Origin of the sequence: Saccharopolyspora flava (assembly GCF_900116135.1) — a bacterium.
Taxonomy (GTDB): Bacteria; Actinomycetota; Actinomycetes; order Mycobacteriales; family Pseudonocardiaceae; genus Saccharopolyspora; species Saccharopolyspora flava.
Genome location: NZ_FOZX01000009.1, coordinates 57,438 through 172,780, shown reverse-complemented (window position 1 = coordinate 172,780; position 115,343 = coordinate 57,438). Strand labels below are relative to the sequence as shown.

Annotated in this window: 94 protein-coding genes, 2 pseudogenes and 2 riboswitches (2 of these 98 cut by a window edge); of the genes and pseudogenes, 61 read left to right on the top strand and 35 right to left on the bottom strand. The window is 70.9% G+C overall.

Annotated features, from left to right (window positions below; translation table 11 throughout):
• Positions 1-271: the beginning of an aldehyde dehydrogenase gene (adh, locus tag BM424_RS22920; RefSeq protein ID WP_093421728.1), read on the bottom strand. The gene continues 1,253 nt to the left of window position 1, outside the view; only the first 271 of its 1,524 coding nucleotides appear in the window; the start codon lies at positions 269-271; its stop codon lies off the left edge, out of view.
• A 208-nt stretch (positions 272-479) separates the two neighbouring features.
• On the opposite strand from adh, the gene BM424_RS22915 reads away from it, so the two are divergent.
• Complete coding sequence (locus BM424_RS22915; protein ID WP_425442055.1) at positions 480-1,979, top strand: helix-turn-helix domain-containing protein; 1,500 nt, start codon at positions 480-482, stop codon at positions 1,977-1,979.
• On the opposite strand, the gene BM424_RS22910 is transcribed toward BM424_RS22915, so the two are convergent.
• Positions 1,980-2,522 (bottom strand): TetR/AcrR family transcriptional regulator, encoded by a 543-nt coding sequence (locus BM424_RS22910; RefSeq protein WP_245776056.1) that lies wholly within the window; start codon positions 2,520-2,522, stop codon positions 1,980-1,982.
• A 132-nt stretch (positions 2,523-2,654) separates the two neighbouring features.
• Between BM424_RS22910 and BM424_RS29910 the strand changes: the two are divergent.
• A pseudogene (locus BM424_RS29910) lies at positions 2,655-4,227 on the top strand (GMC oxidoreductase).
• Between the two features lie 60 nt (positions 4,228-4,287).
• Here BM424_RS29910 and BM424_RS22900 read toward each other — a convergent pair.
• Both BM424_RS22900 and BM424_RS22895 read right to left on the bottom strand, forming a co-directional pair.
• Positions 4,288-5,319, bottom strand: a complete 1,032-nt coding sequence (locus BM424_RS22900; RefSeq protein ID WP_093421725.1) for an NADH:ubiquinone reductase (Na(+)-transporting) subunit F — start codon at positions 5,317-5,319, stop codon at positions 4,288-4,290.
• Positions 5,319-6,539 carry a cytochrome P450 gene (locus tag BM424_RS22895; RefSeq protein WP_093421723.1) on the bottom strand — a complete coding sequence of 407 codons (1,221 nt, stop codon included), beginning with the start codon at positions 6,537-6,539 and terminating at the stop codon, positions 5,319-5,321. Before BM424_RS22895 ends, BM424_RS22900 begins: the two co-directional genes overlap by 1 nt.
• 243 nt (positions 6,540-6,782) lie before the next feature.
• Between BM424_RS22895 and BM424_RS22890 the strand changes: the two genes are divergently transcribed.
• From BM424_RS22890 to BM424_RS22845, 10 genes and pseudogenes are all read left to right on the top strand, one after another.
• Positions 6,783-7,739 carry an AraC family transcriptional regulator gene (locus tag BM424_RS22890; protein WP_093421720.1) on the top strand — a complete coding sequence of 319 codons (957 nt, stop codon included), beginning with the start codon at positions 6,783-6,785 and terminating at the stop codon, positions 7,737-7,739.
• Positions 7,740-8,018: 279 nt separating this feature from the next.
• A complete protein-coding gene (locus tag BM424_RS22885) occupies positions 8,019-8,675 on the top strand; it encodes a GntR family transcriptional regulator (protein WP_245776055.1) in 657 nt (218 codons plus the stop codon).
• A 115-nt stretch (positions 8,676-8,790) separates the two neighbouring features.
• Positions 8,791-10,128 (top strand): MFS transporter, encoded by a 1,338-nt coding sequence (locus BM424_RS22880; protein WP_093421715.1) that lies wholly within the window; start codon positions 8,791-8,793, stop codon positions 10,126-10,128.
• On the top strand, positions 10,121-10,948 hold the full coding sequence (locus BM424_RS22875) for a transketolase (RefSeq protein WP_093421713.1): 828 nt from the start codon (positions 10,121-10,123) through the stop codon (positions 10,946-10,948). Before BM424_RS22880 ends, BM424_RS22875 begins: the two co-directional genes overlap by 8 nt.
• A complete protein-coding gene (locus BM424_RS22870) occupies positions 10,945-11,934 on the top strand; it encodes a transketolase family protein (protein ID WP_093421710.1) in 990 nt (329 codons plus the stop codon). The genes BM424_RS22875 and BM424_RS22870 overlap by 4 nt, the downstream gene beginning before the upstream one ends.
• Before the next feature lie 18 nt (positions 11,935-11,952).
• Positions 11,953-12,705 carry an SDR family NAD(P)-dependent oxidoreductase gene (locus BM424_RS22865; protein ID WP_093421708.1) on the top strand — a complete coding sequence of 251 codons (753 nt, stop codon included), beginning with the start codon at positions 11,953-11,955 and terminating at the stop codon, positions 12,703-12,705.
• 104 nt (positions 12,706-12,809) lie between these two features.
• Positions 12,810-13,244: a VOC family protein gene (locus tag BM424_RS22860; protein ID WP_093421705.1), complete on the top strand. Its 435-nt coding sequence runs from the start codon at positions 12,810-12,812 to the stop codon at positions 13,242-13,244.
• 147 nt (positions 13,245-13,391) lie between these two features.
• On the top strand, positions 13,392-14,801 hold the full coding sequence (rox, locus tag BM424_RS22855; protein ID WP_093421703.1) for a rifampin monooxygenase: 1,410 nt from the start codon (positions 13,392-13,394) through the stop codon (positions 14,799-14,801).
• A 60-nt stretch (positions 14,802-14,861) separates the two neighbouring features.
• A riboswitch (cobalamin riboswitch) is annotated at positions 14,862-15,112 on the top strand.
• 104 nt (positions 15,113-15,216) lie between these two features.
• Positions 15,217-17,616 (top strand): annotated as a pseudogene (locus tag BM424_RS22850) (ribonucleoside-diphosphate reductase subunit alpha); the annotation flags it as partial.
• Positions 17,617-17,633: 17 nt separating this feature from the next.
• Positions 17,634-18,692 carry a ribonucleotide-diphosphate reductase subunit beta gene (locus BM424_RS22845; protein ID WP_217649803.1) on the top strand — a complete coding sequence of 353 codons (1,059 nt, stop codon included), beginning with the start codon at positions 17,634-17,636 and terminating at the stop codon, positions 18,690-18,692.
• Between the two features lie 185 nt (positions 18,693-18,877).
• Here BM424_RS22845 and metE read toward each other — a convergent pair whose 3' ends face one another.
• A complete protein-coding gene (gene metE / locus BM424_RS22840; protein WP_093421695.1) occupies positions 18,878-21,148 on the bottom strand; it encodes a 5-methyltetrahydropteroyltriglutamate--homocysteine S-methyltransferase in 2,271 nt (756 codons plus the stop codon).
• Positions 21,149-21,278: 130 nt separating this feature from the next.
• Positions 21,279-21,531, bottom strand: a riboswitch (cobalamin riboswitch).
• Between the two features lie 467 nt (positions 21,532-21,998).
• Between metE and BM424_RS22835 the strand changes: the two genes are divergently transcribed.
• From BM424_RS22835 to BM424_RS22750, 19 genes are read left to right on the top strand one after another with little or no spacing between them, the layout of a single operon-like run.
• Entirely contained in the window at positions 21,999-23,846 is a 1,848-nt protein-coding gene (locus BM424_RS22835) for a phage tail sheath family protein (RefSeq protein ID WP_093421692.1), read from the top strand.
• Positions 23,847-23,848: 2 nt separating this feature from the next.
• A complete protein-coding gene (locus BM424_RS22830; RefSeq protein WP_093421690.1) occupies positions 23,849-24,373 on the top strand; it encodes a phage tail protein in 525 nt (174 codons plus the stop codon).
• A gap of 21 nt (positions 24,374-24,394) precedes the next feature.
• A complete protein-coding gene (locus BM424_RS22825; protein WP_093421688.1) occupies positions 24,395-25,123 on the top strand; it encodes a T4 family baseplate hub assembly chaperone in 729 nt (242 codons plus the stop codon).
• Complete coding sequence (locus BM424_RS22820) at positions 25,116-25,766, top strand: hypothetical protein (RefSeq protein WP_093421685.1); 651 nt, start codon at positions 25,116-25,118, stop codon at positions 25,764-25,766. The genes BM424_RS22825 and BM424_RS22820 overlap by 8 nt, the downstream gene beginning before the upstream one ends.
• Positions 25,763-26,431: a Pvc16 family protein gene (locus tag BM424_RS22815; RefSeq protein ID WP_093421683.1), complete on the top strand. Its 669-nt coding sequence runs from the start codon at positions 25,763-25,765 to the stop codon at positions 26,429-26,431. The genes BM424_RS22820 and BM424_RS22815 overlap by 4 nt, the downstream gene beginning before the upstream one ends.
• Positions 26,428-28,302 carry an ATP-binding protein gene (locus tag BM424_RS22810; RefSeq protein WP_093421680.1) on the top strand — a complete coding sequence of 625 codons (1,875 nt, stop codon included), beginning with the start codon at positions 26,428-26,430 and terminating at the stop codon, positions 28,300-28,302. Before BM424_RS22815 ends, BM424_RS22810 begins: the two co-directional genes overlap by 4 nt.
• A complete protein-coding gene (locus BM424_RS22805) occupies positions 28,293-28,559 on the top strand; it encodes a hypothetical protein (RefSeq protein ID WP_093421678.1) in 267 nt (88 codons plus the stop codon). The genes BM424_RS22810 and BM424_RS22805 overlap by 10 nt, the downstream gene beginning before the upstream one ends.
• Positions 28,556-35,623, top strand: coding sequence for an eCIS core domain-containing protein (locus tag BM424_RS22800; RefSeq protein WP_093421675.1), 7,068 nt, complete (start codon positions 28,556-28,558; stop codon positions 35,621-35,623). The genes BM424_RS22805 and BM424_RS22800 overlap by 4 nt, the downstream gene beginning before the upstream one ends.
• Positions 35,624-35,658: 35 nt before the next feature.
• Positions 35,659-36,147: a hypothetical protein gene (locus tag BM424_RS28540; RefSeq protein ID WP_139274137.1), complete on the top strand. Its 489-nt coding sequence runs from the start codon at positions 35,659-35,661 to the stop codon at positions 36,145-36,147.
• A 46-nt stretch (positions 36,148-36,193) separates the two neighbouring features.
• Positions 36,194-36,871, top strand: a complete 678-nt coding sequence (locus BM424_RS22795; RefSeq protein ID WP_093421674.1) for a hypothetical protein — start codon at positions 36,194-36,196, stop codon at positions 36,869-36,871.
• 2 nt (positions 36,872-36,873) lie between these two features.
• Positions 36,874-37,212 (top strand): LysM peptidoglycan-binding domain-containing protein, encoded by a 339-nt coding sequence (locus tag BM424_RS22790; RefSeq protein ID WP_093421671.1) that lies wholly within the window; start codon positions 36,874-36,876, stop codon positions 37,210-37,212.
• Positions 37,205-38,344 carry a hypothetical protein gene (locus BM424_RS22785; RefSeq protein ID WP_093421669.1) on the top strand — a complete coding sequence of 380 codons (1,140 nt, stop codon included), beginning with the start codon at positions 37,205-37,207 and terminating at the stop codon, positions 38,342-38,344. Before BM424_RS22790 ends, BM424_RS22785 begins: the two co-directional genes overlap by 8 nt.
• A 12-nt stretch (positions 38,345-38,356) precedes the next feature.
• The gene (locus BM424_RS22780; protein WP_093421666.1) at positions 38,357-38,875 is read left to right on the top strand and encodes a phage baseplate assembly protein V; all 519 of its coding nucleotides are present in this window, start codon (positions 38,357-38,359) and stop codon (positions 38,873-38,875) included.
• A gap of 9 nt (positions 38,876-38,884) precedes the next feature.
• Positions 38,885-39,214, top strand: a complete 330-nt coding sequence (locus BM424_RS22775; protein ID WP_093421663.1) for a hypothetical protein — start codon at positions 38,885-38,887, stop codon at positions 39,212-39,214.
• The gene (locus BM424_RS22770; protein ID WP_093421661.1) at positions 39,211-39,582 is read left to right on the top strand and encodes a GPW/gp25 family protein; all 372 of its coding nucleotides are present in this window, start codon (positions 39,211-39,213) and stop codon (positions 39,580-39,582) included. The genes BM424_RS22775 and BM424_RS22770 overlap by 4 nt, the downstream gene beginning before the upstream one ends.
• Positions 39,579-42,659 (top strand): putative baseplate assembly protein, encoded by a 3,081-nt coding sequence (locus BM424_RS22765; RefSeq protein ID WP_245776054.1) that lies wholly within the window; start codon positions 39,579-39,581, stop codon positions 42,657-42,659. The genes BM424_RS22770 and BM424_RS22765 overlap by 4 nt, the downstream gene beginning before the upstream one ends.
• Complete coding sequence (locus BM424_RS22760; protein ID WP_093421658.1) at positions 42,656-46,243, top strand: putative baseplate assembly protein; 3,588 nt, start codon at positions 42,656-42,658, stop codon at positions 46,241-46,243. The genes BM424_RS22765 and BM424_RS22760 overlap by 4 nt, the downstream gene beginning before the upstream one ends.
• Complete coding sequence (locus BM424_RS22755; protein ID WP_093421656.1) at positions 46,240-48,351, top strand: hypothetical protein; 2,112 nt, start codon at positions 46,240-46,242, stop codon at positions 48,349-48,351. The genes BM424_RS22760 and BM424_RS22755 overlap by 4 nt, the downstream gene beginning before the upstream one ends.
• Before the next feature lie 12 nt (positions 48,352-48,363).
• Positions 48,364-49,761, top strand: a complete 1,398-nt coding sequence (locus BM424_RS22750; protein ID WP_175548217.1) for a DUF6519 domain-containing protein — start codon at positions 48,364-48,366, stop codon at positions 49,759-49,761.
• Positions 49,762-49,765: 4 nt separating this feature from the next.
• Here the strand turns inward: BM424_RS22750 and BM424_RS22745 are convergent, their stop codons facing one another.
• Genes BM424_RS22745 through BM424_RS22735 form a run of 3 tightly spaced genes read right to left on the bottom strand, consistent with a single transcriptional unit; the run spans position 49,766 to position 52,137 of the window.
• Positions 49,766-50,110, bottom strand: a complete 345-nt coding sequence (locus tag BM424_RS22745) for a VOC family protein (RefSeq protein ID WP_342742645.1) — start codon at positions 50,108-50,110, stop codon at positions 49,766-49,768.
• Positions 50,111-50,128: 18 nt separating this feature from the next.
• Positions 50,129-51,121: a helix-turn-helix domain-containing protein gene (locus BM424_RS22740; protein WP_093421651.1), complete on the bottom strand. Its 993-nt coding sequence runs from the start codon at positions 51,119-51,121 to the stop codon at positions 50,129-50,131.
• A gap of 11 nt (positions 51,122-51,132) precedes the next feature.
• Positions 51,133-52,137, bottom strand: a complete 1,005-nt coding sequence (locus BM424_RS22735; protein ID WP_093421648.1) for a helix-turn-helix domain-containing protein — start codon at positions 52,135-52,137, stop codon at positions 51,133-51,135.
• A gap of 368 nt (positions 52,138-52,505) precedes the next feature.
• Between BM424_RS22735 and BM424_RS22730 the strand changes: the two genes are divergently transcribed.
• The 7 genes from BM424_RS22730 to BM424_RS22700 all read left to right on the top strand — a co-directional run bounded on the left by BM424_RS22730 (position 52,506) and on the right by BM424_RS22700 (position 59,219).
• Entirely contained in the window at positions 52,506-52,763 is a 258-nt protein-coding gene (locus tag BM424_RS22730; protein ID WP_093421646.1) for a hypothetical protein, read from the top strand.
• Positions 52,764-52,951: 188 nt separating this feature from the next.
• Positions 52,952-54,775, top strand: a complete 1,824-nt coding sequence (locus tag BM424_RS22725) for an AMP-dependent synthetase/ligase (protein WP_093421643.1) — start codon at positions 52,952-52,954, stop codon at positions 54,773-54,775.
• Positions 54,776-54,862: 87 nt separating this feature from the next.
• Positions 54,863-55,087, top strand: coding sequence for a hypothetical protein (locus BM424_RS22720; protein WP_139274136.1), 225 nt, complete (start codon positions 54,863-54,865; stop codon positions 55,085-55,087).
• Between the two features lie 91 nt (positions 55,088-55,178).
• The gene (locus BM424_RS22715) at positions 55,179-55,895 is read left to right on the top strand and encodes a GntR family transcriptional regulator (RefSeq protein WP_093421638.1); all 717 of its coding nucleotides are present in this window, start codon (positions 55,179-55,181) and stop codon (positions 55,893-55,895) included.
• Positions 55,892-56,890, top strand: coding sequence for an ADP-ribosylglycohydrolase family protein (locus BM424_RS22710; protein WP_093421636.1), 999 nt, complete (start codon positions 55,892-55,894; stop codon positions 56,888-56,890). Before BM424_RS22715 ends, BM424_RS22710 begins: the two co-directional genes overlap by 4 nt.
• An 11-nt stretch (positions 56,891-56,901) precedes the next feature.
• Positions 56,902-58,323 carry a purine-cytosine permease family protein gene (locus BM424_RS22705; protein ID WP_093421633.1) on the top strand — a complete coding sequence of 474 codons (1,422 nt, stop codon included), beginning with the start codon at positions 56,902-56,904 and terminating at the stop codon, positions 58,321-58,323.
• Positions 58,320-59,219, top strand: coding sequence for a PfkB family carbohydrate kinase (locus BM424_RS22700; RefSeq protein WP_093421631.1), 900 nt, complete (start codon positions 58,320-58,322; stop codon positions 59,217-59,219). The genes BM424_RS22705 and BM424_RS22700 overlap by 4 nt, the downstream gene beginning before the upstream one ends.
• On the opposite strand, the gene BM424_RS22695 is transcribed toward BM424_RS22700, so the two are convergent.
• Positions 59,216-60,046 carry an SAM-dependent methyltransferase gene (locus BM424_RS22695; protein WP_093421628.1) on the bottom strand — a complete coding sequence of 277 codons (831 nt, stop codon included), beginning with the start codon at positions 60,044-60,046 and terminating at the stop codon, positions 59,216-59,218. The two genes, BM424_RS22700 and BM424_RS22695, sit on opposite strands and share 4 nt — an antisense overlap.
• Positions 60,047-60,159: 113 nt before the next feature.
• On the opposite strand from BM424_RS22695, the gene BM424_RS22690 reads away from it, so the two are divergent.
• Positions 60,160-60,660 carry a GNAT family N-acetyltransferase gene (locus BM424_RS22690; RefSeq protein WP_217649802.1) on the top strand — a complete coding sequence of 167 codons (501 nt, stop codon included), beginning with the start codon at positions 60,160-60,162 and terminating at the stop codon, positions 60,658-60,660.
• A 55-nt stretch (positions 60,661-60,715) separates the two neighbouring features.
• Positions 60,716-61,684, top strand: coding sequence for a M14 family zinc carboxypeptidase (locus tag BM424_RS22685; RefSeq protein WP_245776053.1), 969 nt, complete (start codon positions 60,716-60,718; stop codon positions 61,682-61,684).
• Between the two features lie 324 nt (positions 61,685-62,008).
• Here BM424_RS22685 and BM424_RS22680 read toward each other — a convergent pair whose 3' ends face one another.
• Positions 62,009-62,974, bottom strand: coding sequence for an alpha/beta hydrolase (locus BM424_RS22680; protein ID WP_093421623.1), 966 nt, complete (start codon positions 62,972-62,974; stop codon positions 62,009-62,011).
• A gap of 78 nt (positions 62,975-63,052) precedes the next feature.
• Positions 63,053-64,510 (bottom strand): MFS transporter, encoded by a 1,458-nt coding sequence (locus BM424_RS22675; RefSeq protein WP_425442053.1) that lies wholly within the window; start codon positions 64,508-64,510, stop codon positions 63,053-63,055.
• Between the two features lie 121 nt (positions 64,511-64,631).
• Here BM424_RS22675 and BM424_RS22670 point away from each other — a divergent pair, with 121 nt between their 5' ends.
• Both BM424_RS22670 and BM424_RS22665 read left to right on the top strand, forming a co-directional pair.
• Entirely contained in the window at positions 64,632-65,855 is a 1,224-nt protein-coding gene (locus BM424_RS22670; RefSeq protein WP_093421620.1) for a cytochrome P450, read from the top strand.
• A 36-nt stretch (positions 65,856-65,891) separates the two neighbouring features.
• Complete coding sequence (locus tag BM424_RS22665) at positions 65,892-66,086, top strand: ferredoxin (protein ID WP_093421618.1); 195 nt, start codon at positions 65,892-65,894, stop codon at positions 66,084-66,086.
• 189 nt (positions 66,087-66,275) lie between these two features.
• On the opposite strand, the gene BM424_RS22660 is transcribed toward BM424_RS22665, so the two are convergent.
• From BM424_RS22660 to BM424_RS22645, 4 genes are all read right to left on the bottom strand, one after another.
• Positions 66,276-67,406: a 5-methyltetrahydropteroyltriglutamate--homocysteine S-methyltransferase gene (locus BM424_RS22660; protein ID WP_093421976.1), complete on the bottom strand. Its 1,131-nt coding sequence runs from the start codon at positions 67,404-67,406 to the stop codon at positions 66,276-66,278.
• Between the two features lie 148 nt (positions 67,407-67,554).
• Positions 67,555-69,129, bottom strand: a complete 1,575-nt coding sequence (locus tag BM424_RS22655) for a flavin-containing monooxygenase (RefSeq protein ID WP_093421615.1) — start codon at positions 69,127-69,129, stop codon at positions 67,555-67,557.
• Between the two features lie 55 nt (positions 69,130-69,184).
• Positions 69,185-69,622: a MaoC family dehydratase gene (locus tag BM424_RS22650; RefSeq protein ID WP_093421613.1), complete on the bottom strand. Its 438-nt coding sequence runs from the start codon at positions 69,620-69,622 to the stop codon at positions 69,185-69,187.
• Between the two features lie 91 nt (positions 69,623-69,713).
• Entirely contained in the window at positions 69,714-70,889 is a 1,176-nt protein-coding gene (locus BM424_RS22645; RefSeq protein WP_093421610.1) for an MFS transporter, read from the bottom strand.
• A gap of 63 nt (positions 70,890-70,952) precedes the next feature.
• Here BM424_RS22645 and BM424_RS22640 point away from each other — a divergent pair, with 63 nt between their 5' ends.
• On the top strand, positions 70,953-71,756 hold the full coding sequence (locus BM424_RS22640; protein WP_093421608.1) for a maleylpyruvate isomerase family mycothiol-dependent enzyme: 804 nt from the start codon (positions 70,953-70,955) through the stop codon (positions 71,754-71,756).
• On the opposite strand, the gene BM424_RS22635 is transcribed toward BM424_RS22640, so the two are convergent.
• Positions 71,753-73,051 (bottom strand): MFS transporter, encoded by a 1,299-nt coding sequence (locus tag BM424_RS22635; protein WP_093421605.1) that lies wholly within the window; start codon positions 73,049-73,051, stop codon positions 71,753-71,755. The genes BM424_RS22640 and BM424_RS22635 overlap by 4 nt on opposite strands.
• 210 nt (positions 73,052-73,261) lie before the next feature.
• Between BM424_RS22635 and rhaI the strand changes: the two genes are divergently transcribed.
• From rhaI to BM424_RS22620, 3 genes are all read left to right on the top strand, one after another.
• Positions 73,262-74,428, top strand: coding sequence for an L-rhamnose isomerase (rhaI, locus tag BM424_RS22630; protein ID WP_093421603.1), 1,167 nt, complete (start codon positions 73,262-73,264; stop codon positions 74,426-74,428).
• 215 nt (positions 74,429-74,643) lie between these two features.
• Positions 74,644-76,686 carry a bifunctional aldolase/short-chain dehydrogenase gene (locus tag BM424_RS22625; protein ID WP_093421600.1) on the top strand — a complete coding sequence of 681 codons (2,043 nt, stop codon included), beginning with the start codon at positions 74,644-74,646 and terminating at the stop codon, positions 76,684-76,686.
• A 12-nt stretch (positions 76,687-76,698) separates the two neighbouring features.
• On the top strand, positions 76,699-78,141 hold the full coding sequence (locus BM424_RS22620; RefSeq protein ID WP_093421598.1) for a rhamnulokinase: 1,443 nt from the start codon (positions 76,699-76,701) through the stop codon (positions 78,139-78,141).
• Between the two features lie 14 nt (positions 78,142-78,155).
• On the opposite strand, the gene BM424_RS22615 is transcribed toward BM424_RS22620, so the two are convergent.
• The gene (locus BM424_RS22615) at positions 78,156-79,712 is read right to left on the bottom strand and encodes an AMP-binding protein (RefSeq protein WP_093421595.1); all 1,557 of its coding nucleotides are present in this window, start codon (positions 79,710-79,712) and stop codon (positions 78,156-78,158) included.
• A gap of 440 nt (positions 79,713-80,152) precedes the next feature.
• Between BM424_RS22615 and cynS the strand changes: the two genes are divergently transcribed.
• The 3 genes from cynS to BM424_RS22600 all read left to right on the top strand — a co-directional run bounded on the left by cynS (position 80,153) and on the right by BM424_RS22600 (position 83,556).
• Positions 80,153-80,605, top strand: a complete 453-nt coding sequence (cynS, locus tag BM424_RS22610; RefSeq protein WP_217649800.1) for a cyanase — start codon at positions 80,153-80,155, stop codon at positions 80,603-80,605.
• A 96-nt stretch (positions 80,606-80,701) separates the two neighbouring features.
• Entirely contained in the window at positions 80,702-81,922 is a 1,221-nt protein-coding gene (locus BM424_RS22605; RefSeq protein WP_093421592.1) for an acyl-CoA dehydrogenase family protein, read from the top strand.
• Positions 81,923-82,002: 80 nt separating this feature from the next.
• Positions 82,003-83,556: an alkaline phosphatase D family protein gene (locus BM424_RS22600; RefSeq protein WP_093421590.1), complete on the top strand. Its 1,554-nt coding sequence runs from the start codon at positions 82,003-82,005 to the stop codon at positions 83,554-83,556.
• Here the strand turns inward: BM424_RS22600 and BM424_RS22595 are convergent.
• The 8 genes from BM424_RS22595 to BM424_RS22560 all read right to left on the bottom strand — a co-directional run bounded on the left by BM424_RS22595 (position 83,553) and on the right by BM424_RS22560 (position 91,626).
• Positions 83,553-84,626, bottom strand: coding sequence for an MSMEG_0565 family glycosyltransferase (locus BM424_RS22595; protein ID WP_093421587.1), 1,074 nt, complete (start codon positions 84,624-84,626; stop codon positions 83,553-83,555). The two genes, BM424_RS22600 and BM424_RS22595, sit on opposite strands and share 4 nt — an antisense overlap.
• Positions 84,623-85,459, bottom strand: coding sequence for a carbon-nitrogen hydrolase family protein (locus BM424_RS22590; protein WP_093421584.1), 837 nt, complete (start codon positions 85,457-85,459; stop codon positions 84,623-84,625). Before BM424_RS22590 ends, BM424_RS22595 begins: the two co-directional genes overlap by 4 nt.
• Complete coding sequence (locus BM424_RS22585) at positions 85,456-86,298, bottom strand: carbon-nitrogen hydrolase family protein (RefSeq protein WP_093421581.1); 843 nt, start codon at positions 86,296-86,298, stop codon at positions 85,456-85,458. The genes BM424_RS22590 and BM424_RS22585 overlap by 4 nt, the downstream gene beginning before the upstream one ends.
• Entirely contained in the window at positions 86,295-87,737 is a 1,443-nt protein-coding gene (locus BM424_RS22580) for an MSMEG_0567/sll0787 family protein (RefSeq protein ID WP_093421579.1), read from the bottom strand. The genes BM424_RS22585 and BM424_RS22580 overlap by 4 nt, the downstream gene beginning before the upstream one ends.
• Before the next feature lie 4 nt (positions 87,738-87,741).
• The gene (locus BM424_RS22575; RefSeq protein ID WP_245776052.1) at positions 87,742-88,839 is read right to left on the bottom strand and encodes an MSMEG_0568 family radical SAM protein; all 1,098 of its coding nucleotides are present in this window, start codon (positions 88,837-88,839) and stop codon (positions 87,742-87,744) included.
• A gap of 83 nt (positions 88,840-88,922) precedes the next feature.
• Positions 88,923-89,444 (bottom strand): MSMEG_0572/Sll0783 family nitrogen starvation response protein, encoded by a 522-nt coding sequence (locus BM424_RS22570; RefSeq protein ID WP_093421574.1) that lies wholly within the window; start codon positions 89,442-89,444, stop codon positions 88,923-88,925.
• Between the two features lie 27 nt (positions 89,445-89,471).
• The gene (locus BM424_RS22565) at positions 89,472-90,296 is read right to left on the bottom strand and encodes an amidohydrolase family protein (protein ID WP_217649799.1); all 825 of its coding nucleotides are present in this window, start codon (positions 90,294-90,296) and stop codon (positions 89,472-89,474) included.
• Between the two features lie 10 nt (positions 90,297-90,306).
• On the bottom strand, positions 90,307-91,626 hold the full coding sequence (locus BM424_RS22560; RefSeq protein WP_093421571.1) for an MSMEG_0569 family flavin-dependent oxidoreductase: 1,320 nt from the start codon (positions 91,624-91,626) through the stop codon (positions 90,307-90,309).
• Between the two features lie 448 nt (positions 91,627-92,074).
• Here BM424_RS22560 and BM424_RS22555 point away from each other — a divergent pair, with 448 nt between their 5' ends.
• Both BM424_RS22555 and BM424_RS22550 read left to right on the top strand, forming a co-directional pair.
• Positions 92,075-92,563 carry a SixA phosphatase family protein gene (locus tag BM424_RS22555; RefSeq protein WP_175548216.1) on the top strand — a complete coding sequence of 163 codons (489 nt, stop codon included), beginning with the start codon at positions 92,075-92,077 and terminating at the stop codon, positions 92,561-92,563.
• A 125-nt stretch (positions 92,564-92,688) separates the two neighbouring features.
• Positions 92,689-93,495 carry an acyl-CoA thioesterase domain-containing protein gene (locus BM424_RS22550; RefSeq protein ID WP_093421568.1) on the top strand — a complete coding sequence of 269 codons (807 nt, stop codon included), beginning with the start codon at positions 92,689-92,691 and terminating at the stop codon, positions 93,493-93,495.
• Between the two features lie 62 nt (positions 93,496-93,557).
• Here BM424_RS22550 and BM424_RS22545 read toward each other — a convergent pair whose 3' ends face one another.
• Together BM424_RS22545 and BM424_RS22540 are read right to left on the bottom strand one after the other, a co-directional pair.
• The gene (locus BM424_RS22545; RefSeq protein WP_093421566.1) at positions 93,558-93,770 is read right to left on the bottom strand and encodes a DUF397 domain-containing protein; all 213 of its coding nucleotides are present in this window, start codon (positions 93,768-93,770) and stop codon (positions 93,558-93,560) included.
• Between the two features lie 23 nt (positions 93,771-93,793).
• Positions 93,794-94,657 (bottom strand): helix-turn-helix domain-containing protein, encoded by an 864-nt coding sequence (locus BM424_RS22540; protein WP_093421563.1) that lies wholly within the window; start codon positions 94,655-94,657, stop codon positions 93,794-93,796.
• 435 nt (positions 94,658-95,092) lie between these two features.
• Here BM424_RS22540 and BM424_RS22530 point away from each other — a divergent pair, with 435 nt between their 5' ends.
• The 3 genes from BM424_RS22530 (at position 95,093) to BM424_RS22520 (ending at position 98,051) form a co-directional block, all read left to right on the top strand.
• Entirely contained in the window at positions 95,093-95,533 is a 441-nt protein-coding gene (locus BM424_RS22530; protein ID WP_093421558.1) for an Imm1 family immunity protein, read from the top strand.
• A 138-nt stretch (positions 95,534-95,671) separates the two neighbouring features.
• On the top strand, positions 95,672-96,394 hold the full coding sequence (locus BM424_RS22525) for an acetoacetate decarboxylase family protein (protein ID WP_245776051.1): 723 nt from the start codon (positions 95,672-95,674) through the stop codon (positions 96,392-96,394).
• Positions 96,395-96,443: 49 nt separating this feature from the next.
• Positions 96,444-98,051: a GMC family oxidoreductase gene (locus BM424_RS22520; RefSeq protein ID WP_093421555.1), complete on the top strand. Its 1,608-nt coding sequence runs from the start codon at positions 96,444-96,446 to the stop codon at positions 98,049-98,051.
• A 300-nt stretch (positions 98,052-98,351) separates the two neighbouring features.
• Here the strand turns inward: BM424_RS22520 and BM424_RS22515 are convergent, their stop codons facing one another.
• Positions 98,352-99,278, bottom strand: a complete 927-nt coding sequence (locus tag BM424_RS22515; protein WP_217649798.1) for an esterase/lipase family protein — start codon at positions 99,276-99,278, stop codon at positions 98,352-98,354.
• Entirely contained in the window at positions 99,275-100,597 is a 1,323-nt protein-coding gene (locus BM424_RS22510) for an MFS transporter (protein ID WP_175548215.1), read from the bottom strand. Before BM424_RS22510 ends, BM424_RS22515 begins: the two co-directional genes overlap by 4 nt.
• A 257-nt stretch (positions 100,598-100,854) precedes the next feature.
• Between BM424_RS22510 and BM424_RS22505 the strand changes: the two genes are divergently transcribed.
• Entirely contained in the window at positions 100,855-102,387 is a 1,533-nt protein-coding gene (locus tag BM424_RS22505; protein ID WP_093421963.1) for a UxaA family hydrolase, read from the top strand.
• 59 nt (positions 102,388-102,446) lie between these two features.
• Here BM424_RS22505 and BM424_RS22500 read toward each other — a convergent pair whose 3' ends face one another.
• On the bottom strand, positions 102,447-103,766 hold the full coding sequence (locus BM424_RS22500) for an MFS transporter (protein ID WP_093421548.1): 1,320 nt from the start codon (positions 103,764-103,766) through the stop codon (positions 102,447-102,449).
• A gap of 254 nt (positions 103,767-104,020) precedes the next feature.
• Here BM424_RS22500 and BM424_RS22495 point away from each other — a divergent pair, with 254 nt between their 5' ends.
• Complete coding sequence (locus BM424_RS22495) at positions 104,021-106,123, top strand: acetate--CoA ligase family protein (RefSeq protein ID WP_093421545.1); 2,103 nt, start codon at positions 104,021-104,023, stop codon at positions 106,121-106,123.
• Here the strand turns inward: BM424_RS22495 and BM424_RS22490 are convergent.
• A complete protein-coding gene (locus tag BM424_RS22490; protein ID WP_093421543.1) occupies positions 106,116-106,676 on the bottom strand; it encodes a TetR/AcrR family transcriptional regulator in 561 nt (186 codons plus the stop codon). The genes BM424_RS22495 and BM424_RS22490 overlap by 8 nt on opposite strands.
• A gap of 92 nt (positions 106,677-106,768) precedes the next feature.
• On the opposite strand from BM424_RS22490, the gene BM424_RS22485 reads away from it, so the two are divergent.
• Positions 106,769-107,509, top strand: a complete 741-nt coding sequence (locus BM424_RS22485) for an SDR family oxidoreductase (protein ID WP_093421540.1) — start codon at positions 106,769-106,771, stop codon at positions 107,507-107,509.
• Here BM424_RS22485 and BM424_RS22480 read toward each other — a convergent pair.
• Positions 107,506-108,648 (bottom strand): CaiB/BaiF CoA transferase family protein, encoded by a 1,143-nt coding sequence (locus tag BM424_RS22480; protein WP_093421538.1) that lies wholly within the window; start codon positions 108,646-108,648, stop codon positions 107,506-107,508. The genes BM424_RS22485 and BM424_RS22480 overlap by 4 nt on opposite strands.
• A gap of 134 nt (positions 108,649-108,782) precedes the next feature.
• On the opposite strand from BM424_RS22480, the gene BM424_RS22475 reads away from it, so the two are divergent.
• The 4 genes from BM424_RS22475 (at position 108,783) to BM424_RS22460 (ending at position 113,334) form a co-directional block, all read left to right on the top strand.
• Positions 108,783-109,502, top strand: a complete 720-nt coding sequence (locus tag BM424_RS22475) for a GntR family transcriptional regulator (protein WP_093421536.1) — start codon at positions 108,783-108,785, stop codon at positions 109,500-109,502.
• 76 nt (positions 109,503-109,578) lie between these two features.
• Positions 109,579-110,706, top strand: a complete 1,128-nt coding sequence (gene solA / locus BM424_RS22470) for an N-methyl-L-tryptophan oxidase (protein WP_093421534.1) — start codon at positions 109,579-109,581, stop codon at positions 110,704-110,706.
• A 31-nt stretch (positions 110,707-110,737) separates the two neighbouring features.
• Positions 110,738-112,168 carry a sodium:solute symporter family protein gene (locus BM424_RS22465; RefSeq protein ID WP_093421531.1) on the top strand — a complete coding sequence of 477 codons (1,431 nt, stop codon included), beginning with the start codon at positions 110,738-110,740 and terminating at the stop codon, positions 112,166-112,168.
• Complete coding sequence (locus BM424_RS22460) at positions 112,165-113,334, top strand: NAD(P)/FAD-dependent oxidoreductase (protein WP_093421529.1); 1,170 nt, start codon at positions 112,165-112,167, stop codon at positions 113,332-113,334. Before BM424_RS22465 ends, BM424_RS22460 begins: the two co-directional genes overlap by 4 nt.
• Positions 113,335-113,724: 390 nt before the next feature.
• Here BM424_RS22460 and BM424_RS22455 read toward each other — a convergent pair whose 3' ends face one another.
• From BM424_RS22455 to BM424_RS22445, 3 genes are all read right to left on the bottom strand, one after another.
• Positions 113,725-114,408 carry a dienelactone hydrolase family protein gene (locus BM424_RS22455; RefSeq protein WP_217649797.1) on the bottom strand — a complete coding sequence of 228 codons (684 nt, stop codon included), beginning with the start codon at positions 114,406-114,408 and terminating at the stop codon, positions 113,725-113,727.
• An 87-nt stretch (positions 114,409-114,495) separates the two neighbouring features.
• Positions 114,496-114,888 (bottom strand): VOC family protein, encoded by a 393-nt coding sequence (locus BM424_RS22450; protein ID WP_093421524.1) that lies wholly within the window; start codon positions 114,886-114,888, stop codon positions 114,496-114,498.
• A 65-nt stretch (positions 114,889-114,953) separates the two neighbouring features.
• Positions 114,954-115,343, bottom strand: partial view of a DoxX family protein gene (locus BM424_RS22445; RefSeq protein WP_093421521.1) — the 3' portion only. The gene runs 15 nt beyond the window's last position; 390 of the gene's 405 nt are visible here — the last part of the coding sequence; its start codon lies off the right edge, out of view; its stop codon occupies positions 114,954-114,956.

Below are 115,343 nucleotides of genomic sequence, written 5' to 3'. Positions count from 1 at the left end.
GGTCGGCGATCTTGTTGAGGATGTTGGCCCGCTCGGCCACCGAGGTCCGTCCCCACGCGGGAGCGGCGCCGTGCGCGGCGTCGAGGGCGCGCTCGACGTCGTCGGCGGTGCCGCGGGCGATCTCGGTGAAGTCCGCGCCGGTCACCGGCGTCGGGTTCGCGAAGTAGCCGCCCTTGGCCGGTGCCACGTACTCACCGCCGATGTAGTGGTCGTAGCGGGATTCGTAGGCCACGACGCTGCCCTGCGTACCCGGCGCTGCGTACTTGGTCATGCGTTGCCTCCTGCACGAGAACTGCTCTTGTCCCGAGCGATCGTGGCGCGCCTCACGTTGCAACGGGGTTGCACCGGCCGTTGCGCCGATCGGCTGACTGACCGAACGGACGGGATTGCCCTCGTCGGCGGGTGACGCCCTTGTTCCCGGGATCACGCGTGGTCATGATGTCCCCACCCGTCAACGAGGACGCAGGACTGGAGGCAGGGTGCAGGCCGAGGAGGAGAACCCCACCACGACGATGCTCGCCGACCCGCTGGAGTACGCCTCGCTGCTGGGCCGGGTGTGGGACGCCGTGCTGCGCGGGGACCGCGCTCCCCGATCGCCGCGCGCGCTGGTCTCGGAGTCCTGGCAGCGCTCGCTGGCCGCCGAGGTCGACCCCGACGCCTGCGAGGCGCCGGTGGTCTGCGAGCGCGACGAGGTCCACGACCTGCGCGACGAGCACCCCCTCAAGGCCGCGATCCCGGTGCTGCGCCAGACCGTCCTCGACGTCGCCGACGAGGCCATGCACGTGATGATCGTGACCGACCGGGACGGGCTGATCCTGTGGCGCGAGGGGCATTCCGAGGTGCAGCGCCGCGCCGACAAGGTGCGGTTGAGCGAGGGCACCCGGTGGGCCGAGGAGGCCATCGGCACCAACGCGATGGGGACGACGCTCGCGGTGGGCAAACCGGTGCAGATCTACTCCGCCGAGCACCTGGTGCGCACCTACCACGACTGGACCTGCGCGGCGAGCCCCATCCACGACCCCGACACCGGTGACGTGCTGGGTTCGGTGGACATTTCCGGTCCGCTGCGCACCGTGCACCCGGCGATGGTGTCGCTGGTCAGCGCGGCGGCGCAGCTCGCCGAGAGCCACCTGCGGGCGCGGATGGCCGCCCGCGACGAGCAGCTGCGGGCCCGCAACATGCCGCACCTGCGGGCGCTGCGCGGCGAGGCGGGCGCGCTGCTGACCCGCACCGGGCGGGTGCTGGCGGTGGAGCCGGGCGCGGCGCTGCTGCCCGAGCGGGTCGACGTCTCCGACGGCCGGGTCACCCTGGGCGACGGCCGCGAGGCCGTGCTGGAGCGGCTCGCCGAGGGCTACCTGCTGCGGGTGCCGGGCTCGTCGACGACGCGCGCCCGCCCGCGACCGGTGCTGTCGCTGTCGTTCCTGGACTCGGCCGGACCGCGCGCGGTGCTCGACGGCCGCGAGGTCCCGCTGTCGTTGCGGCACGCGGAGATCCTGACGCTGCTGGCGATGCGACCGGCCGGGCTCACCGCCGACAAGCTGGCGTTCCAGCTCTACGGCGAGCGCGGCAACCCGGTCACCGCCCGCGCCGAGATCCACCGGCTGCGCGCCCACCTCGGCGAGCACGTCATCGCGACCAAGCCCTACCGGCTGCGGGCCGCGGTCGACGCGGACTTCCTGACGGTGCGCCGCGCGCTGCACGACGGTGATCTGCGCACCGCCTCGGAGACCTACCGGGGTCCGCTGTTGGAGGCCAGCGAGGCCCCGGCGATCCGCGACGAGCGGGAGGAGCTGTTCGCCTCGCTGCGCAACGCCGTGCTGGACCGCGGGGACGTGGCTGCGCTGTGGGCGCTGTTCCGCGATCACCCCACCGACGACCTGGAGGTCCTGGGCCAGCTCGCGCACCGCCTCCCCCGCCACGACTCGCGACGCCCGCTGGTCACGGCCCGGATGCAGCAGGTCCTCGCGGGCGAGGCCTGATCAGGGGCGCAGCCCGGCGAGCAGCACTTCGACGACCCGCTCGACGGAGTCGACGCCGCCGGGCAGCGGCAGTTGCGAGCACACCGCGCCCTCGACCATCTCGCAGATCAGCACCAGGTCGGCGGGCTCGACGTCGGCGCGGATCGCGCCGGCCGTTTGGGCCCGGCGCAGACCGGGGGTCAGGACGGCGACCAGGCGCCTGGCGTAGCGGGTCTGGTCGGCGGGCGGGAGTTCGCGGAACATCCGGGCCAGCGGGCGGCGGGAGATCTGCTCCTCGAACAGCTCCTCCAGCACGTCGAGGAAGTCGGCGTCGGCGGTGTCGGCGACGAGTTCGCGCAGCATGTGCAGCTTGCTCTCGGCCACCGCGAGCCCGAGGGCGTAGCGGTCGGAGAAGTGCCGGTAGACGGTGGCGCGGCCCAGCCCGGAGCGGCGGGCGATCTCGCTGAGCTGCACCAGCTCGACGTCCTCGGTGAACGCCTCATCGGCCGCCTGCAGGATGACCTCGCGGTTGCGGCGCGCATCGGTCCGCCGAGAACTCAGCACCGCTCCCCTCCCGAAGGCCACACGAACTCCTAACCTACCCGTCGGTAGTGAGATCGTCGAGAAGTTCAATGTCTCGTTTTGGCTGCCTAAGCTCCGCGCCAGTCGACGCTGACCTGCCGTGGAGGTACCCGCATGCCCGAACTCAGCCGCCGCACCCTGCTCGCCGGAACCGCGGCCGCCGCCGGTCTCTCGCTGGCCGGCCCGTACGCCCACGCCGCGACCCGCGTACCGCTGACCCGCGAGGAGCACCGCGTCGTGGTCATCGGCTCGGGCTTCGGCGGCGGCGTGACGGCGCTGCGATTCGCCCAGGCGGGCATCCCGGTGCTCGTGCTCGAACGCGGCAAGCGCTGGCCGACCGGCCCGAACTCCGACACCTTCCCCACCCTGGCGACGCTGGACAAGCGGCTCTTCTGGATGGGGTCGGGCCCGTCGCTGTTCGGCATCGAGCCGCCGCCGTTCGAGCGCTACACCGGTCTGCTGGAGCGGGTGGCCGGCAACGGCATGGACATCATGTGCGCGGCCGGTGTCGGCGGCGGTTCGCTGCTGTACCAGGGCATGACGTTGCAGCCGACCGAGGAGGTCTTCAACGCCAACATGCCCGAGAAGCTCGACTACGCGCGGATGGACTCGGTCTACTACCGCCGCGTGGCCGAGATGCTGCAGATCGCCACCGCCCCGGACGAGCTGATCAACAGCGACTCCTACCGGGCGTCGCGGATTTTCGCCCGCAACGCCCGCGACGCGGGCTTCTCGGTGGAGAAGATCCCGATGCCGATCGACTGGGACTACGCGCTGCGCGAGCTGCGCGGCGAGATGAAACCGTCCTACACCAACGGCAACTGCGCGTTCGGGGTGAACAACGGCGGCAAGCACTCGGTCGACGTCACCTACCTCGCCCAGGCCGAGGCCACCGGCAAGGTCACCGTCGCGCCGCAGCACAACGTCACCGAGGTCGCCCAGACCCGCGACGGGCGCTGGCAGGTGCACGTCGACCGCATCGCCCAGGACGGCACCGTGCTGGAGCAGAAGATCATCACCACGCCCGCCCTGGTGATGGCGGCAGGCACGGCGGGCACCACCAGGCTGCTGATGCGCGCCGCCGCCAAGGACCAGATCCGCGACATGCCCGACGGCCTGGGCTCCAACTGGGGTTCCAACGGCGACCGGATCTACACCTGGACCAGCCTGGAGGACGACTTCGGCATGCCGCAGGGCGGCCCGGTGGTCTTCGGCAGCAAGGAGTGGGACGACCCGACGCTGGCCAACACCGTCATCCAAGCCTCGATCCCACCCACGCCGAACCTGCGCACCACGATGCTCGTCGGCTACGGCGTGAGCTCCGGGCGCGGCCGGTTCAGCTACGACTCCACCAAGGACGACGCGGTGCTGAACTGGCCCTCGCAGGCGGATTCGACGCTGGCCAAGCGCGTCGACGAGCGCGTCGCCGCGGTCGCGGGCACCGGATCGGTCCGGCTCGACACGACCTCGCTGGTGCCCAACACCTGGCACCCGCTGGGCGGCGCGTCGATGAACGTGGTCTGCGACCTGGAAGGCCGGGGTGAAGGGCCACCGCGGTCTCTACGTGCTCGACGGGGCGCTCATGCCCGGCAACACCGCCGCCTGCAACCCGTCGATGACCATCGCGGCGGTGGCCGAGCGCGCCACCGACGCGCTCCTCGCCCAGGACGCCGGCGTGGTGTTCTGATCACTCCCGTCCCGCGCCACCGCCGGTCCCGCGCCACCGGTCGGCGGCGCGGGACGGGTTTCACCGGTGCGAGGCGTCGAGGAACTCCTCCCGGAAGATCTTGCGCGGCGCCATCCTACGGCGCTTGAGCGCCTTGACCCCGGCCTCGACCATCCCCGGCGGACCGCACAGGTAGGCGCTGAGACCCCGGCAGGACTGGAAGTCCGCCAGCACCACGTCGGTCACCAGTCCCGTCGCGCCGTCCCAGTCCTCTTCGGACAGGCAGGGCCGGTACCCGAAGTGCGGGTGCCGCCGGGCGAGATCGGTGAAGAACTCCACGTCGTAGAGGTCCTGCCTGCTGCGACCTCCGTGGTAGAGGTGCAGTTCCGGCGCCAGGTCGTGGTCCAGGGCGTGCCGCACGATGGACTTCAGCGGCGCCAGGCCGGTGCCCCCGGCGATGAGGATCGCCGGTTCCTCCTGCGCCACCGGCATCCCGAAATCGCCGAGCGGGCCCTTGAGCTCGATGCGCTCGCCCACCGCGAGCCCGGCGAACATCCAGCCGTCGGTGGCGATCCCGCCCGGCGTGCGCCGCACGTGGAACTCCAGCCGCGAGGTCTCCGACGGCGGGTTCGCCATCGAGTACTGCCGCGCCGCACCGGTTCCCGGCACGAGGATCTCGGCGTACTGGCCGGGGTTGAACGACATCGGCTCGTCGAGCTCGACGACCAGCCGCCGGATGTCGCGGGCGATGTCGTCGAGGCCGACCACGGTCCCGGTGTGGTCGCGCAGCGGGTGCCGCGGGACGCCGTCGTCGGGGTCGACCTGCTCGACCGGTTCCAGCACCAGCGCGGAGCGCGGCGTGGCCTGGCAGCCCAGGGCGATGCCGGCCTCGCGCTCCTCGGGGGTGAGGGTGTACTCGGAGGAGTCGCGGTGGTCGACCTCGCCGGAGAGGACCTTCATCTTGCAGCTGCCGCAGGTCCCCTGCGTGCAGGAGTGCGGCAACCAGATGTCGTCGCGCAGGCAGGATTCGAGGATCGATTGTCCCGCAGCGCATCTCGTCGAGCGGTCCAGCGGGTCGATGCGGACCTCGTGGGTCGTCTCGGTCGCGGTCATCACACCTCCCACACGGCGTGCAGCTCGACCGGGCCGCGGAAGCCCCAGCCCCAGAAGTCGACCTCGTGATCGGTGTCGGGCTCCAGGTTCGGGATGGCCTCGAACAGCTCCTCCAGCGCGATGCGCACGACCTCGGTCGCGAAGTACGTTCCCGCGCACGCGTGCTTGCCCGCCCCGAAGGCCAGGTTCGGCACCGGCGTGCGGTCCAGGTCGAACACCGCCGGCGACGAGTAGTCGTTCTCGTCGTGGTTGGCCGAGCCGTAGGACATCATCACCACCGACCCGGCGGGCAGCTCGATGCCGTCGATGACCATGTCGCGGTGGTTGCGCCGCGCCACCGCCGACCAGATCGGCGAGGCCCAGCGCACGCCCTCGGTGATGGCCCGCCGCACCAGCGACGGGTCGTCGATGACGCGCTCCAGCTGGCCGGGCCGGGTGAACAGCCCCGCGATGGTGGAGGCCATCGCGTGCCCCGGTTCCTGCATCGCACCGAGCAGGAACACGAAGACGTTCGGGTAGATGACCTCGCGGTCGCGGACCTGGCCGGGCGGCATCCCGTCGTGCAGCCAGTGCGACAGGGCGCTGTCGTCGGGCTCGACGGTCCACTTGTCCAGCAGCGGGTCGAGGACCGCGCGGATCTCGGCCTTGGCCTCGTCCCCGGGCGTGAAGCCCTCGGGGTTGGCCCAGTCGCCGTTCTCGTCGACCCCGGCGTTGGTGAACGAGACGCTGAGCTTGCGGAACCACTCGCGGAGCTTGTCCGAGTTCACCGACCGCAACCCCATCAGGTCGCCGAGGCTGCGCACGCTCACCGGCTCGCAGAACTGCGACACCAGGTCGGCCTCGCCGTCGTTCTCGAAGGCCTCCAGGTAGCGGCGGGCGATCGGCCGGGCCAGGGCGTCGACGTAGCGGTCGACCTCGCTGGGCTGCAGGCCCGGGTCGACCATCGCGCGCAGGTCGTCGTGCTCGGCGCCGTTGGCGTCCAGCACCGCCGGGTCGCCGAAGGTGCGGCGACCGGCCGGGGCGATGACGCCTTCGAAGTCGCTGTCGTCGGTGCCGGCGATCCGCTTGCACATCTCCTTCGTCGAGGCCACCCAGCAGCCCAGCGCCGGGACGTAGGCCAGCGGGGCCTCGGCGCGCAGCCGCTCGTAGAACGGGTACGGGTCGCGCTCCAGCTCCTCCATCGTCACGTCCGCGATCCAGTTCGGGGTCGTCATCGTCATCGCAGGTCCTCCATCGCTCGTCGCTGAGCCGTCGTCTTCCGGGAACTCACGCAGCCGATCCGGGATCGCCGTCCGGGCGGTGTGCGGGAAAAACATCACGGATCACGGGGAGCGGTCGAGCCGCTGGGCGCGATGCCGGGACGGATTGCGCGACGAAATCGGCGTTCACCCCCGGAACGCTTAACCCGCGGGCCTCCGGCCGGTTTAATCCCTCAGAAGCCGGCTCAACGACGAGGAGGCGAGATGGCGACCAGCACGTCCGAGGAGTCCGTCCGCCGGGCGGCCACGCGCGACTGGGGCGAGGCGATCCGCGCCGTCACCGGCGCGTACTTCCCGCACGAGCTGCGGCCGCTGGCGCCCACCGACCGGCTCGACCTGGCCATGCACACCGTGGACCTGGGGCCGGTGACGGTCGGGCGGATCGGCTGGGGCGTGGACGTCGCGATCGACTGCGCCTACCCGGACGCCTACGAGGTCAACATGCCGCTGGCCGGAAGCCTGGAGTCCCGGCACGGCCGCGACCAGGTCATCTCCGGCGAGGGCAACGGCACGATCTTCCCGCCCAACCGCCTCACGCCGATCACCCGCTGGTCGGCGGAGTGCACCGTGGTCGGGGTGAAGTTCGACCGCGCCGGGCTGGAGCGCGAGGCCGACCGCGTGCTGGCCGCTCCGCTGCCCGGAGGGCTGGAGCTGCCCGCGCAGATCGACCGGCGCAGCGCCGCCACCCGGGGCTGGCTGCACTTCGTCCGCACGCTCACCGCCGAGATGGCCGAGACGCAGGCGATGCTGTGCGACGACGTCCTCAAGCGGCAGCTGTCGAGCACGATCATGACGGGATTCCTGCTGGCCATGCACCCGGATCGGCGCAGCGGCGCGCCCGCGCGCCCGCGCATCGTCAACCGCGTCCTGGACCGGCTGCGCGAGGACCCGGCGCACGGCTGGACCGCCGCCGAGATGGCCGAGATCGCCGGGGTCAGCGTCCGCCGCCTGCAGGAGGGTTTCCAGGAGTACGTCGGCACCACGCCCTCGGCGTGCCTGCGCGACATCCGCCTCGTCCGCGCCCACGAGGACCTCCTCGCATCGAACGCGTCCACGGTCGCCGAGGTCGCCGCCCGCTGGAACTTCACCAACACAGGCCGCTTCGCCGCCGCCTACCGAGCCAAGTACGGCCACTCCCCCTCGGAAACGCTGCAGCGTTAGAAGACGGTGAGGGGTCACCTTGCTTGGCGGTGCGGGTAGCAGAACCTGATCGGCTCCGTGGACTCCGCCCGCCACTCCTGATGTATGCCAATACACGGCGTCGCGGCGTGCTCGCCACGAAGCCGATCAGAACCTGCGGCGGTGCCAGCGCCTTAGGTGGTGGAAGAGAATGCGGCTCCGCCGCATACCTGCGGTTCCAAGCTCCGTCCGAAGGGCCATTCAGCTGCAGAAGTAGGCGGCACACGCGTTGACTGTCGACAGACGACTATCATCGCGTCCGTGACCGAGGAAGCTTTGCGCAGTTTGGATCGGATGACCTTGCGGGAGCGGGCGCTGGTGGCGCTGCGCGAGGCGATCCTGACCGGGCGGTACGGGCCGGGCGATCACCTGGGCGAGGTGGAGATCGCCTCGCAGCTGTCGATCAGCCGCGGCACGGTGCGCGAGGCGCTGCGCCACCTCCAGCAGGAAGGCCTGGTCACGCCCGGTGTGCGCGGGATGCTGCGGGTGCGCAGCCTGTCCCCCGACGAGATCGACGAGCTGTTCCGGGTGCGCTGCGCGCTGGAGGGCCAGGCGGTTTCCGAGATCGTCGAGTCCGACGGGCTGCCGCAGATCATCGACGAGCTCAACGCCTCGCTGGACAAGCTCGAAGCCGCGACCGGTGATCTCACCGAGCAGCTGGAGGCCGATCTAGCCTTCCACGCGCAGCTGTGCGCGCTGTCGGGGAACTCGATCCTGCTCGACACCTGGCGCCACCTGGAAGGCCCGATCCGGGTCGTGGTGATGAGCGCGTCCACCGAGAACCGCCGCTTCCCCATGTGGGCGGGCCATCACCGGCCGATAGTCGAGGCCCTCGAGCGCGGCGACGCCGACACCGCCGTGCGGGTGCTCCGCGAGCACATGCAGGCGGCCGTCAGGCTGCTCAACAGCAAGGACTGAGCGCGCCGGAGGGCGCGGGAATCCGTCCTTGACACCTCCCCGACCGGACTTATGATGACTGTCAACATTGACTGTTGACACTCAACATTCAGCCACCCGGTCAAGGAGGATCGCGATGGCAAGCTCCACCGCCCGGGCGTCGGTCGACGGCAGCCCGGACAAGTTCAGAGTCGCCGTCGGCTGCGGAGTCGGCGCGACCATCGAGACCTACGACTTCATCGGCTTCGGCACCGCCGCGGCCCTCTACTTCGGCGACGCGTTCTTCCCCGACTCCGACCCGCTGTCGGCGTCGCTGATGTCCTTCGCGACCCTCGGCGTCGGCTTCGCCGCGCGCCCGCTGGGCGGCATCATCGCCGGTCACCTGGGCGACCGGATCGGCCGCAAACCGGTGCTGGTGTCCTCGCTGCTGCTGATGGGCATCGCCACGGTGCTCATCGGCTGCCTGCCCACCTACCAGCAGGTCGGCGTGTGGGCGCCGGTGCTGCTGGTGGCCGTGCGCATCGTGCAGGGACTGGCCTTCGGCGCCGAGTGGGGCGGGGCCATCCTGATGACCTTCGAGCACGCGCCCTGGCGCCGACGCGGTCTCTACACCGGCATCACCCAGGCCGGGTTCCCCGTCGGGCTGCTGCTGGCCAACCTCGCGTTCCTGGCCAGCGCCGGGCTGGGCGGGTCGCTTCCGTGGCGGATCCCGTTCCTGCTGTCGGCGGTGCTGATCGTGGTGGGCATCCTGATCCGCCTCAAGATCGATGAATCACCGGAGTTCGAGGACCTCAAGGACGCAGGCGAGGTCGCCCGCAACCCGATCCTGCAGGTGCTGCGCGACGACTGGCGCACCGTGCTGCGCACCTTCTGCCTGCGCGTGGTCGAAACCGCCGGCTACGCAGTGTCGGTGACCTTCATGCTCACCTACCTCAAGCTCGGCAGCGCGCCCACCGAGGGATCGCTGAGCCTGCTCGCGCTGACCACCGCCGCGGGCGTCGGCATCGCGGCCACCGCGCTGTGGGGCCACTTCTCCGACGTCGTCGGCCGCCGACCGATCTACCTGCTGGGCTGCGTGCTCGCGGTGGCCTGGGGCGTGCCGATGTTCCTGCTGACCAACACCGGTTCCGCGGTGCTGATCGTGGTCGCGTTCGTGATCAGCTACGCGATCTGCCAGAACTCGCTGGCCGGGGTGCAGGGCGCCTGGTTCTCGGAGCTGTTCCAGACCAGGACCCGCACGGCCGGTGCGTCGCTGGCCTACCAGATCTCCGCCGTCGTCTCGGGTTTCACGCCGATGATCGCCACCGCCCTCTACGGCCAGTTCGGCTGGGCGGGACCGGCGCTGCTGTTCAGCGGTTACGGCGTGCTGGGCCTGGTCGCCGCGGTGCCCACCCGCGAGACCTGGGGCCCGGCGCAGAAGGCCGAGGTCGACGCCCTCGAGCGGGCCGCCACGAAGGAGGAAGCAGTTGTCTGATCGAACGCGGCGGATCGCGGAGTCCGCGCGCCGCATCCGCAAGAACGCCCTGGACATGGGCGAGCTGCAGGGCCAGGGCTACATCGCCCAGGCGCTCGGGGTCGCCGACGTGCTGGCCGTGATGTACACCGACCAGCTGCGGATCCGCCCCCAGGACCCGGAGTGGGAGGAGCGCGACCGGTTCCTGCTGTCCATCGGCCACTACGCGATCGCGCTGTACGCGGCGCTGGCCGAGGCCGGTGTGCTCGACGTCGACGAGCTGCAGACCTACGCCACCGACGACTCGCGGCTGCCGATGTCGGGCATGGCCAGCTACACGCCCGGCATGGAGATCTCCGGCGGTTCACTCGGGCACGGGCTCGGCGTGGCCGTGGGCATGTCGATCGGGTTGCGGCACAAGGGAAATCCGGCGCGCGTCTACAACCTGCTCTCCGACGGCGAGCTGGACGAGGGCTCCACCTGGGAGGCCGCGCTGGCCGCCTCGCACTACGGGCTGGACAACCTCATCGCGCTGGTGGACGTCAACGCGCTGCAGGCCGACGGGCCGACGGTCGACGTGCTGCGCACCGAGCCGATCCAGGCCAAGTGGGAGGCCTTCGGCTGGAACGCGGTGCGCGTCAACGGAAACGACATCGAGGCGCTGGTGACCGCGCTCGACGGGCTGCGCGAGCACCGGGGTTCGCCCTCGGTGCTGATCTGCGACACGCAGGTCGGACGCGGCGTCCCGTTCCTGGAAGCCCGGGAGAAGGCGCACTTCATGCGGGTCGAACCGCACGAGTGGCAACTGGCACGCGACCACCTGCAGGAGGCCGGGGCATGACGACCGCGACGAAGAAGGCCACCACGTCGGCGATGATCGCCTCGTTCGCCGACGAGGGCCAGAAGACCACCAAGGCCCCGTTCGGCCACGCGCTGGCCGAGCTCGGCCGGCAGCGCCAGGACGTCGTCGGGCTCTCGGCCGACCTGGCCAAGTACACCGACATGCACGTCTTCCGGGACGCCTTCCCGGACCGGTTCTTCCAGATGGGCATGGCCGAGCAGGCGCTGCTGGCCGCGGCGGCCGGGATGGCCGAGGTGGGCCTGACGCCGTTCGCCTCGACCTACTCGGTGTTCGCGACGCGGCGGGCCTACGACTTCCTGTGCCTGGACATCGCCGAGCCGGGCCTCAACGTCAACGTCATCGGCGGGCTTCCGGGCCTGACCACCGGGTACGGGCCGAGCCACCAGGCGACCGAGGACATCGCGATCCTGCGCGGGATCCCGGGTCTGACGATCGTGGACCCGTGCGACTCGGTGGACATCGAGCAGGCGGTGCCGCAGCTGGCCGAGGCCCCCGGCCCGACCTACCTGCGGCTGCTGCGCGGCGCGGTGCCGACGGTGCTCGACGAGTACGACTACCGGTTCCAGCTGGGCAGGGCCGCGGAGCTGCGCACCGGGCGGGACGTGCTGATGATCTCCAGCGGGCTGATGACGATGCGCGCCCTGACCGCCGCCGCCGAGCTCGCCGAGGACGGCGTGGACGTGGCGGTGCTGCACGCGCCGACCATCAAACCTCTTGACACGCAGGCGGTTCTGTCCGCCGTCGGCAAGGGGCGGCTGGTGGTGACGCTGGAGAACCACACGGTCGTCGGCGGGCTGGCCGAGTCGGTGGCCTCGTGCCTGGCGTTCAACGGGGTCGGCGAGCGGATCGTGCCGATCGGCCTGCCGGACGAGTTCCTGGCCGCCGGGGCGCTGCCGACCCTGCACGACCGCTACGGGCTGTCGGTGCCGCGGATCAAGAAGCGCGTGCTCGCCGAGCTCGGCTGATTTCACCTGGGAGAGAACATGAATCGCACAGCCATCATCACCGGAGCGGGATCGCGCCGCGGCATCGGGCAGGGCATCGCGCACGCGCTGGCCGCGCAGGGCTGGGACATCGCGGTCCTCGACATCGACGAGGCCAGCGCCAAGGACGTCGCCGACGCCGTCGCCGAGGAGCACGGCGTGAAGGCGATCGGCGCGGTCTGCGACGTCACCGACAAGGCCGCCGTGGACTCGGCGGTGGCGGTCGTGGAGTCGTCGCTGCCGGAGATCGGCGCGCTGGTCAACAACGCCGGCATCACCTCGCCGGTGCCGTTCCAGGAGGTCTCCGACGAGGAGTGGGACCGGGTCTTCGAGGTCAACGTCCGGGGCAGCTACCTGATGACCAAGCGGGTCGTCGACGGCATGGTCTCGCGCCGGTTCGGCCGCATCGTGAACCTCTCGTCGGTCTCGGCGGAGCGCGGCGGTGGCGTGTTCGGCGGTGTCGCCTACTCGGCGGCCAAGGCCGGTCTGCTCGGGTTCTCCCGCGCCCTGGCCCGCGAGCTGGGCCCGTCCGGCGTCACCGTGAACTCGGTGGCCCCGGGCCTGATCGACACCGACATCACCGCGGGCAAGCTCGACCCGGAGCGCAAAGCAGCCATGATCGCCGACATCCCCACCCGCCGAGCGGGGCAGGTCTCCGACGTCGCCGACGTCGTCGCCTTCCTCTGCCGCACGGAGTCCGGCTACCTCACCGGAGTCACCTACGACATCAACGGAGGCTCCCACATCCACTGACCCGCTCGGGTGGAACTTCACGATTTCAATGGAAGTCAGGTCCCCTGACTTCCATTGAAATCGTGACCAGCCCTGATGTCGGTCTCCTCCGCTACGGTTCCGCCATGGACGTCGGAATGGACCTCACGCTCGACTGCCGCAACGCCGTGGTGTTGGGCGAGTTCTGGAAGACCGCTCTCGGGTACGTCGACGAGCCACCGCCCGCCCCCTTCGCGACGCGGGACGAGTGGCTGATGAGCCTCGGTGAGCCCGTGGGGTCCGACGAGGACGGCGTCTGGCTCCGCTCCCCCGACGGCACCGGCCCTCGGTTGTCGATCCTCAAGGTCCCGGAACCGAAGACGGTCAAGAACCGGCTCCACATCGACATCCGGGTTCCCGGCCACGGCACGCACACCGAGCGGTGGTCGAGAGTCCAAGCCGAGGCGCAGCGCCTCCAGACAGCGGGCGCGACGATCCTCGAAACCTTCGACGAACACCACGTCGTCATGGCCGACCCGGAGGGCAACGAGTTCTGCGTCGCCCCGGGCCCGCGCTCGTGAAGCGGTCGCGGAGTTTCCCCGCCACCTTCAACGTATAGCGCGGACCGGGGCTTGCGGCAAGGCCCCCGACGTGGTGCAGAATCCCCGAGCATTGCCCTTGACCTGCGAAGACGAGGTTCGCAGCGGGGTCGTCTCGGGGGGTTGGTCATGACGGATGTGATCGTGGTGGGGGCCGGTCCCACCGGGTTGATGCTGGCCGCTGAGCTGCGGCTGCACGGGGTGGGCGTGGTCGTGGTCGAGGAGGCCGCGGAGCCCACCGATTTCGTGCGGGCGCTGGGGTTGCACGTGCGCAGCATCGAGATCCTGGACCAGCGCGGCTTGCTGGAGCGGTTCCTGGCCGAGGGCACCGAGTACCCGCTGGGCGGGTTCTTCGCGGCGATCTCCGCTCCCGCACCCACCGAGCTCGACACCGCGCACGGGTACGTGCTGGGCATCCCGCAGACCACCACCGAGCGGCTGCTGACCGAGCGGGCCCGGGAGCTCGACGTGGACCTGCGGCGGGGATGCGGGCTGGTCGGGCTCACCCAGGATCCCGGGGGCGTCACCGCCGAGCTCGCCGACGGCACCGAGCTGCGGGGACGGTTCCTCGTCGGATGCGACGGCGGGCGCAGCACCGTGCGCAAGCTCTGCGGGATCGCGTTCCCCGGCGAGCCGTCTCGGGCGGACACGCTGCTGGCCGAGGTGCAGGTGACGGCCTCCCCGGAGGAGCTGGCGGCGGCGACCGCCGAGGTGCGCGAGACGCAGAAGCGCTTCGGCATCGGGCCGATCGACGACCAGTGGTGCCGGGTGGTCGTGCCCGCCGCCGAGGTGGCCGGCGCGCCGCCGAGTCTCGACGAGCTGCGGAGTCAGCTGGTCGCCGTCGCGGGCAGCGACTTCGGCGTCCACTCCCCTCGTCGGCTGGCGCGGTTCGGCGACGCCACCCGGCAGGCCGAGCGGTACCGATCGGACCGGGTCTTCTTGGCCGGCGACGCCGCGCACGTGCACCCGCCGGTCGGCGGGCAAGGGCTCAACCTGGGGTTGCAGGACGCGTTCAACCTCGGCTGGAAGCTCGCCGCCGAGATCGCCGGGTGGGCGCCCGAGGACCTGCTCGACACCTACCAGGCCGAACGGCACCCGGTCGCCGCCGACGTCCTCGACAACACGCGGGCGCAGATGCAGCTGATGGCCACCGACCCCGGATCGCGGGCGGTGCGGCGGCTGGTGGCCGAGCTGATGGAGTTCGACGTGGTCGCGCGGCACCTCACCGAGAAGATCATCGCGACCGAGGTGCGCTACGACCTCGGCGACCCGAACCCCTTGGTGGGCAAGCGGATGCGGGATCTGACGCTGCGCGAAGGACGGCTCTACGAGCGGATGCGCGCCGGGCGCGGGCTGCTGCTCGACCAGACCGGCGCGCTGTCGGTGGCGGGGTGGCGCGACCGGGTCGATCACGTCGTCGACGCCGCCGAGGAGTGCGACGAGCCCGCCGTCCTGCTGCGGCCGGACGGGCACGTGGTGTGGGTCGGGGATGATCGCGAGGAGCTCGCCGGGCGGTTGGAGCGGTGGTTCGGGAGGTGACTCACTTCTCGCTCCGACACGCCCATGTTGGTGTTGGACGTCGACTCAGACCCCACATGTAGAGTGTCGCTCGCTGGTGGTTCACCGGGCCCGCGCGGGTCCGGTGTGGCAACAGGGAACCCGGTGCGAATCCGGGACTGCCCCGCAGCGGTGAACGGGAACGACCGCCGTCATCACGCACTGGACCCCGCCGGGTCTGGGAAGCGACGGCCAGTAGGTTCGTTCGGGTGGGGAAGTTTTCATGAAAACTTCCCCACCCCACGAGACGGATGCCCGTGAGTCCGAAGACCTGCCATCGGCGCGCGCACGACCGTGCGCGCCGTCCGGGACCTCGCGGGAGGGTCCACGCGGACAGGCGACGAGCGCTGCCGTCGCGTCCTCGCGTGCTGTCACCGCCGGTTCCGGGCACGACTTCCGAGCTCGCGAGGAGAGAGTCCCGGTGACCGACACCGCACTGTCCGAACCCATTCCGCTCACCCGGGTTTCCACCGTGGTCGAGCAGGCCTGCGCGGGGCTCGCCGACGTGGATCCGTCGGCGGTGCTCGCCGAGGTCGAGCGCAACATCTACCCCGGCATCGACGACGCCGAGCTCGGCGAGGCGCTGATCATGTCAGCGCGCACGCTCGTGGAATCCGAGCCGAACTACTCCCGGGTCACCGCGCGGCTGCTGCTGGACAAGCTGCGCGGCGAAGCGCTCAGCCACCTGGCCGGCGGGCCGCGGCAGGCCGACCAGGACCAGATGCGCGACGACTACGCCGCCTACTTCGCCGACTACGTGCGGCACGGCATCGACCTGGGCAGGCTGGACCCGGAGCTGGCGCGCTTCGACCTGCCGCGGCTGGGCGCGGCGCTGGAGGCCGAGCGCGACCTGGCCTTCGACTTCCTCGGCTTGCAGACCCTCTACGACCGGTACTTCCTGCACGACGACGGGATTCGCTTCGAGCTGCCGCAGGCGTTCTTCATGCGGGTGGCGATGGGTCTGGCGCTGCGCGAGGACGACCGCGACGCGCGGGCCGTGGAGTTCTACCGGCTGCTGTCGTCGTTCGACTTCATGGCCTCCACGCCGACGCTGTTCAACTCCGGGACCACCCGGCCGCAGCTGTCCTCGTGCTTCCTGACCACGGTCGACGACGACCTGCAATCGATCTTCAGCTCGTACCGCAACAACGCGCTGCTGGCCAAGTACTCCGGCGGGCTGGGCAACGACTGGACGCCGGTGCGCGGCATCGGCGCGCACATCCGCGGCACCAACGGCGAGTCGCAGGGCGTCGTGCCGTTCCTCAAGATCGCCAACGACACGGCGGTGGCGGTCAACCAGGGCGGCAAGCGCAAGGGCGCGGTGTGCGCGTACCTGGAGACCTGGCACATCGACGTCGAGGAGTTCCTCGACCTGCGCAAGAACACCGGCGACGACCGGCGGCGCACGCACGACATGAACACCGCGAACTGGGTTCCCGACGAGTTCCTGCACCGGGTGGAAGCCGACGAGTCGTGGACCCTGTTCTCCCCCGACGAGACCCCCGACCTGCACGATCTGCACGGCGCCGAGTTCGCCGAGCGCTACCGCGCCTACGAGGCCGCGGCCGATCGCGGCGAGATCCGGGTGTTCCGGCGGGTGCGTGCCGTGGAGCTGTGGCGGCGGATGCTGACCATGCTGTTCGAGACCGGGCACCCGTGGATCACCTTCAAGGACCCGTGCAACCTGCGCTCGCCGCAGCAGCACACCGGCGTGGTGCACTCGTCGAACCTGTGCACCGAGATCACGCTGAACACCTCCGCCGACGAGGTCGCGGTGTGCAACCTGGGGTCGGTGAACCTCGCCCGGCACGTCACCCCCGACGGGCTCGACCGCGACCGGCTGGCCGCGACCGTGCGCACGGCGGTGCGGATGCTGGACAACGTCATCGACATCAACTTCTACACGATCCCGGAGGCCGAGCGCTCGAACTCCCGGCACCGGCCGGTGGGGCTCGGGCTGATGGGCTTCTCCGACGCGCTGCTCGTCCAGCGGATCCCGATGTCCTCGCCGGAGGCGGTGGAGTTCGCCGACCGCAGCATGGAGGAGATCAGCTACCACGCGATCGCGGCCTCCAGCCGGCTCGCCGAGGAGCGCGGGCGCTACGCGACGTTCGAGGGCTCGTTGTGGAGCCGGGGCGTGCTGCCGATCGATTCGCAGGAGTTCCTGCGGGAGTCGCGGGACCTGGACTTCTCGTCCACTCTGGACTGGGACGGGTTGCGGGAACGGGTGCGCGCCAACGGGATGCGCAACTCCAACGTGATGGCGATCGCGCCGACCGCGACCATCGCCAACATCTGCGGCGTCGGGCAGTCGATCGAGCCGCTGTACCGCAACCTCTACGTCAAGTCGAACATGTCCGGTGACTTCACCGTCGTCAACCCGCACCTGGTCGCCGACCTCAAGCGCGCCGGGCTGTGGGACGAGGCGATGGTGGCGGACCTGAAGTTCTTCGACGGCTCGCTGGGGCCGATCGACCGCATCCCCGACGAGCTGAAGTCCCTCTACGCCACGGCTTTCGAGATCGAGCCGCGGTGGCTGGTCGAGGCCGCGGCGCGGCGGCAGAAGTGGATCGACCAGGCGCAGTCGCTGAACCTGTACCTGGCCACGCCCAGCGGCCGCAAGCTCGACGAGCTCTACCGGCTGGCCTGGCGCAAGGGCCTCAAGACCACCTACTACCTGCGCTCCTCCAGCGCCACGCACGTGGAGAAGTCCACCTTGCGCGGCACCGACGGCAAGCTCAACGCCGTCCCGGCCGCCTGCTCGGTGGAGGACCCGGAATGCGAGGCCTGCCAGTGACTTCCCAGGAGACGACGATGAGCACCACCACCGGATTGGGCACCATCGACCGCGACGGCGGGCGCGTCGACGTCAGCGAGAAGGCGATGATCAACTCGCGGGCGGACGTCAACCAACTGCTGCCGCTGAAGTACGGCTGGGCGTGGGACAAGTACCTGGCCGGGTGCACCAACCACTGGATGCCCACCGAGGTGTCGATGCAGGCCGACATCGCGCTGTGGAAGTCCCGCGACGGCCTCACCGACGACGAGCGCACCATGCTCAAGCGCAACCTCGGGTTCTTCGCCACCGCGGAATCGTTGGTGGCCAACAACATCGTGCTCGCGGTGTACCGGCACCTCACCAACCCCGAATGCCGGCAGTACCTGCTGCGGCAGGCGTTCGAGGAGGCCGTGCACACCCACACGTTCCAGTACATCTGCGAGAGCCTGGGTCTGGACGAGGGCGAGTTGTTCAACGCCTACCGGGAGATCCCGTCGATCGCCGACAAGGACGCGTGGGCGCTGCGCTACACCCAGAACCTGGAGAACCCGGACTTCGCGACGGGCACGCCGGAGGCCGATCAGGCGTTCCTGCGGGACCTCATCGCGTTCTACGTGGTGTTCGAGGGCATGTGGTTCTACACCGGGTTCGCGCAGATCCTGTCGCTGGGCAGGCGGAACAAGATGGTCGGGATCGCCGAGCAGTACCAGTACATCCTGCGCGACGAGTCGATCCACCTGAACTTCGGGATCGACTGCATCAACCAGATCAAGCTGGAGAACCCGCACCTGTGGTCGCCGGAGTTCCAGCAGGAGGCCCGCACGATGCTGCGCGAGGCCTGCGAGCTGGAGACCGCCTACGGCCGCGACACCATGCCGCGCGGCGTGCTCGGCCTCAACGCCGAGCTGTGCGAGCAGTACATGCACTTCATCACCAACCGCCGCTGCGCCCAGCTCGGCCTGGAACCGGTCTTCCCCGAGACGGACAACCCCTTCCCCTGGATGTCGGAAACGATGGATCTCAAGAAGGAGAAGAACTTCTTCGAAACCCGCGTCACCGAGTACCAGTCGGGCGCAGCGCTGAGCTGGGACTGACCGCCGCGGCGGGACCGTTGGTCACCAGGTGACGGTTTTAGCCATAATTGACCGGGCATAACGGACATTGATCATGGGTGATTATGGCTAAAACCGTCCACTTGCAACGACCGTTGTCACCGTGAGCCGCCGCCGGGGCCCGGGGGCGAGCCTTTGATCAGGCTCGCCCCCGGTTTCCGGGGTGGTCAGGCTCGGAGGCGGTGGGCCGCCTCCGCCATGTTGCGGAGGGCGCGTTCGACCTCGGCGTAGTCGCGCGTCTTGAGACCGCAGTCGGGGTTGACCCACAGGCGTTCGGCCGGAACGGCCTGCACAGCGGTCTTGAGCAGCTCGGCCATCTCCTCGACACCGGGAACGCGGGGCGAGTGGATGTCGTAGACGCCCGGGCCCACGCCCCGGTCGAAGCCGACCTCGTCGAGGTCGGCGAGGACCTCCATGCGCGAGCGGGCCGCTTCGATGCTGGTGACGTCGGCGTCGAGGGCCACGATCGCGTCGATGACGTCGCCGAACTCCGAGTAGCACAGGTGCGTGTGGATCTGCGTCGCCTCGGAGACCCCGGAGGTGGCGAGCCGGAACGACTCCACCGCCCAGTCCAGGTACGCCGGACGCCGATCGGCGCGCAGCGGGAGCAGTTCGCGCAGCGCGGGCTCGTCGACCTGCACCACGCGGATGCCGGCGGCCTCCAGGTCGCGGACCTCGTCACGGATGGCCAGCGCGACCTGGCGGGCGGTGTCGGCCTGCGGCTGGTCGTCGCGGACGAACGACCACGCCAGCATCGTCACCGGGCCGGTGAGCATGCCCTTGACGGGCTTGTCGGTGAGCCGCTGCGCGTGCTCGGCCCACTCGGCGGTCATCGGTTCGGGCCGGTGCACGTCGCCGAACAGGATCGGCGGCCGGACGCAGCGGGAGCCGTAGGACTGCACCCAGCCGTGGTCGGTGGTGGCGAAACCGTCGAGCCGCTCGGCGAAGTACTGCACCATGTCGTTGCGCTCGGGTTCGCCGTGCACCAGCACGTCGAGGCCGATGTCCTCCTGCAGCGCGATGACGCGCTCGACCTCGTCGCGCATCCGCTGCCGGTAGGTCGCCTGGTCGATGCGGCCCGCGCGCAGCGCCGCCCGCGCCTTGCGGACGTCGGTGGTCTGCGGGAACGAGCCGATCGTGGTGGTCGGCAGCGGCGGCAGCCGCAGCGACTTCTCCTGCGCGGCTTGCCGTTTCGCGTAGTCCGCCCGCTGGGAGTCGGCGGGCCGCAGCGAGTCGAGGCGGGCGCGGACCCGGTGGTTGCGAACCCTCTCGGCCGAGGCCCGGTCGGCGACGGCGGCCCGCGCCTCGGCGAGCTCGGCGTCGACGACGTCGCGCCCCTCCCGCAGCGCGCGGCCGAGGGTCACGACCTCGCCGACCTTCTGCGCCGCGAACGACAACCACGGCTTGACCTGCGGGTCCAGGCCCGGTTCGGCGTCGACGTCGTAGGGCACGTGCAGCAGCGGGCACGAGGTGCCGAGCGCGATCTCCCCGGCGGAACCGAGCAACGTGGCCGCGGTGGTCAGGCACCGGTCGAGGTCGGCGCGCCACACGTTGCGACCGTCGACCACCCCGGCGACCAGGACCTTGTCGCGCAATCCGGTGGTGGCCGCGGCGTTGTCCTGAGTGGACGGCTCGGTGACCAGGTCCAGCGCGATGCCCTCGACCGGGGTCGAGGCGAGCGCGCCGAGCGCGTCCCCGGGGTCGCCGAAGTAGCAGGCGGTGAGGATCGCGGGCCGTTCGGCGAGGTCGCCGAGGCGCCGGTAGGTGTTGCGCAGCGCGTCGAGCTCGTCGGGCGTGCGGTCGGCGGCCAGCGCGGGTTCGTCGAGCTGCACCCACTCGGCCCCGGCCCGGTGCAGCTCGCCGAGCAACCGCCCGTAGGCGTCGGTGAGCTCGGGCAGCTTGTCGAGCGGGTCGAACCCGTCGGTGGCGGGCTTGCTCAGCAGCAGGAACGTCAGCGGACCCACCAGCACCGGCCGGGTCTCGACGCCGAGCTTGCGCGCCTCCCGGAACTGCTCGACGACGGTGGTGTCAGTGAGCGCGAACCTGGTGTCCGGGCCGATCTCGGGCACCAGGTAGTGGTAGTTGGTGTCGAACCACTTCGTCATCTCCAGCGGGGGCACCGCGTCGGTGCCGCGCGCCATCGCGAAGTAGGTGTCCAGCGCGCCGAGCCCCAGCTCGGCGTAGCGCGTTGGGACGGCGCCGAAGGTGACGGCGGCGTCGAGGACCTGGTCGTAGTAGGAGAACGTGGTGCCCGGCACCGTGTCGAGGCCGGCCTCGGCCAGCCCGCGCCAGGTGTTCTCCCGCAGCGTGCGCGCGACCTCGCGCAGCTCCGCCTCGCCGCTGCGCCCGGCCCAGTAGGACTCCAGGGCGCGCTTGAGCTCCCGGTTCGGGCCGATCCGGGGGTATCCGAGGACGGTGGATCCGATCTTGCTGGTCAACGCTCTCTCCTCGCGAGCTCGACTTCGACGGTCGAGGCCCTCGCGACAGGCGCGCGCCGACCCGCGGGCGCACCGCGCCCACCGGTCGTCCGCCAGGTCCTCCCGCGAGACCTCGGACCAGCGCGCACCGGCGGCGCGCGCACCGGTGGCAGGTATTCGGACTCGCGGGCTCTCGTGGGTCGGGGGAAGTTTTCATGAAAACTTCCCCACCCGAACGAACCTACTGGCCGTCGCTTCCCAGACCCGGAGGTCCAGTGCTCCTGACGGCGGTCGTTCCCGCTCACCGCTGCGGGGCAGTCCCGGATTCGCACCGGGTTCCCTCTTGCCTCGCCCGGACCGCGCTCGACGCGCCGCCCGGACGAACCACCAGCACCCCCAGCCTAGCGAGACGCGGCACGCTGACAACCCCGGTTCACCGTGCCCGACATCGCGACACGCGCGCTGAGCACCGGTTCACCGGGCGGGGAGATCCCGATCACGCCGTGAAATCACGCCTACGCAATTCTTGATCTTCGCGATTGAATTCCGAACCAAATCCGCCCTTTTCATTTGATCTTCGTCCGATTTTCCCGGGATTCCCGGATTGCTAGTCCATTCGGGGATTTCGCTTGACCTCGAACCGGACGCTCACAACACTGAGCCTCGCGCACCGGGCCCAGCGACTCGGCTGCCGGGGAAGGGGACCCCGGATCGGCGCCGCGCGCAGCAAAAGCGCAGGGCGCCAACGTCTCTGCGAAGCTGGGGGAACGGAACCGGCCGCACGGCCCCGCATCCGGGGCTGAATTGCGGTGCCCACCTTCCCCCGCCGATGCCGCACGCTCCGAAAGCGGCGATCAGCGATGGGAGGGGCATGCCGACGATCACGAGCTATCCGGGCGTCTACGTCGAGGAGATCCCCAGCAACGCGCGCACCATCACCACCGTCACCACCTCGGTGACCGCGTTCGTGGGGCACACCAAGTGGGGTCCGCTCAACACCCCGGTCCGCATCACCAGCTTCGCCGACTTCGAGCAGCGGTTCGGCGGTCTGACCGCTCGCAGCGCCGTCGGTTACGCGGTCCACCAGTTCTTCGCCAACGGCGGCCGGATCGCGGTCGTCGTGCGCGTCTCCCGCAGCGGATCGGGCGAGGCCGCCTGCGTGCGGCTGCACTCCGACGACGACCGCGAGGACTGCCCGGTGCTCGCCGTGCACGCCAAGGCACCCGGGGTCTGGGGGAACGGGCTGCACGTCGCGGTCGATCACGACACCGCCGATCCGGAGGAGACCTTCACCCTGCGGGTGGCCGATTCCCGCGGCGGCGCGCACGAGGTGTTCACCGGCCTGTCGCTGGACCCGGAGCACGGCCGCTACGCCGAGACCGTGGTCAACGCGGGCTCGGCGCTGATCCGCGCGGAGGTCCTCGACGAGGGCCGCCCGGCCGCCTCGGGAACGGTGTCGAAGGAGTTCGGCGACGAGCTGCCGGACCTGGACGTCGAGCTCACCGCCCGGATCGGCGAGGTGGAGCGCGATTTCACCCTGCACGACCCCGATCACGACGGGCCCGCGCCGACCACGCTGGTCGAGCTGGCGCTGCTGCTGGAGCGCAAGCTGCGCGCGCTGCCCGACGCGCCCGGCAAGCGCGGCTTCGCCGACGCCGAGGTGGTGGCGTTCGGCAAGCGGCTGCAGATCGTGGCCGGATCCACCGACCCGTGCGACGAGGTCCGCTTCTCCGGCGAGTGCGCCGGTGACCTGGGGCTGGACGAGACGGTCAACCCGCCGGTGTTCCCGCTGGAAGGCGGCGAGGACGGCGATCCGCCCGGCCCTCGCGACCTCATCGGCGACCCCGCCGCCAAGACCGGCATCCAAGCGCTGCGCGACGTCGACGACGTGAACCTGCTGGCGCTGCCCGAGCTCGCCGACCACGAGTCCACTGAGGACGTTCTCGCGGTGATCTCGGCGGCCGACCGGTTGTGCCGGGAGCGCCGCATCTTCCAGCTCGTCGACGCCCCGTCGTCGTGGGGCGGGGTGGAGGCGGCCCGCGCCGGGATCTCGGCGTTCGACCCGGTGCGCAGCGACCACGCAGGCCTGTACTTCCCGCACCTGCAACTGCCCGACCCGCTGACCGGCCGGATCCGCGCGTTCCCGCCGTGCGGGGCGGTCGCCGGGGTCATCGCCCGCACCGACACCGAGCGCGGCGTGTGGAAGGCGCCGGCCGGCACCGAGGCGAAGGTCGTCGGCGTCCGGTCGCTGTCGGTGCCGCTCAGCGACCGGGAGAACGGGCTGCTCAACCCGCTGGGCGTGAACTGCCTGCGCGCGTTCCCGGTGGTGGGTCCGCTGGTGTGGGGTGCGCGCACGCTGGCCGGGTCGGACTCGGCCGACAGCGAGTGGAAGTACCTGCCGGTGCGCCGGTTGGCGCTGCACGTCGAGGAGAGCCTGCGGCGCGGCCTGCAGTGGGCGGTGTTCGAGCCGAACGACGACCAGCTGTGGCAGCAGATCCGGCTCAACGCCGCGGGTTTCCTGCACGACCTGTTCCGGCGCGGCGCGTTCCAGGGCGGGACGCCGCGCGAGGCCTACTTCGTCAAGTGCGACTCCGACACCACCAGCGAGGCCGACATCGCGCGCGGCGTGGTCAACGTCGTGGTCGGCATCGCGCCGGTCAAGCCCGCCGAGTTCGTGGTCGTGACGATCCAGCAGATGACCGGACAGCCGGAGGTGTGAGCATGGCCGAGTTCCAGATCAACGCGCACCGCTTCGACCCGTACAAGAACTTCAAGTTCCTGGTGCTGTGGGACGGCAAGACGGTCGCCGGGGTCAGCAAGATCAGCCCGCTCAAGCGCACCACCGAGGTCGTCAAGCACCGGCACGGCGGTGACCCCAGCTCGCCGCGCAAGGCGCCGGGCCGATCGGAGTTCGAGGGCATCACGCTGGAGCGCGGCGTCACCCACGACCCGGAGTTCGACCGCTGGGCCAACAAGGTGTGGCAGGTCGGGGCCGGTCTGGGCTCGGAGGTGTCGCTGGCGGACTTCCGCAAGGACATCGTGATCCAGGTGCTCAACGAGGCCGGTCAGGTCGCCGTCTCGCACAAGCTCTACCGCACCTGGCCCAGCGAGTACCAGGTGCTCGGCGAGATGGACGCCAACGCCAACGCGGTGGCGATCCAGAGCCTCAAGCTGGAGTGCGAGGGCTGGGAACGCGACTACGAGGTCGCCGAACCGACCGAGCCGGCGTTCACCAACCCCGCGTAGCCGCAGGGGGTGCCTGGGCCAATGGTGACCTCGGAACCCGCTGAGCTGCTGGCGGTGTGGGAGTCGGGACTGCCTCGGGACCCGGCGGGCCGCGCGCTGCTGCTGCACCGCGCGGCCCGTCCCGGGGCCTCCGACGAGGAGCTGCGGGCGGTGCCGGTGGGTGAGCGCGCGGCGGATCTGCTCCTGCTGCGGCGGGAGCTGTTCGGCGAGCGGATGCAGGTCGTGGCCGGCTGCGACGAGTGCGAGCAGGACATGGAGTTCGAGCTCGACGTGTCCCGGCTGGCCGAGCGCCCCGCCGAGCGCGAGCTGCAGGTCAGCGCCGACGGGTTCCTGGTGGAGTTCCGGCTGCCCACGGTCGCCGACGTCGAGGCGGCCGCGGCGGGCCGCACCGCCGAGGAGCGCCGGTTGCGGCTGCTGTCGCGGTGCACGGTCACCGCCGCTCGGGACGGCGAACCGGTCGGCTGCGAAGTGCTGCCGGTGACCGTGCAGCGGCGGATGGCCGAGGAGGCCGAGCGGGCGGATCCGGCGGCGGACCTGACGTTGCGGGTGTCGTGCCCGGAATGCGGTGGCACGACGTCCAGCGCGCTGGACGTCACCGGGCACCTGTGGGCGGAGCTGGACTCGTGGGCGCGGGACGTGCTGCTGGACGTGCATTTGCTGGCCTCGGCCTACGGCTGGAGCGAACCGTCGATCCTGGCGCTGAGCCCGCTGCGGCGGCGCTACTACCTGGAGTTGTGCGCTGATGGCTGATCACTTCGACCGGCTGCTGAGCGCGGCCCCGCGCACGCGGTTGCGGCCCCGGTTGCCGGGGCCGTTCGAACGCGTCGAGTCGCTGCCGGTCCCGGTGGGGACCGAACCCGACCCGCTGGCACCGCCCTCCCCCGCGCCCGCGACGGCGCCGCCGGCCGAGGTGCGGCGGGTGGAGCGGGAGGTCCGCAGCCACGAGCGGATCACCTTCGTGCGCACCGAGCACCCTCCCCCGGATCCCGTGCGCCCGGCCCAGCCGGTGCTGCAGGGAGAGGTGCCGGAACCCGCGGCGTCACCCCCTCCTCCGCCGCGGGTTCCGGCACCCGAGCGCACCACGATCGTCGTCCCGCAACGGGATCGGCCGGTCGCGCCGGAGCGGCCCCGGCCGGTGGGCGTGCTCCGGGTGGCCGCCGCGCCCGTGCCGTCGGACCAGCCGCGCACGCGGGTGGTCACCGCCGCGCGTGCGGCCGCGGCCGCTCCGCGCGCCCGGGCGCCGCAGCCCGCCCCGCCGGAGGTGCGGGTGGAGATCGGGCGCCTGGAGGTCACCTCGGCCCGCCCGCCGGAACCCGCCCGGCCAGCGGCGCCGCAGCGCCGGGAACCCGCCGTGAACCTGGCCGACTACCTCAGTGAGCGAGCGAACCCATGAGCAACGCACTCGCCATCGCCACCGTCACGCAGGCCCTGGCGCTGCTGATCGAGAACAACCTGCGGCCCGAGATCGACATGGCGGTCTCGGTGGAGACCCGCAAGCCCCCGGCCGAGCCGCCGACCGAGCCGACGATCACGGTGTTCCTCTACCAGGTGGCGCCGAACCCCTCGATGCGCAACACCGGCCTGCCCACCCGCTCCCCCGACGGCCGCCTGTGGACCAAGCCGACGGCCGCGCTGGACCTGAACTACCTGATCAGCGCCTACGGCGAGGAGACCGAGCTGGTCGGGCAGCGGTTGATCGGCTGCGTGGTGCGCACGCTGCAGGAGATCCCGATGCTGCCCACCGAGCTCATCGAGCAGGCCCAGGAGCGGCCGCACCTCGCGGGCAGCGATCTCGCGGCGGCCGAGCAGCGGGTGCGGTTCACGCCGATCCAGATGGACATCGACGAGACCTCGAAGTTGTGGGGAATGCTGCACCAGACGCCGTACGCGGTGTCGGTGACCTACCAGGGTTCGCTGGTGTTCGTCGACGGCCGCGAGGAGCCGCGCCCGGCCGGACCGGTCGAGGAGGTCCGGCCCTCGGCGACTCCGATCAATCCCGGCCCGCAGCCGAAATCCGCCCCGCGCAAGCGGTCTCCCGCGAAGAGGGGGACGGCATGAGCGAGGCGTTGTCGCGGGCCGTGCGGGCGGTGCTGGACCGGCTCGACGAGCACGCCGAGGGGCGGGCCGCCGAGTCGTCGCTGCCGTGCCCGGAGTCGCTGGAGGTGCTGGCGAACTGCTTCGGGCTCAGCGGTTTCGAGCGGGACGTGCTGCTGCTGTGCGCGGCGGTGGAGCTCGACGCGACGACGGCCGGGCGCTGCGCCGCGGCCAGCGGCACGGCCTCGCCGCACCCGACGTTCTCGCTGGCCCTGGCCGCGCTGCACGATCCGCACTGGAGCGCGCTGGCGCCGGTGTCGCCGCTGCGCCGCTGGCGGCTGGTGGAGCTCGACGAGCAGGCGGGTTTGACGAGCGGGCGGTTGCGGATCGACGAGCGGATCCTGCACTTCCTGCTCGGCGCCCCCTACCTCGACGTCCGGCTGCACGGCCTGGTGCGCCGCACCCCGGTCCCGGAGCACCTGCCGCCGTCGTTCGAGGAGGCGGCCGAGCGCATCGCCACGACCTGGGCCGACGGGGACGCCGAGAGCCCGCTGCGGGTGGAGCTGGTGGGCGGGGACGCGCGCACCCGCAGCGACATCGCCGCGGCGGCGGCCGCGTCCTGCGATCTCGCGCTCTACGCGGTCGACGCCACCGACGTGCCCACCGATCCGGCCGAGCGCGACCGGCTGACCCGGTTGTGGCAGCGGGAGGCGGTGCTGCTGCCCGCCGCGCTGCTGCTGGAGCTCGACGAGCCGGACCGCGAGCAGGCCGCGGCGGCCGAGGCATTCGCCCGCTCCACGGCGGTGCCGCTGGTGCTCTCCAGCGCAGAACCGCGTCCGTCGTCGAGCGTTCGGGGACAACGCTTCTCAGTGCCCACTTTGGACGACGACGAGCAGCTGGAGCTGTGGCGGGAGGCGTTCGCCGACGTCCCGGACGTGTCCGAGGCCGATCTCGGCAACCTCGTCGCCCAGTTCTCGCTGCCCCCGCACGTGGTGTCCTCGGCCGCCGCGTCGGTGCGCCGCGGCGAGGGCGACGACGCGGCCGGGCTGGCCTGGCAGGCCGGTCTCCACGAGGCCCGGATGGGGCTGGACGAGCTCGGCAGGCGCATCGAACCCGACGCGGGCTGGAACGACCTGGTGCTGCCGGAGCGGCAGATGCGGGTGCTGCGGGAGATCGTCGCGCACGTCCGCCAGCGCGCCACCGTGCACCACGAGTGGGGGTTCTCGGCGACGCTGCGCAAGGGCCTGGGCGTCACGGCGCTGTTCGCAGGCGGGTCCGGCACCGGCAAGACCCTGGCCGCCGAGGTGATGGCCCGCGAGCTGGGGCTGGACCTGTTCATCATCGACCTCTCGCAGGTGGTGTCGAAGTACATCGGCGAGACGGAGAAGAACCTCCGCAAGGTCTTCGACGCCGCCGAGCGCGGCGGGGCGCTGCTGCTGTTCGACGAGGCCGACGCGCTGTTCGGCAAGCGCAGCGAGGTCAAGGACAGCCACGACCGCTACGCCAACCTGGAGGTCAGCTACCTGCTGATGCGCATGGAGGCCTACCGGGGCCTGGCGATCCTCACCACCAACATGAAGAAGGCCCTGGACACCGCGTTCATGCGGCGCATCCGGTTCGTGGTGGACTTCCCGTTCCCGGGCGAGCGGGAGCGCGCCGAGATCTGGCGGCACGTGGTGCCCGAGCAGGCCCCGGTCAAGGACCTCGACCCGGAGCTGCTGGCGCAGCTGACCGTGGCCGGCGGCTCGATCCGCAACATCGCCCTGTCCGGCGCGTTCCTGGCCGCCGAGGAAGGCGAGCGGCTGCAGATGCGGCACATGCTCGCCGCCGCGCACACCGAGTACCTGAAGCTGGAGCGCTCCCTGACGCCGTCGGAGGTGCGGGGATGGGTGTGAACCGGGACGTGCGGGTGCACGTGGGCGAACTGGTCCTCGACGGCTTCGAGCACGTCGACCGCGACCGGCTGGCCGCCGCGTTCCAGGCCGAGCTGGTGCGCCTGGTCGGCGAGCGCGGGATTCCCGCCGAAGCCCGCGACGTGGACGCCGTCACCGACCTGCCGGAGCTGCCGCGCACGAACTCCCCGGCCCGGCTCGGCGAAGCCCTCGCCCGCGCGGTGCACGCAGGACTGACCGGCCGGGGGCGGTCGGCATGAGCGGCCCGGTTCCCGAGCACGGTTCGCGCTCGTCGCAGGACAAGCGGCGCAAGCGCAAGAACCGCACGCCCCGGAACCGGACCCCGGAACCGAAGAACGTCGTCAGCGGCACCGGCCAGCCGCTCGACCACAGCACCCGCCGCGAACTGGAAGAACGCCTCGGCCACGACTTCAGCCGAGTCCGCCTGCACACCGACCGCGACGCCGGCGAGCTCACCGAACTCCTCGGCGCCGACGCCGTGGCCGTCGGCCAGGACATCCTGTTCGCCCCCGGCAAGTACCGCCCCGGCACCGCCGACGGCAACCGCCTGCTCGCCCACGAACTCCTGCACACGGTGCAGAACCCGGACGGCCTCGGCGCGCTGCGCGCAGGCCGGGACCTCGGCGGCGTCAGCCTCCCCCACCACCCCGCCGAACGCGAAGCGGAAGCCGGAACCCACGAGCAGAACCCGCAGGCCACCCCGGGCTGGCTCCGGTTCACCACCGTCAACGCCGACCAGAACCGGATGGAGGCCCTGGACCCGGCGACGTTCGTGGACCGGCTCGCCAACGGCGTCCTGCGCTCGCTGCGCGGCGACCCCGCCGACCGGTCGAAGCGGACCCGCAGGCAGCTGTTCCGGATGTCGCCGGAGATGCGCGACGCCGTGCTGGACCGGCTCGAATCACGCCTGCTCACCTCGGAGCACGAGCAGGTCCTCGACCTGGCCGAGGAGGTCGAGAACGCCGACTCCGCGCCGGAGGCGATGCTCGCCCCGACGGTCGAACCCGACGCCGCGGAAGACCTCCACCAGCACCGGCAGGCCCAGCACGAGCGGGAAACCGAACGCCGGAAGCGGCGTGACGAACCGGCCGCGGCCGGCGGCCCCGAGAAGGCGCGAGAACCGGAACCCGGTGCCGCCGGGAGCACCCCGGAGAACCTCTCGCCGTCGGAGAAGACCGGCTCGAACGAGGCCGCCGAGACAAGCGAGCCCGAGCAGGCCTCCTCCGATGGCGCGTCGTCCCAGCGCCCACCCGACGCGCAGCAGTCCTCCGAGCAGGAATCCCAGGAGGGGACACGGGAACCGGAGTCCGAGCAGTCCGGGGAAGCAGCCTCGGAGGACAAGGCCGCGGACCGCGACGCGTCCGAGGACGAGCCGGAAGGCGAGCAGCAGGATTCCGGCGAGAAGGGCTCGAAGGACGAGGAGGAGACCGAGGACGGGGGCGCCGAGCAGAAGTCCGAGGACGACGAGCAGTCCGAGCAGGAGGGGAAGAAGGAGAGCGACGAGAAGAAGTCCGGCGAGGACGACCGCGAGGAGACCTCCGAGACCGAGGACGAGCGGGAGGACGAGGATCGCGCCCCCGCGGAGGAGCGGGAGGACGAGAAGCCCGACGAGACCTCCGATTCCCTGCAGAAGAACGGGCAGGAGGCGCCGCCGTCGGCCACCCCCAGCGACCTCGACGCGGTCCGCAACCAGGACGCCGAGGGGCCGCAGGAGCAGCCGGAGACTCCCCCGGCGGGCGGGGACTCCGAGGTCGAGGTCGGCGGGGGCGAGGAGAGCGCCTGGGACATCAAGCTGCGCCCGGACGACTTCCTGCCCCGAGAAGACCTCGACGTCTCCGGCGTGCCGACCGCCGACAAGCTCCAGCCCGGAGCGCAGGCGCAACCCGCCGCCTCGGTGCCGTCGAACCCGACTCCCCCACCCACCAAGGCCGACGAGGTGCACGCCGCCCGCGACCAGGAGGACGCCGAGGACGAGGCGGCGGAGCAGGAGCCCGAGGAGGAGACCGACCCGCCGCTGGAGTCCACGCCCTCACCGGAAACCGACACCACCCCCGAGGGCGGTGGCCTGGACAGCACCCGCGCGCAGCAGGCCGCCGACCCGTCCTCGAAATCGGGCGCACCGGGCGATCCCAAATCCGACGACGATCCGGCGAAGGGGCCGGTGGAGGCGCAGCAGACCTCGCAGGAGAACGCGAAGAAGACCGAGGGCGCGAAGGACGAACCCGGTGGTGCACTGAAGGAATCGGCCGACAAGGAGGACAAGCGCGCGGCCGGCGAGAAGGAGGGGAAGTCCTCCGGGGAGAAGTCCGATTCCGGGTCGAAGGAGGACTCCGACGAGTCCGGGGAGAGCCAGGAGAGCGCCTCGGAGAAGAAGGAGACCAAGGAGTCCTCGGAGTCGGAGAAGCAGGGCGGCGACCAGTCCGGATCCGAGGAATCCCGTTCCGAGCAGTCCGGTTCCGAGGAGTCCGGCGGCAGCCCGAAGTCCGACGCCTCGAAGCCCGAGGAATCCGGCGAGCAGGACTCCGAACAGGGCTCGGACCAGCAGAGCTCAGGCCAGCAGGGGTCGGGCGACAAGGAGTCCAAGCCGCAGTCGGAGTCGGCGAAGCCGGAATCCACCGATTCCCGGCCCAAGTCCGACTCGGCTCACGAGACCAAGACCACGGCCGAACCCGCCCGAGCCGCCGGGGCCTCACCCGAGGCCCCGGCCCCGAAGCCCGCGGAGTCGAAGGACCAGGCCCCCAAGCCCGGCGTCACCAAGAAGGCCGAGGAACCACCGAAGCCCGCTGAACAGCCCAAACCCGAGCCGAAGAACCCCGGACCGCAGGGCGGGGCCGCCCGTCCCGCACCCGCCAAGCCCGCACCCGCCGGTCCTCGCGGCAGCACCGGCGGCGCGGGCCCCAAACCGGCGGGAAAGGGCGGCAAGCCCCGGGGAGCCGAACCGGTCCCGAACCTCGCGGGCTCAACGCCCGAGGCGGGCCTGAAAACGGCCTCGACCCTGCAACCGCACCAGGCCGCCAAGGCACTGCCGGGCGTGAACACCGCCGCCGAACGCGACGCGGGCAAGGAGCACAAGAAGCTCGCCTCCAGCCCGCCGTCCATGCAGCGCCCCACCGGCGCTCCGCAGACCCTCGAGGGCAAGCCCAAGTCCGACGCGCCCGCGAAGTACGACGAGTCGCCCACGAAGAAGGCCGACGCGCCGGAGAAGGAGAAGCGCGAGGTCAAGGACCAGAGCAAGACCAAGGACAAGGGCAAGATCGCGGCCGAGGAGCAGGAAGCGCCCGACAGCTTGTGGGAGTGGGCCAAGGCGATCTGGGACATCCTCGACGGCGTTCCAACCGAGGACGAGGCGCTCAAGAAGGCCAAGACCGGCGACGCCCCCGGCGTGGGAATGCGCGACAAGTCCGCTGCGAAGACCCGCGAGCAGGACGACAACGCCACCACCAAGAGCGACCAGACCACCGAGACGGCGCGCGACGACGCCGGGCGCGACCGCGGCGAGAACCAGGTCTACCCCGACGCCCCGAAGAAGGAGCTGCGCGGCAAGGTCCCGGAAGCCGGACGTGACAAGCAGAAGGGCGGCGAGGGAGCTCCCGGTGACGGCGGGGTACCCGGCGACGCGGCGTCGAAGGTCGTCATGCACGACCGCGCCAAGCAGTTCAAGCAGCCGTTCGGCCAGGGCGAGAAGCAGATCACCGACGCGCGCCGCAAGAAGGACTCCGACGAGGCCGAAGCCAAGGCCAAGCACAAGCGCGACGTCGACAAGGAAGTCCAGAAGAACACCAAGCAGCAGAGCGATCAGCGCAGCCGCACCGTCGACGAGGTCACCCAGGAGCGGCGGAACTGGCGCGAGGACCAGAACACCGAGCGCCGGAAGCTGGGCAAGAAGAAGACCGAGAAGCACCGCAAGGCCGACGAGGACGTCGAGAAGCACGAGAAGGACACCGACAAGAAGACCGAGGACCGCCAGCGGGACGACAACGACAAGATCCGGACCAAGGCCAGCAACGCCGAGCGGGACGCCGGGGCGAAGAAGGAGGAGAACAAGAGCGGTTCGGGCAACTGGCTGCTCGAAGGCCTGGAGTGGATCAAGAACAAGTTCCTGGAGTTCATCGACTCGGTCGTGCGCATCATCAAGGCCGCGCGCGACGCCGTCGACGACATCATCGAGGCGTTCGACAAGGGCATCATCGGTCTGATCACCGAGATCATCGACAAGATCGTCGACCTGGTCCTGGACCTCATCAAGGCGATCGTCGACCTGGTGATGACCATGATCCGGGCGATCGTCGAACTCGCGATGAAGGTCATCAAGTTCATCGGCGAGCTCATCATGAAGGCGATCGAGTTCGTCACCAAGCTCGCCCAGCAGCTCATGATGGCGATGCTGGAGTTCCTGTTCCTGCTGGCCAAGGCCCTGGTCGCGCTCATCGACCTGTTCAAGAAGGCGATGGACGAGGCGATCGACTTCGTCAAGGGCGCCGTCGACACCGTGATGGACTTCGCCAAGAAGGTCATCAACGGGTTCGGCCAGTTCAAGGACATCGCGGTCGACTTCCTGCGCGACCCCGGCGGCTGGATCCACAGCGCGAAGAGCTCCGCCTCGGACGGCGCCCAGAACCACCTGTTCCGCGAGGCCGCGAAGGCGATCGAGACGTGGTTCCAGCAGAAGGTGGAGGAGATCCTCGGGCTGCCGAAGCAGATCTTCACCAAGCTCATCAACGGCGGCATCACCCTGGCCTGGATCGCCAAGCAGGTCTGGAACGCGATCGTCCCGCAACTGCCGCTCATCATCGGGGAGCTGGTGCTCACCAAGGTCGTCGCCAAGCTCATCCCCGGCGCCGGCTGGGTCGCGGCGGTCATCGACGCGATCTCCACCGCGATCGGTGCGCTCGGCGAGATCCTCAAGGCCTTCGGCGCGGTGCTGAACTGGCTGAAGAACGTCCGCAAGGGCGGCGCGGGCGTGCTGTTCGCCAAGGCGATCAGCGCGGGCATCGTCGCGCTGCTGGAGCTGGGCTACGAGTTCCTGCTGTCGGGCATCGGCAAGTACGTCGGCAAGGTCGGCGACCGCCTCAAGGGCATGGCCAAGAACCTCCCGACCAAGGGCCGCAAGAAGACCCGCGACCAACCGGCCGACGGCGACGAGCCCCGAGGCGGCCGCCGCCCGCGCGGTCGCACCGACCGGCCCGGCCCGGACAACAGGCGCCCCGGCGAGGGCAGGCGCGACGACCGTCCCGGGCAGCGCCGCCCGACGCAGCCCCGCGATAGCGACCGCCGGGACGAGGGCCGCAACGAGGAGGACCGCCGGCGCCAGGACGAGCGCGTCTCCCCCAGCTCATCGGCCCGCGACCAGGCCCGGAAGCAGGGCGACAAGCCCGGCCCGCGCCAAGACGGCCCCCGCCGCGAACGCACCCCGGAGGAACGCCGGGACGAGAAGCGGAACGACCGCGGCAGGTCGGAACCCGACAACGACCGCAGGGACCGCGAGAACAACGACCGCCAACGTCCCCACGACGAAACCCCGGGCCGCCGGCGCCCAGACCGCGACCGGGACCAGGAGCGCGACCGCGACCGGGATCGGGAAGACAACCCGTCGGGCAAGGACAAGGACGGGAAGCCCAAGGGCAAGAACGAGGACGACTCCGACAAGAAGCCCACACCGTCCGCCAAGCCCAAACCCAAGCCCGACGCACCCCGCAAACGCCGGGAAGACGAAGCCGACACCAAGAAGACCAAGGACGACGCGGACACCAAGAAGCGCAAAGACGACACCGACCAGTCCACACGTCAGGACCGGTCTCCCGACCGCAAACCCGACGACGAGGACTCCACCAAGCCCAAGACCGACCTGGACGACAAGGATTCGCCCAACCGCAAGGACAAGGACGAGGACCACAACAAGCCCAAGGAGGACACCAACCGTCCGAAGGACCGAGACCGCGACAAAAACCCCACCAAACCAAAGAAAAAAGACAGCTCCACCGATCCGCGTCACCGCCAACACGACAACAACCGACGAAAGGACACCGACGCCAATAACCACCGGCCGGTCAAGAAACCCTATAACGAGAGCCGAAAGTCGACACAGGAAGATAAGGAATCGCGCAGGCGCGAGACCGAAAGGAAATCGGCAGAGGAGAAGGAAGAAAAGAAGTCCACACGGAAGAATGAGGAAAATTCCAAGAAGTCCAAAGAAGACAGACTGAGAAAAATTGTAGCCCGGATTAGACCACCACTTCGCAGCCTTTTAACAGCAGGAACACTCCACGCTGCAATGGAGGCGACACTCGCATCACTACGATCCTGGAACCGACTCACAGCACTTTCAATGACGGGCGACACCAAGGGGCAAATCGTCGCGCGACTCAACCCAGAACAAAACGTCACAGAAAAGGAGACAACGGACGATCACCCGTCGATAGATAGGCTCCCCAGAGAGCGAAAAGAAAGCGAAAACAAAGAAGATGACCCCGCCGACTTTTCGGGCCAGGTGCGTCGCCAAAATCAGAACAAGGACGACAAAGAAGATCTAGAGCTCGATGACAGCTTAACCCCGAAACGGAACTACATGTCAGAAGCGGAGCTCGAGGAGAAACGAGACAGACTTCGAGCCCACTACCGAAAAAAGGAAATCGGACCTAACGGAAAGTTCCGAAACAAGTACGACGAAGACGACTACCAAAAATACCTAATCGCAAAAGAAAAGGAAGCGAAGCGGCGCGGGGTCGACCCTAGATCAATCCAACGTGAACGCGACGATTGGATGGTGCAGAGCAATTGGCACCAGAAGTGGGGCCCCACCGCCCGGGGGAACACTTTTAACGCCGACGCAAAGGAGCACGAAAGATACGAAGATGCATACCACGAGGTCAACCTGACCCCAGATAGAAGAGGAGCTAGCGAGTACAAAAGAATCACAGGAAGGAGCCCCCAGACATCAAACGACCAGCACTACCGCGTCGACACATACCGTCCACCGCAGCGAGACAGAGACGGAAATATCTCGCGAAGGGGCGAAATCATATCCAGGAAAGCTGTTGACTTTAGCAATATGACCAATCGAGACATCCGGGAACACATTGCAGAACTCAAGTTCAAATACAGGGCAGGAACCACAATTAATAGCGCAAAGAGTCCAAAATTGAATCGAAACCCAGGTACCCTTCAAGGGGATTACTACCTCGAAGTACCCTCCAGCAATCTGACCTCAGCAAAGAGGGAGCAATTTGAGGAGATAGCGCGCCAACACGGGGTCACGATACGCTACCTGGAGGAGAGCCTGAGGGAACTCCCTCCCGACGTATAGCACTGAACGTTCCGTCGCGACCCAATGGAGGAAAAGTGACGATCGACGAGCTCGAACAGAATATTGTCAACGCGCTCCAGCATATTGACTTCGACACCAAGTACTACGAATTCTGCCACTCAAGGAAGGGGCATAAGATTACCCCGGAAGATAATTTGTCAGTTAACCAGACGCGGGCCCTCATGGACGAAGCGCCCATCCCCTTCGACTACATTAGGTCTGAAAACTTCTTCCGCCACCAAGAATCACATGACGCCTATACCCTATCTCTCCATGTAGAGATTTTCAGGGGAATCGTTTCGATGGGACTCTACGTGCACTTTCGCGGTGAACCCCTTGGTGGTCGGTACCAGGATTTGGCTGCCGAAGCACTCAAGAACCGAAACGACGGTGCGACTCCTCCAGAAACAGGTATCGTCATGCGGTCGTCAAACTACCAAGAGATTGTCGACGCTCTCAACTTCGGAATATCTCTGTTTCAGGAAGCGCAGCCTGCCATTGAGAAATGCATCCCGTGGAAGTAAGCACACTCCCGACATATTCACCTAAAGTGAAAACGGAGTTGATCCTGTGACCCGATACGCCAACATCCCCAAGCCCATCCGGTCCGGGCTCGTTGTTGTTGATCCTGAGCGCGGGACGCCGCAGCGGGTGATCGTGTTGCAGTTCAACCCCGACACGCTGGAGCGGTCTGTGTCTCCGCAGGCTGCTGGTGGTGAGGGTGATGGGGGTGGCGGCGGGAGTGGGACCGGGGACAAGAACGAGGCCTTGCGGTTGAAGGGGCCTGCTCAGGAGTCGTGGAAGTTCACCGCTGAGCTCGACGCCACCGATCAGCTGGACGTGGCTGCTCCCAGCGGGATTCATCCTCAGCTGGCCACGCTGGAGATGCTGGTGCAGCCATCGACCGCGCAGCTTCGGGAGCACAGCCGGTTGGCGAAGAACGGGGCTGTCGAGATCAGTCCGATCGAGATGCCGTTGACGTTGTTCACCTGGGGCAGCAAGCGGGTGGTGCCCGTGAAGCTGTCGGAGTTCTCCATTAACGAGTCGGCTTTCGACGTCAACCTGAACCCGATCCGGGCGAGTCTGAGCTTGAGCGTGAAGCTGCTGACGATCAGCGATCTGCCCGCCGGGCACAGGGGTGCCGAGCTGTACATGGCGCATCTGGCGCAGAAGGAGCGGATGGCCGGTGTCGCGGCGCCCGGGTCGTTGGGGGCGTTGGGGTTGAGCACCGCGGACATGGGGAGGTAAGCGTGATCGAGCCGTTCGAGAGTGCCCTCGACGACATCCCCGGGGCGCACCCGTACCCGCGGACCAGCCGGTATCACGACGCCGAGGTCGCCGTGCACCGCCGGCCCGACGGCAGCGAGGTGCGGTACGTGAAGCGCCGGCTCATCCCGAAGAACGACGACAGCACCTCGCCGCACGTGGTCGCCGAGGGGGAACGGCCGGATCACCTGGGGCAGCGGTACTTCGGCGATCCCGGCCAGTGGTGGCGGATCGCCGACGCCAACCCCGTGCTCGACCCGCGCGAGCTCACCGACGAACCCGGCAAGGTCATCGGCGTACCGGACGGGTTGGGTCATGTCTGAGATCCCCGTCGGGCGCGGGCCCGTGCACCTGAACCTGCTGATGGGACCGAAGCTCGCGCGCCCGGTGCCCGCCGAGGTGATGCAGGCGCTGCTGTCTGCGCAGATCACCAGCACCGCCGGGGAGCGCAGCGGGTTCCAGCTGGCCTTCGACCTCACCAAGAAGGGCCGCATCATCGAGCGGCTGCTGCCGGAGGGGTTCTTCGACCCGAAGACTCGCATCATCGTGGTCGTCACGATCAAGGGCACGCCGTTCGTGCTGCTGGACGGGCTGATCGTGCGCAACGAGGTCGGGTCCAGCAACCAGCCCGGGCAGTCGACGCTGACCATCACCGGCGAGGACCTCACGCTGCTGCTCGACCTCGAGGAGCGCGCGGAGCGCTACCCGAACCTGGCGCCGTCGCAGCGGGCCGAGCGGATCCTCGGCAAGTACGCCGACTACGGCATCGAGCCGCGCATCGTGCGCGAGCAGGTGCACCAGCCGCCGCGCGAGCAGCTGCGGGTCGACTACCAGTCCAGCACCGACCTGTCGTACCTCAACGATCTCGCGCACGCCAACGGCTTCACCTTCTACCTCGAACCCGGTCCCCGGCCGGGCCGTTCCACCGCCTACTGGGGTCCGGAGAAGCGGCTCGGGCAGCGCCAGCACGCGCTCAGCGTCAACATGGGCGCCGAGTCCACGGTGGACCAGCTGACGTTCGCCTACGACGGGACGGCGCGCGAACAACCCGAGGCGCGCGTGCAGGACCCGCGCACCCGGGACGTGACGCTGCTGCCCGATCCCGACATCGGCCCGCTGCGCCCTCCCCTGGCCCGTCGCGCCTCGCCCGCGTTGAAGCGAAAGGCGTTGCCCGGCACCGCGAAGATGGACCCCGAGCGGGCCCGCGCGCGGGCTCTGGCGCAGGCGGCGACCTCGGCGGACGCGATCAACGGCTCCGGGCAGCTCGACGTCAACCGGCACGGCTACCTGCTGCGCCCCCGCGAGCTGGTCGGGGTGCGCGGGGCGGGCGTGACCTACGACGGCGACTACTACGTCAAGTCCGTCACCCACAACATCCGCGTCGGTTCCTACCAGCAGAACTTCACGCTCTCCCGCGAAGGCCTGGTCGCAGCCGGCGATCGGGTCCGTCCCTAGGAGGACCGCAGCATGGCCGACGGGCCGAACAGCCGCTTCCTCGGCAAGTTCCGGGGTCGCGTGATGGACAACGCCGATCCGCTGGGCATCGGCCGGATCACCGCGCAGGTGCCCGACGTGCTCGGCGACCTGCCCTCCACGTGGGCGCTGCCGTGCCTGCCGTTCACCGGATCCGAGGCGGGCCAGTTCGTGGTGCCGGAGGTCGGCGCCGGGGTGTGGGTGGAGTTCGAGCAGGGCGATCCGAGCTTCCCCGTCTGGACCGGCTGCTGGTACGGCGACCGCGCGGAACTGCCGCCGGACGCGCGCGGCCAGGACAAGCCGGTGGTCATCCAGACGCCCGGCGACCACAAGCTGCTCATGTCGGACGTGCCCGGCGGCGAGGGGATCCTGCTGCGCGCGCCGGGCGGCGCGTTCGTGCAGATCGACGAGAAGGGCGTGACGATCGGCACCGGTCGTGGCGCGCTCATCGAACTCGTCGGGGACGAGGTCACCATCAACGAGGGCCGGCTGACCGTGCCCAGAAGGCAGTAGGGGGACGCCTTGACCGGGAAGCTCATCGACGCCACGACGGCGCTGCACTGCCCGCACGGCGGACGGATCTCCGCCGCGAGCGGCTCTTCGGCGGTGCGGGTCGACGGCCGGCAGGCGCGCACGGCCGCGGACGTGTTCACCGTCATCGGCTGCCCGCTGATGATCAACGGCCACCGCGATCCGTGCCTGACCGTGCGGTGGAACCCGCCGTCGCAGGCGGTGCTCGTCGACGGAGTTCCGCTGCTGCTGGACTCCACCGACGGCCAGTGCTTCGGAGCCGACCTCGTTCCGCGCGGACGACCGGTGGTGCGCGGCGGTTCGGAGGTGAGCAGCCGGTGAACCGCATCGACATCGCCTTCCCGTACCGGATCGACCGGCGCGGCCGCACCGCGCGGGCCGGTCACGACGAGCACGTGCGCGACCTCCTCGAGCAGGTGCTGTTCACCAGTCCCGGCGAGCGGGTGATGCGGCCCGATTTCGGCTGCGGGTTGCTGGACGTGGTGTTCGCGCCGAACAGCCCGGAGCTGACCGCGACGCTGGAGCTGTCGGTGCACGCGGCCGTGGAGCGCTGGCTCGGGGAGCTCGTGGCGATCGAGTCGCTGGACATCGAGGCCGACGCCGAGACGGTGCGGGTCGGTCTGCGCTACCGGGTGCGGGCCACCGGTTCCCGGCGCGAGGACGTCTTCGAAGGGCGGGGTGTGGCGTGAGCGGCGACGAACCGATCTGCCGCACCGACGGCAGGCGCGAGAAGGTCCGCGAGCGTCACCTTGGCGGTGTCGACGCGGTGGAGGCCGCCGAGGACGGGCGCATGCTGGTGGTGACGTTCATCGGCAAGGCGCCGCGCGGGGTCGGGCCGGAGAACGTGCGCATCGACGGCGGCAGGCGCGTGACCGGGATCAGCGCCGTGCGGGTGTCGGTGGAGCGCGAGGACGACCCGGAGCTCGACGACCTGATGCGGGTCACCGTGGACCGCACCGGCGACACCACCCGCTACCGTCTGTCCATCGTGGACACCGATCCGCACGGTCGCCCCGGGACCGAGCCGTTCCCGGGCTTCGACCAGCGCTACTTCAGCGCGGAGTTCACCTTCCGGCCCGGCGGTCCGACGCCGTTCGACTGCGCCGAGCAGGCCCCGTGCGAACCCCAGGTGCCGCCGGCGCCGCTGATCGACTACACCGCGCGGGACTTCGACGCGCTGCGCCGGGTGCTGCTGGACCGGCTGGCGCTGACCACCCCGGCCTGGACCGAGCGCTCGGCCCCGGACCTGGGCACGACGCTGGTGGAGCTGCTGGCCTACGCCGGTGACCAGCTCAGCTACCAGCAGGACGCGGTCGCCACCGAGGCCTACCTGGACACCGCGCGGCGGCGGGTGTCGGTGCGCAGGCACGTGCGGCTGATCGACTACCCGATGCACGACGGTTGCAACGCCCGCGCGTTCGTGACCGCGGCGACCGCCGAGGACGTGGTGCTGGAGCCGGGCACGTTCCGCTTCGCCGCCATCGACCCGCGCCCGCGGGGCCCGCACGACCCGCCGGAGCCGGGCCCGGTGCTCGACGAGGACGCGCTGGCCGGGCTGGACGACCGGGACGCGGTGGAGATCTTCGAGCCGGTCGGCGACGAGGCCCTGCCGCTGCGCCGGGCGCACAACGAGATCCGGTTCTGGACCTGGGGCGACGAGCTGTGCCGGCTGCCGGAGGGCACGACGTCGGCGACGCTGCGCGACGAGTGGGCCGACGAGTCCCGCACCGAGCGGGAACTGCGGTTGCGGCCCGGGGACCTGCTGGTGCTGGAGGAGGTCCGGGGCGCGCGCACGGGCACGCCCGGCGACGCCGACCCCGCGCACCGGCAGGCGGTGCGCCTGACGACGGTGACGCCGCTGGTCGACGAGCTGCTGGACCAGCCGGTGCTGGAGGTGACGTGGGCGCGGGAGGACGCGCTGACCTTCGACCTGTGCCTGTCGACCCTCGGCGGCTTCGACTGCGCACCGGTGCCGGACGTGAGCGTGGCGCGCGGCAACGTCGTGCTCGTCGACCACGGGCGCCTGACCGGCCCGGACACCGCCGTCGTGCCACCGGAACCGGCGGTTCTCCCCTCCTGCGAGCCGGGTTTCGGCTGCGCGGGCACGGGCGGCAACCGGCCCGCCGAGCTGGTGGGGGCGCTGGTCGACAAGACCCGGCGGCGGACGCTCACCGCCTCCGACGTGCGCGAGCTGCACGAGGTGTTCGGCGAACCGGCGACCACCCGGGCCGGGATCGGGCTGGAGAACGCCGGGCGGCGCCGCCAGCGGGTCGTGCCCGCCACCGCCCACGCGCAGGCCGAGGCGCTGCGCGCGCTGCTGGCCCGGTCGGTGTACCCGGGCATCGCACCGCGCTTCCGCCCCGCGCTGTCCCGCTCCCCCGTCGTGCAGGCGGTGCCGTTCCCGGCGCCCGAGCACATCGCGGAAGGGCAGGCGGCGCGGCTGGCGGCGATCCCGGGCCGGGTGCGGGCGCGGCTGGTCGAGCTGTGGCGCAGCGCCCGCGACGACGGGCTGTCCGACGACGAGATCGACGAGCTCACCACGCTTTTCGGTTCCCGCTTCGCCGACGCGCTGCACGAGCGCCCGGTGCCGGTGCTGCACGAGCTGCTGCACCGCAGCGACGAGCTGCTGGCCACCCGGCGACGCCGGCTGGACGTGCTGACCGCGCGGGCGCGGGCAGGCACGGTGCTCGGCGCCGACGTCGCCTGGGAGATCGCGCACGGCTGGGGCCTGCCCTACGCCGAGGGTCTGGAACCCGCCGAGCCCGTGCTGCACGGCCCGGCCACCGCCGTCGCCCAGGACCCCCGGGCCGCGCTGCCCGCCGTGCGGGTGCACGACGGCGAGGCGGTGTGGACGCCGCGGCGGGACCTGCTCGACTCCGGGCCGCGCGACCGGCACTTCGTCGGCGAGCTCGACGACGACGGCGAGCTGGTCCTGCGCTTCGGCGACGGGACCTGCGGCGCGGTGCCGAAACCCGGTGCGCGGCTGGAGATCCGCTACCGGATCGGCGGCGGCAGCGCGGGCAACGTGGGTGCCGAGGCCATCAACCACCTCGTGCTGCGGCCCGCCGAGTCGGGTCGATTACCGGCGGCGACGGTGCGCAACCCGCTGCCGGCCGTCGGCGGCACCGATCCCGAGCCGATCGAGCAGGTCCGCCAGCTGGCACCGCTGGACCTGCGGCGCACCCGGCTGCGCGCGGTCACCGCCGAGGACTACGCTGCGCTGGCCGGGCAGGTCCCGGGGGTGCAGCGGGCCGCCGCCGAGCTGCGCTGGACCGGCAGCACCCAGCAGGTGCAGGTGGCCGTCGACGCGTTCGGCACCAGTGAGCCGGGTCCCGTCCTGCTCGACGAGGTTCGCGACCACCTGCGGGAATTCCGCCGCATCGGGCACGAACTGGTCGTGCGGCCCGCGATCCGGGTGCCGCTGGACGTCGCGCTGCGGGTGTGCGCGGCGCCCGGACACCAGCGCGGGCAGGTCATCGCCGACCTCAAGCGAGTCTTCGGGCGCGGGCCTTCCGGGTTCTTCCACCCCGACCGGCTCGGTTTCGGCGAACCGGTGCGGTTGAGCGCGCTGGTGGCGGCCGCGACCGCGGTGCCCGGGGTGATCGACGCGCGGGTGACCCGGCTGCGGCGGCTGTTCGAACCCGACGGCGGCGAGCTGGACGCGGGCCTGCTGCGGGTGCGCGGCCTGGAGGTCGCCTGCTGCGACAACGACCCCGAACACCCCGAGAACGGCGTGTTCGAGCTGGAAATCGGAGGTGAGCGATGAGCTGCGCCTGCGGCTGCGGAGGCCACGACGAGCGCCGCGCACCGGTCCGGCCGCACACCCCGCCGGGCCGCACCGAGCTGGACCTGCGGGTCGGCGAGCACGGCACGTTCCTGGCCGCGATGCTCGACCGGCTCGCCTCCCCCGCGCACCCGGCGCTGCGGGCGCTGACCGTGCGCACCCCCGACGACCCGTCGATCGGCCTGCTCGACGCCGCCGCGGTGCTCGGGGACCTGCTGACCTTCCACTCCGAGCGCATCGGCGACGAGGGCTACCTGGGCACCGCCGACGACGAGCGCTCGCTGACGATGCTCGGCCGCCTGGTCGGGCACCGGCCGCGCCCCGGCGTCGCGGCCGACACCCACCTGGCCTACACGATCGACCGGGATCCGCGCGGCGAGGACCCGCCGGTGCTGATCCCGCGCGGGGCGCGCAGCAACAGCGTGCCCAGCGCGACCGAGGGCGAGCCGCAGACCTTCGAGACCTCCCGGGATCTCACCGCCCGCTGGTCGTGCAACCGGCTGCGGGTGCGCAGGCGCAGGCCCGCGCTGCTGACCGCCGAGGACCTGCGGCAGCGCTCCGAGCTGTTCGTGGCCGGAACGGCTCTGGCCCTGCGGCCGGGTCAGAAGCTGCTGTTCGACTTCGGGCGGGAGAAGCCGCTGCTGCCGGTCGGCGAGGTCCGGGTGGACCGCGAGGACGACGTCACCGCGATCACCCTGCCCCGGTCGCCGAAACCGACGCTGGGTGAACTGCTCGCCGAGCTCGGCCAGTGGCTCGCCCCGGCCACCGGCGAACCGACCCCGGAGCACCCGAACCCCCGGCCCACCAGCGCGCTGATCGACGGCGTCGAGGAGCAGGTGCTGGCGCCGCTGCGCGGTGAGCTGCCGGGCATCATCTCGCCCGCGCAGCTGGCGCAACGGCTGACCGCGCCGCTGGAGCGGCTCGCCGAGGCCGAGGTGCTGGCCGAACCGCACCCGCGGGTCGCCGACTGGTTCGCGCGACTGCGCGCGGTCGTCGCCGAGCTCCGCGAGCGGGCCCTGGAGCTGGCGCCGGTGGCGCCGCCGACCCCGCCTCCGGCCACGCCCGACTCCCCCGCCCAGCGGCTGCTGCGGGCCCTGCCGTCCCGCGAAACCGCCGAGGTCCCGGGCAGATCCGCTCCGGAACCCCGGCGGGGTGCGGTGCGGCACGCGCCGCCCGGGGTGCTCGGCGAGCTGCTGGCGATGCGGGTGACGGCCACGCCGTTCGGCGCGACCGCGCCGCTGCAACCGGTGCAGGACGAGCAGGGCCGGGTGGTGCGGCAGACCGACTGGCCGCTGCCGGGCGCGACCCGCACCGCCGTGCGCATCGCGATGGACGCGGCCGGGAAGGAGCTGGTGCGCGCCGAGTTCCAGCGCACCGAACCCGCGGGTTCCTGGCAGCACGTCGAACCGCTGCCCGCCGACGAGGTGTCGTTCGAGCTCGGTTCCGGGCGCGTGGAGATCTCCAGCCGCCAGGAGGCGATCCTGAGCAGGCTGGGGTTGCGCAACGGCGAGCAGCCGCCGGGCGTGCTGGTGCGGCTGCTGCCGCAGCTGCCCGCCTGCGCGGTGTTCGTGTCCCGCCCCGACGAGCAGGGCCGGGTGCGGGTGACCGTCCGCAATGGCGCGCCGCTGGAGCTGGACCTGGCGCCGCAGGAGCAGAAGACCTCGCCGTTCGGCCCGTACCAGGTGACGGTGCGCTACGGGGCGGGCAGCGAACCGGCCAACGTCGAGATCGCGCTGTCGACCGCCTCCGAGGCCGCCGGCCGGACCTCGCTACCGCTGGACGGGGTGCACGACGAGATCACCGCCGGGAGCCGGGTCGTGGTGGAGCGCCCGCGCAAGGGCGCGCCCGGCGGGGTGCCCGGCGACGCGCGGCTGGCGTACGTGGTCACCCAGGTCGTCCAGGTCGCCACGATGTCCCACGCGCAGTACGGGATCACCGGCCGCGGCACGGTGCTGACGCTGGCCGACCCGTGGCTCGACGAGCACGACACGCAGCTCTCGCACATCCGCGACACCACCGTGCACGCCGGGGGCGAACCGCTGCGGCCCGCCGACGAACCCGTCGAGGAGGACCTGCGCGGCAACACCGTCGAGCTCGCCGACCTGCACGAAACCCTGGAGCCGGGACGGCACCTCATCGTGTCCGGCGAGCGCGCCGACGGCCCCGGTCACGCGGCCGAGGTCGCCGTGATCGACTCGGTCGAGCACGGCGCCGACCCGGCGCTGCCCGGCGACCACGAGCACACCACCGTCACGCTCACCGAGGACCTCGCCCACCGGTACCGGCGGGATTCGGTGGTGGTGCACGGCAACGTCGTGCCCGCCACGCACGGCGAGAGCCGCGACGAGACGATCGGCAGCGGCGACGCGGCCCGCACGCACCAGAGCTTCACGCTGTGGCAGGCGCCGCTGACCTGGCTGCCCGCCGACAACCCGCTCGGCGCCACGCCCACGCTGGAGATCCGGGTCGACGGGCTGCGCTGGCACCCGGTGGACAGCCTCGCCGGGCGCGGCCCGGACGAGCGGGTCTACGTCACCGGCAGCACCGCCGACGGGCGCACGACGGTGACCTTCGGCGACGGGGTGCACGGGGCGCGGCTGCCCACCGGGCACGACAACGTCCGCGCCCGCTACCGGTTCGGCACCGGCCGGGCCGCCAACGTCGGCGCAGGCCGCATCACCCAGGCCGTGACCCGGCCGCTGGGGGTGACCGCGGTGACCAACCCGCTGCCGGCCACCGGCGGTGCCGACGCCGACGGTCCCGCGCTGACCCGGCGCACGGTGCCGCTGGCGGTGTCCGCGCTGGACCGGCTGGTGTCGGTCCGCGACTACGAGGACTTCGCCCGCTCCCGCGCGGGCGTCGGGCGGGCCTCCGCGCGCCGCGTCGTCGACGGCGGGCGCGAGGTGCTGCACGTGACGGTCGCGGGCGTCGACGACATCCCGATCGGCCCGGATTCCGGGCTGCTGCGGTCGTTGCGCGCCTCGCTGCTGGACTACGGCGACCCGGGACTGCCGGTGCGGGTGGCGCCGCGCGAGCTGGTGCTGCTGGTGATCTCGGCGAAGGTCGCGCTGCTGCCCGACCACTCCTGGGAGCGGGTCGAACCGCGCGTGCGGCAGGCCCTGCTGGACGAACTCGGTTACGCCGGACGGGAACTCGGCCAACCGGCGCTGCTGTCGGAGGTGCTGGCGACCGTCCAGTCCACCCCCGGCGTGCGCTACGTGGACGTCGACGTGTTCGGCGGGGTGCCCGCGGCGGTGACTCCCGGGCAGCGGGCGTCGCTGGGCGAGGCGCTGACCGAGGTCGCCGCGGCGGTGCCCGCGCGGCCGGCCGAGCGCACCGAGGAGCGCTACCGGGTCTCCGGTCCGGGCGGCGAGACGCTCACCGCGATCGCCGCGCGCCACGGCATCACCGTCGCCGAGCTGCTGCGGCTCAACCCCGACATCACCGACACCCGGCCGCTGCCGCCGGGGCGCGTCGTGTTCACCCACCGAGGCGTCCGGCCAGCCCAGCTGGTGCTGCTGGCCCCGGACATCGCCGACACGCTGATCCTCACGGAGGTCCGATGAGCAGGGATCCGGACGCGCTCGCCCGGCTGCTGCCCGAATGGCACCGGATGCGCGACGCCGACCGCGGCGAGCCGCTGCGCGCGCTGCTCGACGTCATCGGCGAACAGCTCGACCGGGTGCGCGACGGCGTCGAGCAGCAGTACGACGACTGGTTCGTCGAGACCGCCGCCGAGTGGGCGCTGCCCTACCTCGGTGAACTCGTCGGATATCGCGGATTGCCGGGCTACGAGCGGGTTTCCAGCGCGGGCCTGCGCGACGGCGACGACCCGGAGCGGGCTCGGCGGCGGCTGGCGGAGGCGCTGGCGCCGCGCCGCGACGTCGCCGCCACGGTCGGGAACCGGCGCCGCAAGGGAACTCTCGCGCTGCTGGAGGAACTGGCCGCCGACGTCGCGGGCTGGCCCGCGCGGGCCGTGGAGCTGTCCCGGCTGGTCGCCCACCACCAGCCGGTGCGGCTGCTCGGCGAGCACGTGCCGGCGCACGGCGCCACCGCCGATCTGCGCGACGGGGCGGCGCTGGACCTGGCGACCGGGCCGTTCGGCTCGGTGGCCCGCAGCGCCGACGTGCGCCGGGCCGACTCGCGGTACCGGCCGGGCGGTCTCACCCCGGCCGGGGTAGCGCTGTTCGCGTGGCGGCTCACGGCGCAGCCGGTGACGCGGGCGCCCGCGCACTGCCTCGACCGCACCCACGGCCACTACACGTTCTCGGTGCTGGGCAACGACACGCCGCTGGTCACCAAACCGGTGCCCGAGCCCTCCACCAGCCACATCGCCACCATCGACAACGTGCCCGCGCGGCTGCGGCGCAGGCAGGTCGCCGACCGGCTCGCCGACCACTACGGGCCGGGCAAGAGCTTCGCGCTGCACGTCGACGGCCGGGACGAGCCGGTGCCGCCGTCGGCGATCGTGATCGCCGACCTCACCGGCTGGCGCTACCGGCCGCGCTACGGGCAGGTCGCCGTCGACCCCGAGCTGGGGCGCATCGCCTTCAACGCCCGCGAAGCCCCGCACGAGGGCGTGTCGGTGACCTACCACCACGCGTTCTCCGACGACCTCGGCGGCGGCGAGTACCCGCGCGACCCCGAAACCCCGCCCGGCGCAACGCTGTTCCGCGTCGGACCCGGTCTGGAGCACGAGCGCATCGCCGACGCCTACCGGGCCTGGCGCGAGCTGCCGCGCGGCGTTCCCGGCGTCATCGAGATCGCCCACAACGGCGCCCACCACGAGCAGCTCGACCTGCGGCTGGGCACCGGCGACCGGCTGATCATCCGCGCGGCCGAGGGCCACCGCCCGGTGCTGCGGCTGCCCGACACCTACAGCGACCGGCCCGACGCGCTCACCGTCCACGTCGACGGCCGCACCGGCGCGGACCGGCCGCGCGTCGAGCTCGACGGGCTGCTCATCACCGGGCGCGGCATCCGCGTCACCGGCCCGCTGGGCGAACTCGCGCTGCGGCACTGCACCCTCGTGCCCGGCTGGTCGCTGGAGGCCGAGTGCGAGCCCCAGTGGCCGGCCGAACCGAGCCTGCTGCTGGAGCGCACCACCGCGTGCGTGCGCATCGAGCGCAGCGTCGTGGGCAGCATCAGCGTCATCGGCGACGAGGTCAGCACCGATCCGCTGCCGATCCACGTGCGCGACAGCGTCGTCGACGCCACCGCCCGCGAGCTGCCCGCCGTCTCGGCGCCCGACTGCCGGCACGCGCACGCCACCCTGCACCTGCACCGCTGCACCGTGTTCGGCGAGATCCACGCCCACGCGGTGCGCCTCGCCGAGAACAGCGTCATCACCGGGCTGCTGCGGGTCGCCCGCCGCGGCGTCGGGTGCCTGCGCCACACCTACGTCCCGCCCGGATCGCGCACCCCCGAGCGGCACCGGTGCCCGGCCGATCTCGCCGACGTGCGACCGGTTTTCGCCTCGCACCGCTACGGGACGCCGGAGTACGCGCGGCTGGCCGACGGGTGCCCGCCGGAGATCCGCCGCGGCGCCGAGGACGGCTCGGAGCTCGGCGTGTTCCACGACCTGCACGAGCCGCAGCGGGAGGACAACCTGCGGGCCCGGATCGCCGAGCACACCCCCGCCCGCTGCGACGCGGGCCTGATCTTCGCCTTCTAGAGAGGACTCGTCATGCACGCAGATCTGTCCCGCATCAGCTTCCACCCCGAGCGCGGCTACTCGGCGGTGGTCGCCCAGCAGGGCCGCGTCACGCTCGACGCCGACGTCAACGAGCAGATGCTCACCCAGCTCCTCCAGCACCGGACGGCGCTGACCGACCTGATCGGCCAGCACGGCGGGCCGGAGGGCTCGGCGGGCTTCAAGATCGCGCGCCTGCCGGGTCGCAACGGGCTCGACGACCTGTCGATCGGGGGCGGCCGCTACTACGTCGCCGGAATCCTCTGCGACGCCACCAGACCTGAACCGGGCGTGGCCGTGCCCGACGAGGGCGCGCCCCCGCCCGCCCCGGCGCAGCCGGAGACCTGGACCTACTGGGACCAGCCGAACGCCTTCCGCGACCCCGAGATCCCCGAGGACCGGCTGCCGGCCGAGCTGCCGTACATGGTGTACCTGAAGGTGTGGGAGCGGGTGGTCACCGCCGCCGAGGACCCCGATCTGCGCGAGGTCGCGCTCGGCGCCGAGACCTCCGCGCGGCTCAAGGTCGTCTGGCAGGTGCTGGCGCTGCCCGCCTCGCAGCTGCGGGTGCGCAACGCCGACGCCTCGGTGGAGGCGCTGCAGGACGCCTTCGACGAGTGGGCCCGCGACCGCACCGCCAAGGGCGCCCGGATGGCCGCCCGCGCGCAGCGCCCCGACGACGCCGACGACCCGTGCGTGCTGCGGCCCGACGCCCGCTACCGGGGCCCGGAGAACCAGCTGTACCGGGTGGAGATCCACGAGGGCGGCCCGGCGTCCGAGGCGACGTTCACGTGGTCGCGGGAGAACGGGTCGGTGGTGTTCGCGGTCGACGAGCTCGACGGCGCCTGGGCGAGCCTGGCGACGCTGGGCGGTGATGCGAAGCTCGACCTCGACGTCGGCGACGTCGTGGAGTTCACCGACACCGCCCGCACCAGCCGCGGCGAACCCGCCGAGCTGCTGCGCGTGGAGGAGCTGGACCTGCCCGAGCGCCGCGTGCGGCTGTCGGCGGAACCGGAGCTGGGCCACCGCCCGGAGCTGCACCCGATCCTGCGCCGCTGGGACCACCGGGAACCGCGCGGCGGCAGGCCGATGCGCGGCGGCGCTCTGCCGGTCGAGGAGGGCCGGTGGATCGGGATCGAGGACGGCGTGGAGGTCTTCTTCAACCCCACCGATCCGGAAGGCCCGGGCTACCGCTCCGGCGACCACTGGCTGGTGCCCGCCCGCACCGCCACCGGGGACGTCGACTGGCCCACCGACCCGGCCGACCGGCCGCTGCTGCAGCCGCCGCTGGGCGTGGTCGAGCACTACGCCCCGCTGGCGTGGGTGGCGAGCCCCGAGCAGACCGTGGACATGCGGCTGACCTTCGGCATGACCCAGCCCGAGGCCCGCCGGTGAGGTCTCAGCCGAACTTGGGCGTTCCCACCGAGAACGGCGTGCCGAACGGGTCGTGGAGCTCGGCGATGCGGCCGTAGGGCATGTCGTAGGGGGCGCCGGCCGAGCCTCCGGCCTCCGCGGCGCGCCGGGCGGTCGCGTCGGCGTCGGCGACCATGAACAGCGTTCCCCAGGCCGAGGACGTGGCCGCCGGGTCGCCGAGGACGCCGCCGATCTCGTGGCCGTCCGGGCGGCGCAGGAACGTGAAGTCGTCGTCGCCCAGGTAGCCCTCGCTGTCGAGCGCGAAGCCGAACACGGTCGCGTAGAACGACCGGGCGGCACCGGGGTCGGGGGTGACGAGGTCGTTGCGCAGCAGCGCGTTCGGCTCGTTTCAGCTCTTGATCGGCGACCAGGACCGGATCCAGGTGCCGGGGTTGCTCAGGTCCGGGGTCGCGGTGGCGTTGCGGACCACCGGCACCCGCATGAGCATCCCGAAGTTGCCGGAGTCGCCGAACCGCGACCGCAGGATCTCGTGGTTGCGGGCGCGCAGCAGCGGATCGGTCAGGCACCGGACCGCGCCGAACCCGCCCCGGGTGAACACCCCGCTGCACAAGGTCAGGCTGCGGCGGGCGTCGTAGGGGTTGGGGAAGCGCGCGAGCAGGCCGACGTCCTCGATCAGCCGGTCGCCGTGCAGCGTCGGCCGGTACTGCCGTCCCTCGTCGGCGACCTCGAAGATCTCGCCCTGGCCGACGTCGTCGACCTCGATCTGGCGCACCGGCAGCCCGAACCGCACCTGGTGCCGCATCGGGTTCATCGTGGGACTGCCCAGCAGCACCAGGTGCGCCTGCATGTCCTGCGGGTCGATCCGGCGGGCGATGTCGAAGCGCACGTCGACGTCGGGGTTGAGCGCGCGCACGTGGCCGTAGAGCTCGATGAGCGAATCCCCGTCGGCGTAGCTGGACATCCCGATGTAGTTGCGCCGCTCCGGATCGGCCAGCGGCGAGAGGTTCCGGGCGGGCACCCGGCCGGTGAGGATGCGCACCGGGCCGCCGTCGGGGAACCGCCAGAAGTCCGGCACTTCGACGGGTGCGGCCGGGTCCGCGCGCAGCCGGTCGAGCTCCTGCTTGAGCACCGCGCGGGCCCGCCGCGCCTCCTCGCCGAGGGACGCGGGCGACGGGATCTTCCCGCTGCGGGTGGGGTTCTCGACGGCGAAGAAGGTCGCGTAGTCGCCGAGCCGGGACGGTGGCGGGACCTTCACCCCGTTCTCCCACTGCGAGACGCTGGAGACCGCGACGCCGAGCACGCGGGCGAGCTCGCCCTGCTTGAGGCCTCGCTCGCGGCGCAGTTGCCGCAGTCGCGCGCCGAGCTCGGACCGGCCCGCCATGTGCGCCTCCTTCAGGTGCGGGGTTGCCACTCGTAGAGCCGGTTCGCCGGGTTCTGCAGGTCCGGGGTGCCGGTGACGTGGCGCATCACCGGCACCCGCATCAGCAGCCCGAACCGGTTGAGGTCGGCGACGTTGTCGTTGAGGTGAGCCAGGTTTCGCTCCCGCAGCTCGAGGTCGGTCAGGCTGCGCACCGCGCCGAAGCCGCCCCGGGTGAACACCCCGCTGCAGAAGGTCAGGGTGCGGCGGAGGTTGTTCGGGTTCGGGATCCGGGCGAGCAGCCCGACGTCCTCGACGAGCTGGTCGCCGCGGAAGACCGGGGTGAGCCTGCGCTCGCCGTCGATCTCGAACACCGAGCCGTCGGCGATCCCGTCGTCGGGGACCTGCCGGACCGGCCACTCCGCGGTCAGCCACTCCACCCACGGGTTCGTCGCCCCGCTGCCCAGGAACACCAGGTGCGCGCGCAGGTCGTCGTCCCCGAGGTCTTCGAGCCGGATCTCGACCTGGGAGCGCGGGTTCGCCGCGCGCACGTGCCCGAACAGCTCGACGGCGGCGTCGAGGTCGGCGCAGCGGGCCAGCGACAGGAAGTTCGGTTCGCCGGGATTTCCCAGCGGGGACCAGTGCTTCTGGGAGAGCCCGCCGGTGACGATGCGGACGGGTCCGCCGTCGGGGAAGTGCCAGAAGTCCTGGCGCGCTTCGGTTTCGCCGGGTTCGTCGGAGGCGGTGCGCATCCGGTCGAGCTCCTGCTTGAGCCGCAGCCGCTCCTCGCGCTGCTCGCCGGTCAGCGCGTTCTCCGGCGGCAGGCCCTCGGAAACGGCTCCGGCGGCGAAGAACGTGGCGTAGTCGGCCAACCGGGTCGGCGGCGGCAGCTTCGCCCCGCTCTCCCAGGAGGAGATGCTGGAGACGGCGACGCCGAGCGCTCTCCCGAGCCGGAGTTGCGTCAAGCCGCGGGATTCGCGCAGGTCGCGGAGCCGCGCGCCGAGCTCTCCGGTTCCGATCTGGCTCCCGGGACGAGCCATCAGGACGTCTCCTTCACCCTGGTCGGGGAATTTCACCTGATTTCACTGAAGCTGCGAAGACCTGCAGATACTGGCACTCCGCACGTCGAGCGGCAAGTCCTGCGAAAGCAGGGAGATTGACGCTCTGTTGAGGTAATCGCATACTGATCGTGGCGTGTTTCACCCGGTGAGGAGAACTTCAACGGAGAAGTGAAATTTCACCGCCGGGAGGCGTCAGAAGCGCCTGGGGCCACGGCTCGGAACGCGCGGCCGGCGGATCGCCGGCCGGACATGCGAACGCCCCCGGAATTCGTTTGGCCACGACCGGGGGCGCTGCGCGGATCCACGATCACCCTCACTACGGGCACAACCCGTGAAGGGAGCTCGCCATGTTCACGATACTCCCGGCGGTGCTGTCGGCAAACGACCCACCGGTCGTCACTCCCGACTCGATTTCCACCGTCCTGCAAGGAATGTTCCTCGGTGTGCTGGTCGCGCTGGCCGCGGCCGCGGTGGTGCTGGGCCGGGCGCTGTCCGGCGTGGCCGCCCTGGCGCGCTCGGTGCTCGGCCCACCCGCGGCCGTGTTCACCGTCCTGTCGGTCCTCGCTCTCGTGCTCATCGCGGGGAACGCCGGGGCCAGTCCCTGATCACCGTCCGGCCGACACCAGGCGGACCCCGCAACGCTCGGGTCCGCCCCCGGTGCGGTCGGCGCCGTCAATCCCCCGACCTGCGCATTCACCCGACCGGCAGCATCGGCGTAACGGATCGGAACCGCCCCTCCCGATTTGTCCGGACCTCATTGCGCAGGCCAGAACGCTCGATTACGTTCCCGCCCATGCCTGCCGCGACCTCCTCCGCATTCCGCTCCGTCCCCGACATGCTGCGCGACCGCGTGCGGCGCTCCGGGGACGGCGAGGCCTTCCGCTACCCCGACGGCGACCAGTGGCGCACGCTGACCTGGTCGCAGGTGTGGGAGCGGGCGAGGGCGATCGCGCTGGGCCTGCACTCCCTCGGGGTCCGATCGCAGCAGCGGTGCGGGATCCTGGCCGGGACGCGGATGGACTGGATCCTGGCCGACATGGGCGTGATGTGCGCCGGTGGCGCCACGACCACGATCTACCCGACCACCACCGCCGAGGGCTGCGCCTACATCGTCGCCGACTCCGGTTCGGTGGTCGTCTTCGCCGAGGACGACGCGCAGATCGCCAAGCTGCGCGAGCAGCGCGCGAACATGCCCGAGCTGACCCGCGTCATCACCTTCGACGGCACGCCCGACGGCGACTGGGTGCTGAGCCTGGCCGACCTGGAGGCGCGGGGCCGCGAGCTGGCCGAGTCCGAGCCGGAGCTGTTCGACGAGCTCGTCGACGGAGTCGGCATCGACGACCTGGCCACCCTGATCTACACCTCCGGCACCACCGGCAACCCCAAGGGCGTGCGCCTGGCGCAGTCGAACTGGGTCTACGTCGCCGAGGCCATGCACGAGACCGGCGAGATGTCGGCCGAGGACGTGCAGTACCTGTGGCTGCCGCTGTCGCACGTGTTCGGCAAGGTGCTGCAGGTCGGCCAGATCCGCACCGGCTACCTGACCGCCGTCGACGGCCGGATCGACCGGATCGTGGACAACCTCGCGGTGGTGCGGCCGACGTTCGTCGCCGGGGCGCCGCGGATCTTCGAGAAGATCTACAACAAGGTCGTCATGCAGGCCAAGGAGGGCGGCGAGCTCAAGTACAAGATCTTCCGCTGGGCCTGCGCGGTCGGCCTGGAGATCTCTCGCCTGCAGCAGGAGGGCAAGCAGCCCGGGCTGGGGCTGAAGGTCCAGCACGCGATCGCCGACAAGCTGGTGTTCTCCACGCTGCGGGAGAAGTTCGGGGGCAGACTGCGGTTCTTCATCTCCGGCAGCGCCGCGCTGGCGCCGGACATCGCCCGGTTCTTCCACGGCGCGGGCGTGCTGGTCGCCGAGGGCTACGGGCTGACCGAGACGACGGCGGCCAGTTTCGTCAACCGCACCAACGACTTCCGGATCGGCACCGTGGGCCAGCCGCTGCCCGGCACCGAGGTGCGCATCGCCGAGGACGGCGAGGTGCTGCTGCGCGGTGGCGGCGTGATGCGCGGGTACCACAACATGCCGGAGGCGACCGCCGAGGTGATCAGCGGCGACGGCTGGTTCCACACCGGCGACATCGGTGAGCTCGACGAGGCGGGCCGGCTGCGGATCACCGACCGCAAGAAGGACCTGATCAAGACCTCGGGCGGCAAGTACGTGGCGCCGCAGTCGGTGGAGGGCAAGCTCAAGGCGCTGTGCCCGTACCTGAGCAACGTGGTGGTCTTCGGCGACAAGCGGCCGTACTGCACGGCGCTGGTGACCCTCGACGAGGAGTCGATCGTCGAGTGGGCGCAGGCCAACGACCTCGCGGGCCTGTCCTACGCGGAGCTGGCCGCGCACGAGAAGGCGCGCGAGATGGTGGCGGCGGCGGTCGAGGACCTCAACGCGACGCTCAACCGGCACGAGACGATCAAGAAGTTCGCGATCCTGCCGCGCGAGCTGACCATCGAGCACAACGAGGTCACGCCGAGCCTGAAGATCAAGCGGAAGGTCGTGGCCGACAACCACGTCGACGCGATCGACGAGCTCTACCCCAACACCGTCGAGACGATCTAGCCGCGGGCTCGAGGGCCGCATCGAGGGGCCAGAACCCCCCGATGTGGCCCTTTCCTCCGCGGGAAGAGGCTCGCACCATCTACAGGTGTGTCGAGGCTCGGACGCCTGTGGAAGGGAGCCGTGCGCACCTGGGAGGTGTGCCGGGAGGCCGAGGAACGCAGGCAGCTGCTGTGCCGCCCGTGGGAGGAGGAGATCCTCCACTGGTCGCGGCAGGAGGACGGCTGGGTCCTGCACGGGAAGTACCCGCCGCCCGACACGCGCTGGCGCTACGGCTCCACGAAGTGGGGCTGGTGCCCGCGCCGGGACGGATGATTCGGACGAACCGGGGCGTTCCGCGGGGTTTCACTACTCCGTGTGAGTGTCGTCGGTTGTGCCTACCCGCAGGTAGCCCTACTGTACAGGAATGAACAGGACTGGACAGGTTCCCTTCGGGAAACGTGACCGGTTGATCGCCGAGCTCACCGAGCAGATCCGCTCGGGCAGGCTCGCGCGCGGCGAGCAGTTGCCGGGCGAGAACCAGATCGCGGAGACCTACCAGGTCAGCCGCGGCACGGTGCGCAGCGCGCTCTCCGAGCTGCAGCGCCAGGAGCTCATCGCCACCCGCAGCGGCGTCGGCTCGTTCGTCACCTTCGACGGCGTCACCCTGGACCAGACCGTCGGCTGGGCCACCGCGCTCGCCGACTCCGGATTCGACATCAGCACCGAGCTGCTGTCCATCGAACGCACCACCGATCCCGGTCTCACCGAGCGCTTCGGGCTCACCGAGTTCGTCGCGATCCGCCGGCTGCGCCGCGACCGCACCGCCGGGCCGGTGTCGGTGGAGACCTCGCTGATCCCCGCCACCGGCGAGCTCCGCGAGCTGCCCGAGAAGGGGCTGCTCGACGGGTCGATCACCGCCACCCTGCTCTCGGCCGGGCTGCGCTCCGGGGCGGGCGATCAGGTCATCGGCACCCAGGCGCTGTCGGCCGACATGGCGGCGCTGCTCGAACGCCCCGAAGGAGAGCTGTTCCTGCAGGCGGTGCGCACCAGCGTCACCGCGGGCGGCGAGCTCGTCGAGCAGGTCACCAGCCTGCTCGACCCGAACCGGTTCCAGTTCCACCTGACGTTTGGCCGCCCATGAGCACACGCGACCGCGCGCTCGGCGCGTTCTACGGACTGGCGATCGGCGATGCCCTGGGCATGCCGACCCAATCGATGTCCCGCGAGGACATCGTGACCCACTACGGCTTCATCCGGTCGCTGCGCGACGCCGTCGCCGAGCAGCCGATCTCGCCGAACCTGCCTGCGGGCACCATCACCGACGACACCGAGCAGGCGGTGCTGGTCGCCGACCTGCTCGTCGGCGGCGCCGGGACGATCGACCCGATGGTCTTCGCCAAGGCGCTGCTGGACTGGGAGGCCGGGATGGTCGCGCGCGGCCTGGCCGACCTGCTCGGCCCCTCGACCAAGCGGGCGCTGAAAATGCTGGAATCGGGCGCCGATCCGGACGAAGCGGGACGCAACGGCACCACCAACGGCGCGGCCATGCGCATCACCCCGGTGGCCATCGCCACCGCGCCCGAGCTCGACGGGCTCGTCGACGCGGTCGTGGCCGCCAGCAAGCTCACGCACAACACCAACATCGGCATCGCGGGCGCCTCGGCGGTGGCCGCGGCGGTCTCGGCCGGGATCGACGGCGCATCCCTGCCCGACGCCCTGGACCAGGCCGAGCACGCCGCCGCGCTGGGCGCGCGCAAGGGCTGGTGGTGCGCGGGCGGCGACATCGCCTGCCGGATCCGCTGGGCCCGTCGCTGGGTTCGGGGCATGGACCGGACCACGCTGTCCTACGCTGTCTCCAAGGTCATCGGAACGTCCGTCGCCGTCCAGGAATCGATGGTCGCGGCGTTCGCCCTCGCCGAGGCGCTGGGCGACTCGCCGGTGGAGGCCCTGACCACGGCCGCGGGACTGGGCGGTGACACCGACACGATCGCCGCCGTGCTCGGCGCGATCCTCGGTGCGCAGCACGGGCTTTCCGGTTTCCCGGCGGATCTGCTCACCCCGGTGCGCGAGGTCAACGAACTCGACCTGGAACCCGTCGTGGACGGTCTGCTCGAACTGAGGAAGTCCGGCAGCTAGAAGGAGAGCGCATGGTCCGCGAGGCCACTGAGCCTGCAGAGAGCGCACTGGAAACCCGCGGCATCGAACCGGTTCCGGAGCACGAGCGGACCGGGCACCCGATGCAGCTGTTCTGGGTGTGGTTCGCCGCCAACATCTCGATCCTGGGCTTACCCCTGGGCGCCACCCTGGTCGCCGAAGGCCTGGCGTTCTGGCAGGCCGCGATCGTCGCGGTGATCGGCTCGGTCGGCTCGTTCGCGATCGTCGGCGTGGTCTCCATCGCCGGACGTCGCGGCGGCGCACCGGGTTTGACGCTCTCCCGCGCGGTCTTCGGGGTGCACGGCAACGCCGGGCCGACCTTGGTGTCGCTGATCTCGCGGCTCGGCTGGGAGACGGTCAACACCACCACGGCCGCGTTCGCGCTGCTGTCGCTGTGCACGATCCTGTTCGGCACCGCTGGGGACGCCAAAACCGTTCCGGTGCTGACGATCCTGTGCATCGCGGTGTTCGAGGTGCTGACGATGGTGGTCTCCGGCCTGGGCCACAAGGTGCTGGTGGCCGTGCAGCGCTGGGCGACCTGGATCTTCGGCGCGCTCAACGTCGTGGTGGCGATCAGCCTGGTGGCCACGATCGACTGGCACGCGGTCGGTTCCGCCTCCCCCGCCCCGGTGGGCGTGATGATCGCGGGCGTGGGCACGATCGCCGCCGGGACCGGCATCGGCTGGGCCAACGCCTCGGCGGACATGTCGCGCTACCAGTCCCCCGCCGTCAAGGCCGGATCGCTGGTCGCCTCGGCGGCCGTGGGCGCGGGGATCCCGCTGATCCTGCTGATCTCGCTGGGAAGCCTGCTGTCGGCGGGCGATCCGGCGCTGGCCGACGCCGGGGACCCGGTGGCGGCGATCCGCGCGATGCTGCCGGCCTGGATGGCGGTGCCGTACCTGATCGCGGCGGTCGGCGGGCTGCTGCTGTCCAACCACCTGTCGGTGTACTCGGCGGGTCTGACGACGCTGACGATGGGCGTCAACATCAAGCGGGTCTACGCGGTCGCCGTGGACGTGGTGGTGACGTTCCTCGGCTCGATCTACTTCATGCTGGTCGCCGACAGCTTCTACGACCCGTTCGTCACCTTCATCAGCCTGCTGGCGATCCCGATCACCGCGTGGCTGGGCGTGTTCCTCACCGACATGCTGCACCGCCGCAGCTACGACCCGGCGGGGCTGATGGACATGCGCAGCACCAGTTCCTACTGGTACCGGGGCGGTGTCGAGCCGCGCGCGTTCGGCGCGTGGGCGCTGGCGATCGTCGTCGGATACCTGTTCAGCAGCAACGACTTCTTCACCGGTGTGTTCGCCGAGACGTGGCTGGGCGAGAACGGGCTCGGCTGGGTGATCACCTTCGCCGTCTCGGCCGGGGTGTACGCGCTGCTGGGCGGCGGCCGGAAGGCGGCCGCGTGACGGGCCGCCTGGTGCACACCGGGCAGGTCGTGCTCGACCTGGTGATGCGGGTGCCGTCGCTGCCGCCGACCGGCGGCGACGTGCTCGCCGAGAGCGCGGACCTGCTGCCGGGCGGCGGGTTCAACGTGATGTCGGCGGCCGCCCGCTCGGGCGCCCGCGTGGTCTACGCGGGCGCGCACGGCACCGGCCGCTTCGCCGACCAGGCGCGAGAAGCGCTGCGCGCGGAGGGGATCGAGCTCGCCCAGCCGCAGCAGCAGGACGCCGACAACGGCATCTGCGTGGCGCTGGTCGAGCCCGGCGGCGAGCGCACTTTCGTCACCGGTGTCGGCGCGGAGGGACGGCTGCTGCCGGAGCAGCTCGCGCGGGTGCGCACCGAGCCCGACGACGTGGTCTACGTCAGCGGCTACAGCCTGCTGCACGCCTCCAACCGGGAGGCGCTGCTGGACTGGCTCCCGGGCGTGCCCTCGCGGGTGATGCTGGACCCGTGCCCGCTGGTGGCCGACATCCCCGCCGAGGTGCTGGACGCGGTCATGCCGCTCGTCGACGTCCTCAGCTGCAACGCCGCCGAGGCCCGGGTGCTGACCGGTTCCGCGGATCCGGAGACCGCGGCGCGCGAGCTGGGGCCGGCCGCGGTCGTGGTCCGCGACGGCGCGAACGGCTGCGTGCTCTCGACCGAGGGCGAAACCCGCCGCGTGCCGGGCTTTCCCGCGACTCCGGTCGACACCAACGGCGCCGGGGACACCCACTGCGGTGTCCTGGCCGCCTCCCTGCTGGAGGGAACCGGCCCGGCGGAGGCGGCGCGGCGCGCGAACGCCGCAGCGGCCCTGTCGGTCCAGGAGCGCGGACCAGCGACGGCCCCGCCGCGAGCGCGGCTGGAGGAGTTCCTGGCGCGCTAGGGTTCCCGGACGAGTCCGACGCCCGCCCAGCAGCCCGCCCGGTGCGGCTCCCAACCGGCGGGGTCGGCGGGGTCGGGCCGCCACTGCGGGGTCCACACGACTCCCGGGGACACCAGCTCGGTGCCGTCGAACAGCGCCAGCACCTCGTCGCGGGTGCGGAAGGTGACCTGCGTGTCGGCGTTCTCGGCGAAGAACCGCTCGACGCGCTCGGCCTCCTCGGCGCGCTCGTCGGCGGTGAGCGTGGAGATCACCACCGCGCTGCCCGGCGCCAGCACCTCCCGGTACCGGTGCATCCGGGTCTGCTCCTGCGGGGTGATGTAGTGCAGGACGGCCACGGTCAGCAGCGCGACCGGGCGCGAGAAGTCGAGCAGGCTCGCGGCTTCCGGCGAGTCCAGCACGGCGTCGGGGTCGCGGACGTCGGCGTGCACGACCCCGGCGTGGTCGTTGCCCTCCAGCAGGTGCCGGGTGGTGGCGACCGCGACCGGTTCGACGTCGACGTAGAGCACGCGCGCACCCGGCTGCCGGTCCTGCGCGATCTCGTGCACGTTGCCCACGGTCGGGATCCCCGATCCCAGGTCCAGGAACTGGTCGATCCCCTGGTCGAGGCAGAACCGCACCGCGCGCTGCAGGAAAGCCCGGTTCGCCCGCGCGATGAACGGGCCGGTCGGCGCCACGGTCCGCTGGATCTCCTCCGAAGCGGCGCGATCGGCCGCGAAGTTGTGCTCACCACCCAGGTCGTAGTCGTAGATCCGCGCCGCGTTCGGCGTCGTGCAGTCCACCTCGGTCACGTCCACCAGCCACGCCTCACAACCTCGTCGCCAGGCCATCACCCCGAACCTACAACGAACCCACCGCTGGCCTCACGGAGTTGATCCGATTTCAATGGAAGTCGGGCACCCGATTTCCCTAGAAATCGGGGCGAACCGCGGGAGGTGGGGTTGTGATCCGGTTGGCGCGGGAGTCCGATCTGCCGGCGATGCGGGAGATCGAGCGGGCGGCGGGTGCGCCCTTCGCCGAGATCGGGATGGATCTCGTGGCCGAGGACGAGCCGCCGTCGCCGGGAGCGCTGCGGGAGTTCCTGGCGGCCGGGCGGGCGTGGGTGCACGTCGTCGAGGACGCCCCGGTGGCGTACCTGATCGCCGACGTGGTCGACGGCTGCGCGCACGTCGAGCAGGTCTCGGTGCACCCCGATCACGCCGGGCAGCGCATCGGGTTCGGCCTGATCGAGCACCTGGCCGGGTGGGCACGCGACCGGGGACTGCCCGCGCTGACGCTGACGACGTTCACCGAGGTCCCCTGGAACGGGCCCTACTACCGCCGATGCGGTTTCCGGTACCTCGCCGACGACGAGCTCACCCCGGGGCTGCGCGACATCCGCGCCGCCGAAGCCGTGGCGGGTCTGGACGCGTGGCCCAGGGCGTGCATGCGGCGGGAGCTCTGACCCGGCTTGTGGCGGGTCGTCCGATCTTGGAGACTCCGGCGCCATGTCGAAATCCATGCGTTTTGCCCTGTTCTCGGTGCTGGTCGCCGTGGTGACGGCACTGGGCCTGGTCGCACCCGCGGGTGCGGCGCGCGAGATCGAACCACGTCCGAGCACCGAGGAGCTCGCGCGGCAGTTGTTCGACCTGCAGCTGCGCAGCGGCGGTGAGGTGCGGGTGGCGCCGATCGGCGCCAGCAACCAGGGACGGCCGGTGTGGAGCGCACGGGTCGGGCACGGTCCGCAGCGCCTGCTGTTCGTCACCCAGCAGCACGGCGACGAGCCGCTGGGAACGCCTGCGGCCGTGGAGTTCCTGCGCGAGGTCGGTATCGGTAACGACCCGCACCAGCGCTGGTGGCGCGATCAGGTGACCGTCGACGTGGTGGTGCGCGCCAACCCCGACGGCCACGAGCACAACTGGCGCTACAACTACGCTCCCGACGCCGATCCGGAGTACGGCGAGGCGGGCAAGGGATACGACATCAACCGCTACCACGACCCGGCGGTGGCCCCGGAGGACAACCCGGCGACCGAGGCCGGCCTGATCCGGCGCCACCACGCCGAGTTCCGGCCGCACATCGCGGTGGACTACCACATGCAGGGCCGCTACGTCGGCGGCGACGGCCGCGAGATCACCGCGTCCCTGATGTGGCCGACGACCCCGGGTGTGGCGGCCGAACCCCTGACCCTGGCCAAGCAGGTCTCGGTCGTCGCCCGGACCGCGATGGACGCGGGCGGCGCGAACGTCTCCCAGTACCCGGGCGGCGACTACCAGGGCATCGCCCGCAACGCCTACGGCCTGCTCGGCAGCGGCAGCGTCCTCATCGAGCTCAGCGACATGGGCCCGGACCACGAGCAGTCCCAGATCACCTCAGCCCTGACCTCGATGCACGCCATCACCAACGCCACCGCAGACGGTTCCCTCCACAACACCGACCCGGCCGAGGCCGACACGATCCCACCCCGAGGCGAACCCCTCACCCCCTGAGTGACAGCGAAGTTTTCATGAAAACCACCCCCACCCCAAAACCCGTAAAGTTCTCACACAAACCACCGCACTTCGAAGTCGGAGAGTCGCCCACGGCCCCTCCCGTCCCCAGAGGGTGGGAAGTTTTCATGAAAACTGTCACCTCTCAGAGAACGGGAAGTTTTCATGAAAACTTCCCCGGAACACCCAATCCCCGGGATACCGGTGGCGTGGGGTGGTGAGGTCACCGAGGGACGGTTTTTCCTTGAATTGACCGGATGAAACGGACTTTGGTCATGGGTGATTCGGGGAAAAACTGTCCCCTGGTGACGGACGCAACCGACGTCACCGGGAGAGGAGGCGGCGGAGCCAGTTGGTTCGGGCTTGGGCGGACTCCTGGCTGAGGCGGGCTCCCGGGAACATCCGGAAACCGTGGAAGCCGCCGGGCCAGACGTGCAGCTCCGCGACACCGCCCGCCTGCCAGATGCGGCTGGCGTAGGTGACGCTCTCGTCGCGGAAGGTCTCCGCCGATCCGACGTCGATGAACGTCGGCGGCAGCCCGGAGAGGTCCTCGGCGCGCGCGGGCGCGGCGTAGGGCGAGACGTCCTCGCCGCCGCGGGCGTCGCCGAGCAGCGCGGTCCAGCCGACCTCGTTGTTCTGCTGGTCCCAGATGCCCCGCCCGCGCATCTGACGGGCCGAGGGCGTGTCGTTGCGGTCGTCCAGCATCGGGCACTGCAGCAGCTGACCGAGCAGCGCCGGACCGCCCAGATCCCGGCACATCAGCGCGACCGCGGCCGCCAGACCGCCGCCCGCGCTGCCGCCGGTGAGCACGATGCGCTCGGTGTCGAAACCGTGCTCCGCGCCCTGCTCGGCGATCCAGCGCAGGCCCGCGTAGCAGTCCTGCACCGGCGCGGGATGCGGGTTCTCCGGGGCCAGCCGGTAGTCCACCGAGACGATCGCGCAGCCCAGCTCGCGGCCCCACTCGGTGGCCATCACGTCGAGCGCCTGCCGGTGACTGCCGCTGATCATGCCGCCGCCGTGGATGGAGTAGATGACCGGCAGCGGGCCGCTGAGCTCGGCGGGCCGCACGATCACCAGCGGCACCTCCGGCGCGTCCTGCGGGCCGGGCACCGAGCGGTGCTCGACGGTGAACCCGTCGGCCTCCAGCGCTTCGTCCGCGGTGATGTGGCTGGTCAGCTCGCGCATCGCCGGGACGTCCTCGAGCGTGAAGCCCTGCCCGGTGTTGGGCATGGCGTTCAGGAAGACCTCCAGCTCCGGGTCGAAGGGAACCGGCGGCAGAACCTCGCTCATCGCACTTTCCTCGCAGCTCTCGGCGCGGTGTCCGGTACCGCGCTCCGCAGACGATCCAACCACCGCCCGCAACCGATTTCAGCGCGCCGCACGGGCGGTGATCAGGACCGCCTCGACGGGCTCGTCCCTGCGCGGCAGGAACGCGGCGATGCTCAGCGCCGCCACCGCCGCCAGGCAGCCGATGCCCATGATCACCTGGAAGCCGGTCTGCGACGGCACCGTCGCCGGGCCGAAGGAGATCGTCAGCTGCGCCAGCACGGCCCCGGCCACGGCGCTGGACACCGAGGTCCCGATGGAGCGCATCAGGGTGTTGAGGCTGTTGGCGGCCGCGGTCTCCGACACCGGCACCGCGGCCATGATCAGCGCGGGCATCGCGCCGTAGGCCAGTCCGATGCCGGCGCCGATCACGCTGGAGACCGCGATCAGCTGCCACACGTGCGCCAGGAACACCACGCCCAGCCCGTACCCGGCGGCCACGACCACGGCACCGACCATCAGCGTCACCTTCGGTCCGCGCAACCGCGAGATGCGCGCCGACACCGGCGACATCGCCATCATCACCAGCCCGGAGGGCGCCATCACGACGCCGACGACGAGCATGGTCTGCCCCAGCCCGTACCCGGTCGCCGTGGGCAGCTGCAGGACCTGCGGGAACACCAGCGACTGGGCGAACATGGCGAAGCCGAACACCGCCGAGGCGATGTTGGTCAGCAGCACCTGGCGGCGGGTGAGGGTGCGCAGGTCCACCAGCGGTTCGGCGAGGCGCCGCTCCCACCAGCCCCACGCGCCGAACACCGCGATCCCCGCCGCGGCCAGCCCGAGGGTGGTCGCGCTCCCCCAGCCCCAGCTCGCACCCTTGGAGACCACGAGCAGCAGGCAGATCAGCCCGGCGGACAGGCCCAGCGCGCCGATCGGGTCGAAGCGCCCGCCGGAGCGCACCGGCGACTCGGGGACGACGCGCAGCACGAGGACGGCGGCCAGCGCGCCGAGCACCGCGGAGGTCCAGAACAGCACGTGCCAGTCGGTGCGCTCGGCGAGGAACGCCGCGGCGGGCAGCCCGAGCGCACCGCCGACGCCGAGGGAGGCGCTCATCAGCGAGGTCGCCGAGCCGAGGCGGTCGGCGGGCAGCTCGTCGCGCATGATGCTGATGCCGAGCGCGATCACGCCGGAGGACAGCCCCTGCATGATGCGGCCGACGACGATCAGCGCCAGCGACGAGCTCAGCCCGCACACCACCGAGCCGAGGACGAGCATCGCGAGGCTGAGCAGCAGCATCCGCCGCTTGCCGTACATGTCGCCGAGCCGGCCGACGACCGGCGTGGCCACGGCGCCGGCCAGCAGCGTGGCGGTGACCGCCCAGGCGGTGTCGGCGGCGGAGGCGTGCAGCAGGCCGGGCAGCATCGGCACCAGCGGGATCACGGTGGTCTGGGTCATCGCGACCGAGATCCCGGCGAAGGCCAGGACGAGGACGACCAGCTGGGGCCGCCGGTCCCCGTGAACGGCGGCTTCTGCCGCACTGCCGGGAATCGCGCGCACTCGGGGAACCTCGCATCCGTGTCCGGAGATGTCCCGGATACCCTAATTCAGTCAGTTGACTTAATCCAGTGGGCGGAGCTACTTTCGCAGTGGTACGACCAAAGTCACAAGGAAGGCCGGCATGACCGAAACGCTGTCCTCGGCCGACGCGGCGGAGATCCCCGACTACCCGATGACGCGCGCCTCGGGTTGTCCGTTCGACCCGCCGCCGCGCCTGAAAACCCTCCAGGAGGAGGCGCCGATCCACCGGGTCCGTCTGGCCGACGGCACCACGCCCTGGCTGGTGACCCGCTACGCCGACCAGCGCGCCGTGCTCGCCGACCCGCGCATCAGCTCCGACCCGGACAACCTCGGCTACCCGCGCGGCGTGCCCGCGCAGCCCGGCGGCTCGAAGATCAGCTTCATCCTGATGGACGACCCCGAGCACGCGCGCCTGCGCCGGATGGTGACCGCGCCGTTCACCGTCAAACGCATCGAGGCGATGCGACCGGCCGTGCAGAAGATCGTCGACGACCGGATCGACGAGATGCTGGCGGGCCCGAATCCGGTCGACCTCGTGCAGGCCTTCGCGCTGCCGGTGCCGTCGCTGGTGATCTGCGAACTGCTCGGAGTCCCCTACTCCGACCACGACTTCTTCCAGGACAACAGCAAGATCATCATCAACCGCGCGTCCACGCCCGAGCAGCGCGCCGAGGCGCTGGGCAGCCTCACCCGCTACCTCGACGACCTCGTCGGCAGCAAGCTCGACGCCCCCGCCGACGACCTGCTGTCCGGGCTCTGCGAGCGGGTCAAGGCCGGTGAGCTGGAACGCTCCGACGTGGCGCAGATGGGCGTGCTGCTGCTCATCGCCGGGCACGAGACCACGGCGAACATGATCGCCCTGGGCACGCTCGCGCTGCTGGAGAACCCCGAGCAGCTGGCGCTGCTGCGCGAGACCGACGACCCCAAGGTCGTGGCCGGCGCGGTCGAGGAGATGCTGCGCTACCTGCACATCACCCACAACGGCCGGCGCCGCGTCGCCCTGGAGGACATCGAGGTCGGCGGGCAGGTGATCCGGGCCGGTGAGGGCGTGATCATGCCCAACGACATCGGCAACCGCGACCCGGAGGTCTTCGACGACCCCGACTCGCTGGACCTCACCCGCGACGCCCGCAAGCACGTCGCCTTCGGGTTCGGCGTGCACCAGTGCCTCGGGCAGCCGCTGGCCCGGATGGAGTTGCAGGTCGTCTACAGCACCCTGTACAAGCGGATCCCGACGCTGCGCGCGGCCGCCGGACTCGACGAGATCCCGTTCAAGCACGACGGTGCCGTCTACGGCGTCTACGAACTGCCCGTCACCTGGTAATCCCGAACCACACCACCACGAAACGGACACGAGCTCATGAAGGTCACCATCGACCAGGACAAGTGCGTCGGCTCCGGCCAGTGCGTCATGGCCGCCGAGGACGTCTTCGACCAGCGCGACGAGGACGGCATCGCGGTCCTGCTCACCGACTCCCCCGACCCGTCGGTCGCCGACGACGTCCGCCACGCCGCCGCGGTCTGCCCCGCCCTCGCCATCACCGTCGAGGACTGACCCCTCCCCCGATCGAAAACCCCGGTTTCCGTCGCGTCGAATGCCGCAGCATTCGTCGCGTGAAAACCGGGGTTTTCGACACCGGTGTCAAAAACTGCAACTTTCGCGGGGTCGAATACCGCAGGTTTTGACCCGACGAATACCGCAGGATTTGACCGGTCGAATACCGCAGGATTTGACCTGCGGGGGTCAGGACCAGACTTCGGCGGCGGTGTCGACGATGAGGCGGAGCTTGGCGATCTGGTCCTCGTAGGTGAGGGCGTTGCCCTCGACCGTCGAGGAGAAACCGCACTGCGGGGACAGGCAGAGCTGGTCGAGGTCGATGTAGCGGGTCGCTTCCTCGATGCGGCGCTTGAGGTCGTCCTTGGACTCCAGCTCGCCGCGCTTGGTGGTGACCAGACCGAGAACGACCCGCTTGCCCTTGGGGACGTAGCGCAGCGGGGCGAAACCGCCTGACCGGTGGTCGTCGAACTCGAGGAAGAAGCCGTCGACGTCGAGCTCGCCGAACAGCGCCTCGGCGACGAAGTCGTAGCCGCCCTCGGCCACCCACGACGACCGGTAGTTGCCGCGGCACAGGTGGGTGGTCACCGACATTTCGTCGGGCCGGTCGGCCAGGGCGGCGTTGATCTGCTTGATGTAGCGCAGGTGCTGGTGCTCGGCGTCCTCACCGCGCTCGGCGATGGCGGCGCGCTGCTTCTCGTCGTTGAGGTAGGCCAGGCTGGTGTCGTCGAGCTGCAGGTAGGTGCACCCGGCGTCGGCCAGGGCTCGGACCTCGGCGGCGTAGGCCGCGGACAGATCGCTCCAGAACTCCTCGACGTCGGGGTAGATCGCCGGATCCAGCGCGGTCTTGCCACCCCGGTAGTGCACCATGCTCGGCGACGGGATGGTCAGCTTCGGCGTGACGCCCTCGGCCACCGACGCCAGGTATTCGAAGGCGTCGAGGAAGATCGGTTCGGACAGCCCGACCTTGCCCGCGATCTGCAGCGCCGCCGGCTGCCACTCGACGACCCCGTCGGCGTTCTGGAACCGCACGGTCGTGGTCTCGTCGCCCTGCCGGATGCCGTCGAGCCGGAGGATGAAGTCCTGGTGCCAGTAGGCGCGGCGGAACTCGCCGTCGGTGGCCGAGCGCAGCCCGACGTCCCGCTGCGCCGCGACGACCTCGCGGATCGCCTCGTCCTCGACGCCGCGCAGCTCGGCGGCGTCGATGCGCCCGGCGGCGTGGTCCTGCCTGGCCTGGTGCAGCCGCTGCGGTCGCAGCAGGCTGCCGACGTGGTCGGCGCGGAACGGGGGTTTGGCGTTGGGCGTCTGCGGTCCCGTCACGATGATTCCCACTCTCCCTCGACTCGCCCGGCCGTGCCGGTGCGCTGGTCCGCTCGAAGAATCCAAACATCCACGACGGCCCGCGATCCTCGGCGCGATGACCCACCACCCCCGCGACACATGTCGCACCCCGACGGCTCGAGCGAGCTCAGCTCAGGCGGAAGCCCTCGTAGTCGCGGGTGGCGATGTCGTCGCAGAGGCGGGCGTAGTGGGCCAGGCCTCCGGCGTACGGCATGAAGACGCGGGGTTTGCCGGGCACGTTCGCGCCGAGGTACCACGAGCTGCGGGCCTTCGGGAGCAACGTCCGGTCGGCAGCCTCCCGCACCTCGCGGCCCCACGCGCGCTCGGCCCGCTCGGTGGCCTCGATGCGGGAGAGCCCGTGGTCGCGCAGGTGCCGCAGGCACCGGGCAATCCAGTCCACGTGCTGCTCGATGGACGTCGGCATGTTCGTCAGCACCGACGGGCTGCCCGGCCCGGTGATGGTGAACAGGTTCGGGAACCCCGCCACCTGCAACCCCAGGTAGCCGACCGGCCCGTCGCGCCACTTGTCGGCCAGCGACCCGCCCGTGCCGCGGATGTCGATGCCGAGCAGCGGCCCGGTCATCGCGTCGAACCCGGTGGCGAACACCAGCGCGTCCAGCGGGTATTCGCCGGCCGTGGTGCGCAGGCCGTCCCGGGTGATCTCGACGATCGGCGCCGCGCGCACGTCGACGAGGCTGACGTGGGGCCGGTTGTAGGTCTCGAAGTAGCCGGTGTCGATCGGCGGGCGCTTCGCGGCGAACGGGTGGTCGTGCGGCAGCAGCCGTTCGGCGACCTCGGGGTCGCGGACGGTCTCGCGGATCTTGTCGCGGATGAACTCCGCGGCGGTGTCGTTGGCCTCCTCGCTGCTGAGCAGGTCGTTGAAGGCGGCCCGGAACCGCAGGCCACCGCGCTGCCACGCCGCCTCGTAGACCTCCCTGCGCTTCTCCGGCGGGGTGTCGACGGCGTTGTGCGGTGAGAGGTGGAAGGGATGCCCGTTTCCGGTTTCCCGTTGCAGCGCCCGGATTTCGGCGTAGCGGGCGCGCACGGAGGTCTGGAACTCCTCGTCCAGCGGGGCGTTGCGCGCGGGAACGCTGAAGTTCGGGGTGCGCTGGAAGACGGTCAGGTGCGCGGCCTGCTCGGCGATGACCGGGATCGCCTGGATGCCGGTCGATCCGGTTCCGATGACGCCGACGCGCTTGCCGGTGAAGTCCACGTCCTCGTGCGGCCAGCGCCCGGTGTGGTACCAATCCCCGGCGAACCGATCGAGTCCCGGCAGGTCGGGCACGTTCGCCGACGACAGGCATCCCACGGCGGTGATGAGGAACCGGGCCCGCAGCCGCTCGCCGGACTCGGTGGTGACCGTCCAGCCGTCGTCGAAGACCGCCGAGGTCACCCGGGTGCTCAACCGGATGTCGCGGCGCAGGTCGAACCGGTCGGCGACGTGGTTGAGGTAGGCCAGGATCTCCGGCTGGCGCGGGTACCGCTCGCTCCAGCGCCACTCCTGCTGCAGGTCGTCGTCGAAGGAGAAGCTGTAGTAGTAGCTCTCGGAGTCGCAGCGCGCTCCCGGGTAGCGGTTCCAGTACCAGGTCCCGCCGACGCCGTCCCCGGCCTCCAGCACCTGGGCCGACATCCCCAGCCCGCGCAACCGGTGGAGCGCGTAGAGCCCGGAGAACCCGGCGCCGATGACGATCGCGTCCAGCATCCCGACCTCCTCAACTGCCTGCCGCGCAGGCGTTTTCGGTGAGTCGTTCGCGACGCTAACTCGTCGAACCGGGCATGGCCATCGTGTAGCAGACCGCCGTTCCCTCCAGCACCGTCGTGCCGTCGTCGCGGGTGACGGTGGTGGTGAGCTTGGTGATGGGCTTGTCGTCGCGGACCTCGTCGACCCGAACCCGGCCGGTCAGGGTGTCGCCGGGCCTGGCGGGGGCGGTGAAGTTCCAGTTCACGTTGAGGAACACGGTGCCCGGGCCGGGCAGCTTCTCGGCGACCACGGCGTTGAGGACGGCGCTGGTGATCCCGCCCTGCACCACGATCTCGCCGAACTGCGAGGCCTCGGCCGCCTCGGCGTCGTAGTGCAGCGGGTTGCGGTCGCCGCTGATCTGGGTGAACAACCGGATGTCGGTCGGGCCGATGGTGCGGGACATCTCGGCGGTGTCGCCGACCTGGGGGCGGCCGTTCGGCCACGCGTCGCTCATCACGCCTCCGTTGGGCTGCCGGACTTCCGTCGGTGGTACCAGCCCACCCGATTTCAACGGAAGTCGGCACCCCGATTTCCGCTGAAATCGTTCACCCGGTGCTGCGCCCGAGCCGGCGCATCGCGATCGCGCCGATGAACGGGCCGGGTGCCAGCAGCAGGAACGCGAACCGCCATCCCACCGCGGCGGCCAGCAGCGGGACGAGCTGGATGCTCACCACCGTCAGCCCGAACCCGATCGCGGTCTGCGCGGTCAGCGCGGTGCCCACGAACCTCGGGTCGGCGGCTTCGCTCAGCGACGTGGAGAACACGCCCGAGTCGGCGATCACCGCCGCGCCCCACACCACGCAGAACGCCACCAGCACGCCCGGACCGGCGTCGAAGGCCAGCGGCGAGAGGGCGCAGCAGGCACCGCTGATCACCAGCGCGGTCACCGCCGCCGGGGACCGCCCGTAGCGGTCGGCACCCCACCCGCCGAGCAGGCAGCCGATCGCGCCCGCGATGCCGATGGTGACGAACACGGTGATCCCGGTGGAGGCCGGCAGGTCCCGCCCCGCCCGGCTGGCCAGCAGGAACGTCGGGATCCAGGTCCACAGCGCGTAGAGCTCCCACATGTGCCCGAAGTAGCCGAGGTTGGCCAGCCGCGGCCCGCGCTCGGCGAACATCCGCACCGCGTAGCGCGGGTTGTGCACCGCCGCCGAGGCCGCCAGGTGCGGGCCCGGCCGCACCAGCGTCGCCGCGACCAGCGCCCCGAGCAGCCCGGTGCCCGCGGCGGCGACCAGCACCGCGCGCCACGGCAGCTGCCCGAGCCCGCCGATGAGGTGCGGCAGCGCGGAACCGACGGTCAGCGCCGCGATGAGCAGGCCCATCGCCAGCCCTCTCCCCCGGCTCGGCGCCCACGAGGCCATCAGCTTCATGCCGACCGGGTACACCCCGGCCAGGCACGTGCCGGTGAGGAACCGCAGCGGGATCGCCGCCGCCATCCCGTCGACGACGCCGGCGAGCAGCAGCGTCCACCCGGCGGCCAGGGCCGCGCTCGCCGCCAGCAGCAGGTGCGGGCGGATCCGGTCGGCGAGGTTGAGCAGCGACGATCCGAGGGCTCCGGCGACGAAGCCGAGCTGCACCGCACCGGTCAGCCACACCGCCGCGGCGGCGCTGATCCCCCACTCCTGGCGGAGCGTGGGCACCACGGCCGACACCGAGAACCACACCGCCAACCCGAAGACCTGGACCGCGGCGATCGCACCGCGCTGCACACCCGAACGCATGGCCCGCAGTCTGCCTCACCGTCACCGGTTGACCCGCCGGGTCCGGGGTGCTTGTGTCGGGGTGTGCTGGACAAGGAACGGATCGTCAACGCTCTCGGCGCCGAGTGGAACGCGCTGAACGAGCTGCTCACCGGGCTCGACGACGCACAGTGGGAGAAGGACACCGCCCTGCCGGGCTGGCGGGTGCGCGACGTCGCCGCGCACCTCATCGGCACCGAGCTGCTGCTCAGCGGGGAGCCGACCCCGGAGTCCGGCAACGACGTGGCGTCCTACCCGCACGTGCACAACGACATCGGCGCGCGCAACGAGCGGTACGTGGAGCACTTCCGGCAGCAGTCGCACGAGGCGGTGCTGGCGAAGTTCCGCGAGATCACGGCCTCGCGGCTGGCGTCGCTGCGGGCGATGCCGGACGAGGAGTTCCACGCCCCGGCGATGACCCCGGCCGGCGAGGCCACCTACTCGCGGTTCATGCGGATCCGGGTGTTCGACTGCTGGATGCACGAGCAGGACATCCGCGACGCCGTCGGCCTTCCCGGCGGGGAGACCGGAACGCCCGCGGAGCTGTCGATCGAGGAGATCACCGCGGCGCTGGGTTTCGTGGTCGGCAAGCGGGGTGCGGCGCCGGACGGGTCGGGCATCACCTTCGACCTCGGTTCCCGCGTCCTGCACGTCGCGGTGGACGGCCGGGCGAAGGTCGTCGAGTCGCTGCCCGGGACGCCGACGGTGCGGATCGCGATGCCCCTGGGCGTGTTCACCCGGCTCTGCGGCGGCCGGGTCGATCCCGAGACCGTCCTGTCCTCGGTGTCCTTCGACGGTGACGAGGTCCTGGGCGAGCGGATCACCCGGAACCTCGCCTTCACCATCTAGCCTGCCGTCCGGGACGCCCATCCCTGGTCCCGCTCGATCTCCTCCAGCGTCAGGCCCTCGGTCTTCGGTCCCCACACGACGCCGATGACACCGCTGATCACGATGAACGCGGTGAGGATCCAGGCCAGGGCCTGGAATCCGGTGGCGGTGATGATCGGGACGAAGAAGCTCCAGAACCCGAGCCCGATGCGCACCACCGCGAACATCAGGCCCTGGGCGGTGCTGCGCAGCTTGGTCGGGAACAGCTCGCCGGACCAGATCTGGAAGAAGTGCTGGGCGCCGAAACCACCGCCGATGCCGATGGCCACGATGTAGCCGAGCGCGGTGCCGAAGTTCAGCGGCAGCACCGCGAGCAGCAGCATCCCGCCCGCCTGGATCACGGTGGACAGCGCCAGCATCAGCCGCCGGTTGACCCGGTCGTTGAGCGGCATGAACACCAGCCCGGTGAACACCGCGACCAGCAGGAAGTACAGGCACTGCAGGCCGACGCTCGCGGCGTCGCTCTGGTTGCCGAGGGCGGTGAGCAGGTACGGCGTGTAGAAGCCGTTGGTGCCGGCGAAGAGGTTCCAGACGCCGTACATGCCGATGAGCATCAGCGTCAGCTTCAGCCCTCTGCCGGTCAGCAGCGGGCGCAGCGCGGCGCGCCACCGCACCGGTTGCCCGCCGGTGCTCTCCTGCTCCCAGCGGGCGGATTCGCCGATGCCGTGCCGCATCCACCAGGTGACCAGCGCGGCGAGGAACAGGCTCGCGAACAGCAGCCGCATGCCGAGCATGCCCAGCGGTTGCAGCAGCAGTCCCAGCGCCAGCGTGACGATCGGCCCCATCGACCACAGGACCTGCGAGAGGCCGCCGAGCTTGCCGCGCTTGCGGGCCGGGGAGAACTCGGTGATCAGGCTCCAGGAGGCGGGGATGTCGGCGCCGACGGCGAGACCGACCAGGACGTAGCCGACGAACAGCATCCAGGTGTCGGCGGCGAAGATCAGCCACAGCGTGCCGAACATGTACAGCAGCAGGTCGTAGGCGTAGATCTTCTTGCGCCCGTAGCGGTCGCAGACGTAGCCGCCGATCAGCGCGCCGACCCCGGCGGAGATGGCGTTGGAGCTCAGGGCTCCGAGCAGGCCGACGGTGCTGTCACCGAGCCCGAAGGCGGTGACCCACACGCTCAGCGCCACGGATCCGGCGACGATCGATCCGGCGTCGATGTAGCCGGCCATCGCGGCTACGAACGACCATTTCCAGTGCTGCGCGGGCGAGGCGTTCTCGCTCTGCTGAACTCCTGCAGCGGATGAAGTCATCGTTGTCCTTCATGCGGCTCGTCGAGTCGTGGCGGTCGTTGAAACGTTTTTGTGTGGCGAGCACATTAGAGAGGGCCTTCACTCCGGTCAAGGTTTCCGTCAGGCAGAAGCGTCTGCTGCGGCGGCGTTGACTCGCGCTCGAATCGCGGCCTAGGCTGACGCCGCGCCTTTAAAACGTTTCAAGCCCCCCTGCGCGCACTGGAGCCGAAGATGCCCGACCGGAAGTCCGTCGCCGCGGCGCTGAAGAACCAGCGGATCGAAACCCCCTCCTGGGCCTACGGGAACTCCGGGACGCGGTTCAAAACCTTCCTGCAGGAGGGCATTCCGCGCGACCCGTTCGAGAAGCTCGACGACGCCGCCCAGGTGCACGCCTTCACCGGCGTGGCTCCCAGCGTCGCGCTGCACATCCCCTGGGACCGGGTCGACGACTACGCCGCGCTGGCCGAGCACGCCACCTCGCTCGGGCTGCGGCTCGGCGCCATCAACCCGAACACCTTCCAGGAGGACGAGTACCGGCTCGGCAGCATCTGCAACCCCGACCCGGCGGTCCGCGAGAAGGCGCTGGGGCACCTGCTGGAGTGCGTCGACATCATGGACGTCACCGGGTCCGACGCGCTGAGCCTGTGGTTCGCCGACGGCCTCAACTACCCCGGTCAGGACTCCCTCGCCGAGCGCCAGCAGCGGTTGTCGGAGGCGCTGCGCGTCGCCTACGACCGGCTCGGCCCGGATCAGCGGATGCTGCTGGAGTACAAGTTCTTCGAGCCCGCCTTCTACGCCACCGACGTCCCGGACTGGGGCACCTCCTACGCGCACTGCCTCGACCTGGGCGAGCGGGCGCAGGTGCTGGTCGACACCGGGCATCACGCGCCGGGCACCAACATCGAGTTCATCGTGGCGTTCCTGCTCGGGCGCGGGCGGCTCGGCGGGTTCCACTTCAACAGCCGGTTCTACGCCGACGACGACCTGATGGTCGGTGCCGCGGACCCGTTCCAGCTGTTCCGGATCATGCACGAGATCGTGCGCGCCGGAGCGCTCTCGGACTCGGCGAACGTGGCGTTCATGCTCGACCAGTGCCACAACCTGGAGCCGAAGATCCCGGCCCTGATCCGCTCGGTGCTCAACGTCCAGGAGGCCACCGCCAAGGCCCTGCTCGTCGACGGCGACGCCCTCGCCGCAGCGCAGCGCGACGGCGACGTCCTGGGCGCCAACGCGGTCCTGATGGACGCCTACAACACCGACGTCCGCCCGCTGCTGGCCGAGGTCCGCGAGGACATGGGCATCGACCCCGACCCGATCGCCGCCTACCACCGCTCCGGCTACGCGGAGAAGATCACCGCCACCCGCAAGGACGGCACCCCCGCGGGCTGGGGCGCCTGACCGACACCCTCGTTCAGAGGGGAACGACAGTTTTCATGAAAACCTCCCGTCCCCCGAGAAATGACAGTTTTCATGAAAACTTCCCTCTCTCTGAGAACGAGGGTGTTCGTGTGCACCTCCCTCACCTCGAAAGACGGTGTTCTTCGTGAGAATTTCCCGATTTCTGGGGTGAGGACAGTTTTCATGAAAACTTCCGACCCACCGAGAGGTTGACGATGAGCTCGACGCATCCCGAAGTGGCTGCGCTGCTTGCCCGTTCGCACGAGCTGGGGTCCGATCCCCGCAACACCAACTACGCCGGGGGCAACGCCTCGGCGAAGGGCACCGACACCGATCCCGTCACCGGCGGGGACGTTCCGCTGATGTGGGTCAAGGGTTCCGGCGGTGACCTGGGGACGCTGACCGAGTCCGGGCTGGCGGTGCTGCGGCTGGACCGGCTACGCGCGCTGGTCGAGGTCTACCCCGGCGTCGACCGCGAGGACGAGATGGTCGGCGCCTTCGACCACTGCGCGCACGGCAAGGGCGGTGCGGCACCCTCGATCGACACCGCCATGCACGGGCTGGTCGACGCCGCCCACATCGACCACCTGCACCCCGACGCCGGGATCGCGCTGGCCACCGCCGCCGACGGCGAGGCGCTGACCGAGGAGTGCTTCGGCGACCGGGTCGCGTGGGTCCCGTGGCGCAGGCCCGGGTTCCAGCTGGGCCTGGACATCGCCGCCATCAAGGAGGCCAACCCGCAGGCGATCGGGGTGATCCTGGGCGGGCACGGCATCACCGCGTGGGGTGAGACCAGCGAGGAGTGCCGGCGCAACTCGCTGCACATCATCCGCACGGCCGAGCGGTTCCTGGCCGAGCGCGGCAAGCCCGAGCCGTTCGGACCGGTCGTCGCCGGGTTCGAGCCGCTGCCGGAGGAGCAGCGCAGGCGCCGGGCCGCCGAGCTCGCCCCGGTCCTGCGCGGCCTGGCCTCCACCGACCGGCCGCAGATCGGGCACTTCGACGACGCCCCGGAGGTCCTGGAGTTCCTGGCCCGCGAGGAGCACCCGCGGCTGGCCGCGCTGGGCACCTCCTGCCCGGACCACTTCCTGCGCACCAAGGTCCGCCCGCTGGTGCTCGATCTGCGGCCGGACGCCGAGCTGGACGAGGTCGTCGCCCGGCTGAAGGAGCTGCACGCGCGCTACCGCAAGGACTACCGCGCCTACTACGAGCGCTACGCCGACGCCGACTCACCCGCGATGCGCGGCGCGGACCCGGCGATCGTGCTGGTCCCGGGCATCGGCATGTTCTCCTTCGGCAAGGACGCGCAGACCGCGCGGGTGGCGGCGGAGTTCTACCGCAACGCGATCAACGTGATGCGCGGCGCCGAGGCGGTCTCCACCTACGCGCCGATCGACGAGGCGGAGAAGTTCCGCATCGAGTACTGGGCGCTGGAGGAGGCCAAGCTCGCCAGGATGCCCGCGCCGAAGCCGCTGGCGACCCGCGTCGCGCTGGTCACCGGCGCCGGTTCGGGCATCGGGAAAGCCACCGCACAACGGCTTTCGACCGAGGGCGCGTGCGTGGTGCTCGCCGATCTCGACCTCGACGGCGCCCGGGCGGTGGCCGACGAGCTCGGCGGCCCGGACAACGCCGTGGCGGTGCGCGTCGACGTCACCGACGAGGAGCAGGTCGCCGAGGCGTTCCGGGCCGCGGCGCTGGCGTTCGGCGGCGTGGACCTGGTCGTCAACAACGCCGGGCTGTCCATCTCGAAACCGCTGCTGGAGACCACGGTCGCCGATTGGGACCTGCAGCACGACGTGATGGCGCGCGGTTCGTTCCTGGCGTCGCGGGAGGCCGCGCGGATGATGATCGCCCAGGGCACGGGCGGGGACATCGTCTACATCACCAGCAAGAACTCGGTGTTCGCGGGCCCGAACAACGTCGCCTACGGCGCGACCAAGGCCGACCAGGCCCACCAGGTGCGGCTGCTGGCGGCCGAGCTCGGCGAGCACGGCATCCGCGTCAACGGCGTCAACCCCGACGGCGTGGTGCGCGGGTCGGGCATCTTCGCCGGCGGCTGGGGCGCGCAGCGCGCGAAGGTCTACGGCGTGCCGGAGGAGGAGCTCGGGGCGTTCTACGCCCAGCGCACCCTCCTCAAGCGCGAGGTGCTGCCGGAGCACGTGGCCGCGGCGGTGTTCGCGCTGGTGGGCGGGGATCTCACGCACACCACGGGACTGCACGTGCCGGTCGACGCGGGTGTCGCCGCGGCGTTCCTGCGCTGAAGGGGCGGGCGGATGACAGCGGAGCCGACGTTCGCGGCGGTGGACCTGGGCGCCTCCAGCGGACGGGTCGTCCTGGGACGGCTCGCCGGGGGACGGCTGGAGACCCGCGAGGTGCACCGGTTCGCCAACGGTCCCGTCCCACTGCCCGACGGTCTGCACTGGGACGCGCTCGGGCTGTTCCGCGAAGTGCTGGCCGGGTTGCGCCGGGCCGGTCGGCCGGTGTCGGTGGGGGTGGATTCCTGGGCGGTGGACTACGGTCTGCTCGACGCCTCGGGCTCGCTGCTGGGCGAGCCGTTCCACTACCGGGACGCGCGCACCGACACCGTCGCGGAGTCCTTCGTGGACACCTTCGGCGCCGCGGAGTTGTTCTCCCGCAACGGTGTTCAGTTCCTGCCGTTCAACACGATCTTCCAGCTGGCCGCGTCGAAGGGCGCGGCGCTGGAGGTGGCGGAGACGTTGCTGCTCATCCCGGACCTGATCGGCTACTGGCTGACCGGGCAGGTGGGCGCGGAGCTGACCAACGCCTCCACCACCGGCCTGCTCGACGCCCGCGACCACGAGTGGTCGCCGGAGCTGGCGCGGGCGGCGGGCGTCGACCCGGCGCTGCTGCCCGCGCTGCGCGGGCCGGGTGAGGTCGTGGGCGAGCTGCTGCCGCCGGTGGTCGCCGAAACCGGGCTGACCGGCACATCGGTGGTGGCGGTGGGTTCGCACGACACGGCCTCGGCGGTGGTCGGGGTGCCCGCGCGAACCCCGAACTTCGCCTACGTGTGCACCGGGACGTGGTCGCTGGCGGGCCTGGAGCTGCCCGCTCCGGTGCTCACCGAAGAGGCCCGGCGCGCGAACTTCACCAACGAGCTCGGCGTCGACGGCACGGTGCGGTTCCTGCGCAACATCACGGGCCTGTGGCTGCTCCAGGAGTGCCTGCGAACCTGGGGCCTGACCTCGGACGATCTGCCGTCGCTGCTGGCAGGAGCGGCACGCGCGGAACCGCTGCGGGCAGTCGTCGACGCCGAGGACACCCGGTTCCTGGCCCCCGGCGACATGCCCGCCCGCATCGCGCAGGCCTGCCGCGACACCGGCCAACCGGTGCCTGCCACACGCGCGGCGATGGTGCGCTGCATCCTCGAAAGCCTCGCCCTGGCCCACCGCCGCGCCCTCCGCGAGGCGGCCGAGCTCTCGGGCCGCGACGTCGACGTGGTCCACCTCGTCGGCGGCGGAGCCCGCAACGAACTCCTCTGCCAGTTCACCGCCGACGCCCTGGGCATCCCGGTCGTGGCGGGTCCGGTCGAAGCGACGGCGACGGGAAACCTCCTGGTCCAGGCCAGATCAGCGGGTCTGGCCGGTGATCTCGCCGAGCTCCGCGAGATCGCCGCCCGCTCCCATCCCCCGACCCGCTACGCACCCCGGACCTCCACGGCGCCCTGGGACCGCGCGCTCCGGAATCTCCCCGGCTGACGCGGCGACTCCCGTCAGGGGTTGTCGAGGAGTTCCCTGGCCAGGGCGATTTCGAGCTTGCCCGCGGGGGTTCTGGGGAGGCTCGGGCGCAGGGCGATCCGGCGGGGGATCTTGTGCCCTGCCAGGGTGCGGCGGGTCCAGGTCTGGAGGTCCGCGGCCGTCAGGTCCGGTGAGCGGGTGGCGACGACGGCCGCGACGAGCTCTCCCCAGTGTTCGTCGGGCAGGCCGACGACGAGGCAGTCGGTGACGTCGGGGTGGGCCAGCAGGGCCTCCTCGACCTCGGGCGGGTGGACCTTCTCGCCACCGGTGTTGATGACACCCGACCCGCGACCGAGGAACCGGATCGCACCGTCGGGTTCGAGTTGCGCGAGGTCGCCGGGGATCGAGTGGCGGCGTCCGTCGATGTCGCGGAACGTCGCGGCGGTCTTGGTCTCGTCGGCGTGGTAGCCCAGCGGGATCGGCCCGGAGTAGGCGAGCACGCCCGTCTCCCCCGGCGCGACCTCGGCGCCGTCGGCGGTGAGCACCCGGGCGCCCGGGACCGGGAAGAACCGCGAGGGCAGGTCGTCGGTCGAGGAGGTCACGGCGAACGCGAACGGGCCGCCCTCGCTGGAGGCGAGCGCGTCGAACACCGTCACCTCGGCGCGCTCGTGCAGCGGGCGCTTGAGCTCGTCGCTGAACGCCATCCCGGAGCTGATCACCGACCGCAACGAGGTCAGGTCGTGCGGCGCGCCGACGTTCTCCGCGCGCAGCAGTTCCTCGATCAGCGGTCGCCCGACCGCGTTGCCCGCCACGATCAGGGTGCTCACCCGCTGCTCGGCGACGCGTCGCCACACGTGCTCGGGGTCGAGCCCGCCGGGGCGGGCGGTGACCACGCGGCCGCCGACGAGCAGCGCGCCCATCGAGTTGAACAGCCCCGTCCCGTGCATCAGCGGTACGACCGGCATGGTGCGCGGCGCCCGGTCCCGGGTGCTCTCGGCCAGGCGCATCGCCTCGTCCAGCGTCGCCGGGAGCTCGGACGCGCCGAGCGGGCGGAAGACGGGCACCAGCAGCGAGTTCAGCAGGGCGGAGTGCCGCCAGATCACGCCCTTGGGCTTGCCGGTGGTGCCGCCGGTGTACATGAACAGCGTGTCGGTGCCGGGTCGCGGCTCTCGCGGGCGCGGTGCGGAGGCGGCCAGCAGCTCGTCGAGCTCGTCGGTGCTCACGACCAGGCGCATCGGCGGCAGGTTGACGATGTTGCCCGCCAGTTCGGCGCTGTGCACCAGGGCTTTCGCCCCGGCGTCGGCGAGCAGTTCGGTGAGCTCGTGGCGGGTGTAGCGGTAGTTGACGTTGACCGGGACGGCCCCGATCTTGAACGCGGCGAACACCGCCTCCAGGTACGCGGCCCCGTTGTGGAGGTAGCAGGCCACGGCGTCCCCGGCCCCGATCCCGGCGGCGGCCAGCGCCCCGGCGAGCCGGGCGGCCCGGTCCTCGAACTCCCCGTAGCCGCGCTCGAACCCCGGCTCGGAGAGCGCGACGGCCTCCGGCATCCGCTCGGCGATCGCTTCCCACCACGTCCCGAAGGAGACGTCCACCCCACCGACCTCCGTCCCGCACCACCCCGACGACCCACGACACACCACCGCCACCACCCGACCGGAGGTCACCCCAGCACCCCCGCCGACGGTGGACCCCGCAGCCGATCACAGGCTCACGCCACGCACCCCACCGAACAACCCACGTCTTCCGCACAGCGGAAGCCCTCCAGCACGACTCTAACGCCCCCATCCCACTCCCCCACCACCCCCGACCAAGTGACCCCCGGTCGAAAACCCCGGTTTTCGTCGCGTCGAATACCGCGGTTTTTGACCGGTCGAAAACTGCGGTTTTTGACCGGTCGAATACCGGGGTTTTTGACCTCGGGTTGGCGCGGGTCGTGGGGTGAGGTGTGTAGCGGGCGGGAAAAGGCCAGGTAACGCAGGGGGTTTGGAGGGTCGGGGTGTGGCAGGGTCGGGTTCGTCGTCGATCGGGAAGGTTGTCGGAGATGATCAGCAAGCAGGAGGCGGCCGCGGCGGTGCGGTCGGCGAAGGCCGAGCTCGGGATCACCTGGGCGCAGCTGGCGGAGGCCGTGGGGCGGCCGGTCGCGTGGACCACGAGCGCGCTGCTCGGCCAGCAGCCCATGAGCGAGGCCGAGGCCGACGCGGCGGCGACCCTGCTGGACCTGGACTCCGAGGTGAGCGCGGCGCTGCGCAGCCAGCCCGCCCGAGGCGCGCTCGACGCGGCGGTGCCCACCGACCCGACGATCTACCGCTTCTACGAGGTCGTGCAGGTCTACGGTCCGACGCTCAAGGAGCTCATCCACGAGGAGTTCGGCGACGGCATCATGAGCGCCATCAACTTCCGCTTCGACGTGCAGCGGGTGCCCGACCCGGCGGGCGACCGGGTGGTGGTGACCCTCGACGGGAAGTTCCTGCCGTACCAGTGGTGAGCTCGTCTTCGACGTCGCGGAAGTGCGCTGTCGGCCGCGGGTGACGCGGTGGTAGTCCGGACGCACCCGGGACAGCGACGTCGAAGGTGAGCCGCCGTGGATCTGACCGAGCAGCCCGTCAGCACCGAACCGACCCCGCGCGAACTCGTGCGCCGAGCCGAGCGGCTGCGCCCGATGCTGCGCGCCCAGCAGGACGAGGCCGAGGCGCGCGGCCACTACGGCGAGGACGTGCACCGGGCGCTGCGCGACGCCGACCTGTACCGGATCCTCACGCCGAAGCGCTACGGCGGCCTGGAGTTCGAGCTGTCCGCGTACGCCCGGGTGGTCATGGAGATCTCGCGAGGTGATCCGGCGACCGGCTGGTGCTACAGCCTCGGCCACAACCACAACCTCACGACCGCCGCGCACTGGTCGCAGCGGGCGCAGGACGAGGTGTTCGCCAACCCGGCCGGCTACTTCCGCGCCTCGCACAGCGTCGCGGGCAACGTCGAAGCGGTGCGGGTGGACGGCGGCTACCGGCTGACCGGCAGGTCGCTGTACCAGTCGGGCGTGCCGTACTCGGTGTTCGTGACGGTCAACGCGGCGGTGCGCGGAAGCGACGAGGTCATCGCGGCGATCGTGCCACGCGAGCGGGTGCAGGTCCTCGACGACTGGAAGGGGCCGGGCGTGCTCGGGCTGCGCGCGAGCGGGTCGAACTCGGTGGCGCTAGACGACGTGTTCGTGCCCGAGCACCTGACCTGCGCGTTCGACTGGATGGAGCACGACTACGACGCGCCGTCGCCCGGCAACGTCCTGCACGGCAACCCGATGTACCTGGGCCCGGTGGCCGCGTTCTTCCACCTGGCGCTGGTGACGCCGATGGTGGGCGCGGCGAAGGCGGCGCTGGACTGCTACGAGGAGATCATCTCGACGCGCCCGATGACGTTCCCGCCGTTCGAGCTGCGCTGGGAGGATCCGCACCACCAGGCGGATTTCGGGATGGCGATGTCGATGGCGGACGCGGCCGAGGGCATCGTGATCCGGGTCTGCGACCAGTACCTGGAGCACTGCCGGGACCTGGTGGAACGCGGCGAGCCGTTCACCATGGCCAAGGACGCGCGGCTCTACGGCATGGTGCAGCGGGCCGGTGAGCTGGCCGCCGACGCGGTGGCGCTGCTGTACCGGTCGGCGGGCTCGTCGGCGGGGCGCGGTGGGCATCCGATGGAGCGCTACTTCCGGGACGTGTCGATGTACCGGGGTCACATCTCGGCCCAATACCGGTGGAGCGCGGCGAAGTTCGCGCAGATCCACTTCGGTTGGCGCAAGAGTCCGCTCTGATGCCGCTCGCGGTTCGCCCGCGCGTCACCTGAGCTCCATAGCGTTGGTCCTTCCCGAAACCGACGCGAAAGAGGTGGACCATGCACTCCCACCGCCCCAACCGACGCCAGGTCCTGCTGGCCGGGTCGGCCGCTCTCGGCGCGGCCGCCCTGGGCACCTCCGGTCTCGCGAACGCCGCCGGTGCCGGTGCGAGCCGGATCCGCGAGCCGTTTCAGCTGGGCGTCGCCTCCGGTGATCCGCTGCCGGACGGCGTGGTGCTGTGGACCCGATTAGCCCCCGAGCCGCTGTCCGAGGACGGGTTCGGCGGGATGCCCGACCAGATCGTCCCGGTTCAGTGGCAGGTGGCCGCCGACGAACGGTTCAGCGAGATCGTCGCCGAGGGCACCGAGCAGGCGGAGCGGGCGTCCGCGCACTCGGTGCACGCCGAGGTGTCCGGTCTGCGGCCCGGCGCGGAGTACTTCTACCGCTTCCGCGCCGGTGACGAGATCAGCCCGGTCGGCCGCACCAAGACCGCCCCGGCTCCGGGCGCGAGGCTGGACTCGTTCCGGTTCGTCTTCGCCAGCTGCCAGAACTACCCGGCCGGCCTCTACACCGCCTACCAGCACATGGCCGAGGAGGACCTGGACCTGGTGGCGTTCCTCGGCGACTACATCTACGAGAGCGGCGATCCCGGCGCGATCGGGCGCCCGCACGTGCCCGCGCACGAGATCGTGGACCTGGCCGACTACCGCACCCGGCTGGGCCAGTACAAGTCCGATGAGCACCTGCAGGCCGCGCACGCCGCGTTCCCGTGGGCGGTGGTCTTCGACGACCACGAGGTCGAGAACAACTGGGCGGGCGACATCTCCCAGCCCGACACCGAGCCCGACCAGGACCCGGCGGTGTTCCGGCAGCGCCGCGCCCAGGCGTTCCAGGCCTACTACGAGCACATGCCGCTGCGCGCGGCCCAGCGCCCGAACGGACCGGACATCCGCATCCACCGCCGGCTGACCTTCGGCGACCTGGTGGACGTGCACCTGCTCGACACCCGCCAGTACCGCGACGACCAGGAGGTCCCGCCGGAGCAGGTCAATGACCCGGACCGCACGATCCTGGGCGCCGAGCAGCGGAAGTGGTTGCTGGACAACCTCTCCGGCCCGACGGCTCGCTGGAACGTGCTGGCGCAGCAGGTGTTCTTCAGCCGCCGCGACCTCGCCGAAGGCGACGAGGAGTCCTTCAGCGACGACGCCTGGGACAACTACCCGGCCGAGCGCGACCGGGTCCGCGACCAGCTGGCCAACGTCTCGAACCCGGTGGTCATCACCGGCGACGTGCACGCCAACTACGCCGCCGACATCAAGGCCGACTTCGAGAACCCGGATTCGGCGACGGTCGGCGTGGAGCTGGTGGGCACCTCGATCGCCTCCGGCGGCAACGGTTCCGACCAGAACCCCGACGACGCGGTGCAGCTGAAGGAGAACCCGCACATCAAGTTCGTCAACCGGCGGCGCGGCTACGTCCGCAACACCATCACCCGCGACTCCTGGACCGCGGACTTCCGCGTCGTCGACCAGGTCACCACCCCCGGCGCCGACATCACCAACCGCGCCACCTTCACCATCCAGAACGGCACCCCCGGCCTGACCAAGAGCTAGAGCGAGCGGTAGAAGGCGATGTGGCGTTCGGCCGCCGCCTGCCACGTGTGGGCGGCGGCCAGCTCCCGTCCCGCTTCGCGGCGGTCCGGGTCTTCCCAGGCCAGCGCGCTGCCGAGCTCGGCGGCGAAGGCCTCGGGCCCGTCGGCGAAGCGGGCCGCGCCGCCGAACACCTCGCGCAGGACCGCCAGATCCCGCACCACCACCGGGGTTCCGGCGGCCAGCGCTTCCATCGCGGCGAGCCCGAAGCCCTCCTTGGTGGAGGGGAACGCGAACACGTCCGCCGCGGCGACCAGAGGGGGCAAGTCGTCCTCGGCGACCGGCCCCAGCACGATCGGCTCGACACCGAGCTCGACCGCGCGTTCCTCCCAGCGGCGCCGGTACTCCCGGTAGTCGAACAGCGTCTCGCCACCGGCGATGACCAGCGACACGTCGGGTTCCTGCGCCCGCAGCAGGGCGTGGGCCTCCAGCAGGTCCAGCGAGCCCTTGCGCGGTTCGATGCCGCCGACGGCCAGCACGTAGCGGCCCAGACGCTCCTTCCACGCTCGCTTCCCGGACTCGGCGGCGCAGGCGAACCTGTCGTGCGCGACGCCGTTGGGGATGACCTCGGCCTTGATCGCCCACCCGGCCAGCAGTTCGTCGGCCACCGAGCGCGACACGCAGACGTGCGCGCTCGGGTTGACGAGAGCGCGCTCGTGGCACTCGGCCAGCTCCGGCGTGGTGAACTCGTCGAGGTGGTGCACGGTGCGCACGCAGTCGCCGACGGCGTTGGCGCTGATGCAGTCCTGCGCGTGCACGACGTCGTAGTCCTCCGGGGTGAACGCCGCTCCGAGGACCTCGATGGACCGCAGGATCCGCGATCCGACGTCCTCGCCGTCGGGACCGTCGGGAAACGGCACCACGCGGACCCGGACGGCGGGATCGACCGGCCGGAAGAACCCGGTGTCACCGCCTCGGCCCAGGGTCCACACCGTCACGTCCTCACCGGCGGCCGCCAGCGCCTCCGCCAGCGCCAGCGTGTGCACGACGCCGCCGCGGGGCTTGGTGGAGTAGCTCAGCAGCGCGATCTTCACTCGGCGCCTCCTCGGTAGGCGGACGGTCGTCGTTCGTCGAGGTGCCGCAGCACCCGTCGAGCGCGGTCGATCTCAGCGGTCACGTCGATCTCGGCGACGGCGAGACCGGCCTTCGACCAGGTGCGGGCCAGGATGTCGCCGCCCGGGCCGACGACCTTGGCCTGGCCGAGGAAGCGCATGCCGCCCAGGGATCCGGTCTGGTTGGACGAGGCGAGCACGACCTGGTTCTCGGCGGCCCGCGTCTGGTCGTAGAGGTCGAAGAGCCGGGCCTGGCGGTCCTGGGCCATCCGCGGTGCCCGGTTGGTGATGCTGGTCGGCCAGGCCGACAGGCAGGCCAGGACCTCCGCCCCGCCGAGGGCCAGCGACCGCGCCGACTCGGGGAAGGTCTTGTCGTAGTCGATGAGCATGCCCAGCTTGCCGACCGGGGTGTCGAAGGCGTCGAACGACTCACCGGGCGAGTAAACGGCGACCTCGCCTGCGGGCAGGTGGACCTTGCGGTGCCTGCCGAGCACGCCGTCACCGCTGACGCACACCGCGGCGTTGTAGCGCTTCTGGCCGCCGTCCTCGCTGTAGCCGAGGCACACGACCATCTCGGCGGCCAGCGCCGCGACCCGACCGATCACCGGATCGTCGGGCGCGAGCGCCGGGGGCAGGGCGTCGGGGTCGGGGTGGCGGAGATCGGCCAGGTAGCCGCCGAGCGCGGCATCGGGCAGCACCAGCAGCCCTGCTCCGGCTCGGCGGGCATCGTCGATGAGCTTGGCGATGCGGGCCAGGTCGAACTCCAGGTCGCGCCCGAAGTGGGCTGCGGCCGCGCCGATGCGGACCGTGCTCATGTGCGGGGTGCTCCTGCGGGGTAGGTGTCGGGGCGCCGGTCGCGGAGGTGGCCCATGTGCCTGCGCGCTGCTTCGAGGGCGCGACCGACGTCGATGTCGGCGATCGCCATCCCCGCTTCAACCCCGGTGTCGGCGAGCACGTCGCCGCCCGGGTCGACGACCTTGGCGCTGCCGACGAAGCGTAGCGAACCGAAGGTGCCCGCCTGGTTCGCCGAGAGCCACACCACCTGGTTCTCCAGAGCTCGGGCCCGGTCGAACAGGTCGAAGCGCCGCTTCCAGCGGTCCTCGGCGAGGTCGGCGGCGGCGTTGGTGCGCGAACCCGGCCACGCCGACACGCACACGCCGATCTCGGCGCCGTCGAGGGCCAGGGCGCGCGCTGCTTCGGGAAAGGCCTTGTCGTAGCAGATCAGCATGCCCAGCCTCCCTGCCGGCGTGTCGAAGGCCCGGAAGGTGTCGCCGGAGTCGTAGCTGGCGTTCTCGCCCAGCGGCTGGTGCACCTTGCGGTGGTTGCCGAGCACGCCGTCCCCGCTGACGCACACCGCGCTGTTGTAGCGGCGGTCCCCGTCCTGTTCGCAGTACCCGGCGACGACCGTCATGTCCCCGGCCAGCGCCGCCAGCCGCCGGATCTCGGGTCCGTCGAGCTCCAGCGCGGGCGGTCCGGGGTCGTCGGAGGCGCCGTCGAGGCTGAGCAGGTAGCCGCCGAGGCACGCCTCGGGCAGCGCCAGCAGTGCGGCGCCCGCCGATCTGGCGTGGTCGACGAGCTTCTCGACGATGACGAAGTCCTGTTCCAGGTCGCGGCCGAACTCGGCGGCGACGGCGGCCATGCGCATCGTGCTCACGCGTTCCCCAATCCGGTCACCGTCGTGGTGACCGCGTCGGTGATGTCCCCGTCGGGCCAGCGCAGCCCGACTCCGGTTCCCGGCACGAGTTCTCCGCAGACCGCGCTGGTGGCCGGGCCGGCGGGTGGCGGTGTGCGGCCCGGTTCGTCGGCGGTGAGCATCGCGAAGCCGGGGAAGCAGGTCAGCCAGTCACCCGCGTTCGCCTCGGCGGGGCGCGGGACGTCGGCGACGTCGAGCAGCGCACCGCAGCCACTGGCTTCGGCGAGCATGCCCAGGGTTCCGGCGATCCCGGCCATCGAGACGTCCTTGGCGGCTGCCGGTCGTGCCGACGCCGCTGATCCGATCATGGCGCGCAGCTCCGGTGTTCGCCGGTGGCTGGTCGAATCCCATTGGTGCCCTGGGTAGTTGGGGCGCCATCCGCCTCCCAGATCAGCCGTGAGCCGCACGTCGTGCCCGGGGCGGCCGCCACCGCCGGGGATCGGTCGCGAGGTGCGGCCGAGGGCGGTGACCGACAGCGCGGCCGGGACGTCGAGCTGGGTGTGCCCGCCGAGCAGCGGGATCCCGCCGTAGGCCTGCGCGGCGCGGCGCAGACCCGCGAGCACGCGGGTGGCGTGGGAGCTGCTGCGGGCGCCGATCGCGTCGAGCAGGCCGACCGGTTCCGCGCCCATCGCCGCGAGGTCGTTGACGTTGACCAGCACCGAGCACCAGCCCGCCCAGTCCGGGTCGCGCTCGACCATCGACGGCACGATCGCGTCGCACGCCGCCACCAGGTCACTGCCCGGAACCGGGGCACCGTCATCGCCCACGAATCCGGCACCGCCCAGGTCTCCGGGGAGCCCGGTGGTCAGGAGCGGCCCCAAGGCGGTTTTGGTGGCCTGGACGAGGTCCTGCACCCGGTTCACCGGCCAGCGCATCAGCGCGTGCGGGACACCGGCGGTGCGGACCTCGCGCACTCGATGCCAGCCGAGGTGAGCGAACAGCGGTTCGTTGCGCGGCTGCACGGTGGCTTCGAACCGCAGCACCCCCGCGTTCTCGGCGTGCGCACACGCGGCCCGCACCAGAGCCGGTCCGACGCCGCCGGTCCCGCGCGCGGCGCGGCCGACCGCCAGCCGGCCGCCCTGCCACCAGCCGATGTCGGGCCCGTCGGTGGCGGGCCCGAGCCGCACCCCGCCGAGCACCGCACCGTCGGCGGAGCGCGCGACCAGGACGACGGTGCGCGGGTCGTCGTCGCGATCGTCCCGGTCGGTGCCGGCGAACAGGCCCTGCTCGCGCACGAACACCTCGTGCCGCAGGCGCCGGTAGGCGCGCAGCGCGGGGGCGTCGGCCGGTTCGATCCGGAACGCCGGGCGCCGCGCCAGGCTCGCGCGGTCGCCGAGCAGCGACAGGACGTCGGGAACCTGTCCGGTGACCGGGGCGAGGAGTTCCTCGTAAGCGATCATCTCCTCACCCGCCCGCCGTCTTCAGGACCGAGCAGGCCCCGCAGGCCGCGCATCCGGCGCCCTGGTCGGCACCCGACATCCCGGCGTCGCGGAGCAGCCGCGCCACCGTCTCGGTGACGTAGGTCAGCAGCTCAGCGCCGGGTGCGGTGATCCCGTCGCGGGCGGCGAGGGTTCCGGCCATCGGCCGGAACGGGACGACGAACGGGTAGACCCCGCGCTCGATGAGCCGAGCGGCACCGGCGATCAGCTCGTCGGGGTCTTCGCCCAGCCCGACCAGCAGGTAGGTGGAGACCCGGTTGTGGCCGAACACCCGCACCGCTTCGTCCCAGGCCGCTTCGTAGTCGGCCAGGGGCACCTGCGACTTGCCGGGCATCCAGCGCTTCCGCACCTGCTCGTCCAGGGCCTCGACGTGGATGCCGATCGCGGTGGCACCGGCGTCGCGGAGCTCGGTGATCCAGCGCAGGTCGCCGGGTGGTTCGCACTGCACCTGGATCGGCAGCCCCGGCACGGCCTGCAGCACCGCGCGCACCGATCTCACCAGGTTGCGCGCTCCCCGGTCGGGCCCGTTGGTGGTGCCGGTGGTCATCACCATCTGCCGCACGCCATCGAGCCGGACGGCGGCCTCGGCGACCTCGGCCAGCTGCGCCGGGGTCTTGGCCGCGACCGTCGCGCCGTCGCGCAAGGACTCCTCGATGGTGCAGAACCGGCAGCGATCGGATTCGGCGTAGCGGATGCAGGTCTGCACCACCGTCGTGGCGAGCACGTCGGCACCGTGCAGCCGGGCGATCTGCTCGTAGCGGACACCGTCCGCCGTGGTCAGGTCGTAGAACTTCGGCCGGTGCACCGGCGAGAGCTCGACCCCGGTGTCCTCCTCGCCCAGCCACACCCGGCCGTCGCGCACCGAGTACGGGCTGGCGGGGTTGGTGGGCAGCGCGGCGTTGGCGCCGTCGACGAGGACGTGCCCGTCGTCGCTGGGGCCCGCGCCCGCCGGCCGCGCCACCTCGGCGTCCAGCCGGATCCCGCGCAGAGCGAGCTCCGCGCGGGTCGTGATCCGCACGTCCACGGCCGTGCTGTTGGGTGTTCGTCCGGTACCAACGCTCACGACACACCTCCACGAGAAAATGTCGGCGCTCGCTGCGAGGCGGCCTCTCTCCGGGTTCCGCCTCGCAGCGCGCGCGGGGAACCTCAGAGCTGATAGGTGGAGTTGATGATCGCGCCCTTGCGGGCGTAGTGGATGATCGCGTCCTGCACGTCCAGCGGGTGGGTCGGGATGACGCCCTCGATGAGGTCTTCCTCCCGGGCTCCGTGCAGGGACAGGCCGAACCGGCAGCAGTACACCTTGCCGCCTTCGGCGATGAAGGTCTTCAGCTGGTTGTTGATGTTGTGCTCACCGGGGAACGCGGAGTTGCCCGTGGTGGGGAATCCGCGGGTGGCCAGGCAGTTCAGCGATCCGGGCCCGTAGAAGTAGACGGCCGACTCGAATCCCTTGCGCAGCGCGCGGGTCGCCTGCAGCACGGCCACGAAGCTCACCGACGACTCGTGCGCGATGCCGTGCACGAGGGTGAAGTAGGTTTCGCCGTTCTCCGCCTCGTAGTCGGGGAAGACCTTGGTCGACCCGTAGATGCTGGAGCCCTCCGGCAGCGACGGGTGCGGGATCTCCTCGCGGGACTTCTGCTCGACGTCGGTGAGATCAACGGCCTCGGACATGGTTCGTCTCCTCCGGTTTCGGGGTTGTCAGTCGTAGAGCGCGGCGAAGGTCTCGCGGAACACGAGTTCGCCGAGTTCGCCGTCGCCTGCCGCGGCGCGCATCCGCGCGTACTCGCCGGGGAAGTCGCCCCACGGCTGGTCGCTGGCGAAGAGCACCCGGTCGTGACCGATGCCGCGGTGCTCGATCTCCCGGGCCAGCCAGTGCGGGGCGAACCCGATGGCCCAGGAGAGGTCGGTGTAGACGTGCTTGCCCGCGGTGATCCAGTCGAAGAACCGGGACCCGACGAGCTTGATGTGGCCGCTCATCCCGCCGCCGAAGTGCACCAGGTGCACCCGCACCCGGTCGGCGTAGCGGTCGACGAGCGTGCCGACCTGGTCGATGTCCGAGGCCGCGCCCGGCGAGGTGTGCACGTGCACCACCAGGCCGTGGCGTTCGGCGACGGCGAAGATCTCGTCCAGCTGCGGCAGGCACTCCGGCGCGGTGGGCGAGCCGCCGAGCAGGAAGCTCAGCTTCAGCGCACGAACGCCGCTCTCCCCCGCCAGGGCCAGCGCTTTCGCGGTCCGCTCGCGGTCCTCGGGCCGGGCCGAGACCCACAGCCCGGCGCGCACCCGGTCGTCGCGCTGCGCGGCTTCGAGGACGAGTTCGTTGTGGGCGAAGGCGACGTCGGGGTCCGGCACGCCGTAGTTCGGCAGCACCAGGGCCCGTTCGGTGCCCTCCGCGTCGAGGTCGGCCAGCAGCCCGTCGACCGTGGCTCGAGCCGTGGTGTCGGGGTTGACCGCGGGCCCGCCGTAGAAGGGGTGGGCGGGCAGCGCGCCGAGATGCCGGTGGGCGTCGAATACCAGTCTGGTCACCGTGGGGTCCTCAGCTCATCAGGGGTTCGGCCGACAGCGACGGCGGCGGGCCGGTCAAGGTGCCGCACACGTCGGTGATCCGGCGCGCGGCGTCGATGCGCTCGGCGAGGTAGCGCGCGTCCCGGCCGACGCCCTCCATCCGCCCGGAGCCCCAGGTGTACTGCCAGGGCAGCCCGAGGAAGTACAAGCCGGGAGCGCTGGTCACCCCGCGCCAGTGCGTCGGGTAGCCCCGGCCGTCGAAGACCGGCACCTCGATCCAGGTGTAGTCCGGCCGGAACCCGGTGGCGAAGATGACCGAGGTGATCCCGGCCGCCGCGAGGTCCAGCTCACGCGGGTGCTCCGGTCCGGGCTCCCACGCCGGCACGTACCGCGGCTCTTCGGGAGCGTCGATGCCGCGAGCGGCGATGTGGGCGTCGATGGCGTCCTTGATGGACTCCATCACCTGGTCCGCGTGGTCCAAGTTGGACGCCAGGTCGTCGGCGAAGCTCGCCGTGCCGCCGCGGATGTCGTCCAACCGGCCGTGGAGCCGCATCCCGTCGGCGGCGAAGGCGCGCAGGTCGATGTCGCGTCCGCCGTCGCGGCCGGTGACGTAGTGGTTGACCCGGCCGCGCACCTGAGCCGGATCGGCGAACTCGTCGATGCTCTTGGCGTAGTGGCCCATGTCCTCCAGCCACGCCACGCAGTCGCGGCCCCGGTAGAACCGGGCCACCCGGGGAGCGTTGCCGACGGCCAGGTGCACGCCGCGACCGGCGAGGTGCAGGTCTTCGGCGATCTGCGCCCCGGACTGGCCGCTGCCCACCACCAGGACCTCTCCCGGCGGGAGGGCCTCGGGGCTGCGGTAGTCCGCCGAGTGCAGCCGGGTGATCCCGGCGGGGAGTCGTTCGGCGATGCGCGGCGTCCCGGGCACGTGGTAGGCGCCGGTGGCGACCACGACCTGCTCGGCGGTGAGGCCGCCGACGGTCGTGTCCAGCAGGAACGTGCCGGTGTCGGTGCGCCGCAGCCGGGTCACCCGGACCCCTTCGACCAGCGGCGGGTCGAAGGACTCGGCGTAGCGCTCCAGGTAGGCGACGATCTCGTCGCGCACCATGAAGCCGTCCGGGTCCGGCCCCTTGTAGGCGAACCCCGGGAGGTCGCACTGCCAATTGGGCGTGACCAGGCAGAACGACTCCCAGCGGCGGCTCCGCCAGTCGTGCCCGAGCCGGTGGGACTCGATCACGACGTGCCGGATCCCGCGCTGCCGAAGGCAGTAGCTTGCGGAGAGCCCGGCTTGGCCGCCGCCTATGATGACGACCGGGTAGTGCGAGTCTGCGAATCGCTGGTTCTGAGACATCGGTCCTCCAGGAGCGGGGAAGCGAGGGAGCCGCGTCGCTGCCGATGGGGACCATTCCAGCCATCATCGATTTCCGAACCAGGTCATCCGGAATAACGGACGGTTTCCTTGCGCCGCAGTCCGTTTCGCCGACGTATCCGTTCGATCATCCACAGTGGACATCGATGCCGCCGTTCGGGTTACCCCTCGGCGTGCACCACCTGCACACCCCCTTCGTGTCGTCCCGGTTAAGCGCGACCACCCGGCGAACAGACTTTCGATCCGCACCGCTCCCGCGGGCCGCGAGTCGATCATCCACAATGGACTCTCCGGGGCCTCGTGCGAACGGTCGGCCAACGGGTGGTGAAGAGCCGCTACCTGCGGACATCCCCGGTCCGCCGCAGGGGCGGGGACGGGTGACCGTTGGGTACTGTGGTGCCGATTCAACGACGAGCCCGTAGGACGTGAGATGACCAACGCGCGGCGGAAGCTGATCCTCATCCGGCACGCGAAGTCGGCGCACCCGGACGGCGTCGAGGACTTCGAGCGCCCGCTGGGCGAGCGGGGCCGGCGCGACGCCCCGGCGGTGGGCCGCTGGCTGCGGGAGAACGCCTACGCCATCGAGGCCGTGCGCTGCTCCCCCGCCCTGCGCACCCGGCAGACCTGGGAGCTGGCCGGAGCCCACATCCCGGCGGAACCGCAGGTCAGCTACAACCAGCGGCTCTACGGCGGCACCGCGCAGGAGCTGCTGGCGATCGTCCGGGAGCTGCCGGTGACGGCGATGACGGCGGCGATCGTCGGCCACAACCCCGGCCTGGAGGACCTGGTCCACCTGCTCACCGGCGAGTCCGTCGAGCTCAAGACCTCCGCGGTGGCGCTGCTCAGCAGCGAGCGCGGCTGGGCCGACGCCGACGAGGCGTGGACCTGCGCGTCCACCTTCGCCAAGCCCCGCGGCTGACTCCGTGTGAGCACCACCACCGCACCGATCCAGAACCCCGGGTGACCACGCGTTCGACGGTCCCCCGGACCGGCGCGCGAGGCAGGCGTCCGGACCTGCGGGAAGCGGCGTTCTAGACTCCGCGCATGGTCGACATCCCTGGTGAACCGTTCTTCCGCCCCGACGGGGACCTGCTGGTCCCGGCCCCGCACGCGAGCAGCCCGTGGTCGGATCAGATGATGCACGGCCGGTTGTTCGGCGGCCTGCTGGCGCGAGCCCTGGAGGTCGAGCACGGGTCGGAGGAGTTCCGGTTCGCGCGTCTGACGATCGACCTGTTCCGCAGCGCCACGCTGGACCCGGTCCGGGTCGAGACGCAGCGCGTCCGCGACGGCCGCCGCATCCGCGTCGCCGACGCCACCGTCTACCAGGGCGAGAAGGCCGTCGCCCGCGCCAGTTCGGTCCAGCTGCGGGCGGGTGAGCAGCCGGAGGGCGAGGTGCCCACCACGCAGCCGTGGTCGATGCCCGAGGTCACCGAGCTCGGCGCGCCGCCGTCCTCGCCCAGCGCGCAGTGGGAAGCGCCCTTCGACATGTGGATGCTCGACGACTCCGGCGCGCTGACCGACTGGTCGCAGGCGGGTTCCCGGCGCGCGTGGCTGCGCGATACCCACGACCTCGTCGAGGGCGAGTCGATGAGCCCGTTCGTCCGCACCGCCACCGCCGCGGACTTCGCCAGCCCGCTGGCCAACATGCCCAAGGGCGGCAACCTCGGCTTCATCAACGCCGACTACACGCTGACGCTGAGCCGCATGCCCGTCGCCCCGGAGATCGGCATGGAGGCCACCGGCCACCTCAGCGACACCGGCATCGCCACGGCCTCCACGACCTTCCACGACACCCAGGGCCCCTTCGGCTACTGCAACGTCACCGCAGTCGCGACCCCACCCATGTCCTGATCCGTGGTGGGGGTGGGGAAGTTTTCATGAAAACTTCCCCACCCCCACCACGTCGAGACCACTCAGCCCTGGTCTAACTCCCCGGACTTGATCTTCCGGGTGAACGCGGCCCACAGCTCACCGCTGACACCGAGAATCGGGCTCTCCTCCCCCAACTTGCTATCCCGAACGAGCCGCCCACCAGCAACAATAGCGGTCTCCACGCACTGAGCGTGCCCGGAGCTGTAACTGCTCTTCACCCAGTGAACGCGGTGTTCCGGCACGTTGTTCGTCATCCGAGTTATCCCTTCCGGACTCGTCAATTCACCTGTTCTGCCACCTCAGCGAGGAATTCACGTGATTCCACGGGACCGAGGGCAGCAGCCTGAAGTCGATCCCACAACGCGCCGTACGAGGCAACGGCATCATGGGCATCGAGATATCGGGCATCGTCGTGCGACTCGACGTAGACGAAGTCAAGCGGTGTGCTCACACCAGAAGCCGGGATGTTGAGAAGCGTGAAGCGGTAAGCAGCCTGCCCCGCGTAGGTACGAGCGTTGAACGGCAACACCTGGATCTGCACGTTGCGACGACGCCCGACCTCGACGAGGTGAAGCAGCTGCTCACGCATCACCCCAGGTCCGCCGATCGCTCTCCGAAGGCAGGATTCCGACAGTATGAACGAGAGCTGCGGCATTTCACGGCGCGTGAAGATGGTCTGCCGCTCCTTCCTCGCCATCACGGAGTTCTCCAGGTACTCGTCCGTCCCACCGGTGTGGCCGTTCTCGAACAACGCCTGGATGTAGTTCTCCGTTTGGAGAAGACCTGGGACGACTTCCACCTCGACCGACTTGAGGACTGCGGCATCACGTTCGAGGTCCACGAAAAGCCGGAACCAATCCGGATACAGAGCGCGGTATCCCGTCCACCTGCCCCGCTGGTTCTGGCCGCGAGCGAGGTCGAGGAGCACTTCCGCGTGGTCGGCGTCGGCGCCGTAGAGCTCGGTGAGGAGCTTGACGTCGCCAGCCTGGATGCTGCTCTGCGCGAGCTCGATCCGGCTGATCTTCGTCGTTCGGCATCCCAGGTGCTGTGCGGCCTTGTCAGCGTCGACCCCGGCTTGCTCCCGCAAGCGCTTGAGCTCGTTGGACAGCAGCAGTCGGCGGACGGTCGGGGTCGTGGCCATCAGGAAGGTGCCTCCGGGATCTGAACGGTTCGCGATCAGTATCGATCGATAACACCTTCGAGAAGATCCCCCTTTAGAGCGAAACAATACTAGGAGTCCTACATTCACGACCCCTGCTGCCGATGTTCCAGGCAACTCGGTCGGCAGCGCCCTCCTCCCCGACTCGACGCTGCCGGCCGAGCCCCTCACATCGCCGAGAAGGGACAACGTCGTGTCTTCCGAAGCACGAGTCGCACGTCATTACTGGCTCCCGATCCCGCACGCCGACGGAAACGGCGGCACCCGCCACGCCTTCCGCGGCCCGCGCTGGCTGGGAACCTCCACCGAAACAGCGGTCTGCAGCGAGGAAACCCCAATGGCAGAACCGTCCGAAATGGACTGGATCTACTACCCCACCTGCCCGACCTGCCACGCGACCCTCAAGGCCGAACTCCCATGACCCCAACCGTGATCACCGCCATCGTGCACAACGACTACCGCTACGCCCGAACCGGAGCGGAGGTCGAGAGGCTGCTGGACGACATCATCACGACGACCTCGGACTGGGCTTCCCTGCTGTACGCGAGCGACCGGCCGTTCGCCGACGACTCCGATGTGCGGCCGATCCGGCAGCTACGAGTGAGCGTCGAAACCGGCTGGGGCGCGCTCAACTTCGTCAACGAGGTCAAGACCGATGACACACACGGCACCTGGGACTCCTGGAACTCGAAGCCCCCGGTCCACACCCCGAACATCTGGTTCGATCCAGGAACCCCCACCGCCTTCCCCACCTCGGCCGCACTCCCGATCGCCCTCGTCCGACAAGCCATGAGCGAGTTCTGCCGGACCGGCGTACGACCCGAGTGCGTCCGATGGCAGCCCGCTCGCTGGTACTGACCGGATCGCTCTGGTGACGACGGTTCCACGTGGTCGGGCTCTTGACTCTGGACATACACAAAACCATTATCTGTATGACTGTCGCCTCGGTGATGGTGGTCCGGAGTCGTACCGCGTGCAGGGAAAGGGCTGGTCGGCGTGCACGAGAATGCCCTCCCGGAGTCAGTGCACGTGGTGCGCGGTGAGCAGGTGCGGATGCCGGTCCAGGTGCGAGCTGCGACCGGCATCACCGCGCAGTTCCTGCTGCCCGCCGGGCCCGCGCGCGAGACGCTGGCCGCCGCCGGGCTCGAACCCGTGACACCGCTGCCGGGACGGGTTCCCGCGACGCTGGGGTTCATGCACTACCTCGACGGCGACCTGGGCGTTTACCACGAGTTCCTGGTGGCGCTGATGTGCAGGCAGCCGGGCGTGCGCGGTTCGACCGGGGTGTTCATCCACTGGCTGCCGGTCGACGAGCTGTTCACCTGCGAGGCCGGCCAGACCATCTGGGGCTTCCCCAAGGAGATCGCCGCCATCGACGTCACCACCCGCGGCACGCACACCCGCTGCGAGGTGCGGTTGAACGACCGGGCGGTCGTCGCGATGGAGTTCGCGCGCGGTGTCCCGGCGCCCTCGGGGATGGGCGCGATGACCCTCGACGCCTACACCCACCGCGACGGCGTCCTGCGGCGAACCCCGTGGACGATGCGCGCCGGCGGCACCCGGATGCGCCCCGGCGGAGCGCGGATCGAGCTCGGCGACCACCCGATCAGCGACGATCTGCGACGACTCGGACTCCCCCGAAAAGCACTGTTCACCAACCACATCGGCGAGTTGACGATGCGGTTCGACGACGCAGCACCAGTTTCCAGCCGGTCGTGATCACGCGCACCGGAGCAGTCAACGGCGACCACTGGAGAAGTTGAGCACAATGAGCGATGCCGATTACATCGTCGTGGGCGCGGGCAGCGCCGGATCCGTCGTGGCCAGCAGGCTGGCCGAGCGGGGAGCGAGCGTCCTCCTGCTGGAGGCCGGGCGCAAGGACGACCTCCCCACCGTCACCGTGCCCGGGATGATCTCGGTGCTGCACGTCGTGCCGCAGCTGAAGAAGCAGGTCACCTGGAAGCAGTACTCGACTCCGCAGAAGCACGCCCACGAGCGCGAGATCCCGATGACCCGGGGCAAGGTCCTCGGCGGGTCGAGCTCGGTCAACGGCATGCTGTTCGTGCGCGGCAACAAGGCCAACTACGACTCCTGGGCCGCCGAGGGCTGCGAGGGCTGGAGCTACCAGGACGTCTTACCCGCCTTCAAGCGCCTGGAGAACTGGGAGGAAGGCGCCAGCGACGTCCGCGGCGAGGGCGGGCCGATCGAGGTCACGCGGCAGAAGAACATCACCCCCGCCGGCGAGCAGTTCATGGCCGCCGCGCAGGAAACCCTCGGCGTGCCGCGCATCGACGACTACAACGGCGAGTCGCAGGAAGGCGTGAGCATCTTCCAGCAGAGCGCCAGCAAGGGACGCCGCTACAGCTCCTCGCGCGGGTACCTGACCAACCGCGAGCTGCCGTCGCTGCGGGTGCGCACCCACGTGCACGTCGCGCGCGTGATCATCGAGAACGGCAAGGCCACCGGCGTGGAGGTCATCGACACCAAGAGCGGGCGCCGGGAGACGCTGCGCGCGGGCAACGGCGTGGTCGTCTCGGCCGGTGTGGTCGGCTCCCCGCAGATCCTCATGCTCTCCGGTGTCGGCCCGGCCGGTCACCTCAAGGAGATGGGCGTCGAGGTCAAGGCCGATCTGCCGGTGGGCCAGAACCTGCACGACCACCTGTTCGTGCCGATGACGTTCGTGACGAAGAAGGCGCTCCACCGCTCCACCGCGACCTACATGGCCTCCGGGATGCTCAAGGAGGCGCTGGGCAAGCGCGGTGAATCGTGGCTGGGCAGAACGCTGTTCGAGACCGTCGGGTTCGTCAAGACCTCACGGGCTCAGGGCGACGTGCCGGACATGCAGATCCACACGATCCCGTGGAGCTACCCGACGCCGAACCAGGACGAGGACCGGCTCTACCGGACCGACACGCGCCCGGCGCTGACGATCTTCCCGACGCTGATCTACCCGCAGAGCCGCGGCGAGGTCCGGCTGGCCTCGACCGATCCGACGGCCTCGCCGGTCATCGACCCGGGTTACCTCAGCGATCCCGCCGACACCGAGTTCCTCATCGAGGCGATGGGCATGATCCGGGAGATCATGGCGAACAAGACCATCGCCGCCGACGTCACCGAGGAGCTCAGCCCCGGCCCGAAGTACTTCGACGAGACCGCGCTGCGCCGCGAGCTGCCGACCCGCATCCACTCGGTCTACCACCCGGTGGGCACCTGCCGGATGGGCGTGGATGAGCGCGCGGTGGTCGACCCGCAGCTGCGGGTGCGCGGGGTGGACGGGCTCTGGGTCGCCGACGCCTCGATCATGCCCAGCATCACCGGAGGCAACACCAACGCGCCCTCGTACATGATCGGCGAGATGTGCGCGTCCCTGATCTGACGTCGTGACCTCCCCTTTTTGAGGAGTTCGGTGGGGTGGGGGAAGTTTTCATGAAAACCTCCCCCACCCCGTCGACAACCCGAGGCAGAGACACACCCCTGACCTCGGTCTCTGCCCGCGACGGGGAAGTTTTCATGAAAACCTCCCCCACCCCGTCGACAACCCGAGGTGGGGACATGCCCCTGACCTCGGCCTTTGTTCGTGGTGGGGAAGTTTTCATGAAAACTTCCCTTACCCCGGTGGGGGTTCGGGGTGGGGAGGTTTTCATGAGAACTGCGCCGTCATCGGGTCGTCACGGGGTCATCCGCCGTGGAACGGTGGTGTCGGGTAGCACGGTGCCGGGGTGGCGTGGTCCGGGTCCAGGGCGTTGAGGACGTGGTGGGCGGCGATCGAGTCGAAGGCGATGCTCAGGTGGTCCGAGCCGACCAGCGGGCACTGCGCCTGCATCAGGATGTTGGTCACGCCGGGTCCGTTGAGGAACGCGGTCGTGTAGGGCGTGGCGATCTCGTCCCACTGCGTCTGGATCACCGTGTACCGCACCCCGGGCGCGGTCTCGCCGCCCTCGTTGAGGTCGGTGATGAACGGTGACCCGTCGACCTGCTGCGCCAGCGCCGGTCCGAGGCCGAGCCCGAGCAGCTCGGCGGCTCCGGGCAGCTTCGACAGGCCCAGCGCCGTCGAACCGTGGTTGCCGGGCGAGAGCCCGATCAGGTTCGCGACCTTGCCCTCCCCGCCCAGGTACTTGATGTAGTAGCGGGGCATCGTCCCGCCCTGCGAGTGGCCGATGACGTCCACTTCGGACGCTCCGGTGGCGGCCAGCACCTCGTCGACGAACGCGCTCAGCTCGGCCGCGGAGTTCTGGATGGGTCCGATCCCGCCGGTGCGCGAGGCGCCCGGTGCGCCGAGGTGGATCCCGTCCATCTGCCCGTAGTTCAGGGCGAACACGCAATAGCCCGCGTTGGCCAGCTGCGGCGACAGCGAGAACCAGTTGAACGTCATGTTCTCCATCGACCCGTGGACGAGGACGACGGGCCTGGAGTGCTCGGCGCTCGGACGGCAGGACCAGTCGTTGGCACCCGCCGGTGGGGTGTCGGGATGCGCCGCCGCGTGCGCCAGCGCCGCGGCCGAGGAGTGGATGACGGGCAGTTCTTCCTCGGGGTCCGCGCCTGCGGGCGCGGAGAGCACCAGCAGAGCGGCGACCACCAGTGCGCACGTCCGGAAAACGGTCACATCCAGTTCCTTCCACGAGGGGACGTCGGGAGGAGCGGCTCAGCCGGCGAGCGCCGCCACGGTCCGCGGAACAGCAGCATGATCGGCAGGAACACCAGCAGGCAGCCCAGCGACACCACCAGCCAGGTGCTCCAGCCCGCGACCGCCACCACCTGCGGCATCAGCAGCACGACGAGCACCGCCACCGCGCGGGTCAGGAACGAGAACACGCCCCACGCACCGCCTTGCAGCCGCGGGTCGACGTCCTCGGTGTTCTCCGAGTAGTTGGCCATCCAGGGCGCGTAGGCCGCGCCCATCCCGGCGCCGATGAGCGCTCCGGTGATCAGCAGCTCGGTCAGCGAGATCGAGCCGCGGCCGACCAGCACCACCAGGTAGCCGGTCATCACGGCGGCGACCGCGGTTCCGGCGGCGGTGAAGGGCTTGCGCAGCTGCACCCGGTCGGACCAGCGCCCGGCGAGCACGACGGTGCCGATGTTGAGCACCCAGAACACCGCCATCACCGCCGAGGCCTGCGAGAGGCTCAGCGCGAAGGTGTCGACCAGCATCTTCTGCCCGAACAGCGACAGCGTCAGGTACAGCACGAGCCACACCGAGATGCCGACGACGTGCGCCCACATCACCTTGTGCGCGAACAGGGTTCGCATCCCGACGGGTTCGGCCGCCGCGGCCTCGCCGAGCGCGCGGTGCTCGGTCTGCTGCACGCGGGCGCGCAGCTGCGGCGACAGGTCGGCGATGTTGAACGCGATGACCAGCGAGATCAGCAGCGACGTGGCGCCCATGATGAGGAACTGCGACTGCCAGGCGTTGTCGAACAGCGGCAGCGTGATCCCGGCGATCGCGGCGGCCATGAAGTTCGCACCGACCGGCCCCCAGGTCCAGAAGCCGAACGCCTGCGCGCGGCCCATGCGCGGCGAGAAGTCACGCACCAGCGGCGCGGTCGCGGCCACCACCACGCCGTCCAGCGCCGAGAGCACCGCGCGGACCGCCAGGAACTGTCCCGTCGTGCGGACCGCGGCCATCGCGAAGCAGCACAGCGCGGTCAGCAGCATCAGCGGGATGAGCACGCGGACGCGCCCGAAGCGGTCGGTGAGCCGGCCGCCGATCATCGAGGCGACCGCGCCCGCGCACAGCGCGACGGCCGAGACGGTGCCGTAGGTGACCAGGCTGATGCCGAGGTCGTCCAGCAGCAGCGGCAGCACCGGGGCGATCTGGGCCTCGTAGGAGGCGATGAGGCTGGCCAGCACGGCCATGATCAGGATGCGCCTGCGGCGCGATCCGGTCGGGTATTCCGTCAGTTCACGCGCCCACGAGAGCCCCATTGCTCCGCCTTCCGGGTCGAGACCGGTTGTGCGCGAGTTGTGCGGTTGATCCCGTGCAGCCTCAGCAGTCGCACCCGGAAAGTCAAGGTCCGGATCATCCATTCCGCCCGATCGGCAGGGGTGCCGAGGCGCGTTCGAGCGCCGACACTGGAGGCAGCGGGGCCGCTCGCCGGGCGGTGACATCGGGTGTTCGCACGTCTAGCATCCGATTCGCCACGACGAAGTGCATTCACATTTCTGAAGCGAGGGTGATCGGGTTGTCGTCGCCGACCTTGGACCAGCTGGGTTTCCGCCTGCACGCCGAGGACTCCGTCCTCATCGCGCGGCAGGACATCGAGCCCGGCACCTACTCCGGACTCGAGATCACGAACACCGTGCCGCGCGGGCACAAGGTCGCCACCGACGCCATCGCCGAGGGCGCCGCGGTGCGCAAGTACGGGCAGATCATCGGCTTCGCCTCCCGCGACATCGCCGCGGGCGAGCACGTGCACACCCACAACGTCGACTACCACGAGTTCCAACGCGAGCACGCCTTCGGCGCCGACGCCACCCCCACCGAGTTCGTGCCCGAGGACCAGCGGGCGACCTTCCAGGGCTTCGTGCGACCCGACGGCCGGGTCGGCACCCGCAACTACCTCGCCGTGCTGACCTCGGTGAACTGCTCGGCGACGGCCGCGAAGATGATCGCCCGCCGGGTCGAGGCCTCCGGCGTCCTCGACGACTACCCCAACGTCGACGGCATCTGCCCGCTCACCCACACCCTCGGCTGCGGGCACAGCGGGCGCGGCAACGAGGGCTTCGAGGTGCTGCGCCGCGCCCTGCAGGGCTACGCCGGGCACCCCAACATCGCCGGGCTGCTGGTGCTGGGCCTGGGCTGCGAGGTCAACCAGGTCCGCTCGCTCACCGAAGACCTCAAGCTGCCCGACGGCACACCGGTGCACGCGATGACCATCCAGGAGTTCGGCGGCACCAAGAAGACCGTCGCCGAGGGCGTCCGCCGCATCGAGGAGATGCTGCCGCTGGCCAACGCCCACGAGCGGCAGACCGTCGGGGCCGACAAGCTGATCCTGGCGATGGAGTGCGGCGGCTCGGACGCCTACTCGGGCATCACCGCCAACCCGGCGCTGGGCGCGGCGGCGGACCTGCTGATCCGGCACGGCGGCACGGCGGTGTTCGGCGAGACCACCGAGATCTACGGCGCCGAGCACCTGCTGACCCGGCGCGCGGTCAGCCGCGAGGTCGGCGAGAAGCTGGTGGACCGGATCGGCTGGTGGGAGAAGCACGTCCAGGCCGACGGCAGCTCGATCAACAACAACCCCTCACCCGGCAACAAGGCGGGCGGGCTCACCACGATCCTGGAGAAGTCGCTGGGCGCGGCCGCCAAGGGCGGCACCACGAACCTGGTGGACGTGCTGCAGTACGCCGAGCCGATCACCGAGCGCGGGCTGATGTTCATGGACACGCCCGGCTACGACCCGGTCAACGCCACGGGCCTGATCGCCGGTGGCGCGCAGCTGCTGTGCTTCACCACCGGGCGCGGCTCGGCGTTCGGCTGCAAGCCGGCGCCGAGCATCAAGCTCGCCACGAACACCCCGCTCTACGAGCGGATGACCGACGACATGGACATCAACTGCGGGGTCATCGCCGACGGCGAGGCGACGGTGGAGCAGATGGGCGAGCAGATCTTCCAGCACATCCTGCGCGTGGCCTCCGGCGAGGAGACCAAGAGCGAGGAACTCGGCTACGGCGAAGAGGAATTCGTCCCGTGGCACCTGTCCACCGTGCTGTGACGCGCGAAGGGCGGTTCCGCCACCCCAGGTTGGCGGAACCGCCCTTCATTCCCCCTCAATCAGGCCGCTACGGGCTTGCGGACCTCCAGGTCCCAGCGGTGGCGGTGCAGCAGCACCGGTACCTGCTCGCCGCGCTGCTCGGCGGCGAAGACCGCCGCGCGAGCCCGGCGCCACCACACCCAGGTGCGCGAGGCGCCGAAGAGCACCATGGCCACCAGCGCCAGCATCGCCACCCGGTACTCCGAACCGCCGGGCATCGCCTCGAACGCGTCGAGCACCAGGCCGACCGCGAGCACGCCCAGCGCGGTGGCCGAGTGCCCGCCCGCGTTGGCCACGCCGGTGGCGGTGCCGACCTGGCTCAGCGCGTTGTAGTCGCGCACCAGGGCGAAGGCCACCGACGACACCGGACCGCCGAGGGCGAAGATCAGGAACGCCACCGCGATCACCGCCAGCGGCGGGTGTCCCTGCGGCCAGGCCAGCAGCGCCACCCACGACAGCAGGTTGATGCTCAGGTAGCCCATGACCAGCCACATCCGGCACTCCGGGCGCTTGCCGATCAGCGCGCCGACCACCGGGCCGCCCACGACCTGGCCGATGATCAGCAGGCTCAGCAGCACGCTCGCCGACGACGCCGCCACGCCCAGCCCGTCCACCAGGTACGGGAAGCCCCACAGCAGGGTCAGCGCACCGGAGACGAACATCGTGCAGAAGTGCGTCCAGAACGCCAGCCGCGTCCCGGGCACCGACCACGCGGTGCGCACCTGCGCCAGCACCGCTCCCCCGCTCTTGGGTGCCGACGCCTTCGGGGTGGTGTCCCGCACGACCGAGACCGTCACCGCCGCGTAGGCCAGCGTCAGCGCGCCGACCAGCAGGAACGTCGGCGTCCAGCCGAGCGCGCGCAGCGCCGCGGCCAGCGGGAACGTGGCCGCGACACCACCCAGCGCCCCCAGCGCGCTGGAAATGGTGGCCACCAGGGCGTAGCGGCGCGCCGAGAAGTACGACGCCACCAGCCGCAGGATGCTCACCCACATCAACGCATCGCCCAGGCCCAGCACGCCGCGTGCGGCCAGCCCCATCGCGTACGTGTCGGCCAGCGCGAACAGCGCCTGGCCGGTCCCCAGCAACAACACCGCCGCGGTGATCACCCGGCGTGCGCCGAAGCGATCCACCAGCAAGCCGGTGGGAATCTGCATGCCGGCGTAGATGCCGACCTGCAGCACCGTGAACGCGCTGAGCGCGGCCGGTCCGACGTCGAACCGGTCGAGCGCCTGCGTTCCGGCAACCCCCAGGCTGCCCCTGTGAAATACCGCGGCGAGGTAGGCGACCACCGCCGCGCTCCAGATCCACCATGCCCGACTCTCCGGTCGGTCGGCAGCCACGAATGCCCTCCCGTGTTCTCCATGTCAACAACGCCCTGCGAACGCTTACTCATCCGTTACTTCGCTTCGCGGAGCGTCAGGGTTAGCCATTCCGCGAGTGGACTGCACCACATGCTCCACAGTGGACGTTCGTGGAAGCGAGTCTTGGCCCCAGCGCGACGCTCGCTTAGCCTCGACCCGGGCACCCGCGTCGCGGCGGGCCTCGACGCATCGAAAACACCGGCGTGCCAAGGCACCAGGTGGGATGGAGTGCGATGGACGGCAACACGGCACCGATTCCGGCGATCCACCGCATGCTGCACCCGAGGTCGATCGCGGTGCTGGGCGCGTCGAACAACCCCGTCAAGCTCTCCGGTCGCGCCATCGCGCTGATGAAGCGCTTCGGCTACGCGGGCAGGCTGCTGCCGATCAACCCGGTGCGCGCGCGGGTGCAGGACCTGCCGGCGTTCCCGTCGCTGGCCGACACCGACGGCGAGATCGACCTGGCGATGATCATGCTCCCGGCGGATCAGGTCGTCGACACCGTCCGCGCGTGCGCCGCGCGCGGCATCCCGGCGGCGATCGTCGGGGCGGCCGGTTTCGCCGAGCTCGACGAGACCGGCGCCGAGCTCCAGCGGCAGCTCACCGAGGTCGTCGCCGAGACCGGCATCCGGTTGCTCGGCCCGAACTGCCTGGGCATGTTCAGCCTCAGGGACCGGGCGATGCCCACCTTCACCTCGGCGATGGACGGCGACTTCCGGTTGCGCGAGGGGTCGCTGGCGTTCGTCAGCCAGAGCGGCGCGTTCGGCACGTTCATCTTCTCCGCCGCGCAGCACGCCGGGATCGGCATCTCGCACTTCCTCAACACCGGCAACGAAGCAGACCTGTCGGTGGGCGAGGTGCTGGGCGGGCTGGTCGAGCTCAACGAGGTGCGGGTGCTCATGGCCTACCTGGAGGGCGTGCACGACGGCCGCGAGCTGATGACCGTCGCACGCCGGGCGCACGAGCTGGACAAGCCGATCCTGGCGGTCAAGGTGGGCCGCTCGGAGGCGGGCGCCCGCGCGGCCGCCTCGCACACGGCGTCGCTGGCCGGTGAGGACGCGGTCTTCGACGGCGTGGCCCGGCAGTTCGGGCTGGTGCGGCTCGACGGAATGGACGAGCTGCTCGACGCCGGGATGATCTTCTCCGACGGGCGCCGCACCCGGGGCAGGCGCCTGACAACGCTGTCGCTGTCCGGCGGCGCCGGGGTGCTGATGGCCGACTCGGCCGCCCGCCACGGCCTGCACGTGGACCCGTGGGAACCGGAGTGGCAGCAGGAGATGGCCGAGGTGCTGCCCGCGTTCGGTTCCCCGCGCAACCCGGTGGACCTGACGGCGAACCTGATCAGCGACCCGGCGATGCTGCGGCGCGCCCTGGAGATCGCGGTGCGCCACCCGGGTTCGGACATGATCGCGGTGCTGCTGGGCAACGCCGACCACGCCGCCGACGAGCTCATCAGCGCCATCGAGCAGGCCTACCGGGGGACCGACCGGCCGCTGGTCGTGGTGTGGACGGGCGGCAGCGGTCGTCCGCGGGAGTGGTTGCGGGAGCTGGGAATCCCGTGCTTCACCGACCCGGGTCGCGCGGCCGCGGCGCTCGGCGCGCTGGCCGACTACAGCCTGCGGCCGGGCCCGCCGACCCCGCAGCGCCCGCACGACGTCGACGAGCGCGCGGTGCGCGCGATCCTGTGTGAGGCCCGCGATCGCGGTCGCACGCAGCTCGACGAGCACGAGTCCAGCAGGCTCATCGCCGCCTACGGGGTGCCGTGCGCGGGCGCGTTCCCCGCCGGGGACCCGGAGAGCGCGCTCACCGCCGCCCGCGAGCTGGGCACCCCGGTGGCGGTGAAGCTGCTCTCGCGCGACGTCGGCCACAAGTCCGATGTCGGCGGCGTGCGCCTGAACCTCACCACCGAGGGCGAGATCCGCGCCGCGGCCGAGGACCTGCTGCACCTCGCCCCGGACGCGCGGCTGCTCGTGCAGCGGATGTCCACCGGCACCGAGCTGATCGTCGGCATCAAGCGCGACCCGGCGTTCGGCCCGGTCGTCGTGGTCGGTCTCGGCGGTGTCCTGGTCGAGGTCCTCGCCGACAGCCGGGTCGGTCCCGCGCCCCTGGATCCCGCCTCAGCGAAACGACTCCTGCTGTCGCTGCGCGGCAAGGCCGTCCTCGGCGGGGTCCGGGGGCAACCGCCCCGCGACCTCGACGCGGCGGCCGACGCCATCGCCCGCCTCTCCTGGCTCGCCCACGACTTGTCCGAGGACCTCGCGGAACTCGACGTGAACCCGCTCCTGCTCGACGAGAGCGGAGCCGTCGCGGTCGACTGCCTGGCGGTGCTCAGCTGAGGCGGAGTCCGTTGATGATGGTGGTGATGAGCCGCTGGGCTCGGGTGTCCCACTCGGCTTCGGGGATCTTGGCGAGGCCGCCGAGGAGCAGGATGACGTCGGCCGCGTCGACGTCCTCTCGGATCTCGCCGGCCTGGACACCTCGGTCCAGCAAGGCTTGGAGGGCTTGGTCGGGGCGTTGGTGCTGGCCGGAGTGCAGTTCGCGCCAGGCCGAGGCCTCGATCGCCGCCATGACTCCCCGCTTGACCCGGGTGTAGTCCACCAGGCGCTCCAGCCAGAGGGTGAACGCCTGCAGCGGCGGGTGCTCGGCAAGCAGCGGGGTCGCGGCGTCCACGAGGTGGGTGAGCTCGTGGCGGTAGACCTCGCCCAGCAGGTCCTCGCGAGTCGGGAAGTGCCGGTAGAGCGTGCCCTGCCCGACCCCGGCCGCCTTCGCGACCCGGTGCAGCTTCAACTCCTCCGGCGCACCGTTGGCCCTGCTCAGCTCGGTGCGCGCCGCCTCAACGATCCGGTCGCGGTTGGCGACCGCATCTGATCGGAGTTCACGCTCCGCCACGGGATTCACCTCTGCTTCTCACACAAGCGGACAACTGTCCGGTACTGTGGTGGTTAAACGGACAGTTGTCAGGTTAGAGGGAGAGCAGCGCCATGAGCGGAGTGGACGGCAAGATCGTCGCCATCACCGGGGCCAGCAGCGGCATCGGCGAGGCCGCGGCACGGGAACTCGCCCGCCGAGGCGCCGCGGTCGTGCTCGGCGCGCGGCGCACCGACCGGCTGGACGCGCTCGCCGAGAGCATCCGCGCCGACGGCGGCCGGGCCGAGGCCCTGGACGTCGACGTCACGCGGCGCGATGACCTCGACCGGCTCGTGGCGCGGTCGGTCGAGCGATTCGGACGGCTCGACGTCCTGGTCGCCAACGCCGGGATCGCGCGCATCGCCCCCGTCGGCGATCTCGACGTCGACGACTGGGACGCCATGATCGACGTCAACCTGCGCGGCGTCCTGCACGGCATCGCCGCCGCGCTGCCGGTGTTCCGGGAGCAGGGCCGAGGCCACCTCGTCACCACCGTGTCGACCTCGGGACTGAAGATCGTGCCGGGTCAAGCCGTGTACGCGGGCACCAAGAACGCCGTGCGCACGGCATTGGAGGCGCTGCGCCAGGAATCCACCGACGGCGTCCTGCGCACGACGTCGATCTCGCCCGGTTTCGTGCGCACCGAACTCGTCGACCACGTCACCGACCCCGAGCAGCGCGCGCAGGTCCAGCGGACCATGTCCGAACTCGGCATCGCCCCGGAGGCCGTGGCGCGCGCCATCGCCTTCGCCATCGAGCAACCCGACGACGTCGAGATCGGCGACCTGACCATCCGCCCCACGACGCAGGGCTAGTCGCGCGGGGGTTCGTCGAGTTCTTCGAGGATCTTGTTGGTGTGACTGCCGATTCCCGGGATCGGGTCCATGCGGGGTTCTCGGCCCGCGACCGTGATCGGCGGGAGCAGGGCGCGCAGCGGGCCCGCCGGGGAGTCGACCTCGCGCCAGCGGTCGCGCGCGGCCAGCTGCGGGTGGTCGGCGAACTCGGCCATGCTGCGCATCCGGGCGTTGGCGATGCCCACCTCCTCCAGGCGCGTCTCGATCTCCTCGCCGGTCATCGAGGCGAACACCGACTCGATGGCTTCCTGCAGCTCGGCGCCGTTGTCGACGCGCTTGGGGTTGGCGTCGAAGCGCGGGTCCGCCGCCAGCTCCGGGCGTTGCAGGACGTCCTCGCAGAAGCGCACCCACTCCCGCTCGTTCTGCACGCCCAGGAACACCTGCGTCCCGTCGCCCGCCGCGAACGGGCCGTACGGGGCGATGGCGGCGTGCCGGGCGCCCGAGCGGCGCGGGGCCCGGCCGCCGTAGGTGGCGTAGTAGTACGGGAAACCCATCCACTCGGCGAGCGCGTCGAACAGCGACACCTCGAAAGCGCTGCCCAGCCCGGTGCGTTCGCGCTCGTAGAGCGCGCTGAGCACACCACTGAAGGCGTACATGCCGCCGGCGATGTCGGCGGTGGAGATGCCGGTCTTGGCGGGCTCCTCGCCACCGGTGATCGACACCAACCCTGTCTCGCACTGCACCAGCAGGTCGTAGGCCTTCTTCTTCTCGTACGGACCCGAGCTGCCGTAGCCGGACAGGTCGCAGACGATCAGCCGCGGGTCGCGCTCCCGCAGCCGCTCGGCGCCCAGACCCAGCCGGGCGGCGGCGCCCGGGGCGAGGTTCTGCACGAACACGTCGGCCTTGGCCAGCAGCTTGTCCATCACCCGCTGGTCGCCGGGGTCCTTGAGGTCGAGCGCGATGCTCTCCTTGCTGCGGTTGATCCACACGAAGTGGCTGGACAACCCGTTGACGGCGGTGTCGTAGCCGCGCGCGAAGTCACCCGACGGCCGCTCCACCTTGATCACCCTGGCGCCGAGATCGGCGAGCTGCCGGGTCGCGAACGGGGCCGCGACGGCCTGCTCCAGCGACACCACGGTCACGCCTTCCAACGGCAGCATCCGCCCACCCCGTTCTCGCCCGGCCTCCGCCGCAGCGTCGCCGCTCGGTCAGCGCGTGTCAACGCGGCGTTACGTCTTTTGACCGTTCGAATTCTCTATTGACCGGTCAATTGAGCCGGAGCTAGATTCCGTCCATGACGACCCCGGCGTACCTGCGCATCCGCACCGAACTGGAGCAGCGGATCCGCTCGGGTGCGCTGCTGCCCGGCAGCAAGCTGCCCACCGAGGCGGAGCTGCGCGAGCAGTACTCGGTCAGCCGCGCCACCGCGCAGCGAGTGCTGTCCGAGCTGGCCCAGGCCGGGCTGGTGGAACGGCACCGGCGGCGCGGAACGTTCGTCGCCGAGGGCGCGCGGCAGGAGAACCTGCTGCGCATGGTCAACCCCGTGCTGCAGGGCCCGGAGATCCCCGGGCGGCACGCGGTGGACTCCGCTGCGGTCATCCCGGCGCGCGACGCCGACGTCGAGATGCCCGGGGTGGACGACGACGCGCCGGTGACGCAGCTGCGCCGGCTCAAGTTCGACGTCGACGACAACCCCATCGCCGTCGAACTCTCCGCGGTCCCGTTCTCGCTGGCACCACGACTGCTCGACGAGGACCTGGACCACCTGACCGTGCACGACTACTTCTCCCGCAACGGAATTCCCGCGGCCAAGTCCCGCGTCTACATCGACCCGGTGGTGCTCGACGACGACACCGCGTCCCGGCTGCGACTCCCCGCCGGGCAGGCCGTGATCCGGCTGCGCCGCCTCACCTGGCTCACCGACGGCTCCCTCGCCGAAGCCATGTGGCACATCATCCGACCCGACCTCGTCGAGTTCTTCATCGAGCACAGCGTCCTGTCCACGCAGGACTGACTTCCCTCCCCCGCAACCGGTTCCGCCGAGGAACCGCCAGTTCAGCCTGCCCGGAAAACCCCTGGAGGAGCGTTTCATGACTCGCGTCGCGGTGATCGGAACCGGTGTCATCGGTGCCATGACGACGTGGCGGCTCGCGCTGCGCGGCGCCGAGGTGCTGGCCTTCGACGCCTACGGCCCCGGGCACGACCGGGGCGCCTCGGCCGGTGAATCCCGGATCTTCCGCACCGCCTACAAGGAAGGCGCGGCCTACGTGCCGCTGCTGCAGCGCGCCGAAGCGCTGTGGCGCGACCTGGAACGCGACGCCGGGGCGGACCTGCTCACGCTGTGCGGCGGGCTGACGATCGGCGCGCCGGACAACCCCGACGTCGCGGCCGTGCGCCGCTGCGCCGAGGAGGCCGGGCTCGACCACGAGGTCCTCGACACCGCGCAGGCCCGGAAGCGGTTCCCGCAGCACCGGATCGACGACGGCGAGATCATGGTGCTCGACCCGGCCGCGGGCGTGCTCCGCCCCGAGCCCTCGGTGCAGGCGGCGCTGCGCTCGGCCGAGGAGGCAGGCGCCCGCGTGCTGCCCTACCACCCGGTCACCGACGCCGTGGAAACCGCGGACGGGTGGCGGATCACCAGCAACGGCACCGCTTTCGACGTCGATCACGTGATCTTCGCGCCCGGCCCGTGGGCGCGTCAGCTCGCTCCGCTGCGCTCGCTGCCGGTGGAGGCCCGGTTGATCACGGCCTACTGGTTCGCCGCGCGCGACGTCGCCGCGCACACCCCGGATGCGCTGCCGATCGCCATCCGCAGGCACCCCGAGGCCGGGTTCTCCTGCTTCCCCGCGCTCGACGGCGCCGCGATCAAGATCGTGCCGCACCACCTCGGCTGGCCCGATCTGAACGGGCCCGACGCGCTCCCGCGCAGCTCCGCGCCCGAGCACGCCCGGGCGGCCTCGGCCGCCGCCGCGCGGCTGCTGCCCGGCGTGACGCCGCACCCGATCCGGGTCGGCACCTTCGCCGAGGGCTTCACCCCCGACGAGCACGCGCTGCTCGGCCCGCTGCCCGGCCACCGCCGGGCCACCGTGATGACCGGCTTCTCCGGTCACGGCTTCAAGCTCGCCCCCGCCTTCGGCGAGATCGGCGCCGACCTCGCGCTCGACGGCGGGACCGCGCACGACGTCGCCGCGCTCTCCCCCACCCGTTTCCCGCTGTGAACCCCCTCGTCGTGAGCCCGCTGGAGGCCCCATGCTCACCGGTTCCACCGGCCAGATCGCCGGAATCATCATCGCAAGCCTGCTGGTCGTCGGTTTCGGCATCGGCATGTCCGTCTACTTCGGACGCAAGGCGAAGAACTCCGAGGACTGGTTGTCCGCAGGGGAATCGCTCCCGCTGATCGTCGTCATCATCACCCAGTTCGCCACCGCCACCGGTGGCGGCGTGCTCATCGCGCACGTCGGCATCGGCTACCGGTCCGGCTGGTCGGTGTTCCTCTACGAGGGATGCGTGCTGGTCGGGTTCCTGGTGCTGACGTGGATCGCGAAGTGGCTGCGCGAGCAGCGCTTCACCACGGTTCCCGACATCATCACCCGGCTCTTCGGCCGCAACCGGGTCGCCATCGCGATCGCCGCGCTGGCCGCGCTGGTGGTCCCCTTCGGCTGGCTGGCCACCCAGTTCGTCGCCTTCGCGCAGCTCTTCGGGCAGCTCACCGGGGTGTCGCCGACCGCGCTGATCCTGGTGATCATGGTCGCGTCGCTGCTGTTCGTGCTGCCCGGCGGACTGACCTCCGTCGCCTGGACGGACTTCGTGTTCGGCCTGTTCATGATCGTCATGTCGCTGGGCGTGGCCGCCTACGCCGTCCACCTCGCGGGCGGCTGGGGCCAGATCACCGCGAGCGTCCCGCGACAGCTGTGGGGCTGGGAGGGCCTCACCGCCGCGGGCTGGGACCAGATCTGGCTGTGGGTCGCGGCGATCCTGCCGGGCACCCTGACCAACCAGCTCTACTACCAGCGCGTCTTCGCCACCAAGAAGGTCGCCGACGCCCGCCGCGGACTGGGGCTGTCCGGGCTGACGATGCTCATCGGCGGCCTCTACGCCGGGTGCATCGGGCTGTCGGTGCACGCGATGAACCCGCGCCTGGAGAACGAGGAGGAGGCCGCCGGGTGGCTGCTCACCCAGCTGCCGACCTGGCTGGTGATCGTCTTCGGCGCGTTCCTGGTGTCCACGATCGTCTCCACCACCGGAGCCGCGCTGCAGTCGGTGGTGGCCAACCTGACCCGCGACGTCTACCAGAACATCGCGGGCAAGCAGGCCGGTGAGCGCAAGACCGTGGCGCTGTCGCGGATGATCACCGTCGGGGTGTCGGTGCTGGCGGCCGTGCTGGCGATCCTGTTCCCGAAGGCCCTGACCTGGCTGGTCGCGACCTACGCCTACTCGGCGGCGGCGCTGGCCGCGCCGATCTTCCTCGGTTACCTGCTCCACCGGCGGCGCCGGCTGACCCCGACTGCCGCCATCGCCGGCATGGTCGCGGGCATCCTCGGGTGCGCGGTCGCGCAGCTGGCCGACACCACCGTGCCCTACGCCGTCTACGGCATCGCGGTCTCGGCCGCCGCCGTGCTGGCCACCGCTCTGCTCACCCCCGCCCGTCCCGCCGTCGAGAACGAAATGGTTGACGCATGAAGATCGCAGTGATCGGACTCGGCGTCCTGGGTGCGGCCACCGCCCGCTCCCTGGCGCTGGCCGGTGCCGAGGTGACCGTGTTCGAACGCACCGCGCCGCTGGCCGGGACCTCGAACACCTCGTTCGCCTGGGTGAACTCGCACAACAAGAACCCGCGCCCGTACCACGATCTCAACGTGGCGGGCATGGCCGAGCACACCGCCCTGGCCGCCGACCCGGGGCGCTGCGCCCCTTGGCTGACGCTGGGCGGCAACCTCGAGTGGGCCGGCGATCCGGAGGGCACCGAGCGGCTGGCCGCGTCGGTGCGCGAGCTGGAGAACCGCGAGTACCCGGTGGAGTGGATCGGCCCGTCGCGGGCCCGGGAACTGGTGCCGGACCTGCGGGTTCCCGAGGGCGTCCAGGACATCGCGCACTACCCCACCGAGGGCCACCTGATCCCCGCGCTGCTGCTCGCGCGGCTGTGGGGCGAGGCCCGCGAGCGGGGAGCCGAGCTGCGCTGCCCGGCCGAGGTCGTCTCGGTGTCCGAGACCGCCGACGGCGTGCGGATCGCCCTGGCCGACGGCGAGACCGCCTCGGCCGACGCGGTGGTGTTCGCCGCCGGGCGGTGGACCGAGGCGCTCACCGAGACCACGGGGCACCGGGTGGCGATGGCCGACCCGGACGCCGCGGGGTCGGCGACCGTCGGCCTGCTGGGCTACACGACACCGCTGCCGACCCGGTTGGACGCGGTGCTGACCACGCCGTCGCTGAACGTGCGCCCCGACGGCGGCGGCCGGTTGGTGGTGCAGGGGCTGGACCTGGACGCCGACGCGGACCCGGCGAATCCGCCCGCTGCGGACGGGTTCCACGCGCGGGAGCTGTGCCGGAGGCTCGACGGGCTGCTGGCGGGGACCTCCGGTGCCGCGCTGGAGTCGATCCGGGTCGGGCAGCGATCGATGCCCGGCGACGGGCTGACCGTCGCCGGTTTCCTCGGCGGCGGCGAGCGGATCTACGTGCTGGCCACGCACAGCGGGGTCACGCTCGGTCCGCTGCTGGGGCGGCTGGCCGCCGGTGAACTGGTCCGAGGTGACACGGCTTCGGAACTCTCGGCTTTCCGGCCGGACCGGCTGGTGGGCCGAGAGTCGTTGCCGCCCTTGGAAAAAGCCCGGTTCGCGGGACAGCAGTGACGCAGCGATGGTGAAACTCTTTCACTGCCAACCGGTTTCGGAGCGTCACCGCACGGATCACCCCATCCAGCGATCGCCATTCGCTCGCATTTTCGAATCTGCGGCCGCACAATGGGCACATGAGTTCGATGACGCTGACGCCGCTCCCGACACCGCTCCCGACACCGACACCGCCCGCCGCGGACGATTCCCCGCGACCCGGCAGGACGACACGACATTCCGACCACCGGCAGGAGATCCGGGATCTGATCCCCAGACCTCGGGGACGCGAACCCAGATCCGGCCCGAGCAGATGAGCCGCCCGGGGCCGGTCGCCGCAGCGACCGGTCCCCCCGGCACGCCCCTGCGGAGCACGACTGCTGCTTGACAACTCAAGAGTGGGAAAACAGCTCAGCCGAGGTGGCGGCGCAGGAAGTCCAGCGTCCGCGTCCAGGCCAACCGGGCCGAATCCTCGTGGTACGAGGAGGGGTTCCGGTCGTTGAAGAACGCGTGCCCGGCCCCGTAGACGTGGATCTGGGGGTGGACGTCGGTCTGCTTCTTGATCTGGTCCGCCACCTCGCCGACGGCGTCCACCGTGACGCCGCGGTCGTACTCGCCGAAGTGGCCGAGCATCGGCGCCGTCATCGCCGAGAAGTCCGTCTCCACCGGCGGAATCCCGTAGAACGGCACGACGGCGCCGATGCGGTCACCTTGCTGAGCGGCCAGGACCAGGGCGAACTTCCCGCCCATGCAGAAGCCGACGGCGCCGACCGACGAACCGGTCACCATGTCGTGGCCGAGCAGGTGGTCGACCGCACCGGCCAGATCGCGCGCGGCCTGCTCGACCGGGAGCTCCTGCATCATGCGGGCGGCTTCCTGGGGGTCGTGCGTGGTGCGGCCGCCGTAGAGGTCGGGGGCCAGCGCCACGAACCCCTCGGCGGCGAAGCGGTTCACGACGTCGGCGACGTGGTCGGTCAGCCCCCACCACTCCTGGATCACCACCAGACCGGGGCCGGGCCGCTCCGGGGTCGCCAGGTACCCGTGGGCGGTCCGGCCGTTGCTGGCGAAGCTGACGTTCTGGTGCGGGTTCGTCACGCGCGTGCTCCTTCGTCCCGGGTGACCGTTCGACGGGGCCGTTCGAGCCCGCACCATGATCCCGCCGCGAACCGCTGATCGCAGCCCTCAGCCGAGGGGCATGTGGAAGATCTCCCAGTGGTGTCCGTCCGGGTCGTCGAAGTTGGAGCCGTACATCGGGCCCTCCTCCATCACCTCACCGATGCGCGGTGATCCGGCGGCGCGGGCCTTGGCGACCATCTCGTCGACCTGCTCGCGCGAGTCGGCCGACAGGGCGGTGATGACCTCGGTGGTCCTGGTCGCGTCGGCGACGTCCTTGGTGGTGAAGGACTTGAAGAACGGTTCGACCAGCAGCATGGCGTAGGCGTCCTCGCTGATCACCATGCAGGTGGCGTTCTCGTCGGTGAAGTTCTCGTCGAAGGTGAACCCCAGCGCGGTGAAGAACCGCACCGACCGGTCCAGGTCCTTCACGGGCAGGTTGACGAAGGTCTTCATGGTCATGACCGATCACTCCAATTCGGGAGAGCTTTCCGCGGCACCGACCGAGCCGGGCTCGGCCGATCGGGTCAGGCCTTGGCGAGGGCCCGGACGGTGTCGCGCCGGGCCCAGGCGATGAGCACGAACACCAGGCAGAGGACCAGCGGCGCCAAGGCCACCTCCGGGGCGCCGAGCGGGAAGATCTGCGCCAGCACCGCACCGACCATGACCAGGGCGAGGCCGATCGCCGCGAGCCCGCACAGCCTCGGGATCAACAGCCCGATGGCGCCGAGGAGTTCGACGGCGCCGGTGAAGTAGCGGAACCACTGGCCGAAGCCGATCAGGTCGAACATCTGGATCGCGACCGGGTCGCCGAGCAGCTTCGGCACCGAGGCGAACACGAAGAACGCCGCCAGCAGCACCTGCAGCACCCAGAGCCCGATGCCGACCGCCCGCCGGGGCGAGGTCGCGGCTCCGCT

Bases quoted from the DNA above. Each gene is read 5' to 3' on its own strand.
- BM424_RS22475 (WP_093421536.1), top strand. From the start codon at position 108,783: ATGACGACCCCGGCGTACCTGCGCATCCGCACCGAACTGGAGCAGCGG.
- BM424_RS22590 (WP_093421584.1), bottom strand. From the start codon at position 85,459: ATGAGCACGGTCCGCATCGGCGCGGCCGCAGCCCACTTCGGGCGCGAC.
- BM424_RS22860 (WP_093421705.1), top strand. From the start codon at position 12,810: ATGGACGTCGGAATGGACCTCACGCTCGACTGCCGCAACGCCGTGGTG.
- BM424_RS22735 (WP_093421648.1), bottom strand. From the start codon at position 52,137: ATGGCTCGTCCCGGGAGCCAGATCGGAACCGGAGAGCTCGGCGCGCGG.
- solA (WP_093421534.1), top strand. From the start codon at position 109,579: ATGACTCGCGTCGCGGTGATCGGAACCGGTGTCATCGGTGCCATGACG.
- BM424_RS22760 (WP_093421658.1), top strand. From the start codon at position 42,656: ATGAGCTGCGCCTGCGGCTGCGGAGGCCACGACGAGCGCCGCGCACCG.
- BM424_RS22650 (WP_093421613.1), bottom strand. From the start codon at position 69,622: ATGAGCGACGCGTGGCCGAACGGCCGCCCCCAGGTCGGCGACACCGCC.
- BM424_RS22510 (WP_175548215.1), bottom strand. From the start codon at position 100,597: ATGGGGCTCTCGTGGGCGCGTGAACTGACGGAATACCCGACCGGATCG.
- BM424_RS22810 (WP_093421680.1), top strand. From the start codon at position 26,428: ATGAGCGAGGCGTTGTCGCGGGCCGTGCGGGCGGTGCTGGACCGGCTC.
- BM424_RS22705 (WP_093421633.1), top strand. From the start codon at position 56,902: ATGGTCCGCGAGGCCACTGAGCCTGCAGAGAGCGCACTGGAAACCCGC.
- BM424_RS22820 (WP_093421685.1), top strand. From the start codon at position 25,116: ATGGCTGATCACTTCGACCGGCTGCTGAGCGCGGCCCCGCGCACGCGG.
- BM424_RS22815 (WP_093421683.1), top strand. From the start codon at position 25,763: ATGAGCAACGCACTCGCCATCGCCACCGTCACGCAGGCCCTGGCGCTG.
- BM424_RS22680 (WP_093421623.1), bottom strand. From the start codon at position 62,974: ATGAGCGAGGTTCTGCCGCCGGTTCCCTTCGACCCGGAGCTGGAGGTC.
- BM424_RS22665 (WP_093421618.1), top strand. From the start codon at position 65,892: ATGAAGGTCACCATCGACCAGGACAAGTGCGTCGGCTCCGGCCAGTGC.
- BM424_RS22555 (WP_175548216.1), top strand. From the start codon at position 92,075: ATGACCAACGCGCGGCGGAAGCTGATCCTCATCCGGCACGCGAAGTCG.
- BM424_RS22880 (WP_093421715.1), top strand. From the start codon at position 8,791: ATGGCAAGCTCCACCGCCCGGGCGTCGGTCGACGGCAGCCCGGACAAG.
- BM424_RS22550 (WP_093421568.1), top strand. From the start codon at position 92,689: ATGGTCGACATCCCTGGTGAACCGTTCTTCCGCCCCGACGGGGACCTG.
- rox (WP_093421703.1), top strand. From the start codon at position 13,392: ATGACGGATGTGATCGTGGTGGGGGCCGGTCCCACCGGGTTGATGCTG.
- BM424_RS22740 (WP_093421651.1), bottom strand. From the start codon at position 51,121: ATGGCGGGCCGGTCCGAGCTCGGCGCGCGACTGCGGCAACTGCGCCGC.
- rhaI (WP_093421603.1), top strand. From the start codon at position 73,262: ATGCCCGACCGGAAGTCCGTCGCCGCGGCGCTGAAGAACCAGCGGATC.
- BM424_RS22540 (WP_093421563.1), bottom strand. From the start codon at position 94,657: ATGGCCACGACCCCGACCGTCCGCCGACTGCTGCTGTCCAACGAGCTC.
- BM424_RS22890 (WP_093421720.1), top strand. From the start codon at position 6,783: ATGGCGACCAGCACGTCCGAGGAGTCCGTCCGCCGGGCGGCCACGCGC.
- BM424_RS22780 (WP_093421666.1), top strand. From the start codon at position 38,357: ATGGCCGACGGGCCGAACAGCCGCTTCCTCGGCAAGTTCCGGGGTCGC.
- BM424_RS22865 (WP_093421708.1), top strand. From the start codon at position 11,953: ATGAATCGCACAGCCATCATCACCGGAGCGGGATCGCGCCGCGGCATC.
- BM424_RS22545 (WP_093421566.1), bottom strand. From the start codon at position 93,770: ATGACGAACAACGTGCCGGAACACCGCGTTCACTGGGTGAAGAGCAGT.
- BM424_RS22755 (WP_093421656.1), top strand. From the start codon at position 46,240: ATGAGCAGGGATCCGGACGCGCTCGCCCGGCTGCTGCCCGAATGGCAC.
- BM424_RS22710 (WP_093421636.1), top strand. From the start codon at position 55,892: ATGAGCACACGCGACCGCGCGCTCGGCGCGTTCTACGGACTGGCGATC.
- BM424_RS22895 (WP_093421723.1), bottom strand. From the start codon at position 6,539: ATGACGATGACGACCCCGAACTGGATCGCGGACGTGACGATGGAGGAG.
- BM424_RS22805 (WP_093421678.1), top strand. From the start codon at position 28,293: ATGGGTGTGAACCGGGACGTGCGGGTGCACGTGGGCGAACTGGTCCTC.
- BM424_RS22625 (WP_093421600.1), top strand. From the start codon at position 74,644: ATGAGCTCGACGCATCCCGAAGTGGCTGCGCTGCTTGCCCGTTCGCAC.
- BM424_RS22825 (WP_093421688.1), top strand. From the start codon at position 24,395: ATGGTGACCTCGGAACCCGCTGAGCTGCTGGCGGTGTGGGAGTCGGGA.
- BM424_RS22635 (WP_093421605.1), bottom strand. From the start codon at position 73,051: ATGACTTCATCCGCTGCAGGAGTTCAGCAGAGCGAGAACGCCTCGCCC.
- BM424_RS22645 (WP_093421610.1), bottom strand. From the start codon at position 70,889: ATGCGTTCGGGTGTGCAGCGCGGTGCGATCGCCGCGGTCCAGGTCTTC.
- BM424_RS22450 (WP_093421524.1), bottom strand. From the start codon at position 114,888: ATGACCATGAAGACCTTCGTCAACCTGCCCGTGAAGGACCTGGACCGG.
- BM424_RS22845 (WP_217649803.1), top strand. From the start codon at position 17,634: ATGAGCACCACCACCGGATTGGGCACCATCGACCGCGACGGCGGGCGC.
- BM424_RS22785 (WP_093421669.1), top strand. From the start codon at position 37,205: ATGTCTGAGATCCCCGTCGGGCGCGGGCCCGTGCACCTGAACCTGCTG.
- BM424_RS22715 (WP_093421638.1), top strand. From the start codon at position 55,179: ATGAACAGGACTGGACAGGTTCCCTTCGGGAAACGTGACCGGTTGATC.
- BM424_RS22580 (WP_093421579.1), bottom strand. From the start codon at position 87,737: ATGATCGCTTACGAGGAACTCCTCGCCCCGGTCACCGGACAGGTTCCC.
- BM424_RS22670 (WP_093421620.1), top strand. From the start codon at position 64,632: ATGACCGAAACGCTGTCCTCGGCCGACGCGGCGGAGATCCCCGACTAC.
- BM424_RS22485 (WP_093421540.1), top strand. From the start codon at position 106,769: ATGAGCGGAGTGGACGGCAAGATCGTCGCCATCACCGGGGCCAGCAGC.
- BM424_RS22870 (WP_093421710.1), top strand. From the start codon at position 10,945: ATGACGACCGCGACGAAGAAGGCCACCACGTCGGCGATGATCGCCTCG.
- BM424_RS22830 (WP_093421690.1), top strand. From the start codon at position 23,849: ATGGCCGAGTTCCAGATCAACGCGCACCGCTTCGACCCGTACAAGAAC.
- BM424_RS22725 (WP_093421643.1), top strand. From the start codon at position 52,952: ATGCCTGCCGCGACCTCCTCCGCATTCCGCTCCGTCCCCGACATGCTG.
- BM424_RS22520 (WP_093421555.1), top strand. From the start codon at position 96,444: ATGAGCGATGCCGATTACATCGTCGTGGGCGCGGGCAGCGCCGGATCC.
- BM424_RS22685 (WP_245776053.1), top strand. From the start codon at position 60,716: ATGCGTTTTGCCCTGTTCTCGGTGCTGGTCGCCGTGGTGACGGCACTG.
- BM424_RS22750 (WP_175548217.1), top strand. From the start codon at position 48,364: ATGCACGCAGATCTGTCCCGCATCAGCTTCCACCCCGAGCGCGGCTAC.
- BM424_RS22835 (WP_093421692.1), top strand. From the start codon at position 21,999: ATGCCGACGATCACGAGCTATCCGGGCGTCTACGTCGAGGAGATCCCC.
- BM424_RS22800 (WP_093421675.1), top strand. From the start codon at position 28,556: ATGAGCGGCCCGGTTCCCGAGCACGGTTCGCGCTCGTCGCAGGACAAG.
- BM424_RS22655 (WP_093421615.1), bottom strand. From the start codon at position 69,129: ATGCTGGACGCGATCGTCATCGGCGCCGGGTTCTCCGGGCTCTACGCG.
- BM424_RS22695 (WP_093421628.1), bottom strand. From the start codon at position 60,046: ATGGCCTGGCGACGAGGTTGTGAGGCGTGGCTGGTGGACGTGACCGAG.
- BM424_RS22730 (WP_093421646.1), top strand. From the start codon at position 52,506: ATGTTCACGATACTCCCGGCGGTGCTGTCGGCAAACGACCCACCGGTC.
- BM424_RS22460 (WP_093421529.1), top strand. From the start codon at position 112,165: ATGAAGATCGCAGTGATCGGACTCGGCGTCCTGGGTGCGGCCACCGCC.
- BM424_RS22570 (WP_093421574.1), bottom strand. From the start codon at position 89,444: ATGTCCGAGGCCGTTGATCTCACCGACGTCGAGCAGAAGTCCCGCGAG.
- BM424_RS22560 (WP_093421571.1), bottom strand. From the start codon at position 91,626: ATGTCTCAGAACCAGCGATTCGCAGACTCGCACTACCCGGTCGTCATC.
- BM424_RS22495 (WP_093421545.1), top strand. From the start codon at position 104,021: ATGGACGGCAACACGGCACCGATTCCGGCGATCCACCGCATGCTGCAC.
- BM424_RS22530 (WP_093421558.1), top strand. From the start codon at position 95,093: ATGACCCCAACCGTGATCACCGCCATCGTGCACAACGACTACCGCTAC.
- BM424_RS22600 (WP_093421590.1), top strand. From the start codon at position 82,003: ATGCACTCCCACCGCCCCAACCGACGCCAGGTCCTGCTGGCCGGGTCG.
- BM424_RS22900 (WP_093421725.1), bottom strand. From the start codon at position 5,319: ATGACCGCGACCGAGACGACCCACGAGGTCCGCATCGACCCGCTGGAC.
- BM424_RS22465 (WP_093421531.1), top strand. From the start codon at position 110,738: ATGCTCACCGGTTCCACCGGCCAGATCGCCGGAATCATCATCGCAAGC.
- BM424_RS22620 (WP_093421598.1), top strand. From the start codon at position 76,699: ATGACAGCGGAGCCGACGTTCGCGGCGGTGGACCTGGGCGCCTCCAGC.
- BM424_RS22480 (WP_093421538.1), bottom strand. From the start codon at position 108,648: ATGCTGCCGTTGGAAGGCGTGACCGTGGTGTCGCTGGAGCAGGCCGTC.